Annotated in this window: 79 protein-coding genes, 1 tRNA gene and 2 riboswitches (2 of these 82 cut by a window edge); of the genes, 25 read left to right on the top strand and 55 right to left on the bottom strand. The window is 38.4% G+C overall.

Annotated elements, in window-relative coordinates:
• The 9 genes from ACN9MR_RS04625 to ACN9MR_RS04585 form a co-directional block, all read right to left on the bottom strand.
• Positions 1-1,368, bottom strand: partial view of an ABC transporter permease gene (locus tag ACN9MR_RS04625; protein ID WP_426328453.1) — the 5' portion only. Its footprint begins 1,002 nt before the window's first position; 1,368 of the gene's 2,370 nt are visible here — the first part of the coding sequence; the start codon lies at positions 1,366-1,368; its stop codon lies off the left edge, out of view.
• A gap of 77 nt (positions 1,369-1,445) precedes the next feature.
• Positions 1,446-3,842, bottom strand: a complete 2,397-nt coding sequence (locus tag ACN9MR_RS04620) for an ABC transporter permease (RefSeq protein WP_426328452.1) — start codon at positions 3,840-3,842, stop codon at positions 1,446-1,448.
• A 77-nt stretch (positions 3,843-3,919) separates the two neighbouring features.
• Positions 3,920-6,295: an FtsX-like permease family protein gene (locus tag ACN9MR_RS04615; RefSeq protein WP_426328451.1), complete on the bottom strand. Its 2,376-nt coding sequence runs from the start codon at positions 6,293-6,295 to the stop codon at positions 3,920-3,922.
• 79 nt (positions 6,296-6,374) lie between these two features.
• A complete protein-coding gene (locus ACN9MR_RS04610) occupies positions 6,375-8,756 on the bottom strand; it encodes an ABC transporter permease (RefSeq protein ID WP_426328450.1) in 2,382 nt (793 codons plus the stop codon).
• A 69-nt stretch (positions 8,757-8,825) separates the two neighbouring features.
• Positions 8,826-11,198: an ABC transporter permease gene (locus ACN9MR_RS04605; protein ID WP_426328449.1), complete on the bottom strand. Its 2,373-nt coding sequence runs from the start codon at positions 11,196-11,198 to the stop codon at positions 8,826-8,828.
• Between the two features lie 86 nt (positions 11,199-11,284).
• A complete protein-coding gene (locus ACN9MR_RS04600) occupies positions 11,285-13,645 on the bottom strand; it encodes an ABC transporter permease (RefSeq protein WP_426328448.1) in 2,361 nt (786 codons plus the stop codon).
• A gap of 69 nt (positions 13,646-13,714) precedes the next feature.
• A complete protein-coding gene (locus tag ACN9MR_RS04595) occupies positions 13,715-16,084 on the bottom strand; it encodes an ABC transporter permease (RefSeq protein WP_426328447.1) in 2,370 nt (789 codons plus the stop codon).
• A gap of 231 nt (positions 16,085-16,315) precedes the next feature.
• Positions 16,316-17,014, bottom strand: coding sequence for an ABC transporter ATP-binding protein (locus tag ACN9MR_RS04590; RefSeq protein ID WP_055903687.1), 699 nt, complete (start codon positions 17,012-17,014; stop codon positions 16,316-16,318).
• 221 nt (positions 17,015-17,235) lie between these two features.
• Positions 17,236-18,480 carry an efflux RND transporter periplasmic adaptor subunit gene (locus ACN9MR_RS04585; protein ID WP_426328446.1) on the bottom strand — a complete coding sequence of 415 codons (1,245 nt, stop codon included), beginning with the start codon at positions 18,478-18,480 and terminating at the stop codon, positions 17,236-17,238.
• A 182-nt stretch (positions 18,481-18,662) separates the two neighbouring features.
• On the opposite strand from ACN9MR_RS04585, the gene ACN9MR_RS04580 reads away from it, so the two are divergent.
• The 3 genes from ACN9MR_RS04580 to ACN9MR_RS04570 all read left to right on the top strand — a co-directional run bounded on the left by ACN9MR_RS04580 (position 18,663) and on the right by ACN9MR_RS04570 (position 23,792).
• A complete protein-coding gene (locus tag ACN9MR_RS04580; RefSeq protein ID WP_426328445.1) occupies positions 18,663-20,033 on the top strand; it encodes a sigma-54-dependent transcriptional regulator in 1,371 nt (456 codons plus the stop codon).
• Between the two features lie 78 nt (positions 20,034-20,111).
• Positions 20,112-21,518, top strand: coding sequence for a sensor histidine kinase (locus ACN9MR_RS04575; protein WP_426328444.1), 1,407 nt, complete (start codon positions 20,112-20,114; stop codon positions 21,516-21,518).
• An 84-nt stretch (positions 21,519-21,602) separates the two neighbouring features.
• Positions 21,603-23,792 (top strand): bifunctional alpha,alpha-trehalose-phosphate synthase (UDP-forming)/trehalose-phosphatase, encoded by a 2,190-nt coding sequence (locus tag ACN9MR_RS04570; protein WP_426328443.1) that lies wholly within the window; start codon positions 21,603-21,605, stop codon positions 23,790-23,792.
• Positions 23,793-24,036: 244 nt separating this feature from the next.
• Here the strand turns inward: ACN9MR_RS04570 and ACN9MR_RS04565 are convergent, their stop codons facing one another.
• The 13 genes from ACN9MR_RS04565 to ACN9MR_RS04505 form a co-directional block, all read right to left on the bottom strand.
• On the bottom strand, positions 24,037-25,821 hold the full coding sequence (locus ACN9MR_RS04565) for a glycoside hydrolase family 15 protein (RefSeq protein ID WP_426328442.1): 1,785 nt from the start codon (positions 25,819-25,821) through the stop codon (positions 24,037-24,039).
• Between the two features lie 179 nt (positions 25,822-26,000).
• Complete coding sequence (locus tag ACN9MR_RS04560; protein WP_426328441.1) at positions 26,001-27,269, bottom strand: glucose-1-phosphate adenylyltransferase; 1,269 nt, start codon at positions 27,267-27,269, stop codon at positions 26,001-26,003.
• 8 nt (positions 27,270-27,277) lie between these two features.
• The gene (locus ACN9MR_RS04555) at positions 27,278-28,690 is read right to left on the bottom strand and encodes a glycogen synthase (RefSeq protein WP_426328440.1); all 1,413 of its coding nucleotides are present in this window, start codon (positions 28,688-28,690) and stop codon (positions 27,278-27,280) included.
• 1,040 nt (positions 28,691-29,730) lie between these two features.
• Positions 29,731-30,525: a uroporphyrinogen-III C-methyltransferase gene (cobA, locus tag ACN9MR_RS04550; RefSeq protein WP_426328439.1), complete on the bottom strand. Its 795-nt coding sequence runs from the start codon at positions 30,523-30,525 to the stop codon at positions 29,731-29,733.
• Between the two features lie 595 nt (positions 30,526-31,120).
• Positions 31,121-31,591 (bottom strand): hypothetical protein, encoded by a 471-nt coding sequence (locus tag ACN9MR_RS04545; RefSeq protein ID WP_426328438.1) that lies wholly within the window; start codon positions 31,589-31,591, stop codon positions 31,121-31,123.
• A gap of 75 nt (positions 31,592-31,666) precedes the next feature.
• The gene (locus ACN9MR_RS04540; RefSeq protein ID WP_426328437.1) at positions 31,667-32,677 is read right to left on the bottom strand and encodes a bestrophin family protein; all 1,011 of its coding nucleotides are present in this window, start codon (positions 32,675-32,677) and stop codon (positions 31,667-31,669) included.
• Between the two features lie 385 nt (positions 32,678-33,062).
• Entirely contained in the window at positions 33,063-34,313 is a 1,251-nt protein-coding gene (locus tag ACN9MR_RS04535; RefSeq protein WP_426328436.1) for a sulfate adenylyltransferase subunit 1, read from the bottom strand.
• 98 nt (positions 34,314-34,411) lie between these two features.
• Entirely contained in the window at positions 34,412-35,317 is a 906-nt protein-coding gene (gene cysD / locus ACN9MR_RS04530) for a sulfate adenylyltransferase subunit CysD (protein WP_426328435.1), read from the bottom strand.
• Positions 35,318-35,502: 185 nt separating this feature from the next.
• Positions 35,503-36,201: a phosphoadenylyl-sulfate reductase gene (locus ACN9MR_RS04525; RefSeq protein WP_426328434.1), complete on the bottom strand. Its 699-nt coding sequence runs from the start codon at positions 36,199-36,201 to the stop codon at positions 35,503-35,505.
• A gap of 2 nt (positions 36,202-36,203) precedes the next feature.
• The gene (locus ACN9MR_RS04520) at positions 36,204-37,715 is read right to left on the bottom strand and encodes a TSUP family transporter (protein WP_057932865.1); all 1,512 of its coding nucleotides are present in this window, start codon (positions 37,713-37,715) and stop codon (positions 36,204-36,206) included.
• A complete protein-coding gene (cobA, locus tag ACN9MR_RS04515) occupies positions 37,699-38,469 on the bottom strand; it encodes a uroporphyrinogen-III C-methyltransferase (protein WP_426328433.1) in 771 nt (256 codons plus the stop codon). The genes ACN9MR_RS04520 and cobA (ACN9MR_RS04515) overlap by 17 nt, the downstream gene beginning before the upstream one ends.
• Before the next feature lie 104 nt (positions 38,470-38,573).
• A complete protein-coding gene (locus ACN9MR_RS04510) occupies positions 38,574-40,664 on the bottom strand; it encodes a HEPN domain-containing protein (protein ID WP_426328432.1) in 2,091 nt (696 codons plus the stop codon).
• 833 nt (positions 40,665-41,497) lie between these two features.
• Positions 41,498-41,944, bottom strand: coding sequence for an RrF2 family transcriptional regulator (locus tag ACN9MR_RS04505; RefSeq protein WP_029275042.1), 447 nt, complete (start codon positions 41,942-41,944; stop codon positions 41,498-41,500).
• A 215-nt stretch (positions 41,945-42,159) separates the two neighbouring features.
• On the opposite strand from ACN9MR_RS04505, the gene ACN9MR_RS04500 reads away from it, so the two are divergent.
• Positions 42,160-43,380, top strand: coding sequence for a metallophosphoesterase (locus ACN9MR_RS04500; RefSeq protein ID WP_426328431.1), 1,221 nt, complete (start codon positions 42,160-42,162; stop codon positions 43,378-43,380).
• 130 nt (positions 43,381-43,510) lie between these two features.
• Here ACN9MR_RS04500 and ACN9MR_RS04495 read toward each other — a convergent pair whose 3' ends face one another.
• Positions 43,511-45,946, bottom strand: a complete 2,436-nt coding sequence (locus ACN9MR_RS04495; RefSeq protein WP_426328430.1) for a TonB-dependent receptor — start codon at positions 45,944-45,946, stop codon at positions 43,511-43,513.
• Between the two features lie 367 nt (positions 45,947-46,313).
• On the opposite strand from ACN9MR_RS04495, the gene ACN9MR_RS04490 reads away from it, so the two are divergent.
• From ACN9MR_RS04490 to ACN9MR_RS04465, 6 genes are all read left to right on the top strand, one after another.
• Complete coding sequence (locus tag ACN9MR_RS04490) at positions 46,314-47,855, top strand: pyridoxal phosphate-dependent decarboxylase family protein (protein ID WP_426328429.1); 1,542 nt, start codon at positions 46,314-46,316, stop codon at positions 47,853-47,855.
• Complete coding sequence (locus tag ACN9MR_RS04485) at positions 47,800-50,259, top strand: GNAT family N-acetyltransferase (protein ID WP_426328428.1); 2,460 nt, start codon at positions 47,800-47,802, stop codon at positions 50,257-50,259. The genes ACN9MR_RS04490 and ACN9MR_RS04485 overlap by 56 nt, the downstream gene beginning before the upstream one ends.
• Complete coding sequence (locus ACN9MR_RS04480) at positions 50,260-51,597, top strand: lysine N(6)-hydroxylase/L-ornithine N(5)-oxygenase family protein (RefSeq protein ID WP_426328427.1); 1,338 nt, start codon at positions 50,260-50,262, stop codon at positions 51,595-51,597.
• A gap of 193 nt (positions 51,598-51,790) precedes the next feature.
• On the top strand, positions 51,791-53,602 hold the full coding sequence (locus ACN9MR_RS04475; RefSeq protein ID WP_426328426.1) for an IucA/IucC family protein: 1,812 nt from the start codon (positions 51,791-51,793) through the stop codon (positions 53,600-53,602).
• 244 nt (positions 53,603-53,846) lie between these two features.
• Positions 53,847-54,473: a M23 family metallopeptidase gene (locus ACN9MR_RS04470; protein WP_426328425.1), complete on the top strand. Its 627-nt coding sequence runs from the start codon at positions 53,847-53,849 to the stop codon at positions 54,471-54,473.
• A gap of 79 nt (positions 54,474-54,552) precedes the next feature.
• On the top strand, positions 54,553-55,419 hold the full coding sequence (locus ACN9MR_RS04465; protein WP_426328424.1) for an NmrA family NAD(P)-binding protein: 867 nt from the start codon (positions 54,553-54,555) through the stop codon (positions 55,417-55,419).
• Positions 55,420-55,479: 60 nt separating this feature from the next.
• Here the strand turns inward: ACN9MR_RS04465 and ACN9MR_RS04460 are convergent, their stop codons facing one another.
• From ACN9MR_RS04460 to ACN9MR_RS04385, 16 genes are all read right to left on the bottom strand, one after another.
• Positions 55,480-55,872 (bottom strand): hypothetical protein, encoded by a 393-nt coding sequence (locus tag ACN9MR_RS04460; protein ID WP_426328423.1) that lies wholly within the window; start codon positions 55,870-55,872, stop codon positions 55,480-55,482.
• A gap of 114 nt (positions 55,873-55,986) precedes the next feature.
• Complete coding sequence (locus ACN9MR_RS04455) at positions 55,987-57,495, bottom strand: M60 family metallopeptidase (protein WP_426328422.1); 1,509 nt, start codon at positions 57,493-57,495, stop codon at positions 55,987-55,989.
• A 24-nt stretch (positions 57,496-57,519) separates the two neighbouring features.
• Positions 57,520-58,722, bottom strand: coding sequence for a glycoside hydrolase family 27 protein (locus ACN9MR_RS04450; RefSeq protein WP_426328421.1), 1,203 nt, complete (start codon positions 58,720-58,722; stop codon positions 57,520-57,522).
• A 113-nt stretch (positions 58,723-58,835) separates the two neighbouring features.
• Positions 58,836-62,000, bottom strand: coding sequence for a glycoside hydrolase family 2 TIM barrel-domain containing protein (locus tag ACN9MR_RS04445; RefSeq protein ID WP_426328420.1), 3,165 nt, complete (start codon positions 61,998-62,000; stop codon positions 58,836-58,838).
• A 215-nt stretch (positions 62,001-62,215) separates the two neighbouring features.
• Positions 62,216-63,919 carry a LamG-like jellyroll fold domain-containing protein gene (locus tag ACN9MR_RS04440; protein WP_426328419.1) on the bottom strand — a complete coding sequence of 568 codons (1,704 nt, stop codon included), beginning with the start codon at positions 63,917-63,919 and terminating at the stop codon, positions 62,216-62,218.
• Between the two features lie 11 nt (positions 63,920-63,930).
• Positions 63,931-65,889 carry a M60 family metallopeptidase gene (locus tag ACN9MR_RS04435; protein ID WP_426328418.1) on the bottom strand — a complete coding sequence of 653 codons (1,959 nt, stop codon included), beginning with the start codon at positions 65,887-65,889 and terminating at the stop codon, positions 63,931-63,933.
• A gap of 17 nt (positions 65,890-65,906) precedes the next feature.
• Entirely contained in the window at positions 65,907-67,640 is a 1,734-nt protein-coding gene (locus tag ACN9MR_RS04430; RefSeq protein WP_426328417.1) for a LamG-like jellyroll fold domain-containing protein, read from the bottom strand.
• Positions 67,641-67,665: 25 nt separating this feature from the next.
• Positions 67,666-69,351, bottom strand: coding sequence for a DUF5008 domain-containing protein (locus tag ACN9MR_RS04425; RefSeq protein ID WP_426328416.1), 1,686 nt, complete (start codon positions 69,349-69,351; stop codon positions 67,666-67,668).
• Between the two features lie 30 nt (positions 69,352-69,381).
• Positions 69,382-70,119, bottom strand: coding sequence for a fasciclin domain-containing protein (locus ACN9MR_RS04420; RefSeq protein WP_426328415.1), 738 nt, complete (start codon positions 70,117-70,119; stop codon positions 69,382-69,384).
• An 11-nt stretch (positions 70,120-70,130) separates the two neighbouring features.
• On the bottom strand, positions 70,131-71,672 hold the full coding sequence (locus tag ACN9MR_RS04415) for a RagB/SusD family nutrient uptake outer membrane protein (RefSeq protein WP_426328414.1): 1,542 nt from the start codon (positions 71,670-71,672) through the stop codon (positions 70,131-70,133).
• 11 nt (positions 71,673-71,683) lie between these two features.
• On the bottom strand, positions 71,684-74,842 hold the full coding sequence (locus tag ACN9MR_RS04410) for a SusC/RagA family TonB-linked outer membrane protein (protein ID WP_426328413.1): 3,159 nt from the start codon (positions 74,840-74,842) through the stop codon (positions 71,684-71,686).
• A gap of 35 nt (positions 74,843-74,877) precedes the next feature.
• A complete protein-coding gene (locus tag ACN9MR_RS04405; protein ID WP_426328412.1) occupies positions 74,878-75,924 on the bottom strand; it encodes a DUF5007 domain-containing protein in 1,047 nt (348 codons plus the stop codon).
• A 4-nt stretch (positions 75,925-75,928) separates the two neighbouring features.
• The gene (locus ACN9MR_RS04400) at positions 75,929-76,603 is read right to left on the bottom strand and encodes a hypothetical protein (RefSeq protein ID WP_426328411.1); all 675 of its coding nucleotides are present in this window, start codon (positions 76,601-76,603) and stop codon (positions 75,929-75,931) included.
• A 14-nt stretch (positions 76,604-76,617) separates the two neighbouring features.
• Positions 76,618-78,216: a RagB/SusD family nutrient uptake outer membrane protein gene (locus ACN9MR_RS04395; protein WP_426328410.1), complete on the bottom strand. Its 1,599-nt coding sequence runs from the start codon at positions 78,214-78,216 to the stop codon at positions 76,618-76,620.
• Positions 78,217-78,233: 17 nt separating this feature from the next.
• On the bottom strand, positions 78,234-81,227 hold the full coding sequence (locus ACN9MR_RS04390; RefSeq protein ID WP_426328409.1) for a SusC/RagA family TonB-linked outer membrane protein: 2,994 nt from the start codon (positions 81,225-81,227) through the stop codon (positions 78,234-78,236).
• 952 nt (positions 81,228-82,179) lie between these two features.
• Positions 82,180-83,898: an FAD/NAD(P)-binding protein gene (locus tag ACN9MR_RS04385; protein WP_426328408.1), complete on the bottom strand. Its 1,719-nt coding sequence runs from the start codon at positions 83,896-83,898 to the stop codon at positions 82,180-82,182.
• A 403-nt stretch (positions 83,899-84,301) separates the two neighbouring features.
• On the opposite strand from ACN9MR_RS04385, the gene ACN9MR_RS04380 reads away from it, so the two are divergent.
• A complete protein-coding gene (locus ACN9MR_RS04380; RefSeq protein ID WP_426328407.1) occupies positions 84,302-84,871 on the top strand; it encodes a DUF1543 domain-containing protein in 570 nt (189 codons plus the stop codon).
• Between the two features lie 5 nt (positions 84,872-84,876).
• On the opposite strand, the gene ACN9MR_RS04375 is transcribed toward ACN9MR_RS04380, so the two are convergent.
• From ACN9MR_RS04375 to serC, 4 genes are all read right to left on the bottom strand, one after another.
• Positions 84,877-85,668, bottom strand: a complete 792-nt coding sequence (locus tag ACN9MR_RS04375) for a lacto-N-biose phosphorylase central domain-containing protein (protein ID WP_426328406.1) — start codon at positions 85,666-85,668, stop codon at positions 84,877-84,879.
• 157 nt (positions 85,669-85,825) lie between these two features.
• Positions 85,826-85,972 carry a hypothetical protein gene (locus tag ACN9MR_RS04370; protein WP_426328405.1) on the bottom strand — a complete coding sequence of 49 codons (147 nt, stop codon included), beginning with the start codon at positions 85,970-85,972 and terminating at the stop codon, positions 85,826-85,828.
• A gap of 25 nt (positions 85,973-85,997) precedes the next feature.
• Positions 85,998-87,119, bottom strand: a complete 1,122-nt coding sequence (locus ACN9MR_RS04365) for a DUF1015 family protein (protein ID WP_426328404.1) — start codon at positions 87,117-87,119, stop codon at positions 85,998-86,000.
• Positions 87,116-88,228, bottom strand: coding sequence for a 3-phosphoserine/phosphohydroxythreonine transaminase (gene serC / locus ACN9MR_RS04360; protein ID WP_426328403.1), 1,113 nt, complete (start codon positions 88,226-88,228; stop codon positions 87,116-87,118). The genes ACN9MR_RS04365 and serC overlap by 4 nt, the downstream gene beginning before the upstream one ends.
• 323 nt (positions 88,229-88,551) lie before the next feature.
• Here serC and ACN9MR_RS04355 point away from each other — a divergent pair, with 323 nt between their 5' ends.
• Positions 88,552-89,019 carry an Lrp/AsnC family transcriptional regulator gene (locus ACN9MR_RS04355; RefSeq protein ID WP_426328402.1) on the top strand — a complete coding sequence of 156 codons (468 nt, stop codon included), beginning with the start codon at positions 88,552-88,554 and terminating at the stop codon, positions 89,017-89,019.
• Between the two features lie 113 nt (positions 89,020-89,132).
• Here ACN9MR_RS04355 and ACN9MR_RS04350 read toward each other — a convergent pair whose 3' ends face one another.
• On the bottom strand, positions 89,133-89,762 hold the full coding sequence (locus tag ACN9MR_RS04350; protein WP_086545324.1) for a DUF4159 domain-containing protein: 630 nt from the start codon (positions 89,760-89,762) through the stop codon (positions 89,133-89,135).
• A gap of 152 nt (positions 89,763-89,914) precedes the next feature.
• Between ACN9MR_RS04350 and ACN9MR_RS04345 the strand changes: the two genes are divergently transcribed.
• The 10 genes from ACN9MR_RS04345 to ACN9MR_RS04300 all read left to right on the top strand — a co-directional run bounded on the left by ACN9MR_RS04345 (position 89,915) and on the right by ACN9MR_RS04300 (position 103,855).
• Entirely contained in the window at positions 89,915-90,913 is a 999-nt protein-coding gene (locus ACN9MR_RS04345) for an AAA family ATPase (RefSeq protein ID WP_426328401.1), read from the top strand.
• Complete coding sequence (locus ACN9MR_RS04340; RefSeq protein WP_426328400.1) at positions 90,913-91,800, top strand: DUF58 domain-containing protein; 888 nt, start codon at positions 90,913-90,915, stop codon at positions 91,798-91,800. The genes ACN9MR_RS04345 and ACN9MR_RS04340 overlap by 1 nt, the downstream gene beginning before the upstream one ends.
• A 3-nt stretch (positions 91,801-91,803) precedes the next feature.
• Entirely contained in the window at positions 91,804-93,171 is a 1,368-nt protein-coding gene (locus ACN9MR_RS04335; RefSeq protein ID WP_426328399.1) for a BatA domain-containing protein, read from the top strand.
• Positions 93,158-95,290 carry a DUF4175 family protein gene (locus ACN9MR_RS04330; protein WP_426328398.1) on the top strand — a complete coding sequence of 711 codons (2,133 nt, stop codon included), beginning with the start codon at positions 93,158-93,160 and terminating at the stop codon, positions 95,288-95,290. Before ACN9MR_RS04335 ends, ACN9MR_RS04330 begins: the two co-directional genes overlap by 14 nt.
• Before the next feature lie 2 nt (positions 95,291-95,292).
• On the top strand, positions 95,293-97,077 hold the full coding sequence (locus ACN9MR_RS04325; protein ID WP_426328397.1) for a hypothetical protein: 1,785 nt from the start codon (positions 95,293-95,295) through the stop codon (positions 97,075-97,077).
• A gap of 259 nt (positions 97,078-97,336) precedes the next feature.
• Positions 97,337-98,971 carry a TldD/PmbA family protein gene (locus ACN9MR_RS04320; protein ID WP_230148029.1) on the top strand — a complete coding sequence of 545 codons (1,635 nt, stop codon included), beginning with the start codon at positions 97,337-97,339 and terminating at the stop codon, positions 98,969-98,971.
• A 2-nt stretch (positions 98,972-98,973) separates the two neighbouring features.
• Complete coding sequence (locus ACN9MR_RS04315) at positions 98,974-100,290, top strand: TldD/PmbA family protein (protein ID WP_057935209.1); 1,317 nt, start codon at positions 98,974-98,976, stop codon at positions 100,288-100,290.
• 300 nt (positions 100,291-100,590) lie between these two features.
• Positions 100,591-102,231: a TldD/PmbA family protein gene (locus ACN9MR_RS04310; protein ID WP_426328396.1), complete on the top strand. Its 1,641-nt coding sequence runs from the start codon at positions 100,591-100,593 to the stop codon at positions 102,229-102,231.
• Positions 102,232-102,564: 333 nt separating this feature from the next.
• Positions 102,565-102,662, bottom strand: a riboswitch (SAM riboswitch).
• 759 nt (positions 102,663-103,421) lie between these two features.
• Positions 103,422-103,492: transfer RNA gene (locus ACN9MR_RS04305), tRNA-Cys, on the top strand.
• Between the two features lie 5 nt (positions 103,493-103,497).
• Positions 103,498-103,597, top strand: a riboswitch (SAM riboswitch).
• Positions 103,598-103,675: 78 nt separating this feature from the next.
• Positions 103,676-103,855 carry a hypothetical protein gene (locus ACN9MR_RS04300; protein ID WP_426328395.1) on the top strand — a complete coding sequence of 60 codons (180 nt, stop codon included), beginning with the start codon at positions 103,676-103,678 and terminating at the stop codon, positions 103,853-103,855.
• A gap of 7 nt (positions 103,856-103,862) precedes the next feature.
• Here the strand turns inward: ACN9MR_RS04300 and ACN9MR_RS04295 are convergent, their stop codons facing one another.
• Complete coding sequence (locus tag ACN9MR_RS04295; protein WP_426328394.1) at positions 103,863-104,054, bottom strand: hypothetical protein; 192 nt, start codon at positions 104,052-104,054, stop codon at positions 103,863-103,865.
• Between ACN9MR_RS04295 and ACN9MR_RS04290 the strand changes: the two genes are divergently transcribed.
• Positions 104,053-104,487, top strand: coding sequence for a DUF4833 domain-containing protein (locus ACN9MR_RS04290; protein WP_426328393.1), 435 nt, complete (start codon positions 104,053-104,055; stop codon positions 104,485-104,487). The two genes, ACN9MR_RS04295 and ACN9MR_RS04290, sit on opposite strands and share 2 nt — an antisense overlap.
• 133 nt (positions 104,488-104,620) lie before the next feature.
• Here the strand turns inward: ACN9MR_RS04290 and ACN9MR_RS04285 are convergent, their stop codons facing one another.
• The 6 genes from ACN9MR_RS04285 to ACN9MR_RS04260 form a co-directional block, all read right to left on the bottom strand.
• Entirely contained in the window at positions 104,621-104,896 is a 276-nt protein-coding gene (locus ACN9MR_RS04285) for a hypothetical protein (RefSeq protein WP_426328392.1), read from the bottom strand.
• A 90-nt stretch (positions 104,897-104,986) separates the two neighbouring features.
• A complete protein-coding gene (locus ACN9MR_RS04280) occupies positions 104,987-105,451 on the bottom strand; it encodes a hypothetical protein (protein WP_426328391.1) in 465 nt (154 codons plus the stop codon).
• A 45-nt stretch (positions 105,452-105,496) separates the two neighbouring features.
• Complete coding sequence (locus ACN9MR_RS04275) at positions 105,497-106,825, bottom strand: amidohydrolase (protein WP_426328390.1); 1,329 nt, start codon at positions 106,823-106,825, stop codon at positions 105,497-105,499.
• A gap of 129 nt (positions 106,826-106,954) precedes the next feature.
• A complete protein-coding gene (locus tag ACN9MR_RS04270; RefSeq protein ID WP_426328389.1) occupies positions 106,955-107,803 on the bottom strand; it encodes an AraC family transcriptional regulator in 849 nt (282 codons plus the stop codon).
• Between the two features lie 329 nt (positions 107,804-108,132).
• A complete protein-coding gene (locus ACN9MR_RS04265; protein WP_426328388.1) occupies positions 108,133-108,474 on the bottom strand; it encodes a DUF3667 domain-containing protein in 342 nt (113 codons plus the stop codon).
• 5 nt (positions 108,475-108,479) lie between these two features.
• Positions 108,480-108,737, bottom strand: a complete 258-nt coding sequence (locus tag ACN9MR_RS04260) for a hypothetical protein (RefSeq protein ID WP_426328387.1) — start codon at positions 108,735-108,737, stop codon at positions 108,480-108,482.
• A 160-nt stretch (positions 108,738-108,897) separates the two neighbouring features.
• Here ACN9MR_RS04260 and ACN9MR_RS04255 point away from each other — a divergent pair, with 160 nt between their 5' ends.
• Complete coding sequence (locus ACN9MR_RS04255; protein ID WP_426328386.1) at positions 108,898-109,521, top strand: TetR/AcrR family transcriptional regulator; 624 nt, start codon at positions 108,898-108,900, stop codon at positions 109,519-109,521.
• 107 nt (positions 109,522-109,628) lie between these two features.
• Here ACN9MR_RS04255 and ACN9MR_RS04250 read toward each other — a convergent pair whose 3' ends face one another.
• Together ACN9MR_RS04250 and ACN9MR_RS04245 are read right to left on the bottom strand one after the other, a co-directional pair.
• The gene (locus tag ACN9MR_RS04250) at positions 109,629-109,796 is read right to left on the bottom strand and encodes a two-component regulator propeller domain-containing protein (protein WP_426328385.1); all 168 of its coding nucleotides are present in this window, start codon (positions 109,794-109,796) and stop codon (positions 109,629-109,631) included.
• A complete protein-coding gene (locus ACN9MR_RS04245; RefSeq protein WP_426328384.1) occupies positions 109,771-110,295 on the bottom strand; it encodes a hypothetical protein in 525 nt (174 codons plus the stop codon). The genes ACN9MR_RS04250 and ACN9MR_RS04245 overlap by 26 nt, the downstream gene beginning before the upstream one ends.
• 178 nt (positions 110,296-110,473) lie before the next feature.
• On the opposite strand from ACN9MR_RS04245, the gene ACN9MR_RS04240 reads away from it, so the two are divergent.
• Positions 110,474-111,367 (top strand): winged helix-turn-helix domain-containing protein, encoded by an 894-nt coding sequence (locus ACN9MR_RS04240; protein ID WP_426328383.1) that lies wholly within the window; start codon positions 110,474-110,476, stop codon positions 111,365-111,367.
• Between the two features lie 186 nt (positions 111,368-111,553).
• On the opposite strand, the gene ACN9MR_RS04235 is transcribed toward ACN9MR_RS04240, so the two are convergent.
• Entirely contained in the window at positions 111,554-113,905 is a 2,352-nt protein-coding gene (locus ACN9MR_RS04235; protein WP_426328382.1) for a TIM-barrel domain-containing protein, read from the bottom strand.
• Positions 113,906-113,988: 83 nt separating this feature from the next.
• Positions 113,989-115,343: the 3' portion of a ligand-binding sensor domain-containing protein gene (locus ACN9MR_RS04230; protein WP_426328381.1), read on the bottom strand. 1,108 nt of this gene lie beyond the right edge of the window; the window shows 1,355 of its 2,463 coding nt (coding positions 1,109-2,463); its start codon lies beyond the right edge, outside the window; the stop codon is at positions 113,989-113,991.

The raw sequence follows: 115,343 nt of genomic DNA, 5'->3' as shown, positions 1-115,343 counted from the left end.
GTAGCCTAGAGGTGTATTTTTAATAAACTGAATCTGTTTGTAAATGGTTATAGTTGCTGCAATTAACACGATCGAAAAGCTAAATTGAACAACTACCAAAACCTGTCTGAAGGTTAAACTGTATCCGCTCTTAAAATTTAAAGTTTTTTTGAGCGATTGTATAACGTTAAATCCGGAAAGATAAAATGAAGGATAGCTTCCTGATATAAAACCCGTTATAATCAGAACACCAAAAATCAGTAACCAATTAATTGGGTTTAAATAATCAAAAACAATTTCAATCCCCAATAACCGATTAAATATAGGTAGGCTAAATTCGAGGATAATAATGCTAAGCAGGATACTGATTAATGTTAAAACAAACGACTCTAACATAAACTGAAAAATCAGATCTGTTCTGGATGCACCCATTGTTTTTTTAACACCAATTTCTTTTGCCCTACCCTGTGTGCTGGCTGTTGCCAAATTCATAAAATTAATACAGGCAATAAGGAGGATACCTATGGATAAGCCAACAAATAGTTGCACCTGGGAAATATTGCCGCCAATACTTTTGCCATTTAAAAAGGTTCCGTACAAGTGCAATTTTGTTAACGGATAAATAAATACATCTTCTTTAGCTGCCGAAAAATGATTACCTATAAAACCCTTTAATTTTGCATTAAAGGCGGCAACATCGGTATGTTCATTTAGTTTTAATAAAGTATAATAATCGTGGCTTCCCCAATTTGGTTTTTTCGGCCATTGATTTAAATTTTCATATAAAGACCATGTTGTTAACGATTCGAAACCATAGGTAACATTGGTTGGAAGGTCTTTTATTACTGCGGTAACTTTTAAATCAACCTGGTTTTCAAAACGCACTTTTTGATTCAGTATATCAGTTTTACCAAATATCCTTTTTGCTGCCGTTTCGGTTAGTACAATAGAATTCGGATCGTTTAATGCTTTCGCTGGGTTTCCACTTATGAAATCATAGTTAAATAACCGCAAAAAATCAGCATCAACATACCTGCTATCTAGCTTTAAACTTTCTTCGCCGTTAGCAACCAACCTTTTATAAACAGCTGTAGCCCTGGCACCATACATCACATCAGGAAACTCCTCTTTAAGGGCGCCTAACATCACATTCTGCGATTGATCAATGGTTCTAATTACTTGGCCTTTCTGATCATTTAAATTGATCATGGCCTGATAAATATGAGGTGAGTTTTTAAACTGCTTATCGTAGCCCCATTCATAAGTAGCATATAACATTAATAACAAACAAGAGGTTAAGCCAATAGCCAAACCACCAATGTTTATAGCTGCATAAACTTTGTTTCTAAATAGATTACGCAGTGCGATTTTTAGGTTGAGTTTAAACATAAAGTGTAAGGTTTAGGGTGTAGGGTTTAAGGTCTGGGCGCTTTAGTCTTACGCCCTCAACCTTAAACCTTGCACCTTTATTCATATTTAAGCGCATCAATAGTATTTGAATTCGCGGCTTTATAAGATCGAAAGCTTACTGTTATTAAAGTAATCAGCATTGATATCACCATAGCCATAGCAAAAGGCCAAACGCTCAGATCTATCCGATAGGCAAAACCAGAAAGCCATTTACTCACAAAAAGATAGGCTAATGGCCATGCTACTACATTTGCAACAAACACCATCAATAAAAAAGAGCCATTCAGCATTTTAACCAGCTGTAAGGTAGATGCGCCCAAAACTTTCCGGATGGCTACCTCCCTGGTGCGTTGCATAGCCACAAATGAAATCAGGCCAAACAAGCCTATAAACGAGATGAAAATGATTACACTGGCAAACACTTTAAATAATACCCCCATGATGTGTTCACTTTCATAATAGCCCTTTATCCGGTCATCAACAAAATCTGCATTATAAATATTATTCGGGAACGTACTGTTCCACAAGGTTTCTATCTGGTTCATAGAAGATACAAGCTGTTTGCCCTCTAACTTTATTGCAGCTTGCCAATATTGATTTTTATCGGCAGAAATAGCCAGACCGGATATTTTCTCTTTTAACGATTTATCATTGTAGTCCTTTACCACTCCTACAATCGGAATATTAATACCTGTGGCATTGATCATTTTACCAAGGGCATTTTCGGGCTTCGTTATGCCTACTTTTTTCAAAAATGTTTCGTTAACCACATAACCATTGGCCGTATCGCTCTTCATAAAGACTTTTCCGGCAATGATCTTTAAATCGAAAAGTTTAAAATAATTTTCATCGACCTTACAGGTTCTTACCTCAAAATCTTTATTTTTCGCTCCATTAAAAGTAAAATTGGTCGAATTTATATCCTGGGATAAGGGTGGCGACTGGCAATAGCTCAACAGTTGTACACCGGATATTTTTAAAATCCTTTCTTTAAAAACACTCCGCTTCTCTTTACTCACCTGGTCTCCTGGCATCCCCACCATTACCACTGTGGATGAATTAAAACCCAACGGTTTCTGCTGCAGGTAGTCCATTTGATTTACAATTACAATGGTACCGATAATGAGTATAACAGTAATTGCAAACTGCACCACCACCAAAATTTTACGCAGGCTTAGACCGTTGTTGTTAAGGGTAACTTTATTTTTTATAGCCAACGCCGGATTAAAACCTGATATGATCATTGCCGGATAAAAGCCGGCCAAAAAGCCAACAAATGCAACCAGCAGAATCATAAACACAAAAATAACCGGATGCCCGAATAAACTAAAGCTGATCTGATTTTTAAATAGGTTCTGCATAGCGGGTATAGCCAACTCACTGATGATACAGGCAATTAAAAGTGCGATTAAAACCAGTACAACGGTTTCGGTTAAAAACTGTACAATAAGCTGCTTGCGCTTGCCCCCCATTACTTTCCTCACACCAACCTCTTTAGATCGGTTGACAGCCTGTGCTGTATTTAAATTAATAAAATTGATACAAGCCGTACAAATTAAAAACAATCCAATAATGGCAAGTCCATAAATCTGGCTCCTGGCAATTGTTGCATTTACAAAATTATCATAACGATCATCAAAATGAATCTCTTTTAATGGCTGAAGCCTGTTGACCTGATTGCCCTCAATTTTCTTATCTGCATAATATTTTTTATTGAATTTTGCCATTGCTCCATCAAGATCTGATTTGCTCAGTCCTTCTTTAAGCAACACATAACTACTTAAACTCGAATTGATACAATCCCAACAGTCGCGGTTACCGTAATAATCATATAAATTTTGATAAGTGATCACTATTTTTAAAGGGAAGCTGCTATTCTGCGGCATATCCTGAAATATTCCAGTAACACTTAGCTGTGTTTTGGTCCCCATGGTAATACTTTTACCAATTGCATTTTGTATGCTGCCAAAATACTTAATGGCCATCGCCTCAGATAGGGCAACGCTATTAGGGGCTTTTAAAGCTTCTGCCGGTTTGCCGTACTTCCAGTTGATATGAATTACATCAAAAAAATCGGGTTCGGCGAAAAACAAGTTTTCCTGACTTTTTAAAATTTCCCTGCCTGAATTATCCTTAATGTGTATAATATCTTCTAATTTGGCAATTGCACCTATCTTTTCTATCCCAGCGATCTCATTTCTCGCTGCAGCTGTAAAAGGTATGGGTACTCCTGCAGAGAAATCATCGAAAGCATTGTACTTCCAATCCGTAACTACCCTATAAATCCGATCTGCATTTTTATAACCTTCATCAAAACTGAGTTGAAAACGGATAAAAATAAATATCAAAATACAACTTGCCATCCCAATTGATAAACCAAGAATATTGATAAGCGTGTAGCCCTTGTTTTTCCAAAGGTTTCGCCAGGCGATTTTTAAGTTAAGTTTAAACATGTTGAGTGAGGTTTAGCGTGAAGCGTTTGGAGGTTAGCGAAAATTTATCGCCTATCGCCAAACGCCACTCGCAGGTCTTATTCATATTTAAGTGCATCAACAGGGTTTGCTTTTACGGCACTGTTTGCCTGGATGCTTACGGTTATAATGGTTAACAAAATAGTTAGGGCTGCACTGATTAAAAAAGGAAAAAGTGGCAGATCGATTCGATATGCAAAGGTTTCGAGCCACTTTTTGGTTAATATGTATGCCAATGGCCAGGAAATAATATTGGCTATAAGCACCATAACAAAGAATGAGCTATTAATGAGCTTGAAAATCTGTAAATGACTTGCACCAAGAATTTTCCTTACTGCAATTTCCTTCATTCTACCAGTGGTAATGTATTTTGCAAAAGCAAATAAACCCAGTATTGCAATAAAAATGGTGAGCATTGCAGCAGCAAAAAAGACAGACTGTAACTGTTCTTGTTTTTTAAAGAGTTTACCATACATTTCATCCAGAAATTGGTAACGGAAATTATCTCCGTCCAACTTATTAATCTCCGGCCATTGCGATTTTAAGGTACTTAGCACTTCAGACATCTTGCTTTCTTCTATTTTTAGCATAATTTCTGTTTTAGGATTTCCACAGGGATCATTTATCGCGTAAATGGCAGGCTCTACTGCTTTCTCAAATCCAAGTGCTTTAAAATCTTTTATCACGCCTACAATCTTATATTCTTTATTCTGGCAGCCCTTTATGATTTTACCTATTGGACTGGTTAATCCATACTTTGCTACTGCAGCTTCATTAAGTATAGCAGAATTTGCCGTATCGGTATTAAATTCTCTGGAGAATGTTCTGCCTTCTTTTATCTTAATACCTAACGTTTCGAAATAATCAAAATCTACATCAGTAAAACTTAAAGTTTGTTCCTTTCCATCTACAGTATATTTATTTTTCCCGCCATCAGAACCGTCTGGCAAGGCATTGGTAACGGTAACCGATTTCACCCCCGGAATCTTGGCCATTTTATCCCTTATCGGATCGAATTTGCTTGGCGAGACAAAATATGCAAGGTTTTTAATGTACACCACTTGCTCGGGTTTAAAACCAACATCCTGGGTACGCATGTATTTCAGCTGGGAATTGATAATGAGTAGACCTATAATAAAAATTACAGCTATGCTAAACTGAAACACCAATAAGCTATTGCGCAACCAATAACTTTGTTTGCTGGTTTGAAAATTGCCTTTTAAAACAAGGGCAGGTTTAAAACCTGATAAAACCATTGCAGGATAAATACCGGCAATTAGGGTAATAAAAATTAAGATAAGCGGCAATTGCCAGAATAAGGCACTATTGGCTACCCAAATGGATAAATTGACCACGAACAGGTTATTAAATTTCGGCAAGATGATTTCGGCCATAATCAGTCCTAATATCGTCGCTGCTAAACACTGGATTAAAATTTCGGTTAAAAACTGAAAGGCAAGCTGGAAGCGATAAGCACCCATCACTTTTTTAACACCTACCTCTTTTGCCCGTTTGGTTGCCTGTGCTATACTCAGATTGGTAAAGTTGATACAGGCAATGACCAAGATCAAAATCCCTAAAACAGATAAAGCCATTAGTACTTTATAATTGGCATCGGTACCAGCCTTTGGTTTAAGGTGTTGGTTTTTTAAAGGATCGAGAAAGGCTTTTGTTGCTTTAAAAGTCTTATTATTGGGATCTTCTCCATCTTTAAGCATTTCCTTTTTATAAAGGGTATTAATTTTGGCTTCAATTGCCTGGATATCTGTGCCCGGTTTTACCTGAATATAAGTGTTGTAGTTATTATAGCCATAGTTTTCTCCCAAACCCATTTCTTTTACCAACGAAATGGCATCGAAAGTAATATTAGAATGGGGATCTGCAAAAATACTTCCGCTCAGTTTGCCGGTTATACCTGAAGATTTACCGCCAATCCCAATCATTTCAGGCTTATTATCTTTATTATGAGGGAAAAGCGTTTTATAATTTTCGTTGCTCAGGTAAAACAGATTTTCGGTTGTACTTTCCGGTTTAATTAAACCATTATTAGGTTTAATGTTAAACATTTTTGCAGCGTCATAATCGAGATACAGACATTTACTTAAAAAAACAACACCGTGGTCGCTGTTAACCGGAAATTCAAAAAAGCTCATTTTCATGGTACCAACTGCAACTACTTCTGGCATTTCTGCTTTAATGGCTTTACCCAACGGTGGCGGAGTATTATTGGTCTTGAAATCAGGCAACTGTCTTCCTACTATATAAATATCATTGTAATTAGGATTTTCCCTGTCAAAACCTGTTTCATAAGTAAAATACATGGTTACCAAAATAAATGCAGCTAATGCAATAGCTAAGCCACCAATATTTATGAAGGTAATTACTTTGTTTCTCCAAAGGTTGCGTAGTGCAATTTTTAAGTTTAATCTGAACATAAGGCGTAAGGTTTTAGGGTGTAGGGTTTAAGGTCTGGGCGCGTTAACCTTACGCCCTCAACCTTTTAGCCTTTTACCCTTATTCATATTTAAGTGCATCAACTGCGTTTGCTTTGGCCACTTTAAAGGTTTGCAGGCTTACCGTTAAAATGGCAATAATTACCGAGGTTAAAAGGGCGAGCAAAAAAGGCCATGGGTTAATGGTAATCTTATAATCATATTTCTCGAGCCATTTGGCAACCAGAATATAAGCTACCGGGATAGCGATCACATTGGATATGATTACCAGTTTCATGAAATCTTTGTTCAAAAGGACCAAGATATCAGAAAGATTGGCACCCAATACTTTACGGATACTAATTTCTTTACTGCGCTGTTCAGCAGTGTATAGCGCTAAACCCAATAAACCTAAGCAGGAAATAAAAATGGCGAATCCTCCAAAAATATTGGAAAGTACGCTGAGCAACTTTTCGCGCTTAAGTTTTTCGGCCATGCCCTGACTAACCAGTTTCACTTCAATTGGATAAGCAGGATTTAAACGTTGGCTAACTTGTTTTATCATTTCAATTGATGAGGTAAGCGATTGTTTTGTGCTCAATTTTAATAGCAAAGATTTGCTATCGCGAAGATTATAATAGTAAACTGTCGGCGAAACCTTTGCGCCAAGCGATTCGTTGAAAAAATCTTGCACAACACCTACAACTTTAAGCGGTGGATTATCTCCCCAGTGGATTACCGTTCCAATAGGATTCTTTAAGCCCATCAATTTAACAGCCTCTTGATTAAGAATTAAAGATGTTGATGTATCGGCAGAGAATTTTGAAGAAAAATCTCGTCCTGCAACAAGTTTCACGCCAGCTGTATTTGCAAAATCAAACCCTATACTTCTGTAACTGACTATCGAAACATCATTTTTAGGTTTGTTAGGCCAGGAAATGTCTCCTGTTATATTCCCGCCACTTGTAAAAGTACTTGCGTATTCAGTTGCCAATTCAATGGCTCCAGCTCTTTTGAGTTCGTTTTTAAAAATTTCGAGTTTACCAGGTTTCGTCAGTTCACCTTCTAAATCTATTTGAGCCAAAGCAGCAACATCAAAACCCAGCGGCTTATCCCGCATATACTGAATTTGCTTATAAATTACGATTGCAGAAATAATCATGCAAATGGATAGACTGAATTGAAAAATCACAAGCACCCTACGAATGGAAAGCGAGCCTGCAGAACCTTTAAACCCCTTTAATACCTTTACGGGTATAAATGATGAAAGGTAAAATGCAGGATAACTACCAGCAAGCAAACCGGTTACCAGAACCATAGCAAGTAATACGCTCCAAAACTGATAAGCATTGTAATCAATTTTGATCGAAACATTGAGCAGATTGTTAAAGTAAGGCAACGAGACTTCGAGCAGTGTAAAGGCAATTAACATTGCTAAAAAAGACAGCAGTATTGATTCTACCATAAACTGTCCCATTATTGTATTTCTGGTAGAACCTAAAGCCTTTCTAACACCTACCTCACGGGCACGTTTCTCCGACTTAGCAGTTGAAAGATTCATGTAATTGATGCAGGCGATAAATAATACACAGATGGCCAGAAAAACAAATAATCGCAACTGATCAATTTTACCCCCTACCGATTTCCCATTGTCAAAATCATCATATAAGTGAAATTTGCTTAAAGGAAAAAGAAAAGGTTCGTATGTCATTTCTTTTAAATCGGGTTCTTTGTTTACGATGAAATGTTTTAGTGCTGCATTGGTTGCATCTAAAGAAGCATTATCTTTAAGCTGAAATAAGGTTAAACAGGTAATTGCTCCCCATCCATTTTCTTTCTCTGAAGGATTTTCCTGTTCTAAAAAAGCCCATGGCTGTAAAACATCAAATTGCATGGTTTGATTTTTTGGCAAATCTTGTATTACAGCACTAACTTTTAAGTTTACCCTGTTATCGTATTTAATACTTTGCCCTATTGGGTTCTGATCGCCAAATAATTTCTTCGCTGTCGATTCGCTTATAAGTACATTATTAGGCTCGGACAAAGCAGTACCTGGATCGCCGTAGATAAATTTCTGTTCAAGGATTTTTAAAAAATCGGGATCTACATTAAATCCAATTAATTTAAAATTATTCCGGTTATGGCTATATAATTTCTGACCATTGTTCATCGAAATGCGGGCCGCACTTTTAATACCAGGCAATTCTGAAACCCCTGCTTTGGCCAGTTTATTCGGAACGGCCATTGTGGTAGCCAGCTTGCCGTTAAACTTTAAATTTAATGCGGCAAAATACACTTTATCGGCATTTTTATATTGCTTATCGAAACTCCATTCGTAGTTAACGTACAAGAGTAACATTAAACAACAGGCCATTCCGATAGCTAAACCGCCTACATTGATCAATGTAAAGCCTTTGTTTTTCCAAAGGTTACGCAGTGCTATTTTTAGGTTTAATCTGAACATTATAGATTAACTGTATAAATTGTTAAAATGGTTAATTGTTATATTGCTAACTGAAAACTGCCAACCGAATTACTCGTATTTCAGGGCATCAACAGGATTGGCATTAGCCGTTTTATAAGCCTGAAAACTTACAGTAATCAATGCCATTAGCAAAGTCCCAAATCCCGCTATCGGCATAATCCACCATGATATTTCGGTATGGAATTCGAACTTCATCAGCCATTTATTCATTAAATAATAACTCAAAGGAATAGCGATAACGATAGCAACTACAATCATTTTCACAAAAGAGAACGACAGCAATTGCATTAAATGAAGTAAAGAGGCACCTAATACCTTGCGTACACCAAATTCTTTTGTTCTCTGCTCGGCACTATAAGCCACCAGGCCAAAGAGTCCCAAACAGGAAACGAATATGGCCAGTCCGCCAAAAAGATTTGAAAGGATGCCTAAAGTTTTTTCGGAATTATATTTTTCAGCGTAAACATTATTTAAAAAGTTAATCTCCAATGGATAGGCTGGATTTAAGGTTTTAGTGATCCTGCCAATGGTTTCGATATTACTTTGAAGACTGTTATTTTCATTCAAACGCATAGTGATGTTTCCCGTTTGGTTCTTATCGAAGAATACCACCATTGGATTGTTCGATTTGTAAGGAGAATCCCAAACATAATCATCAAAAACACCAATAATATTAAATTTATCCCCAAAAATTGTGATTGTTTTACCTACCGGGTTTTTATAATCAAATACTTTAGCCGCTGAAGCACTCACCATCACCGCACTCGTATCTGAAGCGAAATTTTCTGAAAAATCCCTTCCATTGGTTAATTTAATGCCGTTGGTTTTAATAAAATCGTAGGTCGTAATTACCTGATTAAACAATTGGTTGTTTGTAGCTTTCAACATTCCTTCCCATTCGATTCCTGCAAAATTGCGACCATGATGTGATAAACTCACCGATGATTGGAACATTGAGGTAACCGCTCCAGATTTTAGCAGTTCAGTGCGCAGCAGTTCATATTTTGTTTTCAGTTCGCCATCCTGAGGCATTTCTACTAAAGCGTTCACATCAAAACCTACTGGCCTGTTTTTAATGTACTGGATTTGCTTATAGATAACCAAAGTGGAAATGATGAGGATAATAGCAAAACAGAATTGTCCAACAACTAATACTTGCCTTAAACCAACCGAAAAGAAACCGCCAGATTTAATTTTTCGTTTTAAGGTTTGTATCGGGTTAAAAGACGAGAGGTAAAATGCAGGATAACTGCCGGCTATTAACCCTGTAGCTAAAACAATCCCGATAATACCCATCCAACTGGTGTTGTTGAAATAAGATATATTCAATTTTATATTCAGCAGGTTGTTAAAAGTGGGCAAAAAGATCTCGAGGATAGCAATCGAAAAGATCACAGCAATAAAAGTTAGCATCATCGATTCTGTTAAGAACTGTATAATCAGCGAAGTCCGGTTGGCACCAATAGTCTTTTTTATGCCTACTTCTTTTGCACGTTTTTCTGATTTGGCTGTAGCCATGTTCATAAAATTAATGCAGGCAATTAAAAGAATTCCGAAAGCTAAGCCAACAAACAAATAAATCTGTTCTACTGCGCCACCGATACTTTTGCCATCTTCGAACTTTCCATATAAATGTAGCTTTGCCAATGGAAACAATACCTGCGATTGCTGATTATTTGTATTATTTTTTTTCTCTATCTGATTGATTTTTTGGTTAACCAAATCTAAATTTGCACCACTTTTTAACATTACCAGCGTTACAAAACTATAATTGCTCCAGTTTAAATCTTTGGCGCTCCGATCAATCGTTTCGTATAAGGACCAAGGCATTAAATAATCAAATTTATTGGAACTATTATCAGGTTGATCTTTAATTACGCCGGTTATATTCAAATCTAAACGATCTTTAAAACGTACACTTTTATTCAGCACATCAGCTGTTCCGAACAATATTTTAGCGGTAGATTCCGTTAAAATAACAGAATTTGGATTACTTAAAGCTGTACTGGCATTACCATAAATAAATTCATAATCGTACATTTTTAAGATATCAGGCTCGGCGAATTTTGATTGACGCTTGAATGCATTTTGTCCGTTGGCTATTAAATTCCTGCCTCCATAGTCCATCCTCGCCATGTACCTAAGTTCGGGTAAACTTTGTTTAATTACCGGCCCGAAAGCAGTGGTTGAGCCTTCAAATGTTCCGGAAATTTTACCGTTATCACCAGGAATATTGGTCATAGTGGTGAAAACGTTAGCCGATTCTTTGGCCTGTTTATCAAAGTTCCATTCGTAGGTAACATACAAGAGCAACATTAAACAGGCAGCCAAGCCAATGGCTAGCCCAATTACGTTAATAAACGAACTTACCTTGTTTCGCCAAAGGTTGCGTAGTGCAATTTTTAAGTTTAATCTAAACATAGTTTTAAGGTTGAAGGTTGGAAGGATAAAGGTTGAAAGGTTTGGGGCTTTAGCCTTCCGCCTAAAAACCTTCTGCCTCCCTGCCCTTATTCATATTTTAAAGCATCTACCGGGTTTGCCTTTGCCACTTTAACCGATTGAATACTCACGGTGAGTATGGCAATGATTACCGAAAGACTAATTGCGGCTATAAATGGTAGGGCAGAAACAGAAATGCGGTATTCGTATCCCGAAAGCCATTTGTTAATAATGATGTAGGCCAATGGAAATGCAATTACATTGGCTATTGCAACCAATTTGATGAAATCTTTGTTCAATAAAGTAAGGATGTTGGCTGTACTGGCACCCAAAACCTTGCGGATACTGATTTCTTTCTTGCGTTGCTCTGCCATAAATAAAGCTAAACCAAGTAAACCCAGACAGGAGATAAAAATGGCAAAACCACCGAACCAGTTTGAAAGTGTACCCAACAATTTTTCATCCCTGAATTTCCGTTCAAAATTATCATCAACAAATCTTATTTCGGTTGGATAAGATGGATTTAACCTCTTTACGGCTTCATTAATTTTGTTAATGGAGGTTGTAATGTTGTTTTTATCATTTAACCGCATAATAATAGTAGTTGCTCGGCCAGGATTTTGCGCGATAAGCAGTGGTGCGGCTTTTTGATAAGGCGATTCCATTACATAATCTTTAACCACCCCTATAATTCTCAAAGGTTGGTCCCAGGTGATCATTTTACCTACTGGATCTTTCATCCCCATTACTTTAACCAATGCCTCGTTAACAATTACATTGGCGGTATCTGCAAAATCCTTTGAGAAATCCCTACCCTGCAAAATTTCCATTCCTGTAGTTTTAGTGAGATCGAGATTGGTAAACCTAAAGTTGACCAGTATTTTATCTTTTTCATTTTTGCCGGGCCAACTTATGCCATAAGTATTGTTCCCTCCAGAGGTTAAAGACATGCTATATTCTGTGGAGGCAGTTATAGCGCCCGATTTCAGTAGTTCATCTTTTAGAATTTCGCGTTTTTCTTTTTTTGAAAATTCGCCTTCAGTAGAAATCTGCACCAGGTTTGTGCGGTTATAACCAATCGGCTTATTTTTAATATAGTTTAATTGCTGATAAATTACAGCAGTACAAACAATTAAACAAGCTGCAAACACAAACTGAAAAACCACTAAAAATTTACGGATAGATAAGGTGGATCCTCCTGAAATTTTAAAACCTTTTAAAACTTTAACCGGATCGAAAGAAGACAGGTAAAATGCAGGATAACTTCCGGCAATAAAAGCTGTTAATAGCGTTAAACCTAAAAATACAGTCCAGAATTTATAATCGCTGTAATTAATATCGAGGGTGATTCCTAAAAGATTATTAAAGTAAGGCAAACTTATTTCGATCAGCACAAAAGCCAACAGCATGCTTAAAGTGGTAAGTAAGACCGATTCGAACATAAACTGACCAACCAAATTATTTCTGGAAGAACCAATGGCTTTACGCACGCCAACTTCACGCGCTCGCTTTTCTGATTTGGCGGTAGAAAGGTTCATGAAATTAACGCAGGCAATTAGCAGGATACAAAAAGCCAAAAGAAAAAAGATCCTCAACTGATCAATCTTTCCACCTACGTTTTTACCATTTTCAAATTTATCGTATAAATGCCATTTGGATAAAGGATGCATAAAAGGTTCACCATTGGCTTCTTTATCATGCGCTTTGATCATGCCCTTCATCTGGCTATTGGCACGATCAAAAAAGGAATTATTCTGAAGTTGCACAAACAACATACAATAATTGTTTCCCCAGCCACTTTCTTTAGTCCATGGATTTAATTTTTCGTACAATTTCCACGACATGATATAATCCAAATGGATTGTCGAATTTTTAGGTGAATCTTCAATTACAGCTTCTACCCTTAAATTTTCTTTTTCGTCAAGTTTTACGGTTTTGTTGAGTGGATCTTCATTTCCAAATAGATTTTTCGCTAATGTTTCTGTCAAAACTACCCCGTCAATACTATTCAACATGGTATTTTTATTACCTTTTAAAACTTTATAATCAAACATTTTCATGAAATCAGGATCACTGAAAATGGCGTTCTTTTTAAAATTATTATGGTTGTAAGAAATGAGCATCTGCTCTGCATACGATAGACGGCTCACTTTGGCAATGCCTGGCACTTTATCTTTTATTTCATCCCTCAGTTGACCTGGAAAGGCCATAAAACTAAAGGTTTCTGAAGCGGTTTTTTGGTTATTGTAAAGCACATAGGTTTTATCGTAATCTGTAAATTGCTTATCGTATCCGTATTCGTAAGCTACGTACAATAATAAAATCATGCAGCTGGCCAAACCGATGGCTAATCCACCAAGGTTGATCAGGGTGAAGCCTTTGTTACGCCACAGGTTGCGTAATGCTATTTTAAGGTTGAGTTTAAACATTGTGGGATTAACTGTATAAATTGTTAAACGGGTTAATTGTTAAATTGCCAACTGAAAAATGCCAATTGGTTATTCGTATTTAAGTGCATCAATAGGATTTGCCTTTGCCACTTTAACGGATTGGGCACTAACCGTAAGTATGGCAATGAGTACCGATAAAACAATAGCCACTATAAACGGCAATGCAGATATAGAGGTGCGATACTCGAAAGTTGAAAGCCATTTATTTACAATGATATATGCTAATGGAAACGCTATAAGATTAGCAATGGCCACTAATTTTATAAAATCTTTATTCAACAACACGAGGATATTGCCAGTGCTGGCACCTAAAACCTTACGGATGCTAATTTCCTTTTTGCGTTGCTCTGCCATAAAAAGCGCCAGGCCTAATAATCCTAAACAGGAAATGAAAATGGCGAAACCACCAAACCAGTTTGAAAGTGACCCTAAAAGTTTTTCATTTTTAAATTTCACTTCAAAAGATTCGTTCACAAATTTGCGGTTAACAGGATAATTGGGTTCCATTTGCTTTACTATATCATCAATTTTTGCCAGTGATGAACTGATGTTTTGATTTGGATTTAACCGCGCAATGATAACCCTCGCATCGTCCCTCTGATTTACCCTAAAAATCATTGGGGCCACTCTTTGATAGGCACTTTCTACTACAAAATCTTTTACTATCCCAACTGTAGTTAGTTTTTTATCCCAGAAAGTAATAATTTTACCGATCGGATTCTTTAATCCCATCATTTTCACAGCCGCTTCATTTAACAATACACTACTTGTATCATTAGGAAATTTCGCAGAAAACTCCCTACCACTAACCATCTTAGTTCCAATAGTTTCAACAAAATCATATCCTATTGTTCTATGGTTAAAAGAAATAGCCTCATTGGGGTTTTTACCTTCCCAATTTACACCCGTAGTATTATCTCCGCCTTCGGTAAAATCTGTACTAAAAAAAGTAACATTGCTTGCAGCGCCTGATTCTATTAGTTGCGTTTTAAGCAATTCTAATTTAACAGCATCATTCATTTTACCGGCTACCGCTATCTGAATTAAATTGGATTGATCGTAACCAATAGGCTTATTTTTAACATAATTAAGTTGTTGGTAAATTACTGCTGTACAAATAATTAAACTTGCTGCAAAAACGAATTGGCCAACCACTAATACTTTCCTCACCGAAGCGGATGAATCTGCTTTAAGCGTGAAACCTTTTAAAACTTTGATAGGCTCAAAAGAAGATAAATACAGCGCTGGATAACTACCCGCAATAAATCCGGTTAAAATCATTAAACCAAATAATGCTAACCAAAATGAGCCATTATAGTAATCGATTGTTAATTTAATGTCTAACAAACTATTAAAATATGGCAAGCTAATCTCAATTAAGATAAAAGCTAAAACTGTGGCAATAAATGTGAGTAGCAGGGATTCTAAAAAAAACTGACTAATTAACGATTTACGTGTTGATCCAATTGCTTTACGAACGCCAACTTCTTTTGCTCTACGTTCTGAACGTGCTGTAGATAAATTCATAAAATTTACACAGGCAATTAGCAATATGCAAAAGGCCAGCAATAAAAATATTTTAAGTTGGTCTATTTTACCTCCTACCGATTTACCGTTGACAAATTCATCATATAAATGCCATTTGGTTAAAGGATGTAATAAAGCCACTGACAAATTATCTTTTTGATTCCGCTTGTAGATGCCATGCATTAAACCATTTGCCGCAGAGAAAAAGTTATTATCCTGTAATTGAACAAGCGTTAAGCACATATTATTCCCCCAATTGCCTTCCTTCACCCAGGCTTCCCGTTTTTCGAACAATGCCCAGGGCATTATGCACTCAAAAGTTAAACTACTATTTGCAGGTGTATCTTCTATTACGGCTTCCACTTTTAATACTTCCTGATTTTCCAGCTTTACCATTTTATTAATAGGATCTTCATTTCCAAATAATTTTGTTGCAAAAGATTTGGTAAGGATGATGGTATTTACATCTTTTAAAACTTTTGCTGAATTACCTTCAAGAAATTTATAATCCAATATTTTAATAAAATTCTGGTCGGCAAATATTGCACTGCTATTTATTTTATTATCACCAACGGTAATTAATTGTTTCCTCGGATAAGTAGTGTGAGAAGCATATTTAACCCCAGGGATTTTTTCTTGCACTTCTTTAGCCATAACATTAGGTGTCCATGCCCAACTAAAAGTTTTGCCGTTTGCCTCCATATTTTGGTAAACTACATAAGTTTTATTGCTGTTGCTAAATTGCTTATCGTAACTCCATTCATAAGCAACATAGAGCAACAGCACCATACAACTGGCCAAACCAATGGCTAAGCCCCCAATGTTGATCAAAGAGAATCCCTTGTTTTTCCAGAGGTTTCGCAAAGCGATTTTTAAGTTTAATTTGAACATTTTTTATGAGGTTGAGGGTTTGAGGTGTAAGGCTTAAGGTCAGGGCGCATAAACCATGCGCTTTACCGCTTACCTTTCTTGTGCCAATCCCAAATCTCCCTATCCAGGAAGATTATTGGGCGGCTATTATTAACTAAACTAAAATCTTTTTTGAGGTTGAAGGTGGGAAGGTGGAGGGTTAAAGGTTGATATAACTCAACCTTCTACCTTAAAGCCTTCAGCCTTCTCTCCTTATATCAGCTCTTCGTTTCTGCTTTTATTGATCTTTTCAGAAATCACATGACCATCTTTCAGGTTGATGATTCTGTTCGAAAAACTGGCATCATGACTAGAGTGTGTTACCATTACGATGGTAGTACCGGTTTCATTCAGTTCGCAAAGCAGCTCCATTACTTCGTTACCATGGGAACTATCTAAATTTCCGGTAGGCTCATCGGCCAAAACCAACTTCGGTTTGGTAACCAAAGCCCTTGCTACGGCCACACGCTGCTGCTGTCCGCCTGATAACTGTTGCGGAAAGTGACCACTTCGGTTTACAATATTCATTCTTTCGATAATTTCGTTTACCAGTTTCTTGCGTTCTCCAGCAGGAATTTTGTTATAAATCAGTGGCAGTTCGATGTTTTCGAAAACAGTTAATTCATCAATCAAATTGAAATTCTGGAAAACGAATCCCATATTTCTTTTACGGAAATTAGAACGTTCTCTATCGTTAAGTGTTAAAAGTTCAGTATCGATAAACTTATAACTGCCACTTTCGGGCTTATCCAATAAACCCATTACATTTAATAGGGTAGATTTCCCACAGCCCGAAGGCCCCATGATGGAAACAAATTCTCCTGCTGCAACATGGAGATTAATACCATTAAGTGCAGTGGTTTCTACCTCTTCAGTTTTGTAAACTTTTTCCAGATTTTCAATTTTAATCATCGTATCAAGTATTATTCTAGTATCAAGTATTTAGTATCAGGTATCCAAGACCTGGTTATATTATTTTTGGTTCATTTGTTCATTAGCCATTGGTTCATTGGTGATGCATAGTTCCAAATTCCAAGATTCAAATTCTCAAAGCTTATTAGTTGATTTTAGTTTATTGATCATTGATTTTTGGTTATTGGTTATTTAATGCGTACCGCCAAACGCCATCCGCTTTACTTATTTATCACCACCTGATCGTACTGGTTAAACTGATCGTAAGATGAAGTAATTACTTCGTCTCCCTTCTGCAAACCCTCCAATATTTCATAGTACAGATAATTTTTTCGCCCGATTTTAACATTTTTCTTGGTTGCTTTTCCATTGTTTACCACAAATACCCAAGAGCCACCTGTACTCTGGAAAAACTGTCCCTGGGCAAGAAGCAGCGATTTACTATTATCAGAGAGGGTTAATTTTGTTTGTAACGATAATCCGCGACGTAAACCTTCAGGTGCTGCTCCCTTAAAAACCATTTCTACCTGAAACTGACCTGCTGTAACCTCAGGGATTACTTTACTCACGGTTAAGTTATAAGTTTTACCATTAAACTCACAGTTAGCGGTTTGTCCTTCTTTTACCCGATTGATATAATATTCATCAACTCCTGCCTGAAGTTTATAACCCTGCAGCACGTCAATCTTTCCAATCATTTCATTAGAGTTATACGATTTTCCGATAACCGGATCATAAGAAGATAATTTACCAGATACAGGTGCTTTAATGGTCATATTTTCGATGTTTTTGCGGATCATTTCCAAACTTTCGTTCATTTGCCCCATCGATTGATCAATTTGCGAAAGCTGCATCTTTCTACTCTGGTTTTCCTGGGCAATAGCCTGCCTTACGATTTTGCGTTTACCTTGATAATATTCGTAATCCTGACTTGATTTATTAAACTCCTGTAAGGTAATTACCTTTTTACTAAACAATGCGCTATCCAAACGATATTGCCTTGCCGCTGTTCGCAAATTATTTTCAACATCCAATAGATCCTGATTTAAAACCCTTTGATTTTGCTCCAAATCCAACCGCGATTTCCGCAACTGGTTGATCTGCTCAGTTGCTGCTGTTTGGCTTGAGGTATAACTCAACATGGCATTTGAGTTGGAGATTCTTAATAGTGGGGTTCCTTTAACTACCGAAGCACCATTTTCAGTAAAAATTTCGGCAACTGTTCCACCTTCTGATGAACTTACAATTACCGAAGTTAACGGAACTACACTGGCATTTAATAACACTACGTCTTCAAAATCACCATATTCTACTTTACTGATGGTTAATTTATCGGCATCTGCACTGTAAACTTTTTTGAGGGATAAAGTATAGCCATAAATTACAACTGCAACAAAAGCAATTGCTCCACCTATAATCAACAGGGTTTTAGTGCTAAATCTTTTTTTCTCTATTTTCTTATCCATGTGTTCGGTTGTACTGTTTGGATTCACTAATAACCAAGCTTGTGCCAAAAGCATAAAATACAATTAAAACACTGATAACCAGTAAATTAACAGCTATCTTATTTTTTACATGTTCATTATCGGACAGTTGATGTGCGGGAGCGGACAGTTTTATTACTTTAGCACATTAAAATTTCAAAATTATGCTTGACGCCACAGTTTTAATTATAGATGATGACGACGATATCCTGCTTAGTGCCCGTTTGTTTTTAAAGCAGCAGGTAAAGCAGGTAATTACATGTAAATCGCCTAAAGAGATCAATGTTTTATTGAGCAAAAATGAAATTGATATCATCTTACTGGATATGAACTACCAAAAAGGCGCCAGTGATGGCCGCGAAGGTCTTTATTGGCTAGAACATATTTTATCGATTGATAAAGATTATGTAGTAATATTAATGACTGCTTTTGGCAATGTTGAACTGGCAGTAAAGGCGATTAAAAAAGGAGCTACCGATTTTATTCTGAAACCCTGGGAAAATGAGAAGTTGTTTGCCACCATTTCTTCGGCATCTAAACTCCGCGAATCGACCAAAAAGGTAAAGAAATTAGAAAAAATACATTCATCGCTCCAAAAAGACCTTACCCGAGGTTTCGAGAATATTGTTGGCCAGGCAGACGAAATAAAGCAATTACAGAATACGCTCTTAAAAGTAGCACCTACTGATGCCAATGTGCTTATTCTGGGCGAAAACGGAACGGGAAAACAGGTTTTTGCTTATGAAATCCATGGTAATTCGCAAAGGAAAAACCAGGTGTTTATGCATGTTGATTTAGGCTCGTTAAACGAAAATTTATTTGAAAGCGAATTATTCGGTTATGCTAAAGGTGCTTTTACCGATGCCAAAGAAGATAAACCCGGCCGCTTTGAACTGGCCGATGGGGGAACAATCTTTTTAGACGAGATTGGAAATTTAACATTACCGCTTCAGGCTAAACTTTTAAGCGTTTTGCAAAACCGTACAGTTACCCGTTTAGGTGAAAGCAAAGAACGCAAGGTGAATGTCCGTTTAATAACGGCCACCAATATGCCCTTGAATGAAATGGTATCTAAAAATACATTTAGGCAAGATTTACTGTTCCGAATTAATACTGTTGAGCTTTTATTACCAGCCTTACGTAAACGTGGAACAGATATTCTACTTTTGGCCAATCATTTTATGCAGGTTTTTAGCTCGAAATATCATAAAGACATACGAAAACTGAGTAATAAGGCCCAAGAAGCACTTTTACAGTATAAATGGCCAGGAAATGTGCGCGAGTTACAGCACGTTTTAGAAAGAGCCGTTATTATGAGCGATGGGACTGATATTGCAGAAGAAGATTTGCAGTTAAGTCCGCAACGCTACGCACAGAACAACGCCATACCAGATGAAATGGCTCTTGAGGATATGGAAAAAATGATGGTGCAGAAGGCAATTGATAAGCACAAAGGAAATATATCAAAAGCCGCAGCCGAACTCGGTTTAACCCGAGCTGCACTGTATAGAAGAATTGAGAAATTCGGGATTTGAGGCTTAAGGTATAGGGTTTAAGGCATAACGTCAAAGGACCTAAAAACTAATAGATTTGAAGTTTAACTTCGTATGTTCATGCGCTTAAGCCCTTACACCCTAAACCTTCCTCCTTATACCTTTAAAAATATGTTTTACCAACGTTTTACTTTCCGTTTAATATTTCGCCTGCTGATTATCAATCTGCTGGGCTATCTCCTATTTTACCTGATTAAAAATACCCAGCTCTGGTTTACCATCATTGGTGTAACTTTAATTTTATTGGGTACGATTATTTCCCTTTATTACTATATCAACCAGATCCGATCAGATATCAACCGTTTCATTTTAGCTGTTAAAACGAGAGATCATACCCTGAATTTTAAAAACAAAGTAACTAAAGGCAGTTTCCCTGAGTTATACGAATCCTTTAACGATATTTTACAAGTCCATAAAGAGATCAGATTGGAACAAGAAGCCATGTTTCAGCTGATTAAAACCATTTTGGAGCAGGTTCCCGTTGGTGTAATCGTGGTAAACAACACCAATCAGGAAGAGCATGAAGAAGTTGCATTTTTTAATCAGGCCGCATCAAATCTTTTAGGTGTTCCGGCGTATAAATATTGGCACAGGTTAAAGCAACACCTCCCTACCTTTGCAACAGAAATAGAGCAGATTTTAGCCGGGGGGAAAAGGTTTCTGGAATTGAAGATCCAGGATAAACTGATTCAATTATCTACCGAAGTTATTCCATTAAATCTTTATGGAAACAATTATACTATTATCAGCTTCCAAAACATCAAAGATGAGATTGAGCAAAAAGAAACAGAAGCATGGAATAGATTAATTGGTGTAATTTCACACGAGATATTAAACTCGATTACCCCCATAAGCTCATTATCGGATACGATCAACCGGATGGTAACCGATAAAAAGAACCTCACAGAAGATGAAATGGACGATCTGAAAACGGCACTCCAAACCATACAGAGAAGATCTTCGGGTCTATTAGATTTTGTAAAGGATTATCGCCTAATTGCCGAGCTGCCTACGCCAAACCTCGAATCGCATACCATTGGTGAAATACTGAAACACATTAAGGTATTGATGCAGCCATTTGCCAAGGTAAAAAACGTGGTGTTGGATGTAGAACAAACTTCCTCAAAAATCACCATTCAGCTCGACCTAAAGTTAGTTGAACAAGTGCTGATCAACCTCATTACCAATAGTATTTACGCTGTAGAGAACAGAGAACACCCACACATCAATGTAAATTACCGGTTAGAAAACACCAAACTATATATTGATGTTACCGATAACGGAAAAGGCATAGATGCCAATGATCTGGAGAAGATTTTTGTTCCATTTTACACCACCAGGAAAAATGGATCAGGAATAGGATTAACCATTAGCCGCAATATTATGAAAATGCATAGAGGCAGTATAGAAGTTGTTTCAATGCCTGATAATGGCACTACTTTTTCTCTGGTATTTAATTACGTTTAATCATTTGAATGTTTTTTTGACCTAAAAAATCAAACAAAACCCGTTTAATATGCTTTTAATGATGTGGATACATCAAATACAAGCATGAAGACAGTTATAATATCGAACAGACTACCCGTTAAAATAATCGAAGAAAACAATGAATATACCCTTATTCCCAGTGAGGGCGGCCTTGCCACAGGATTAGGAGACGTTTATAAATCAGGCAATTCCATTTGGATCGGCTGGCCCGGCATAGAAGTACCGGAAGAGCGTCAGGAAGAAGTTACTCAAAAACTTGCCGCACTAAATCTTTACCCGGTTTACCTTACGCAAAACGAAATCAATTTATACTACGAAGGCTTTTCAAACGAAGTATTATGGCCAGTATTTCATTACCTTGTTACTTATGCACATTACGAACAAAGTTATTGGGACTGCTACCAATCGGTTAATGAGAAATTTGCAAAAAGTGCCATGCAGGTACTTAACAGAAGAGATAAAATCTGGATTCAAGATTACCAATTACTACTTCTTCCGGGCATTTTAAGGGAAAAACTCCCAAATGCTACGATCGGGTTTTTCCAACATATTCCTTTTCCATCATACGAAATATTCCGTTTAATCCCTTGGCGTGAAGAACTATTGAACGGCTTAATTGGTGCCGATTTAATCGGTTTTCATACCTATGACGATGTTCGCCATTTTATTAGTACCGCAACACGTTTGCTCCCTGTAAACTCATCATCAAATATACTTAGCAGCAACGAAAGGCAAATTGTTGTAGAAGCTTTTCCAATGGGGATTGATTTCGATAAATTTTCAGGTTTACCGGCAACTGAGCAAGTGCAGCAAGAGATCGACTATTTCAGGACAGGCAAAGAAAATATGAAAGTAATCCTTTCTATCGATAGGTTAGATTATAGTAAAGGCATTTTAGAACGGTTAAAGGCTTTAGAACTATTGCTTCAGCTCCACCCAGAATACATTGGCAAAATAGAGCTTTTTATGATCGTAGTTCCCTCCCGCGATACGGTACCGCAATACAGTGATTTAAGAGACCAGATTGATCAGTTTGTCGGTAATTTGAATGCAAGGTACCGCTCCGTAAACTGGATTCCGGTAAATTATTTTTACCGTTCCTTCCCTATTGAAGTGCTATCGGCCCTTTACTCCACAGCAGATATCTGCTTGGTTACGCCTATGCGCGATGGAATGAATTTGGTAAGTAAAGAATATGTGGCCAGCAGGAATAATAATGATGGTGTATTGATTTTAAGCGAAATGGCTGGCGCATCTAAAGAATTGACAGACGCAGTAATCGTAAATCCTAATAACATTGGTGATATTATGGAAGCTATTGTAACAGCGCTTAAAATGTCGCCGTCAGAACAACAAATGCGTATGAAAGCCATGCGTGCAATTGTAGAAAAATTCAATGTTAAACATTGGGTTAACAATTTTATTTTAAGATTAAACGAAGTGAAAGATTCTCAAAAATCGTTATTAACAAAACATGCAGTAAATGCTATTAACGAAGTAATAGTAACCAAATATGCGCAAACGCAAGATCGTGTCCTATTTTTAGATTATGATGGTACCCTTGTAGATTTTACCGGAAATATCGACGATGCTTCACCAGATGCCGAATTATATGATTTAATTGAGAACCTAACACTTGATAAAGCAAATAAAGTGGTAATTATTAGTGGCAGACGGAATGAAACCCTCGAAAAGTGGTTCGGACACCTAAAGGTAGATCTGATTGCAGAACATGGCGCCTGGCAAAAATCGTACGGAGATAAATGGAACAGCCTGCCACTTTTAACCGACCAGTGGAAACAAGAAATAAAAACGTTATTGGAAACTTATACAGACCGTACCCCGGGATCGTTTATTGAAGAAAAAAGTTACTCATTGGTTTGGCACTATCGGAAAGCAGAAGAAGGACTTGGCGATTTAAGGGCCAATGAAATTATCAGCCACATGAAAATTTTAGCAGCAGATAAAGGCCTGCAACTCATGCCAGGCAATAAGGTAATTGAGTTTAAAAATATGGAGGTTAACAAAGGCAAGGCTGCCTTAAACTGGTTGTACGATAAAAAACCCGATTTTATTTTGGCCCTTGGCGATGACCATACTGATGAAGATATTTTCAGGGCATTACCAGATGATGCTTTTACGATTAAAGTTGGCAACAACATTTCGGAAGCAAAGTATTACCTAAATGATTTTAAAGAAGTGCGAAAACTGCTTTGGAGCTTAGTAAAAGAGGAATTTGTAGGGCGGAGTTAATACCCTTAGCGTCATTTATACATAGATCGTCATTTCGAGCGGAGTGCAGTGTAGTCGAGCACCACGAAGTGCTCAGCGAAGCTAAATCTAACTATATAGATCTCTTCGTTTCACTGTGTTCCAGTCGAGATGACGATTTTCCATTAATACTAAGATCTGTGTCCTCACAGACCTTTTTTACGTTTAGTTAGTCGGGATCTGCAATCCCGACTCTTGAATTATGGATTTGTAATCCACCCTATCCTTACAAAAATATCGGCCTATCCAGTTTAATTGCAATGCGATAAGCCGCATTCATTAAACCCACGTGACTATACGCCTGAGGGAAATTGCCCCATTGGCTACCCGTTTTAGCATCAACATCCTCACTGAACAAAAGAAGATGATTACAATATTTAATAATATTTTCGAATTCTTTAATTGCTTCATCGGTCCGGCCAACACAGGCCAAAGCTTCCACATACCAAAAGGCACAGATTAAAAATGTTGTTTTTGGTTTACCGAAATCATCAGCATGTAAGTAACGGTAAAATAGTCCATCTTCCGTTTTCAACTCCTTTTCTAAAGCGATTAAATGATCTTTCGCCCGATCAGAAGCCGGATCCAAATAATTCATCATGATCAACTGTAAAGTGCTGGCATCTAAATGCGAACTTCCAACAGCGTTGGTATACACTTTTCTTTCCGGATCGTAGCAGGCTTCTATGTGTGCTGCAGCCTTATCAATTAAAATTTGCGCACGCTTCTCGAAATCCTCGTTACCTATAGTTTTAGCCATTTTTAAAGCAGCCTGTGCTCCTGCCCATTGAAACAGGTTACTATAACAATGTACATTGGCGATATTCCTGAATTCCCAAATTCCAGCATCCTTTTCATCAATTGTCCGTTCAATTTTAGAAAGCACACTTTCAATCCACCTTACCGAATCGCTACGTTCGGAAAAAACAAAACGGTGGTCCGTATAAAGTGGTAACATTGAAATTAAAACCTGACCATAAATATCATTCTGAATATGTTCGTAGGCCTGGTTTCCAATCCTAATGGGTTGCTCTCCTTTATAGCCTTCCAAATGACTTAACGTACGCTCAGTAATTTCCCTTTCTCCTGCAATACCATACAAAGGTTGGTAACGTGTATCTTCAGCATGCGAAATATCAGAGAGGTAATTAAAATACTTCTCCATTTCTTCAAAATGGCCGATATGGTTAAGTGAGGTTAATACATAGTGCGAATCTCTTAACCAACAATACCTATAATCCCAGTTTCGGGTACTGCCGGGCGATTCCGGTAAACTAGTAGTGCTGGCTGCAATTATTGCACCCGTATCTTCATATTGATGGATTTTCAGCACCAAGGCAGATCGGATTACAAAAGGCTGGTAAAAACCAGCAATAGATGAATGTTTGATCCATAATCGCCAGTAGGCAATCGTTTCCCTTAAAAAATTTTCAGCTGTACTTACTACCGGAGCCTCAAGATTTTGACCATAAGTCATGACCAGATATTTAGCCTCATTTAGTACAAATGCTTTCTCGTCAAAAATATAGGTAAGCGATACATTGGTACTTAAGCGGATATTTTCATCGCAGCCCAGGTAATCAATGTGATTACTACCCCTGCTTGATTTCATTTTACCCTTCCCATAATCGCAAACCGGCTCGCATTTGATGGTAATACGTGGGTTCCCTTCCAAAGGTTCGATCTTTCTGATGAACATTAGCGGTTTAAAATAGCGATCGTACAAATGGAAACGTGGAGCAAAATCCGTAATCCGGTATTTCCCGTCTTCTGCAGTGATCTCTGTTCTTAAAACATTGGTATTTTCAATATAATATTGATTGGAGGTGAATTCACCTTTTGGTAAAATCGAAAACTCTCCTCCTTTCTTCTCGTCCAATAAACTCCCAAATACAAAAGGGCTATCGAAACGTGGCCAGCAGAGCCATGATATATCAGTATTTTTATTTACGTGTGCAATGAAAGCGCAATTTCCTATAATTCCTGTTTGATAAAGGTGCTGTTCGGCCATAGACTATAATTTTGTTTATTTACTAACAAGCCGATCGGAAAAATGTTAGGGAGAAATGTCAAAAAGACCATATTGGACTTAAGACCTTATAGGTTTTAAAAACCTATAAGGTCTGTTTGTAAATAAAAAAGCCAGCCCCGAAAAATCGCGACTGGTCTAGTTAATGAATAATAATTATCTTAAATGACTGTTCCACTAGGTACAACAGCCCCTTTTTTAATTACCACGATACCATCTTTAACGGCATAAAGTTCAAAGTCTCCATCTTCCAAATGATCGCCGCCATTAATTTTCACATCATTGCCAATGCGACAGTTTTTATCTATGATGGCATTATTAATAAAACAACGGTCGCCAATACCTATTAACGAATTTCCTTTACCCGTTTCCTCCTGTATCTCTTCCAATGTTTGGTACCTATCGCTTCCCATAATGTAAGCATTGGTAATAACCGTATCTTTTCCAATCCTTGATCTGATCCCTAAAACAGCATGCTCTACTTTGCTCGCTTGAATAATACAGCCTTCAGCAATAATCGTTTTATCTAAAGTGGTACCCGAAATTTTTGAAGGAGGCAACATCCGCGCCCTAGTGAAAATGGCATGGTTGCTATCGAACATATTAAATTTAGGAATTTCATCCGTTAAGCCCAGATTAGCTTCAAAAAAAGATGAAATATTTCCAATATCAGTCCAATAGCCCTCGTACTGAAAGCTTAAAACCCTGCTCTGAGAAATTGCTCTAGGCAAAATCTCTTTGCCAAAATCCTTTTCTTCCTCGTTCTCATTTAAGATATTGATCAGGTACTCGCGATTGAAAACGTAAATACCCATCGAAGCTAAGAAATTACGCCCTTCGCTCTGCATTTCTGCACCAGTATCCGAAACCCATTCTTCTAAACCCGTTTTAGGCTTTTCGATAAAAGAAGTGATCATGTTTTCCTCATCGGCCTTTAAAATACCAAAATCTGTAGCATCTTTTGCCGTTACCGGAATAGTAGCAATGGTAATTTCTGCATTGGCTTCGATATGTTTTTCGATCATATCTTTAAAGTCCATCTGGTACAATTGATCTCCAGATAAGATTAAAATATAATCGAACTCGTGCGAAACAATGTGATGCATACACTGACGAACGGCATCTGCCGTACCTTGAAACCAACCTGAGTTTTGTACAGTTTGTTCAGCCGCCAAAATATCAACAAAGGCCGTGCTAAAGTGGCTAAAGTGATACGTGTTTTTAATGTGTTTGTTTAGGGATGCTGAATTAAACTGGGTTAACACAAACATTCGATGTATACCAGAATTTAAGCAATTCGAAATCGGAATATCTACCAATCGGTATTTACCAGCAATTGGAACTGCCGGTTTAGAACGTGTTTGTGTTAGTGGCGATAATCTAGAGCCCTGGCCACCGCCAAGGATAACGCCTAAAACTTTGTCAGTCATGTTTAAGCTTATTTTAATATTTGGTATAATTCTATATAATTTAATGCTGCGTTATCCCACGAATGGTCTATCTTCATCATTGTTTTTCTCACTGCCTTAAAAGCCTTCTTGTCGTTATATAGCTCAACAGCACGGTTAATGGCATGAGTAACATCCCAGATACTCGTTTGATCATGGCAAATGCCAAAACCTCCGTCGCCTATATCTATTACAGTATCCTTCAATCCACCAATCCGGCGTACAATGGGAACAGTTCCATACCTTAACGCATAAAGCTGATTTAAACCACAGGGCTCCACTCTCGATGGCATGATCAGAAAATCTGCACCAGCATACATTTCGTGCGAAACCTGCTCATTATAACCAATATAGGCATTGTATTTACCGGTAAAAATGTCTTTCAGTTGATTTAACCGGCCTTCCACCCAGTTATCGCCTGATCCTAAAACGAGGATATTGATATTATCGCCATGCTGTTGTAAAGCCGTGTAAAAAATATCGGGCAATAAATCGGCACCTTTTTCATCAACCAATCTACCGATAAAAGTAAACAGGGGTTTAGATGGATCTAATTGAAAAACATCACAAAGTGCTGTTTTGTTTGCCAGTTTACCTGCTTCAACTGTTTTTAAATTGTAACCTTTGCTCAGCATTGGGTCCGTTTCAGGATTCCAAACCTCGCTATCGATTCCATTTAATATCCCTATTGATTTCCAGCGCTCTTGTCTTAACAAACTCTCTAATCCTCGCGCATTGTTCATCATCTCGTCCAGGTAACTTGGCGAAACCGTAGTTACTTTCCAGGCACATTTAATGGCCGATGCTAAAGGGTTAATGGCATCTTCCCAGCCTAGTAAACCACCTTTCCACAAATCGAACGCTGGTATATAGTATAATTTATCCCACCCAAACTGACCTTGGTATTGCGCATTATGAATGGTTAAAACAGTCGGGACACCGCTAATTGGTTTATATTTTATGCAATTTGAAACCATAAACGGAATTAAACCCGTATGGTGATCGTGGCAATGAAGTACATCCGGACGATGCTCCCATTGTACAATCCAATCAAGTGTAGCAATCTGGAAAGCCACAAATCTTTCTGTATCATCGCTATAACCATATACATTTGGACGATCGGTTAAGCCCTGAATATGGATCACATATAAATCAAAGCCTAATTTATTGGTTTTTTCTTTTAAAATGCGATACTGAAAGTGGTGATTACCATAGTTTGCCCATGCATCGTAAGTTACTTCAAATTCGCTTTCGCGGATAAACTTAGTATCGTACGCAGGAACAACCACCTTGGCAATGTGGCCTAATTTATTTTGATATTTTGGTAAGGCCCCTACTACATCGGCTAAACCACCAACCTTTGCAACTGGGTAACACTCGGCGCTTATATGTATAATTTCCATCAAATATTTGGTGTAGATAACCTAAGTAAGTTACTAATTGTTTTGAGTTTTGCAAATAATGAAAATTATATTTTTAGTTAATTGTTTAGCCCCTTAAATCACATTGGTTTAATTTTTATCAGCGATGATCAGCTTAAATCTGCGGGAGAATACTGCCAATGGTTTCCCGCTGATTCATAGATACACGCAGAAATTTTTATGAGAAAGTGAATGTTCAGTTCTTTGTGGCGAGCTACAGTCCTGCTTTCCGCTATAAGTCCTCACTGCGCTCCGGGCTTACCGCTGCATCCGATAGCTATCGGATCAGGCTTAAAAACAAAGTTGGTTCAAATCCATCAGCGGTAATCATCTTAATCTGCGGGAGCATGCTGCCTATGGTTCCCCGCTGATTTCGCAGATATGAGTAGCGTTTTTATGAGAAAGTGAATATCAGTGTTTTGTGGCGGGCGACTGTCCTTCTTTCCGCTATAAGTCCTCACTTCGTTCCGGGCTTACCGCTGCATCCGATAGCTATCGGATCAGGCTTAAAAACAAAGTTGGTTCAAATCCATCAGCGGTAATCATCTTAAATCTGCGGGAGCATGCCGCCTATGGTTCCCCGCTGATTTCGCAGATATGAGTAGCGTTTTTATGAGAAAGTGAATATTCAGTGTTTTGTGGCGGGCGACAGTCCTTCTTTCCGCTATAAGTCCTCACTTCGTTCCGGGCTTACCGCTGCATCCGATAGCTATCGGATCAGGCTTAAAAACAAAGTTGGTTCAAATCCATCAGCGGTAATCATCTTAAATCTGCGGGAGCATGCCGCCTATGGTTCCCCGCTGATTTCGCAGATATGAGCAGCGTTTTTATGAGAAAGTGAATATTCAGTGCTTTGTGGCAGGCTGCAGACCTGCTTTCCGCTAAGTCCTCACTACGCTCCGGGCTTACCACTGCAATCAGGTTTAAAAACAAGGGACTGCTTCTACCAAACGCAAAAAACCGCTTAAATCCATAAGCGGTTTTTAACAACAAAACAAATATATTTTTGGTTTAAAAATATCTTAGTACTCTTCAGCGATAATTTCGTAAAAATCGCGGATTGGCTGAAACTGTGGGTGTAATGATACCACATCTCCAAAAACCAATAGAGCCGGGGCAGTTATTCTTTTATCTTTAACAATTTCAGCAATGGTATCAACAATACCCACTGCAATTTTTTCTTCTGGTGTAGAACCATTTTGAATTACAGCTACTGGCAAAAGGTTTTTATTTTCCCCCTGAAATATGGCAGCAATTTCTTTTACTTTTTCAATTCCGTTTAATACAACTATAGTTGCTTTGGTTTTTGCTGCGATATATAAATCTTCAGAAATTTCGCCCTTTGAGTTTGTCCCGGTTACTGCCCAAAAACTTTCACTCAAATCTTTATAAATCATCGGGATCTTTTGTAAACTTGGCGCGCCCGTTGCACTAGATATACCTGGGATAATCTCGGTAGGAATACTGTACGATTCTGCAGCATCTATTTCTTCGTATCCTTTTGCAAAGAAAAACGGATCGCCACTTTTTAAACGTACCACGTGACCGTAGTTTAAAGCATAATCAACAATCAATTTGTTTACCGCATTCTGAGAAAACGATTCATCATCTGAACGTTTACCCACGTAAACTTTCGGAATACCATCTGGTGCATGACATAATAAAGCTTCGTTCACATTTGCATCATATAAAACAACATCAGCTGTTTTTAATGCTTTAACACCTTTTAAACTAAATAAATCCGGATCGCCAGGACCTGCACCTATTAAAGTAATTCTTGGTTCAATGTTTGCTTTTTCTACTTTATTCAAAATCATAACAGATAATTTAAGCTCGTTATACGTTTGTTAATAATACAAATATATAAAGTCTATGGGAATTGTAGTAATTTATTTTAAAATAATTTTACTTAGCTTTTTAGTGGGTGTTGATTTAGGGAATTTTGGGTGTTAATGAAAGACTTATCCTATAGGGAATGTACGCGTTTTTGAATCACCAACATGGAATCGATTGTCATTCTGAACGCAGTGAAGAATCTTTACGGTGAAAAGAGACCTATAAAAGATCCTTCGACTCCGCTCTCCACAGGAGTCCTTTGAACAGGATGACCAACTGATTGGGAATTCTGTACTTTCTATGCCTCCACTGCAAAAGCGAACATGGTCTTAGCTAGACGCTAAGACCAGTAATGGGGGTGCAAATAATTCTTACTTTTTAAACCATTTAAACAAGGCTATAAAAACCAATATGGCCAAAATCGTTATTATAATATTTCCTATAGTATGGTCAAAGTGTAGTCCCCGTTTATAATCAATATTGAAGGAATAGATTATTTTAATGAAAATCAAAATAACCACTATGCTGACGAAAATTTTTAAGCTTAAAGATTTCATTTTATCTCAAAATCAAGTTTTACTTACAATCCACCCCTTGAAAAACAAACTTCCCAGCCTCGAAATTAATAGGTTTACCTTTAACAAAATAAGATCTACCAAGTGTGGTTTCTATTTGTCCTACTCCCATAATCAGTTTTCCATCTTTCTTTAAAAATGCCAATGGGTTGGTATAAACTTTTACGGTGTCCTCGCCAGTTTTAAAGCGGTAATCTACCAATAAGGTATCGCCGTTAAATTTTCCGTTTATGGTACCATTATTATGGGGTTTCTCGGCATAAGTAACCAATAATGAACCCGTAACTTTACCCGAGGCCAATATTTTCACATTCATGGCTGCACTGTCTTTTTCAAAACCTGCTGCATAACAGTTCTCACTAACCAAAGAATCGGTTTTAGTTTTAGCGCCAGTAGTTGTTTTATTATTTTGGGTACAGGCATAAGCAAATAGGATTGCAGCCAAGGCAAGGTAAAGGATATTTCTTTTCATGGTAACTGTGATTTATTGTCTTCTAATCAATATACAAATACGATGACTATTTTCCATCATTTCCATAAGGGAAATTTACATCAGTATACTATTTTCTGGTGTTAGTACAGGAGGCAGATCAGTTTCATCAAGCATATCCCTCATGTCGATTTCTATTGTCCGCGAGATATTGGTAATTGGTACATCATTGGCACTTCCCTCAAAAGGATTTGTAGAACTCTCGCCAACAATATCCAAAGAGTTAAAAACCCAGGTGAGTAAAATTGCAAATGGAACATTTAACCAAATGGAATAACCCTCAATCAAAGTACCATTGCCTAATTTGTTAAATTCGTTTAATAAGCCATAGGGCACCAAAAACACAAACAGGTTTAACATAATAGTGGCTATTGATGAAAAATGACGTGGATATGGAAAGTTTTTAATTCTTTCGGCTTTACCCTGATTATCGTAAAAACTGGTAATAGAATTTTGCAACGATTGTAATTGTAAATCGGATAAGTTTCCGGCGGTTGCTAATTTATTAATGTGGCTCGATTGCAAAGCCATTAATTGGGTGGCCTTATTCTTTTTGCTTAAAATATATTTCAATTCATCTGCTGAGAGATATTTCGATAAGGTATCTTCTAACTTATCAGTTTTTTCGGAAACATGGTACAGCCTGGCGTATTCAATATTACGAGGGTCGTTCGCGTTTTCCCATGCCCTTGGCTCTCTTAACTGAAACCGAAGGGCGGTTAACCAGGCAAAATGGCGGTAAAAAATGATTTGAACATCTGCTTTTTTATCTTCTGATGCTAAGTGATCGCGTACCATCACACCGAAAGCACGGCTTGCATTTATAATTCCGCCGTAAATCTGTCTGGCTTCCCAAAGACGCGAATAACTGGCATTGTTTTTAAAACTAATAATAAAGGAAACAGCGGTACCTAAAAGTGCTACCGGAACCCAGGAAATGGAGAGAAAGGTGAACTTACAAAAATGATAAAGTACAGTAGGGATAATGGCGAGAATGGTTAAACGGTAAATATCCCGTCGGGTCCATACAATAAATTCGAAAAATGTATATTTCTTTCCAGCGTGCATAGTTTTTGGTTTATTCGGAAAATTATCTGAGGGATTTAAACTAAGATATAAAAAATTTAAAGCGCCTAACTTTAAAATGTTTAAAAAAATAGTCAAACGAAAAACGGGGCTCTCCTATCTGGCGCCCCGCTGAAATTGCTTTCACTTTAGATTAAAAACCTAAAGTCTTCATTATTATATTTGGTTGTGGTTCTCTACTGTAAGATTTTCAGGATTGTATGATTTCCGAATCAATAAGCTGAAATAAAGATCTCATCGTTTCACAATTTCATCATCCATTTTTCCACCATTAAGGAATTAAGAAGATTAAGATTTTATCTATATTCCTTGAAGCTTTCGCTATTGGTCATTGATCAATTCCATCCTCCATTATCCATTTTACATTTTATTCTACTGCTGCCCTGAACATTAAGGCGCCAACGGTTAAATTTGTACGTGTATCGACCAAAATTGCTGAACCGTTTGCCCGGTTATCATCATATAAATCGAATGCCAAAGCATCCGCGGTTTTAATAATCACACGACCGATATCGTTCAATTTAAATTCCTCAGCAGCATGTTTTTCAAGTGTATTAATATCAACTTTATGCAAAATCTCACTGATTTTACAACGGGTGATTTTACTGTTGTGCTGAATATTGTACATGATAGAAGTATCTAATGCACGGCCATCCATCCAGCAAAGGTCTGCTTCGATCAGCTTCGATTCTTGCGGTAATGCCGAAGCATTTACAATGGTATCGCCACGGCTAATATCTACATCATCTTTTAAGTGAATAATAACGGACTGGCCAGCGTGTGCTGCATCTGGTGTCTGATCAAAAAATTCAATCTTCTCCACTGTAGAACTCGCACCACTAGGCAATATGGTAACTTTATCATTTAAATTAAAGGTGCCGCTTAGTACCCTACCAGCATAACCGCGATAGTCGTGCAATTCTTCTGTTTGTGGACGTATCACCCACTGCACAGGCATACGGGCCAATTGCGATTTATCTAAATTGTCGGTATCAACCTTCTCTAAGAAATGTAACAAACTCTCTCCTTCGTACCAATCCATGTTACCTGAATTTTGCACAATGTTATCGCCCTTTAAGGCACTAACCGGAATATAGGTTACATCGGCAAGCTTTAATTGCTGAGCCAAAACTTTATATTTTTCTATAATTGCGCTATAAACGGTTTCGCTATAGTCAACCATATCCATTTTGTTGATACAAACCACTACATGTTTTATGCCCAATAAGGAAACGATATAAGAGTGGCGGATGGTCTGTTCTACCACGCCATTACGGGCATCGATCAAAATAATAGCCAGGTTAGCAGTAGAGGCACCTGTAACCATATTCCTTGTATATTGAATGTGGCCAGGTGTATCGGCAATAATAAATTTACGTTTTTCGGTTTGAAAGTATTTGTAAGCTACATCAATGGTAATGCCTTGCTCGCGCTCTGCCCTTAAACCATCGGTTAAAATGGCTAAATCTATTGTTCCGTCATCATTTTTGCGGTTAGAGCTTTGCAAAGCTTCTAATTGATCAGCTAAAATAGAATCTGTATCGTATAACAAACGGCCGATTAAGGTACTTTTACCATCATCTACACTGCCTGCTGTGAAAAATTTTAATATGTTCATTTTATTGTAGTATTAAGACATTAGTATTAAGTAATTGGTATCAAGTATCAAGACGGTTATTAATCTTGCTACTCGATACTTTTAATCTTGATACTCCTTTAAAAATATCCTCCTTTTTTTCTGTCTTCCATTGCGGCTTCAGAAACTTTATCATCCATACGGGCACCACGCTCTGAAATTTTAGAAGCGCTGATTTCAGCAATAATATCATCAATCAAAGTGGCATCCGATTCTACCGCAGCAGTACAGGACATATCGCCCACTGTACGGAAACGAACCTGTTTGCGTTCTACAATATCCTCACTATCCATGTTTAAAAATGGGGAAGCTGCCATTAGCTGTCCATTTCTGGTAATACAATCGCGTTCGTGCGAGAAATAAATACTTGGAAGATCTATTTTCTCTCTGCGGATATAATTCCAAACATCTAATTCTGTCCAGTTACTGATCGGGAATACGCGGATATTTTCTCCTTTATGGATTTTACCGTTGTAAATATTCCAAAGTTCAGGACGTTGGCGTTTTGGATCCCATTGGCCAAATTCATCACGAACAGAAAAAATACGTTCTTTTGCCCTTGCTTTTTCTTCATCCCTACGTGCACCACCGATGCAGGCATCGAACTGGTATTTTGCAATGGTATCGAGTAAGGTTACGGTTTGCAAAGCATTTCTACTGGCATTTTTACCGGTTTGCTCTACAACTTTACCCTGATCTATTGATTCTTGCACAGATCCAATGATTAATTTCTCGCCAATCCGCTCTACCATCTGGTCGCGGTAAGTGATGGTTTCCTCAAAATTATGGCCTGTATCAATATGTACTAAAGGAAAAGGAAATTTCCCCGGACGGAAAGCTTTTTCTGCCAAACGAACTAAAGTAATTGAATCTTTTCCACCCGAAAATAATAAGGCTGGTTTTTCAAACTGACCTGCTACTTCACGTAAAATGTGAATGGCCTCGGCCTCCAGTTCATCTAAATAATCAAAGTTATATGTACTCATTTCAATTGTTGGAATGTTTAAATGCTGAATGATTGAATGTTAAATCGCTCAATTATTCAACTTGTTATATTTGTTGTTGTGTTGTTGTTTGTCAAAAATGTTGGAAGGTTTGAACATTGAGATATTCCAACGTTTCGTCGAGTAAGGATATAAACCTTCCACCTTTAAGCCCTCCGCCTTATACCTTAAGTAGCGTGCAAACCACATTCCTTTTTACTCTGGTCTTCCCACCACCACCTACCGGCCCTAAAATCTTCACCTGGTTGTACTGCCCTGGTACACGGGGCGCATCCTATGCTCGGGAAACCTTTATCATGCAAAGTATTGTAAACGATGTTGTTTTCTTTAATGTAGGTTTTCACATCCGCTAAAGTCCAATCGAATATGGGATGGAATTTAACCAATTGGTTACCTTCGTCCCACTCTAAATCGTGCATATCTTCACGGTTGGCACTTTGATCGGCCCTGATTCCTGTTATCCAGATTTCATTACCTTTTAATGCTCTTTTTAAAGGTTCGATTTTACGGATGTAACAGCACTCTTTCCTATTCTCTACCGATTCGTAAAAGCTGCTCGGGCCTTTTGTATTCACCATATCCTGCAGCAGCTCATTTTGCGGGTAATAGGCATGAATGGGTTTGTTATAAATTTCCAGGGTGCGGTTCCAAACGTAATAGGTTTCGGGGAACAAACGTCCGGTTTCTAAAGTAAAAACCTTGATTGGAATATTATTTGAAAAAATTAAATGCGTAATCGCCTGATCTTCCCAACCAAAACTGGTCGAAAATATAATACGGTCGGCATATTTATCTGCTAAAAATTTCAGTTTATCAATTGTACTTAAACCTGCCAGTGCTACTTTTATCTCCTCTAGGTTCTCCATCACTATATTAATTTTAAAATAAACATAATTACACTGCGTAAGCTTACAATCATTACAATAATCCCCACGGCAACCATAATGGTTTTTGCAGAAATTTTGTTCGATACTTTTGCAGCTATTGGTGATGCGATTGCACTACCGATAATTAAACCTACAACAGCTTCCCAATGTTTGCCACCTAACATGGTGAAAAATGTAAGCGAACTTAGGGTGGCGATAAAAAAGCGGCTGATTTTTACGGTACCTAAAGAAAATAATGGGTGACGGCCACCTGCAATTAAGCTCGATAATACAATTGAACCCCAGCCACCACCAAAAGCAGCATCGATAAAACCACCAACAAAGCCCAATAAACCAATTTTTTTAATTTTTTGATCGGCTTTTTTTCTTTTCACATTGAAAGCTTTCATTAAAATGATTCCACCTAAAAACAAGGTGTAAACCGCTACAATAGGTTTCACATAAGCACTATAATGTTCTAATGAAGAAAGGATATAGGCACCTAAAACTGCACCGATTATAGCAGGAAGGATTAAAATTTTGAATAATTTCCAGTTTACGTTACCCATACGGTAATGCATCCAACCTGCAATTCCATTGCTCATTACCTCAGAAATGTGAATGGCCATACTTGCCGATGCTGGAGGTAAGCCCATCGCTAATGAGAATGATGCAGTAGTAACACCATACGACATGCCAATTGCACCATCAATCAATGCGAATAAAAACCCGGCACCTAAAAACCAATAGAATAAGGGATCAATATTGATCAGGAAAGTCTGAAATTCTGGCTCGGTATTCCACAAAGAAAACCCGATAGCACCAATTAGTAAAACAGAGGCGGCCCAGATTAACCATTTAATGTTCCGTTCGGCAAAACTTTTTTTAGGGTTAATTAAACTTTGGGTAACCTTATTGAGTTTTTTAACCTTTGCAGAAAAATCGCCATTTAAAGTTTGGCGCAAAGCGCTCATATTCTGCAAAGTTTCATCTAGTTCCGCAGGTAAACCTTCATTTAAAATCTGCTTTAAACGTTTGGCTATGGTTGGCGATTTACCGTTTGTAGAAATAGCAATCTTTAAATCGCCCTTTTGCACAATCGATCCCAAATAGAAATCGCAAAGTTCAGGCTTATCAGCCACATTGATCAACAGGCCACGCTCATGCGTTACCTTTCTGATCTCTTCATTTAAAATATTGTTATTTGTAGCTGCGAAAACGATATCAATGTCATTCAGATCATCTACATCGAAACTTTTCTGCTTAACTTTTATCAGCGGATAATTTGCGATAAGCGCATAAACTTCTGGTGATACCAGCTCTGCAACAATTGTAATGGTAGCACTATGGCTATTATTTACGATCGCCGTTAATTTCTCGAGCCCAATATTTCCTGCCCCAATTAATAATGTACGCAGCTTGTTCAGCTTTACAAAAACTGGAAAGAGCTGGTTACCTTTTTCTTCTTCCGAAAAAGATGCTGCATTATCAGGTTGGTTAGGCAATACTTGCATATTGTTTAATTAATTTCTTAAATGATGGATGTAATGATACAACTTCTCCAAAAATTAATAAAGCAGGCGCTTTAATATTTTCTTGTTGCACTAAACCTTCTATGGTTTCAACCACGCCAACAACCAATCTTTCATCTTCTGCCGATCCGTTCTGAACCACTGCGGTTGGTAAATGGTGTTTACCTGCAGCTTTAAAAATCTCCACAATTTTAGGTAATTTTTTAAGTCCCATAAGTACCACAACAGTCGCATTAGAATGTGCTGCCTGGTAAATATCTGCCGAAACTTCTCCAGAAGTGGTTGTTCCGGTAATTACCCAAAAGCTTTCGCTCATACCACGGTGTGTAACCGGAATCTGTTGCAATCCTGGTACACCAATAGAACTCGAAATGCCAGGGATAACACTTACCGGAATGCTGTATGATGCGGCATAATCCAATTCTTCGTAACCTCTGCCAAAAACAAATGGATCACCACCTTTTAAACGCACTACGTGACCGTAGTTTAAAGCATAATCGATCATTAATTTATTAATGCTATCCTGAGGATAAGAATGCTCACCTGAACGTTTTCCTACATAAACTTTAATGGCTTCTGCCGGAGCATGCTCCAATAAAGCTTCATTGGTTAAGGCATCGTACAAAACCACATCAGCGGTTTGTAATGCTTTAACCCCTTTTAATGTCAATAAATCAGGATCTCCAGGGCCAGCACCTAAAAGGGTTATTTTTGATTCTTTATTTTGATTAACCATGTTTCTTTTTAATTATTGAATTTTGAATGACTGGATGAAGAGTTGTTTGGCGCATGGCGTTTAGCGTCTGCAGGGCTCAAATCTCATACCTATTGTCTCAAATATCATTTCGCTAATACCGCCCTTTTTTCCTTAATCTGATTTAAAAATTGTTTTGCTTCTTCGAAATATTTCTGAGCAAACTCAGCAGTTGGTTCATTTTTATTGATCTGTAACACCAGGTCTGAAAAATTGGTCGATAAATTAAATTCTCCAGTTTCTACATAGTGGTTATCAAATTCGCGGATCACACCTACCTGTGTGCTGCTGTTTACACCTTTATCTAACAGTAAAGATTTCGCAGCGCTTACAAAAGTGCTGTAAGTATGATAAATGGCATCGGCATAAGCGCCTTTATCTAAGTTTTGTTTCGCCCAATCAAATTTTTCATCAGCTTCTAACAATAAAGTAGCAACTAAATCGATCACTACGCCGGCACACTCGCCTACACCAATTGCAGTTACAAACTCTTCTACATGTCCCCAATCTACAAATTCTTCTGTTTTAAGGTTTGTTAAATCGGCCAGCGGTTTTAACAACTGATAAAAATGATCTTTACCTTTTCTATCATAATATTGGTGAAAGTTCTCATCCACCAGGTTATTGGCTTTAAAATCATTCAAAATGAAATGTAAAACACTTGTTGCTCTTTTAGAAGGCACTTTAATTACACGTTCTGCAACACGGCCAACCCCATTACCAACAGTACCGCCGCCCAACATCACCTGAACTGCGGGAACAACTTTTCCTTCAGCTTTTACTGAACTTCCATGGAAACCAATCTCTGCCAAACCATGCTGACCACAAGAGTTCATACATCCACTGATTTTGATTTTGATGTTTTTCTCGTAGATAAATTCAGGAAAATCAGTATAAATGACCTCTTCTAAAACTTCGGCCAAGGTCATTGAGTTGGATATACCCAAATTACAGGTATCGGTACCGGGACAGGTGGTAATATCGGCTAAACTATCAAAACCTGCCGTAGTAAAACCAATTTTATTTAAAGCAGCATATAAAGAAGGTAATGCTTCTTTGCGTACAAACTTTAACAGCAAGCCCTGGTTTTGGGTAATTCTGATTTCATCGGCCACGTATAACCTGATGGCATCAACAAAAGCCCTTGCTTTATCTGTTTTGATATCGCCTACCTGAACTTTTACATAAACGCCATAAAATCCGGCTTGTTTCTGCTCAATTACGTTAGTGGCTAACCAATGTTTGTAATGGGCTTCGTTTAATATTTCTACCGCAGGGTATTCTTGCGCTAAAGGCAAAGTTGGCTGAGGTACAGTATTAATATCTATTTTAAAGGTTTTTACTTTGTTGGCAATACGCTCTTCAGCAACCAAACGTAAAACTTCTTCTAAACCTAATTTTTGAACCAGGTATTTTAAACGTGCTTTATTACGGTTGGTACGTTCGCCATAACGGTCGAACACACGAAGAACAGATTCAGTAAACGGAATCAATTGATCTTCGGGCAGAAATTCGTGTACCGCATTGGCCAAAAATGGCTGTGCACCTAAACCACCTGCAAACAAAACTTTAAATCCACGTTCGCCATTTTCGTTAATTTTAGGAATAAAACCTAAATCGTGAATGTAACTAAATGCAGTATCTCTATCACTCGAAGAAAATGAAATTTTAATCTTTCTACCCATTTCCTGACAGATCGGGTTACGCAAAAAGTAAGCAAATACCGCCTGCGCATAAGGCGAAACATCAAAAGGTTCTTCAGCATCGATTCCAGAATTTGGAGAAGCCGTTACGTTACGTACCGTATTTCCACAAGCCTCGCGAAGCGTAATATCATCCTGCTCTAATTTTGCCCATAGCTCTGGTGTACGGTCTAAACTCACATAGTGAATCTGAATATCCTGGCGGGTGGTTAAATGTAAATTTCCACTTCCATACTCATCAGCAATATCTGCAATACGTAACAACTGTTTAAAAGTTACCTTACCAAAAGGCAATTTAATACGCACCATTTGTACGCCAGGTTGTCTTTGACCGTAAACACCGCGTGCTAAACGGAGACTTCTAAACTTTTCGTCGTGGATGGTTCCATCTCTAAAAGCTTTAATCTTATTCTCCAAATCGATAATGTCCTGCTCGACAATCGGATTTTCGAGTTCTGTTCTGAAACTTTGCATATGTGTTGTTAGCTTTATTCAAAAAATGCTTCCCTATTACCGAGAAGCATTCCATATTTTATACTTAAAATTATCTGTAGGCTCCTATTACTGCGTTTTACAACAACACATTATTTGCATAGCGATTAATTTGTTAGGTATAAAATTGAAATTCATACGCCAAATATATAAAGTATATAGGAATAGTCGTAATTTATTATGAAAAAATTTACGATATCCTGTTAAAACCACGCAAGATCATCATTTCGAGCGGACCCGATAGCTATCGGGTGTAACAGCCGAGAACCCGAGGGCTCAGCGATGCTAAATCTACAAGGTTAAATTACTTAATCAGCGGGACTAAAAACCGCCACTTGACAACTGGCAACCGAAAACTAAAAATTGCCAAACGAAGAATGAAAACAGCTAACTGCGAACCGAAAATTGCCAACTGATTTGGGCGTTACCTAAGCTGCGCAAAGGTCGGGCTTTGCAGGGCTGCGCTTCGCTCCTGTACCGATTCTTAATCGGTACTGAACCCTTTCAATCCCTAACGCAGAAGCGAGACCTCATAGGTTTCGAAAACCTGCGAGGTCTGTCCCCCGATTGTGCCACTCTCTCTGTTAAATAAACCCGATTGAAGTGAACATTCCGATCCTTTATCGGAATAAAACGGAAAGCGGGACTGAAAACCACTATGAAAAACTGAACTTTCATTTCCCCCCAAAAAAAATCCCAAACTCAATAAAATGAACTTTGGGATTAATATTTTAAAATCTGCCACGTGTAAGACATATCTTCATAGATGCTGAAACAAGTTCAGCATGACGAATTGGGCCACGTGAAAATAAATATTATAAATTAACGATACCGATTTTCAGATTATCCTCTCTACCGATTACATCAGCAATGCTGGTTTCGGTTAATACCTTAAGGGTAGCATCTCTAACATCGATAAACGCACTTCTAATTCCGCATGTTTTCTCATCTACACATTCATCACATTTGTGATAAAAATTCAAACTTGCACAGGGAACCATGGCAATAGGGCCATCCGTTACACGCATTACATGTACCAATAAAATCTCTTCAGGTTTTTTATTGAGGCTGTAACCGCCGCCTGCACCTTTTTTACTGTATAAAAAGCCAGCATTACGCAGATCGAGCAGAATTTGCTCCAAGAATTTTTTCGGGATATGCTCCTCCTCTGCAATTTTCGAAATTTGCATTGGTGGTTTATCTAAATTTTTACCAAGCGCAACAAGCGCTTTTATGGCATACTTTGTTTTTTTGGACAGCATATTCGCACAAAGCTAATAAAAGAAAGTAAATTATAAAATATGCAACAGGAAGTTGATTTTAATTCAACATACTATGATATTTATAAATATAAAGCATTATAACGATAATGCTTTAATCAAACCAGCGTAAAAATAACCAGTAACCGTAACAGTAGCTAATTACCAGCGTTTAAATTCTATTTTTACCCCACATTCTGATTTACAGATTTTTAACAATGAAAAGAAAACTCAATCTATTACCGCTCATTATCGTTGCAATTATATTTTTTGCCCTAAATGCCTATGTTTTATCGGGCCTGGGTACCATTAATCAATCTACCTGGCTTAGTCCTATTTTCTGGGTGTTTATTGTTGGGCTAACTTTTGCTCTGCTATACGCCATACAGCAAATGCGGATTCAGGGCATGAACCGGTTTTTCCAGATCATCAGTCATGCTTTTTTGATCATCTTTGCCGCAGAGCTCGTGTTCGCTTTTTTTCTGCTACTCGGTGATGTTTACCGCTTGCTGTTAGGTTTAGCTACTAATTTTCAGCCCGAAGGTTTCCACATGTTAAGCCGGAGCAATTACTGGGTAGATTTTGCCTTTGTAATGTTCTGTTTAACCATCGCCTTATTTGCTTATGGCATTACGCAAGGGAAATATGCTTACCGTGTAATTAAACATACTTTGTATTTTGATGATCTGCCTGCCAGTTTTGACGGTTTTACCCTAACGCAGATCTCGGATGTACATGCCGGAAGTTTTACCAATCCTAAAGCGGTACAAAAAGGCATCGATATGATTAATGCCCAAAAGAGCGATCTGTTTGTTTTTACGGGCGACCTGGTAAATAATGCTTCATCGGAAATTGTGCCCTACATTGGACATTTTTCGCAGATTAAAGCCCCTTTCGGACAATTTTCTGTTCTGGGTAATCATGATTATGGTGATTATATTAAATGGCCTACCGAAGCAGATAAAATACAGAACCTGAATCAGTTAAAAGCTTACCACAAAGAACTTGGTTTCAAGCTTTTACTGGATGAACATGTTGAATTGCATAAAAATGGTGAGAAAATCATACTGGCAGGAATAGAAAACTGGGGAATTGGTTTTGGAGAACGTGGAGACTTAAACAAAGCCCTGCAAAATACTGATGTCGACGATTTTAAAATCCTGTTATCGCACGATCCTTCGCATTGGGATGCGCAGGTAAAAAATTATCCTTCAAAAATCCAACTTTCATTGGCTGGACATACACACGGCATGCAGTTTGGCATCGAAGCTTTTGGGATTAAGTGGAGTCCGGTAAAATACCGTTATAAACATTGGGCGGGGATTAAAACCGAAAATGGAAGATACCTTAATGTAAACAGAGGCTTCGGTTTCCTCGGTTTTTCGGGCCGGATTGGGATCTGGCCGGAGATTACTGTGATAGAATTGAAGAAGAAATAAGGAAATCGCCATTACTAATAATTTCCTTAAAAAGGTCGTCATTTCGAGCGAAGTGCAACGAAGCCGAGAAATCTATTAAGATAGATCTCTCCATTCCGCTACGCTCCAGTCGAGATGACGATCAATAATTTTAATAATTAAGCGTATAAGTTAAATTATACGTACGGCCGCGGCCTGCATAATAAAAGGTTTCTGGTCTGGCTAATGACGCATACAAAATTGATGAACGTTGGCTCCAAACTGTTTGGTAATTTTTGTTCAACAGGTTTTGTACACCAAATGATAAACTTCCGGTAAATAATTTAACCGAACCCAATAAATCAACAGTAGTAAAGCCTTTTAACTCATTTTGTACCACAACATTTCCAACTGTAGCATAACCTTTCGAATCAAATGAGTGGAAAGCCTGTGCCTTTATTCCAAAAACTTTTCCGTTATAACCCAGATAACCTGCAATTTTTGATGGACTTGCAACGGTTACATCCTGTAATGACCAGGTACCATCAGCATTTTGTTTCTGTGTTTTAATGTACAAACCATTTACACCAGCTTCAAAACCATTTTTCAGGTTCAATGATAATGAACCTTCAACACCTAAATTTCTTACATTCTCATCAAAAACTTCAATATTGAATGTACTATTGGTTTTTACATTTTTATCAGATAAGGCATAAAAACCCGCTACCTGTGCATTAAATACACCTGTGCGGTAACGATAACCGGCTTCGTACTGTTCTGTTTTGATACCTGTTAAAGGAGAACTTCCAACATTGATCGAGTTGCCTAAATTATAGTTGGTGCCTACCAGGGTATAAGTACCCTGTCCGTAATATTTTGCCGGATCGGCCAGGTTAAAGCCTTGCGAGAAATTAAGCCATGCTTGTTGAGCCGCATTGATTTTAAATACTAAACCACCATTTAATAAATTCACATCGTAATGATTTTCACCGCCAGCAATAGCTGTAGCTGTTCTGCCTACACCATAAGCTAAAGGTACAGAAGCAGCGGTGCCTACAAAATCGCCAACCTTAACAAACATACGCTGCTGACGCACACCGCCGGACAGGCTTAAAAAGTCGGTTACCTTAACCTGTGCCTGTAAAAAGCCTGATAACCCATTTACCCTGAAATTAGGATAACGGGCAATAGTGGCTATTGTACTGTTGTTTAAACCACCAGATGCAAAGGCCTTTGTCCGATCAAACAAGGCTTGCTGTGCGTTAAAATTTTCGTTATCTGCATCAATACCATAAGTAAGGTTCAATCTGTTCCAGTCTTTGTTCAATACCAGTTTTAAAGCACTATAATTTGTATTTTGGATGGATGAACCACTGTAAAGTCTTTGCGGTATTGCCGCTTGCCCTGGGAATGGGTGAAAGCTAAATTGTTCGTTTCTTGCCGCTGCCTGTACATAAAGTGTTTGCCCACCCAAAATGTCGCTTGCCTGGTAATTGGCATTGATATTCGCCCTGCTTGTTTTTGGATCAACATCTGATGAATAACCGTTTCTCATTTCTAAAAGCGCTGGATTTGATAATAATCCACCATAATTTGCACCCAGGAAAAGGTCTTTATCTCCACGGTAACCCGAATTGTAATATTGAGCATTCACCGATAGTTTTTGATACTCAGTCAATTTAAATTCGGTACTTCCGAAAAAATCGAATGATTGGTTATACTGTAAATCGGTTTGTGTAATATCGGTAAAGATCTGTTTTCCATCTGCACCATAAGCTGCATTGTTTTTTTGGAAAGCCATACCAATGCGTCCGTTCCAATCTCTGCTCCCGCCAGAAATAGCCTGTGCCACACGTACATCATGATCACTTTTTTCTTTTAAACCGCTGCGCATACCAACTTGTGTAGTGAAACTTGGCTGACTATCCTGTCCTTTTTTAGTAATAATATTGATAATACCACCTGTTGCACCACCGCCATAAACCGCACTTGCACCAGATAACACCTCAATACGTTCGATGTTGAAAGGATCTATTGATTCGAACTGACGGCTTACACCACGTGTACTGTTTAACGATACACCATCAATCATCACCAATGCATCTCTGCCCCGTTGGTTCTGTCCGTAGTTGGTACGTCCTTCCGGCCCGGCATCTAAACTCGGAATTAATTGTGCTAAGGTTTGTTTAAGTGGGATCCCTGCCCTTGCCTGTTCCTGGATTTTTGCACCGTCTACTACCCAAACCGTACCCGGTATCTCGCTGATTTTGGTCGGTTTACGCGATGAAACCACCACAACCTCTTGCATATTCGATGTTGGGCTTAAATAAAGGGTCAAATTAACGGTCTGATCTTTAGTTAAACTCACTTTTTGCAGTATGGTAGTATACCCTACATAACTCACCTGTAATTTGTAAGAACCTTCGGTTAACTTTAATTCAAAGCTACCATCGGCAGCTGTTGTAGCTGAAGCATTTTTACCTTCAACTTTAATATTTGCCCCCGCGAGTGGTGCGGTTTCTCCAATTACCTTTCCGGTAACGGTTTGAGCTTTGCCTGTTAAAATAAATCCACAGACAAGGATTGCAATTAAGTATAGATTTTTCATTCGTATAAATTTGGTTTTAATGGTAATGAAGCTATCATGATTTAGTTCATCAATGATTATTATTTTTTTGCGCAAATCAATCATTTATTTAGATTAAATCCAAATAAAATAATTTATTTTTTCTCTTCAGTTATACTAAAACGATTAATCATCAACCAGCAAACAACTTACTAACAATGTGTTAAAAATATTTTAAATATTATTTTTAATCAATCTAAATAAAAATATACCTTAGCAAACAGAATCATGGTCAAAATCGATCGATTTTTTTAAGCCGCTCAAACCAAGTATTATTTGAAAAATGTGGCATTGATATGCCCTAATTTATTGCCTTTTAACCTTAATCTTTTGAAAAATTGAAAAACTAATGTTTACATCAGACCTCGAAAAACATGAACTTATTGATTTCCTTACGGAAAGTCCAACCAAGGAAATCTTTCACCACGAAAATGAAGCAGAGTACCTGCATGCAATAGGAAAAGTTACCCAGGCGGTAAAAAAATTCCTCAACAACAATCAACAGCCTTTTAGTGGTGTATCGCCGTCGGACTTAAGACCGATGTTTGATTCGATTGAATTTGAAAAAACGCACGACAATTACGATGCTTTACTTAAAGAAGTTGAACAGCTTTATACCAGCCATGCGGTGGCCTTCCACCACCCTGCTTATATTGCCCATTTAAATTGTCCGATTGTTATTCCAGCGGTGGCTGCAGAGGTCATGATTTCGGCCATAAACTCATCAATCGATACCTGGGACCAAAGTGCCGGAGGTACATTAATTGAGCAAAAGCTGATCGAATGGACCTGCGACCAGATCGGTTACAGCAAAAAAGCAGACGGTATTTTTACTAGTGGTGGTACCCAAAGCAATTTAATGGGGCTTTTATTGGCCCGCGATCATTATTCCATTACTGTACTAAATCACAATATTAAGGTAGACGGTCTACCGCAGGAAGCTGCTCGTTTCAGGATTTTTGTTTCGGAAAAAGCGCACTTCAGTATTCAGAAAAATGCCTCCCTTTTAGGTTTAGGCGAAAAATCGGTAATCAAGATCAAAACCGATCGCAGCTTTAGGATGAATACCGTTTTATTGGAAGACGCTATTAACCGCGAAATTAATCAGGGCAACATCCCTATTGCCATTGTAGGCACAGCAGGAACTACCGATTTCGGAAATGTTGATCCGCTGAAAGAACTTGCTTCCATCAGTAAAAAATACAATACCTGGTTCCACATCGATGCAGCCTATGGCTGTGGTTTACTGCTAACGGATAAGTACCGCAGTTTGCTGAATGGAATTGAGCTGGCCCATTCGGTTACGGTTGATTATCATAAATCTTTCTTCCAGCCGGTAAGTAGCAGCGGTTTCCTGGTACGGGATAAAAACTTTTTCAACCTGATTACACACCATGCCGATTATTTAAATCCAAAAGATCATGATGAGGATGGCTTACCCAACCAGGTAAACAAATCGATACAAACCACCCGACGCTTTGATGCTTTAAAACTCTGGTTTACGCTAAGGATGATGGGCAGAAACAAATTAGGAGGTTATTTTGATACGATTATCGAAACCGCAGCCAAAATTGCCGATCTGTTACATTTTGATAGTGATTTTGAGCTAATGAACGAATCAGACATCAGTGCATTGGTGTTCCGCTACCGACCAAAAAATGTTCGCTTAGATGTTTGTGCCATGAACCAGTACATCAAAAAAGCCATGTTTAACCAAGGAAAGGTATTGGTTGCCGGCACTAAGATTAACCAGCAATTCTACCTCAAATTTACCCTACTTAATCCGCTTACTACCATCAGCGATATTGAAAACATTATTAAAATTATTAAAAAACATGGAAACGAATACGTTAGACTCAATCAAACTTCAGCAGATTTCAGAAGAAACTAATTTTAATGCACTTCTAAACAGTTATTGCAGGGAATTTAATAACTGGAGTCGCTACGTCGGCATCCCTAAATATGATGATTCTTTAGCCAATTACCTGGTTACGACAACCAATCGTTTGCACATCAGGTTCGATTTTACGGCTATTGGGTTCGAGGTATATGCGCCTTTAAAATTTTACGCTGATAGTGGCCGGCATGTGTTCAATTTCCCCATAATCGAACGAAATGTTACTACAGATGTTATCAGTCCGATCAGCATTTACAGGTTTATGGAACTGGCTATTAAATTCAGCGCCGAAGAATTTCCTGATGTTGATGCTAATCTGGTAAAACAACGTTTAGCCAATAGTGTAGAAAATCTTGAAGCATTTTTATCGTTCTTCAAACAGAATGGCAGGCCTGCAAATTTTGCTAAAATGAATTTTATTGAGGCTGAGCAATCCTTGTTTTTAGGTCACAATGCACATCCACTTCCTAAAGGGAGATCCGGTTTTAACAATAAAGAAGAGCTTTTTAAATATTCACCAGAAACCCAAGGTCGTTTCCAGCTGGCCTATTTCCTGATCTCAGCCAAAAATATTGTTGAGAAAAATGCGGAAGGTTTTGACATGACTGATCTTTTCAGAATTGAATTGTTAGATAGTAATCATACTGAAACCATTCATTTACTCGATCAACACCCAGACCATAAAGTTGTACCCATGCATCCATGGGAGGCTGAATACCTGCTTACCCTCCCTAGCGTAAAAGCGATGCAGGAAGAAAAGCTCCTGTTTTATCTCGGACATTTTGGAGAATTCTATACACCAACATCTTCGGTAAGGACAGTTTACAATGCATCGAGCGATTGGATGCTTAAATTTTCGTTACACGTAAAAATAACTAACTCGCAAAGGGTTAACCTGGTTAGAGAGCTTCACCGTGGCTATGACATAAGTAAACTTCTAAAGACCGAATACGGCAAAGCAGCCAAAGCCGAATTTCCGGAAATTGAATTTATTACCGATCCTGCATTTATCACCGTAAACTATAAAGGCGAAACCATTGATGGTTTTAATATCAGTATCAGACACAATCCTTTTAAGGGTGAAGGTGCCGAGAAAAATGTAACCCTTTTGGCCGCGCTTTGTCAGGATGCTTTATTAGGCCAAAAACCAAGGATTGCAAACATCATTGAAGAAGCAGCGATCAGTAAAAACAAAACGATTGCCCATACTGCTGTAAACTGGTTTAAACAATACCTGCACCTTTGCGTTGCGCCGATTGTTGGGCTTTACAACAATTTCGGGATGGCATTTGAGTTCCATCAGCAAAATGTGATGGTAGAACTGGGTAAAGATTATTATCCTGCCAAACTTTATTTCAGGGATAATCAGGGCTTTTTCTTTAGTGACGCCAAAGCAGAGGCATTAGAAAAAGTATCTCCTGGTATTGCTACAGAAAGTGGCTCTATTGTACCAAATGCATATATCCTGCCAAAACTTACCTATTACCTGCTCATCAACAACATTTTAGGCGTAGTAAATGCCATTGCAAGCAACAATCTCGCCGATGAGAAAACCTTGATTGATCTCGTTTATCTGGAGTTTAAACAATTCGAAAACAGCGACACTACAGGTTTGGTAGATTATATCATCAACCGCCGTAGCTGGGAGGTAAAAGGTAACCTGTTGACCAATCTCTGCAATATCGACGAGGCCAGTGCACCTATCGATAATCCGGCTATTTACCGTGAATTTCCGAATCCTCTATCTAAATATTTCTTCTCCGAAAACCTGATCAAGCCGAAAACCAAAGAGGTGCTGTACAGCAGGTTTTTCCCAAAAGAAAATATAACAATCAATATCCGTCCGTTTAATATCGACCGCGATCTGGAAATGGTTCATGATTGGTTTAACCAGGAACATGCCAAACCCATTTGGAAGATGGATGGACCGATTAGAGGTTTAGAACTATTCTACAGAACCTTATTGCCAAACGATTCATCGCACAGTTTTATAGGCGAAATAAACGGCGAACCCACGTTTACCATAGAGCCTTACTGGCCTATGCGCGATGGTGTAGGTGCCTGCTACGAGGCCTTAACAACCGACTATGGTGCGCATTTGCTGATTGCGCCAACAGATAAAGATAAAAAATTCAGTTTTGAAACCGGCCAGGCTTTAATGGATTTCATTTTCGAACAACCCGAAGTAGGTAAATGCATCGGCGAAGCAGCTGTTGAAAGCCGGGCAATGCACATTTTTGTAACCCGACTAGGCTTCAAATTAGAAAAAGTGATCCAGATGCCTTACAAAATGGCCAATCTTACCTTCTGCTACCGCGATTGGTACTGGGAAAAGTTTCCTGAAGCCAAAGCACATGCCATGATTAAGTTAGCACAGTTTGAAACGGAGGAAATTTAAATGCAGAACCAAAAAACATACGACATTGTAGGAATCGGTATTGGCCCATTTAATTTGGGTTTGGCGGCCCTGTGTGCCCCAATAAACAGCTTATCAACCTTATTTTTAGATCAGGCGAGCGAATTTAACTGGCACCCTGGTATGATGTTAAACGATGCCACCCTACAGGTTCCCTTTATGGCCGATCTGGTTACCATGGCCGATCCAACCAGTCCGTACAGCTTTTTAAACTATCTTAAGCAAACAGATCGCCTTTACAAATTCTACATTAGAGAAGATTTTTTTGTATTACGAAAGGAATACAATGCTTATTGTAAATGGGCGATTAATCATCTGCAAAACTGCCATTTCGGACAGAAAGTAATCAGTATAAATTATATTGATGGTGTTTATCAGGTTGAAAAAGTTGATCAAGTAACACAAGCAAGCGAAACTATTTTTACCAAGAAAATCGTACTCGGAACAGGAACAGCCCCAAAAGTCCCCAGCTTTATTACACCCGTTCATAAAAACGCGATACACTCTTCAGCGTATTTAAAGTTTAAATCTACTTTACTAGAGCAAAAAACGGTGTCGATAATTGGCTCAGGACAGAGTGCAGCCGAAATTTTCTACGATTTATTGCCTGAAACGGAGAATGGTTTAAAATTAAAATGGTTTACCCGACCTGATCGCTTTTTCCCGATGGAGTATTCTAAGTTGACACTTGAACTTACTTCGCCCGAATATGTAGACCACTTTTATAACCTTAGTGATACCAAACGCAAACAGCTTTTAGGAAAACAAAATTCGCTGTTTAAAGGTATAAACTTCGAACTGATTAACCAGATTTTCGATAAACTTTACGAATTGAGTGTTGATGGCGAAAAGGTAAATGCCGAATTGATGCCCAACTGCCAACTAAACAATTTAACAGTAAAAACAGACGGCAAATATCAGCTCGATTTTTTTCATATCGAAAGCGAAAAAGATTTTGCCGTTGATACTGATTTTGTGGTATTGGCAACTGGTTATAAATATAATGAGCCAAACTTCCTATCTAATATCAATGATCGCATAGCGCGCAATAGCGACGGACTTTTTCAGGTACACCGCAACTATGCTATTGATGTAAACGGAAACGAAATCTTTGTTCAAAATGCTGAACTGCATACCCACGGTTTCGTAACACCCGATCTGGGCATGGGTGCCTATCGCAATGCATTCATTATCAATGCCATTTTAGGCTTCGAAATCTATAATGTAGAAAAACGGATTGCTTTCCAGCAGTTTAGCGTAGCAGATGAAATACAGGAAAATGAATTATCTAACGCAGTGCTGCAATTATCTGAAGATTAAATTGAACATGTCGGTCGGGATTTTAAATCCAGACTAAACCAAAGATTTGTCATCCTGTCCATAGGACTCCTACGGAGAGCTTGTCGAAGGACTTAGTTAAATATTGTTGAATGTGTTTCGACAGGCTCAACATGACAGTATCTCACAGAGAACATAATCAACTCTGAACTAACACAAATAAAAAATTAATACCATGAATTACAACAACTTCAATCACATAAAACCTTTAAATAAAGAAATCTGGGATAAAGTAAACCGCAACTACATCGCAAAATCGATCGTAGAGTTGATGCACGAAAAATTAGCTGAACCAATGCTGATCAATACAGATGAACAAGGAAATTCTGATTTCCGCCTTGCTACCGATTCTGATGAGATCTATTATACTTTTTCAGGTCAACAGCGTGCTTTAGATTACCTGCATATAGATAAACGGAGTATCAAAAAATTTGTAAATGGCGAAAGTGTAGCCGTAAACAACGCTCCGGCTTTTTATACCGAACTACAACAGACTTTCGGCATTAAACCATTTACTTTAGCTCATTTTGTTGAAGAAACCCTAAATACTTTATATGCCGATGCTTACATTCATCAAAAAGGCAGGTTAACTGCTGATGAATTAGCCAATGCTGATTACCAAACCATCGAACATCAAATGGATGGACATCCCTGGGCCACCATCAACAAAGGACGGATCGGATTTAACCATAGCGACCAAGGAAAATATGCCCCAGAAGCTGCTCAAAGAACGCAATTGGCTTGGCTAGCGGTACATAAAACAAGAGCAGAATTTAAAAGTATCGAAAGCATTTCTCCATTTTCTTTTTATAATGAAGAACTCAGCTTAAAGCAGGTTCACGATTTTAATCAGGTATTAATCCAACAGCAGTTACAACCTGAAGATTATTTTTTTATCCCTGTTCACGAATGGCAATGGAACAATAAAATCGTATTGCAACTTGCACACGATATTGCCCATAATTTAATTATACCTGTTGGCTTAGGCAATGATGAATACATGTGCCAAAACAGTATACGGACCTTTTTTAATGTAAGCGAAACTAAAAAACATTACGTAAAAACGGCCATTTCTATTTTAAACACATCGATTTTCAGGGGACTTTCGCCTAAAAAACTCGCTATTGCACCAAAGGTAACCCAATGGGCAAAAGACATGCTTCAGGGGGATGAGTATTTAAAACAGACCCGTGTGGTACTTTTGGGCGAAGTAGCTACAGTAGCTTATACCCACCCACAATACAGTGAAATTCCGGATTCTCCATATCAATATCAGGAGTTTTTAGGTGCAATCTGGCGTGAGAGTGCCGAAAATTATCTGTTAGAAGGCGAAAACATCATGACAATGGCCAGTCTACTTTATGTAGATGACAATGGTAAAAGCATGGTACAGGCATTGATCGAAAAATCTGGATTGGATGCAGAAACCTGGTTAAATGCTTATTTATCGGCCTATTTAAAGCCGGTATTAAGAATCTTTTATAAGCATGCCTTTTTCTTTAGTCCGCATGGTGAAAACACCATTTTAGTAATGAAAAATGGTGTTCCGGAACGGATTATCATTAAAGATTTTGTGGAAGAAATTGTACTAACAGAAGAATCTAAAGCAAAATTACCGAATGATCTGGTAGATGTTTTAAGGGAAATTAATGATGAATTGGCGCCTTTGTTTATCCTCTCAGGAATATTTGATGCCGTTTTCAGGTACCTTAGCAATATTTTCCACAGCTATGCTGGGTTAGATGAAAAGCAATTCTGGCGCCAGGTGGCTGATGTAATTTTGGAATTTCAACAGGAAAATCCCGAACTAGCTGCAAAATTCGAAAAATTTGACCTGTTTGTACCCGAATTTATCAGGGTGTGCATAAATCGCGTAAGGTTGTTAACGCATGGTTATAGCGAAAGTACCGATGTTCCGGTTCCTGAGTTGATCGGAACACTGGTTAATCCGGCTGCAGAGGCTTTGAAGGAAGATGTGATGGTATAATTGATGTGCAGTCAGATGTTACCATCTGACTGTTAGGTTAATAAATGCCAGTAAATTACGATTCAAAAATTATTTCGATAATGTCAGATGGTAACATCTGACACCACAAAAAAAAAATAAATCGTCGTTTGCAATCAGAGTTGTCAACTTTCCAGCGAAAGCTTATAAAAGTTGACAACTCTTTTTAAACTATAAAAATAGTTTATACCGATAAAATCATTATCTTGCTTTATAAATCTTTAGCATGAAAACATTAGTATTTATCTTTTTATCGACACTTTTATTCGAAACCCCTACAATTGAAAAAGACCGCGATCGCTGGAAACCTTATTATAACGATACTGCTCCTACAAAAACTGCCGATAACTGGTTTCTTCCTTTTGATGTGGCTAACCGTAAAAAAATAAATAATATCAGAATCATCAGCATTTTTGGCGATCATAGAGATAGTTATGTTAAAGGGCACATACACACGGCTATTGATATTAATCCTGCACAGCCTAAAGCAAAACTGATTAATGTTTACGCCATGGCCAATGGAATAGTCTGCTCTGTCCATTTGGGCGAAAACCAGCGTACAGTTGTGGTTAAACATAAGCTTCCGAGCGGATTAACCATGTTTACCACCTACAAGCACCTTAAAGAAGTTTATGTAAGCAATGGCCAGAATGTTGATCAAAACACCAAATTGGCCAGGTTATTTACACCTCAGGAAAGTAAAAAGTATGGTGGCGATTATCATCATCTTCATTTAGAAATCAGAAAAAAATTCGATGATTATGGCTGTGCAAGCTGGCTAACTTTTAATAATAAACAACTTAACGAACGGTTTTATAACCCTCAGCTATTTATAAAAGAACATATCAAATAATAACAAATTCAAAAAAATATAAACCAAGCCCTTTTTTTCTTGTTGATTAAGAAAACGCTCGTAACTAAATTATTTTGTTATGTACGTAATCTTAGGTGCTTCCGGTCAGGTTGGTTCAGCTATTGTAGATCATTTATTGGCTAAAAAATTAAGCGTTAAAGCAGTTGTTCATCATCCCGATAAAGCTTCAGTAATTAAAGAAAAAGGTGCAGAAGTAGCCATTGCCGATGCTATGGATTTAAATTCATTAATCGAAGCTTTTAAAGGCGGTGATACCCTTTTTGCTTTAACACCTGAAACTGGAAAAACAGAAGATGTGTTAGGTGAAACAAAAACTATCCTGGAAAATTACAATAAAGCCATTAACAGGTCTTCAATTAAAAAAGTTGTCGGATTATCGTCAATTGGTGCACAATACAGTAAAGGGACGGGTAATTTACTAATGTCGTACATGCTAGAGCATGCTTTTACAGATCTGATCATTCCCCAGATTTTTATTCGTCCTGCATATTATTACAGCAATTGGTTAGCTCAGCTGCCCGAAGTTAAAAAGAACGGAAAACTACCCACTTTTTACCCTACCGACTTAACCTTACCTATGGCCTCACCAATGGATGTAGCTTCATTTGTAACTGATGTTTTAATGGAAGATAGTCAATCTAAGATCTATGAAATTGTTGGACCCGAAAAACTAAGTTCTGACGATGTAGCTGCAGCTTTTGAAAAAGTATTAAATAAAGAGGTTAAAGCGAAACAAATTCCGCCGAACGAATGGAACAGAACCCTGCAGAAAATGGGCTTTACACCAGATGCCAGCAAAAATTTTATTGATATGACCCAAACTGTAGTGGATGGCAAAACTTATCCTGAGAACAAGGGAACTACTGTTGTTACATTAAAAACGCGCATTTCCGAATACTTCGAAAATGCGCTACGAGACAATTAAAATAAGTGGTTATAAATATTGGTATTGTCAGAACAGAAATATCTGATATAGCATTAAATCTCAATATGTAAATTTAGGTTTCCCATTATCGCAGGTTACCCCTTTCGGTTGAATTACCAATGCACAATCTGAATATACACCATATTTTTGATTATAATCGGCTTGTAGTTTGGTAAATTGTTCAACCTTTTTCAGAAAAGTGCTTTCATCTATTTTTACAGAATAAGCAATGTAACCTGATGCGCCTCCGCAGGCTTTAGATCCGATAGCAGTGAATTTCCATTCGCCTGCATTTTCACAAGTAAACTGCTGAGCCGATTTTTCGATGTCTTTGTAAAGCTTTTCTAATTCTGACTGATCAACATTCCGCATGGGTTCATCGCGATCAGTACAAGCCCATATCAAACTCATTACCAGCACAATTGAACTTAAAATAAATAGTATCCGTTTCATCGTTGTTACTTTTAACCTAAAACGGGAATTAAAATAAAAACGCTACATCCCTTAAGACCTATGAGGTTTATTGGCAAGATGCTAAGAAACCTCACAGATCTGGAAGTTTTACAGTTAGTTTACAGGAGGAAAATTATAAGGTTTCCAGGCATGAAGTCCGCTCAGCTCTTTCTGCGTTTCTTCACTTATACCTACACCCCAGGTATTAAAAAATGGAGCTAAGTTTCTTTTTACCACATTAGAATAAGTCTTCACCCATAAATCGCGTTTTTGCTGATCGTTTAACCTGCCTATGCTTGGTCCGATTTTTTGGTATTCTTTAAAAAATGCTTTAAAGCTTTCCCATCCAAAACCTTCCTGCATTTGGCGGAACATGATCAGGCCCAAAAAGGCATCACTTTTCCATTTTTCATAACTCGCACCTTCGGCAAAATATTTTTTCATCATCTTTTGCGTATTTGCACTTGATACGCCCGTATGCGAATCGTCGCGTCCGCCCATTAACCTATCGAACATATAAATTGAAAAGAAGTTATTGCTCACTTCGGTAGTGCCACCAAAAACCCAGTTCAAATTCTGCATGTTATGACCAATTTCGTGAAAAAAGCCCCAGTTTGCCCCTCCCTTGCTTGGTTTCATCAGCAACTCAGGATTGGCCATAATTTCGTTCGAGAGCATTTTTCTCGTTGGAGAATGGTGGATCATGATCGGATAACCGCTATGCATATATCCCCCACCGATATGCTCATCTGGCACCATACGTTGAGCCCTGTAAAACGGTGCGGGCATATTGGCCAGATCCAGTTCTCCAAGTACAACTAAATCCCATAGTTTTAATACTTCTTCAGGATTTTTGATGGTTTGTAATACACTATCAGGCAATGTTAAAATCACATTTTCAGTAGCCATTTCGCCCCAAGGTGCTTTATTGTTTTTTAATTGACTCTCCCAATCGCTCTGCGTGCTTTTGCCCAATACAAAAAGTGGGGCTGCAACGGCATGGCTAATCTTGAAATCAATTTTTCTACTTTCCGCCTTAGGTTTAATATTAATGTAAATCAGCCCACCAAAAGGCGACGCTAATCTGTTTTTACCAATAACCAATTGCTGTTTCTTGGTTATAATCGGCATCCTGCGCCAATCTTCCTTGCCTGCTACCCAATAATTCAGCCGATCGCTATGTGCACCGATTTGAACTTCAAGTTCGTTTACATTGGCATCTTTGGGTACATCGATCTCAATATACTCACCAGCTTTTGCGTATAAACCTGTACTGTACATGGTCGCATTATCGTAACCAGAGTAGCCAAGGGTAGATACAATTGAGACTAAACTATCGGCCATTTTTTTATGCTCAATACTTACTGTTTTATTTACAAATTGGAAACCCGTCTTTACTGCACCTGGAAAAAACTCAGCCGATGGTTGTGCTTTTATGTTCTTATAATCTGTACTTTTTAGCGTTTCATCACTCCATTTGGCAATGGCTTTTCTAAATACGGTATCGCTTTTAGAAAGGGTGTGCTGCGCTGTAATGACAATTGTTGCGGGATCTTTTGCTACATCTTGCGCAAAGGTGCTTAAGCCTGTTGCTACTAATGCAAGGGATAATAGTGATTTCATTTGTGTGTTTGGTTTGTTGTTATGTTATACTTTTTTTAGGCGGAAAACCTTGGTTTCGTGAGCAGTTACCTCACCATTCCACTTATTATTTTTGCCAATTACTTTATGTTCCCATAAATCCCTGATCTCATATTTATCAGTCAGTCCTAACTCGGCAAAGTTTATTTTTGTATTTTGGGCAGCTGTCGATTTATTTAAAATCGCAATCGCGAAATCTCCATTGGCTAAAGGACGAACAAAAACATCCCAGCTATCGGTTTTGATTTTTCTTTCGGCCTGTTTGCCCAAAACATCTTGGTTTAATGCAATTACTTCTTCATTTATGAAAATGGTTTTTGCCTCATTATCCATTTTACGGATATCGCAACTTGCATATAACGGCGAATTAAGCATACTGTACAAACTCATTTGACTCTGATATTCAGCCTGGGTACAACCTTTGCCATTAAAAGCTGATGAAGGGCCTTTTGTGCCATGTAAACCTGCCACCAACATATCTCCATCGTTCCATTTACCCGGGCCTGAAAAGCTAGCTAATCCGGCTGTTTTATCTACCACATTGTAAATACCAACTCCACCCTTACCTTCTACATCATTCCATTTATCCCTGATATCGTAAGTAGTACGCCAGCTCTGTCCGCCAACCTGTGCACCCCAGTTCCAGGGTTCGCGTGGACCCCATTCGCAGATTCCCAATACAATATCTCTACCCGATTTGCGTAGCGCCTGTGCTATTTTACCATAACGGGTTTTAGCAGTTTCAACATCCTCTGGAGCATTGCAATAGTCATATTTTAAATAATCTATCCCCCATGAAGCAAAAGTTTTAGCATCCTGATCTTCAAAATTTAAACTTGCGGTATAACCGCCGCAGGTTAAAGGAGCGGCATCAGAATAGATCCCCAGTTTCATCCCTTTGTTATGCAGATAATCGGCCAGGGCTTTAATGCCTGAAGGAAATTTCTTTGGGTCAGCAATAATATTGTTTTTATTATCGCGGCCACCTTGCCAACAATCATCTAAAAAGATATACTGATAACCTGCCTTCACCATTCCGCTGCTGACCATAGCATCGGCCATTTCTTTAATATCCTTTTCGTTGGGATTTTCGGACATAATATTCCAGCTCATCCAGCCCATTGGTGGTGTGGCAGCTAATTTAGTTTCTTGTGCAAAGCTAAGTTGAGAAAACAGCAACAAGCTAAAGCAGATTTTGATAAGTTTCATTTTATTTTGGTTAGACTTCAGTATTAAAATTTTTTATCCAAATCATTACTTGGCATAAAGCAATCCGATTGAAAAAGATTGCTTTGTGCCTCGCAATGGCGAATAATAGTCATTTAGTTAATCGGTTTGATATAATAGCTGTACTGGTAATCTTTAAACGGGATCTGGTATTGGATTAATGGCATAGATCCCCAACTATCGATCCCTTGAACACCTAATTGCTGCATATCCATGTGTACATAAATCTGGTTACGTTTTACCAGTTCGCCAGAGTGATATTGTTTTTTCTCTGCCTCTGGATCTAGATCTTCTACCGAATATGGCAATGCATTAAAGCTCAACAACTGATCAGCAAATTCGAAACGTAAGCCCTTACCTGCTTTATTGGTAAAAGTTACCCAACGCACATCAGTTTTATTACCACTTTCCTGTGGACGTGCATAAGGGAAATACTGGTCAGAAACCGTTGATTTATAAATTCCAATTAATGATGCTGTTTTTCTATCCATGTAATTTTCACCCGGTCCACGGCCATACCATTGAATATTACTGTAATCATTTTTCAGCTGCAGATCGTTGCCAATGCGCATTAAACTTTTGTAGTTGCCCGTTACGGCTTTAAATTGATTATTTACTTTAACTGTTCCGTCGGCAGATACATTAAATTCTTGTGTAGTTTCTGCATCACCTTTAAGTAGTGACGATTTAATGGTTAGGCTAAAGCCATCAGCAGTTGAATTTACAGTTGATCTAATGTTACCTGCATTGTTATCCTGGTACACATTACGCCACATACGTAATTTGGTATTTAAGCCTGCACCGATATCGTTGTCGGTTGGTGCACGGTAAAAGCCTGGTTGTAAACCTGAAGCCAATAATTCTTGTCCTTTAGAAACATAGCTTGTTAACATTCCTTTGGTTAAATCGAAAGTGATGGTAAAATCGCTTCCTTTAATCACAGCTTTTTCTGTTGTTTGCTCAACCTTTAAAGATTTTTTGTTGCTGGTATAAACATTGGCCTTTGGCGCTCCAGCCAATGCGATCTGCTCGTAAGCAATTTCGTAACCTTTTTCTAAAAATGGTTCTGGTGTTTTTAAGCGGTAATGCACATTTAAGAAGTATTCTTTACCCGTGGCATAATTCGTTTTAAATGGCAAGCTCAACAGCTGTGTTTGACGTGCACCTACATTAAGCGCATTTACCACACCGCTTTGAATCACTTTTCCATCTTCTACCAATTCCCAGTTTAACTGCACATTGCTGATATCTTTAAAGAAATAGCTATTGTTTACATTGATCTGGTTGGTACCGTTAAAGGTGGTTTTGATGTATTGATGTACTTTTTTCAATTCTACTGCCATTGGCGTCATACCCCGGTAGGCGGTAACCACACCTTTTACACAGAAATCGTTATCGCTAAAGTTTTCATCAACCGAGCCACTTAGCGGAAAATCGCCGCCATAAGCCATAATGCGTTTGCCATTTTTAACCGTATCGATCGCCTGATCTATCCATTCCCAAACAAAACCGCCCTGTAGTTTAGGGTTGTTTTCTATGGCATCCCAGTATTCTTTAAAATTACCCAAACTGTTACCCATAATGTGGGCATACTCGCTCATAATAAACGGGCGTGTTTCTTTATCCTGTTTTGAATAACGTGGCAGATAATTTGGTGAAGGATATTGTGGAACAATCATATCGGTATTGAAATCGCTCTCAGCCCTTTCGTACTGTACCGGACGGAAATCTTTTTCTTTAAGCCATTGGTAAGCTTCATAAAAGTTAACACCATTACCCGCTTCGTTACCTAACGACCAGGTAATGACCGATGCATGATTTTTATCGCGCTCGTACATTCTGGTAATGCGCTCAAGATGAGGAATACGCCATTGTTTGTCGTTTGCAAAAGTAGTTTCCAAACTGTAATAACGGCCATGCGATTCGATATTGGCTTCGTCTATTACGTACAAACCGTATTCATCGCAAAGTTCCATCCAATAAGGATCTGGCGGATAATGAGAATGACGAACTGCATTTACATTCAGTTTTTTCATCATTTCCATATCTTTTTCCATATCGGCATGGGTTAAAGTATGGCCCTGTGTGGCATTGTGTTCGTGTCTGTTTACGCCTTTTAAAAATACACGTTTACCATTAACCAATAAATCGCTTCCTTTAATTTCTACCGAACGGAAACCCACGCGTTGTGGAATTACCTCGATTATTTTATTGTTTTTATCTTTTAAAGTAATATAAAGCGTATATAAGTGAGGAATTTCTGCCGACCAGTTTTTTACATTATTAATCTGTGTTTTAAAAGAAAGATCCGTTTTATAATTGCCCAGCACTTTTTGGATTGCGGTAGCATCTTTCCAAACGTTATTTCCTTTAGCATCAACTAAATCAAGCGCTACATAAAAACTATCAGGGCGGCTATGGTTGGTGCGCTGATCTATTTTATAATTTTCTACTGCTAAATCTACATTTAGCAATCCGTTTATATAAGTGGCATCCAAATTACCTACAACCTTGAAATCGCGGATATCCAGTTTTGGGGTAGAATAAAGATAAACTTCGCGTTCGATACCTGAAATGCGCCACATATCCTGGCATTCTAAATAGGTACCATCGCTCCATCTGTAAACCTGAAGTGCAATGGTATTTTCGCCGGGTTTAACATATTTGGTAATATCGAATTCTGCAGCCAGTTTACTATCTTCACTATAACCTACTTTTTTTCCGTTTACCCAGATGTAAAATGCAGATTTTACAGCACCTAAACTGATAAATACCTCTCTACCGCTCCAGTTAGCCGGAATATTGATTTTCTTCCGGTACGAACCTACCGGATTATTATCTGCCGGAATATCGAATGGCGGGTTCATTTTTGCGCCTGTTAGCTGTCGGCCGGCAAATTCGTATGGTTGATTTACATAAATTGGAAGCCCATAACCATTCACTTCCCAGTTGGCAGGTACTTTAAAATTATCCCAGCCTTTATCATCAAAATCTACTTTGTAAAAATCGGTAGGTTTTTTACGTGGATCTTTTACCCAGTTAAACTTCCAGGTACCATTTAATGATAAAAAATATGCTGATTTTTCTTTAGCTCTTTTAGTTGCTAAATCTTGATTTTCAAAAGCAAAAGCTGATGCCCGCATAGGCAAACGGTTTACCGAAACCACTTCGGGGGTTTGCAGTTCGGAGGGCAGATCTTGTGCGCTGATTTGCCCGGCAATAAATAATGATGTAAATAAAATGGTTAATTTTCGCTTCATTCTGTGTGTATGATTTTGGTTTGTTGCTCCAAATTACTGATGATTAACTGATAATGATGAAAATGTTTTAGCGCAAACGTTTGAGTTTTAAATATGTTACCGAGAAGTTAAATTTATGAGGATAAAGATGTCTTACATTGTATTGTAAATAGCTTAAAAAGAAAAAACCCTTTGCCACCACAAGGCGGCAAGGGTCTCACTAAGAAAACTAACTACTATTTTAAAAATTCTAATTCAAAGTTTTTGAGGTAAGGTTTACCGTCGAAACCGAAATCAGGCAGGATATTAATTTTCATCCAATATAATGCTAGAGCAGATACATCACTTACCGTTGATGGTATTGATAAAGATGATGTAACTGGCTCAGGTGTGGTTCCTGGAGGATATGAATTACCCAGGTTCGCCCAATTGTATACACCGGAAAGCGACATGTTATAACCAACAGGTGCTTTATTGAAAAACGTACCTTCAGTACCTTCATCCATAGGCCAAAAGCCTACCAAATTGTTATAATTAGGGTGTTTGGTAATGTCTTTAAGGCCAACATTTGCCTTTATAACGGCGTCGCTCAGGGCCACATTAAAAAATGCGAGATTAGCCCCGTAAAACGGTGTCGGCGTGTCGGAGTCACCCGTTCTATGCCCAATCCTTAATGCTTCGGTTGTTGCTAAACTTTTTCTACCTAAGATATCACTCGTTGCTTCTAAATTACCGTCTACATATAATTTAAGCGTTCTGGCTGTGGCTGCACCTTGCGCATTCACTGTAGTATTGATACTCATGGTTAAAGTATGCCAATCGGTTCCGGGTGCTGTTGTTGTATTTACCTGTAATTTTCCACTACCACCATTTGCTGATCCTCCAACCGTAACTGAAAATTGATCGCCATAATGCCCCCATTGCCAGCCAGTAATGGTGCTACCACTTAAATTTGTACTCTTACCAAAAAATGTTGGATAATATACATTTGTACTATTGAATTTGGTTTCCATTTGAACGGTAATGCTTTTGGTATCACCCACATCATAGAGGCCATTGTCGTTTGGTGTAACAGCTCTTGAGGTATTGGTGCTAAAAAGTACGGGATTGAAACCTGATTTTTTTAACTCAAATGGTTTAAAAGCAGGGTTATAAACCAAGGTAAAACCATTTGTTGGGTTTGCACTGCTACCGCCATGATTACTGGTTAATATTACCAGCCAATCTTCGTTTGCGTAATTTTTTCTTGCTTTTAAAGCGGTTAAAATATTACCAATATATTCATCGGCTTTTACTATGGCATTTTTATAGTTGGCATTGGCAGCTACATAACCTCCATTAGCGCCAGCAGCTTCAACTTCTCTAAAGTTTACAAATATGGTCCCCAAACCAGTTTGGCTATTTAGAATGCTTACTGTACTGTCCTTAACAGCTATATCAGTTGTTACGACAGGTGCAAAATCTGCATTTTTCATATAATTCCGCAAATTAGCCCATGGGGTAACGAAAGCCGTTTTTACCGATTTATACTGCGTAATATAATCAAATACGTTACGATAAGATACAATGGTGCCGTGTTCATCAACACTCGAACCTGCTGTACGTTCGAAATTATCAGTGCTGATCTGGTGTTTCACAAAGCTGGTACCGGTTAACATCGATACCCATCCTGCTGCATCAGAGGCTGTTTTTAAAGTATTATAAGAATATTTAGCATTCTTTTGCAGGGTTGTAATATTGGTTGGCGCAACAGTCTGTAATTCTGAACCTGTTAGTCCATCGATGCTGATGACCAAAATTTTACGCTGCCCGGCAGAGAGTGGCTTTAGGTCTTCGTAAATTGCTGGTGGATTAGCATATTTTTTACAGCCAGAATATGTTAATAGGCCTATTGTGCAAACACAAAGCAGTATATTGTATATTTTATGGTTTGTTTTCATAATAGTGAGAGTTAAGGTTTAATAAGGTTACACTCTGATAAGTTGGCATAAACGGCATTTGCACCGCTTTTAATTACCACTTTTACAAACTTGGCACTCACATTACCTCCAGGAAAGTTAAAATTATAAACTGAAGTATTTTGCGGTAAAGTGGTGGTACCTACACTCACATAATTCACATTATCGGTACTGGTAAATATTTCTACATCTTTTACATAACCACCGCTATTATTTTGCCTTTGGGCAAAAGTTACACCTTTAACTGCTATAGGAACAGGTGATCCGGTACCTAGAACAATATTGATAGGATAGCCTAATGTGTTTGTAGAGGTTGCCGTTCCATAGTTTGAATGCCAGTAAGATGCGGCAGAAACAACGCCATCAACCAGGGCAGCAGTTGTTCCGTCACCAGATTGAACTGAACTTACGGATACCACAGTGGTGTTGTAGGTAATTGTACCCGTACCCCCTGTTTTGTTTAGTGGATTGTAAGTCCATAAAGCCGTTTTTAGTAGCGGATATTTGGCATTTACTTTTGCGACCACTGCATCACTGATCAAAATTCCCCATGCACCGAAAAAAGGTGATAAATCGGTTTTGGTATAATCAGATAGTTTTTCGTACACAAAGTTATGTTTGGTAATGTCGTTTGTATTTAAACGCTGCGCATGACGGGCCTCAGTATATAAATAAGTCATCGCGCCATAGCCATACTTTTCAAAAATCTGTACAAAAGGCGTCATTTTCATAAATGGTGCTTCATCCACTGTATTCATTGCAGCATCTGTATCAAAGTTTTTGGTTCCTGTACCGCTAGCGTAAGTAATGGCTTTTGGGAAACCACTTGAAACAGCTGGGTGTAAGATATTGTAGTTGGCGCCAATCCTATTGGCTACTTTAAAACTGAACAGGTTGTTGGTGGTTTCGCCCAAGGTACTCCAGCTCCACACATTTGCCTGTTGACAGTTGTGTCCAAACTCGTGATAGGTACCCCATTGACCCGAACTGGTAGAGATTGAATTTAAGCTGGTAAAACTGGCAAACCAATAAGAATCGTTTAAGCCTACAAAAGGAAAACCAGAGTGGCCATAGCCTAAACTAAGTTGAATATCGAGTACCCCACGCCACTGACTTTGAGGACTACGATCTCTAATATCAGCAGCATTATCTGATAAACCCATCCAGGCATTGTAATCTAAAGCGAAAACATCGTTCCATTTAGTAAAAACAGCAGTTGGATTGGTAAAGGGCTCGCTAGAATTAAAAGTCGCCAATACCTTATCTCTAGGAATGGTAAAAATAACACTTTTAGCTCTTAGTTCTAACCAAGGTACTTGCGAGGCTTTTACTTTAGCTACCCAATCGGCGTCGCTGGTTTGGCCCAAAATAAAATCGGGCGATACCACAGCACCTGTGATGGTAAAAGTAACAGGATTAGTATAAGCAAAGGTAGCTAAGATGTAAATATGACCACCATAGAGGTTACGGATATAGTTTACCCCGGAAACCAATTTTTTCCTGTTATATATCACAGGATCACGCAGTAGTGGAGATTTGCCTGCCAGGTTATCGGTATGTGCCCCGATCTGAACGGTTAATCCATCAACACCTGCTGGTACCACAATTTTGATTAGCTCGCCCGGAGCTGCATAATAACCTGTGCTGTATTGTGGTGACGGTGCCTCAGAAATTCTTAAATTTTGCGCAGTTTGATCAGTAAAATTCAAATCCAATGTAAACTGAGCATCTTTTACCCTCGGCTCTGATTGATCTACCAAACCGGGAAATACCCTTGCCTTGGCATACATCGATTTATCGATCAGTTTCATGTTGGTATCTATGGTTCCTTCAGCTACGTTCTGCGAATTGTCAGGATATCCATCCGGAACTTCATAGCCATACTTTTTACAAGCAGTAAATGCTACTAAAAGAGACAGGCCAAATATTTTAGTTAATTGATTAAATTTCATTTTATCAATATTTAAAGTTAATTAGTCGGTAATGATACAGTTGGAATATACAATCTGCCTGCTAAGCCCCATTGAGGAGAAACAGCAATATTTAACCAATTGTAAATAAGTAGTGGAATATCGACCCCGTTAGGTACAGAAAGATAGGCTGCAGGAGAAATATCGGGCGAGATGTTTGGCGAAATTTCTTCGAAACCAGCAAATGTTACGTTACTGCTATAAGTAAAATTATTTCCTTTGCCCGATTGATCCAGCATCGCGGTACCGCTTGTTTCGTTTCCTGGCCAAAAGCCTAACAAATTGTTATAAAATGGAGTACTCGGCTTAATCTGTGTTCTCATAATGGCAGCCACATCTGTTGCAGACATCGCTACGTTAAACAAGGCTACATCTCTGATTAAAAGATTGGTTTGGGTATTGCCATCAGTTCCAACATCACCGCCTAACCTAAGCGGGGTGTTGTTATCTATATTTCTTCCGTTTATAGATCCCGAATACCTGGTTAGCCCATCAACATATAGAGTAAGTGTTCTTACACCGTTTAACAGGCCAATGGTAAAGGCTACAGTGTGCCAGCGTCCGTCACGGATATCAATCCCAAAGCCCGGACGTGGAGTACCGCCCCAATCTAACTGTGCAGAGTTGGCACCGAACAGAAAGCCCCATCCTGTTGACGAAACCGAATTAAAGGCATTTCTTTTTGCCAGGAACATCGGATAATAATTTGCCTGACCATAATCATCCCTAAATTTGAACATAAAGGTAAAATCGCCTGTGGTACCAAAATTACCAATCGACGTATTATTTTGAATAGCGGTAACATTAGAATTGGTTGTTGCGATAAAACGTGGACCCGTGCCTACGAATGGATAGCTATTAGGATCTGGCTGTGAAATCAATACCGACGAAAAGCGGGGATTATAAAAAGCGATATATGCATTTCGTGAAACATCGTTAAAAATATTAGAGCCAGGGGCACCTCCAGATGGACCACCACCTTTATTTGAGGCAATTACCACCAACCAGTTTTCTCCGGAATATCCCTTTCTTGCTTTTAGCGCAGTTAGTATTTCGCCTATATAACCATCTATGCTTTTTATAGCGGCCGCATAAGCAGGTGTAGCAGCGGTATAACCATTAGCTGCTCCAGCCGTTTCAGCGCTGTGAAACTGTGCCACTACCATTGATGGGTTGTTAGTGGTTAACTCCGTTACCACTCCAGTTTTTACAGCAGCATCGTCTGCCAAATTTTGTTTTATTGTTGCATCGCCTGCCAGTTTATCATTAAAAACTGTTGTTGAGGCGATTGAAACTGTTCTGGCATTATTGAGCGAACTTTTAATCCTCGTGAAAACCGTAGGGGTAGTTTGTAGGTTTAAACCCGAAAAATCTTCGCTGGTTACATTGTGCTTGGTATAATCGTAGCCGGTTAGCATGGTTGTCCAGGCCGAGGCATTGGTAATTACGTTATATTTATTATCAGCCAAACCTTCGTAAGTGTAGGTGGCTTTGGCATTAATCTGAGCCAGGTTGGTGGGTGCCAGTGCTTTTATTGCTGCACCAGTTACGCCATCCAAAACGATATAAAGTACCTTTTTACCGGCCCCTAAACCTAGTGTATCGTTTCTGAAATTTTGTGGCAATGTATTTTCAAAATCCTTATTACACCCAGTGGCCATAAGGAATAGCCCAAATACCAGGCAAAAGCCCAAATATTTAAAGGTTGCTGTTAATGTAAATCCTTTTTTCATCTCTTTTATATTTGAAACTATATGATCAATTGGCAAAATTCAGGCGTATGATATTGTGTGGTAAGGTGCCGTTAAAACGAAGAATATCGCCCACTAAAATCACCTGCGAACCCGTAGCAATTGTAGTTTCTACCATATCATAAATTGCTCCCTGAAAACCACCGGTATTGTTATACCCTACTGCTAGCTGTCCGTTGGCTTCTAACACCATAAAACCCTGACGGAGATAATCGCCATACTTGTTAAAAGAACCACTTACAATAATTTTCCCATTGTTAAGCTGCCCCACAAAATTGGTAATGCCTCCTGTAATCGGCTGGCCAGTGAAGGTTGTTACATTAGAGCCATCAGCATTTAACAGGTTAATACCTGATGCCGCTTTACCATTAAAACTGGTGAAAGTACCTCCTACCACAATTTTATTCGTGTTAGCGTTATACCTGATTGAAATAATGTCGCTATTGGCACCAGAACCAGCATTAAAACTGTTATCTACGCTACCATCAAGGTTTAACCTTACAATTCTATTGGCCTGTGTTCCATTAAACGTACTAAATGTACCCACCAGGATCAGCTTTCCATCGTTCTGCATCATGGCATCTAAAATGACACCGTTAGCACCGATTGCACTTTGACGGGTGGATTTGTTATAGTGGAAAGTAGAATCCATCGTACCATCCATATTTACCCTTACTACCTGGCGCATACGTGTATAATCGTACACTTTTTCATCATAGCTGGAATTTGGCAAATACATGCGTTTGTAGTTATTAAAGTTACCTACAAGGTAAACCTGCTCATTAAATACAAAGGTTTTTCTAACCAAGCCATCAACACCTGCATTAAAGGCTGCAACGGTATCGCCATTTTTATAGGTTTCCTGAGGTTTAGGATTAATTACATCCCTGAGGATCAAACTATCTAATGTACCATTAGTATTTAAACGGGCCACATTATTTAAGGTTTGGCGGTTGATGCGTGTAGAGTTAAAACTGGTAAAACTACCACCAATGATGTATTTACCAGCCTGTGACCCAGTTGGGATGCGGGTAATAGAATAGATTGATTTATCGGCACCACCCGCGCCTTTTCCAAAATTAACGCCGCTCGTAGAGTAAGCTCCATTGCCTAAAATCTGAGCAATGCCTCCAATGGGCAGTTTTTCGGTTCCATTTAGTTCAAAGTCGTTAAAGGCACCACCCAGAAAATAGTTGCCTCCAGGTAAAGCCTCAATATCGTATATGGTACTAAGGCTAAAGCCATTGTTGCTGTTGTTTGTTGCACCATTAATCACTTTCCAGCTGGCATCAACACTTACTTTACCGCCAACTTTAACAACTGGGCCGAAAAAACTTTGTCCCTGTGAAGTAATCCACATGCTGCCCGTACTGGCAGTTAAAGGAACTTTGAACGTTAAAGTGGTATCGTTTGTAGATCCAGTAACCACTTCGGCTTCTATTTCATTTACATATACTTTAAAATCGTTGATGTATTTACTAAGGCCTTTTACCCTTACTGTTAAAACATCTCCGGCATTTACCACATCTGGTTCGATTGTTTTGGAAACGAAAGTGAGATCCAATGGTTTCTTACCCCCAGCATAAGGATCTTCGCCGAGGCCCTTTTCCTTTTGGCAAGAAACTAAAGCTATTGTTAAGCATATTGCCCCGAACAAAAACAGCTTAAATTTATATTTTATGTTAGTTAACATTTTATTCAATTTATGGATGAGATAATAGGCCTATTTTGTTGGTGGATTAATACCCGCGGATATGGCCTGCTCGATAAAAATATTGGTGTTAAAACCAAAATTATGTATGATTTTAGTCAGCACATGTAATACACCGTTGGTAGGCTGAATATCAGACGTAGCAACCGGAATATTGACCAATGATACCTGAGGGTTGGACAGATCGGGAATGTAAGCAAGGTATAACTGGCGGTAACCCGCATAAGCTACCCTCGAAAGTTCTTCTCCTTTGTCGCTTAATATTACCGCATCGTTAAAAATCACCCCGATGTTCATAATCCTGCCGCTATAAGATGTATAACCCTGGCCCGGAAAAGCGAGGTAAGATAGAGTATCACGCTGAGGATAATCCTTTAAACGATTGCTGCCTTTGAATATATATTGTGATAATATATTTTTCCAAACTTCAGGTTTGATCTGCGATAATTGAGAAACAGTATCTTTACCTGTCGACCTCAATCTGATATTTAAAGCCTTAACCGATTTAAAAATCGAGCCGCTTGGCGGCGCAAAAAATGTAATGTTCTCTTTGCTAACCACGTCGGCCAAACCGGCCAATTTGATCACTGTTAGGGTCGAATCGAAAAATGGTTTCTTTTCTTCCATGTACTGCATAATGTTTCCATTATATTTTGCTTCGTGTAAACCCGTTTCCATATAGTATTTTTTACAGCCGGTTAAAACTGACAATACACAGATTACTGAAAATAGCAGTGTTTTATAATTCATCTTCATATCTATTAGTTCCAATAATTATTACCGATTAAATTTGGGTTTGCGCTACGCTCGGCAGCGGTAATAGTAAGCGGCCATGTCCAGGCACCAGCATTTAGGCTGGCTACTGACATCGGAGCATTGGTAAAATCAGAATTCAATACCCTCTTTGTTCTCACCAGATCGAAAAAGAACTGTCCTTCGCCAATTAGCTCCCTGCATCTCTCTTTATAAATTTCGTCTTTTAAATCCTGTCCGCTCTGCGTAATCAGTGGCGCATTGGCTGCTACAGTTACCCTATTTGCAAAATCTCTTGCTCCACCTTCGTCGCCAAGCTCTGCAAGTGCTTCAGCAGTTAATAAATAGCAATCAGGTAACCTGAAAATAATGGCACTATCATCACTTGTGATGGATATGGCACTGCCTGATCCGGTTGAATAAATATTTGCAAATTTTTTAAACTGGAAAGCTCCACCCTGAGCATCATAGTTTTCAAACCAGGTGGTTATCCTTGCATCTGCAGATCCCGGAGGATAAAGTTTACGGATATAATCTGTTGAATAAGCTATAGAACTTTGCGTTTTGGTTACATTGCCCTGATAGGGGTAATGTGATAAATAATAGGATAAACCTGCTGGTAAAGAAAATCCTTCGCCATAGTTAAAGTCCTGTAAAATGCCGAACAGGTTCTCAGAACTCCTTCCTTTAAAAATTTTCAGGGTATTGGCAGGGGTAATTGGCAATATCTTATAATTACTATAAGTATCCAGTTCGGTAGCCAGTGTTTTTACCGCATCATAATATTTGGTTTTAACCCCGGTATCCCATGCTGCAGCCCACATGTTTAAATGCATTAACAGCGCCACTGCCGATGCTCTTGTAGGCCTGAAACCGTTAGATGTCGCATCGTTGTAGAAATTAGGCAGATCATTTTTTGCCGTAGTCATATCTTCGATACACCTGTTCAACACCGTTACCTGCGGCGTTCTGCCCAGTGGAGTACTGTGGTAAGCATCTGTATAATAAATGGCATCACCAAATAATTTACAGATAAACATGTAACTCAGGTTGCGCAAAAACACAGCTTCAGCTTTATAGCGTTTCTTATCAGCATCTGGCAAACTTGACGAAGGCACTTTATCAACTTCGAAGTATAAGATGTTGGCCGCAGCAACTACATCATACCATTCTTTCCAGCTCATGATGTTTTTCATCATGCCATTAAACCTTCCAGAACTGGCAACAATAAATTTCATATTGTTACCCGAAAGGGCAATAAAAGTATTTGCACCATCGTTACTTAAGCTCCCTATAGCAACCTTATTCCCTCTCATTTCTAATGCTGGGAAGAACGCGCGGTCATCCTCATTAAAAAAGGTTGGTGTTCCTGCCACTTTTGATTTTAACCTCGAGTAAATCCCGTTTGTAAATCCCTCTACATCTTCACGTGTTTTCCAAAAGTTATTCCCACTCTGCGCTTCAATTGGTGTTACGTTTAGAAATTTTTTGCAGCCAAAGGCAGTAAAAACCAGTGCAGCAATCAGAATTATGTATTTTGTATTTTTCATCTGTCTAATTTTTAAAACTCAATGTTTAAACCTAATGTAAACTGCTTGGGTGAGGGATAACCTCCTGAGTCATCTCTACCTAAACTGGTCACATTTTCAGGATTTGGACCAGAGTAGCGTGTAATAAAGCCAAGGTTTGCTGCAGTAGCGTTGATACTTACCCTGTTCATTCCGAACCTGCTGGTAAATTTCTTATCAAAGATGTAATACACTTTAATCGAGTTTAACTTAAAGTAAGAGCCATCTTCCTGAAAAGCCGTTTGATTTAACCTAAAAGGATCGATAATACCAGCGCGCACAAAATCAAGTGGGTTAGCATAAGCAGCATTCTGACCTGGTGCACTCCAATAGTTCAGCTGATCCAGTGGTACCAAACTCCCTAACTGTTTAAAATTGGTATAGTTCTGTAATTGTTTACCCAAAGGGTTATTGATGATATCGCGGACCAGGGTAAAGGAAGTATTTACCTCTACACTCCAGTTTTTCCATTGCAGGTAGGAATAAAAACCTCCTGTTATCTGCGGCTGCGAATTACCCGCAATTACCCTGTCGTTACCATCAAGTACATAATTTCCATCCAGATCGGTAAAAATGGGATCGCCTGCTCTAAAATAATTCAAACGACCGGTGCCCCCTACGCGGTAAGGCAAACCTGTATTTGGATCAACCGGTACCTGGGCATTGGTAGAGTAAACACCTTTTGTATTATATAGGTAATTAGATAATGAGTTGGTACCTAAGCGGTAATAAGTGTCTTGTTGTAAGGCTTTATCATAATAAATAAAATCTCTCAAATTATCAGGCAATTGTGCCAAAATTTCCCTGTTGATGGCCAAGTTTGCTGATACTGTCCACTTAAACGGACTTGTAGGACTTAGTGGGCGGGCAGTTGTTTGGAATTCCCATCCATAGTTTACGTTACTGATTTCGTTAGAGGCAACTGTTTCAAATGAATTGGCACTTGAAATATCCTTGTATCTGAAAATATTATCATTTTGTTTATAATAGGTATCAAAAACGAACGAGAAACGGTTTTGGAACAAACTAAAATCGATACCAGCGTTGTAAGTGGTTGCTCTTGTAGGTTGCAAATCTAAATTTGGCAACCTTTTTAGATCCAATATGATAGAATTGGCATTATTATAACGGTTTCCTCCTACATATTTACCATAGGCATCAAAAACTCCACCCACTGGTTGTATGTTAGAACCATAACTTAAACGGATATCTGCATAATCGACCCATTTAATGTTCTGTAAAAACTTTTCTTTGTTAAAGTTCCATTTTAAGGCAAAAGATGGATTGGCAACATAGCGGGCATTTTCACCATTGGCCGAGTTGGCATCTAAACGGTAATTAATATCCAATACATATTTTTGTTTGTAGTTATAAGAAAATGCACCTGCAAAAGCCACACTCCTGGCATCATTATAATCGATAGTTCCGCCCAAAGAGGTCAGGTAATCGGTCATATTGGTTAAAGGGCCCCTTAACTGATCGTTAACTCCTTTTTCGTTCAAAATAGCATCGGCTTTAAAAAAGCTCGAGTTGATCTCCGTAAAAGCAAATAAGTTAAACGTATGCGAATCCTCACCTGAAGCATCTTTTAAACCATATACATAAGAGAACTGGTTACGGTTGTACAACTTGGTGGCACGATCGTCATAAGTATAATATTTAGATTGATTTCCGTTTAACGCTGCCGGCGAAAAATTATCTTTAGTACCGGTGCTATTGGTATAATTTAAGAAAGTAGCAATCCTAAAGTTCTTAAAAAGCTCGTATTCTGCATTAATGGTTGCAAATGTTTGTAATGATTTATTATCGTTATCCGTTTGCAATTGTGCCAATACGCCACTTTGAGATGAGAACAGCGATGGTGAAGGCAATAAGCTTGAGGCTTGACCTGTAGTTGACAAACCACTGTTTAACAACCCATTGCCACTTCCCGTTTGTTGTTTTTGGATGGAATTTTGCAACTGCCCCACCAATTTAAATTTAGGACTGGGGTTATACTGCATGTTCATATTGAGGTTATACCTTGAGTAGCCTGTATTCTCCTGAATCCCGGTTTCATCATAAGCTCCTAAGCCCACTTTATAGTTAAAAGCCACATCACCGCCCGAAATGCTTACATTATGGGTTTGGTTAAAGGTGTTTCTGTAAAAATAGGATTGCCAGTCTGTCGAGTTATTGAAATATGCATTTAAGCTATCCGCTAAAATGGGATTAAAATTGACCATATCTATGGCATGGTTATAACTGGTATCATTCTGCAGAATCTGATTGATCCGCAATAAACGCTCACCTTTACCTCCAATAACGTTACGCAGTTGAGGAACCATTGAAAAGAAAGATGCACCCGTATAACGAACTACCGGTACTTTAGAATTACCACGTTTGGTAGTTACCAAAATAACCCCATAAGCCCCCCTCGATCCATATAATGAGGTAGCAGCGGCATCTTTTAATGTGGTAATGTCTTCAATATCCTCTGGTGGGATCTGCGAGATAGGCGATACACCCGGCCCTGCTTGTTGAAAACCGTACGAATAATTGGTATTGTCATCAACAGGTACCCCATCAATTACAAACAATGGTGAAGTTGGGGTCAGGAAACTCGAACTTCCTGAACCTGATACGTTGATATTAGAAATACCACGTAAGGTAATAGAACCCCTGAAACCCGGTGCACCAGTGTTATTCTGAATGTTAAGACCGGCAACTTTACCTTGTAAAAGCGACATGACATCACTCGCAGGCTGTCCTTGGATATCCTTACCCGAAATGCTTACAGTAGAACCTGTAGATAAAGTTCTGGTTTTGGTTTGATAACCTGCAGTAACCGTAACTTCTTTAAGGGTAGCGTTATCGCCCTGTAAAGTAAGGTTGATGGTGGTTCTTCCGTTTACCTTGATGGTTTGTGTTACGTAACTTAAATATTTAAAGGTAATTTCTGCATTTGATGCTACGGTAACCCTATAACGGCCATCGCCATCGGTTTGACCCAAAACCCTGCCAGCACTTAAAATGCTTACACCTGGCATGGTTTCTTTCTTTTTTGATTCGCCATCGTAAACTGTACCTGTAACCGCAATTTGCTGTTGTGCCAGGGCGAGATTGTGCAAACCAAAAATCAATAAAATTACTATGCTGTAAAAATACTTCATTGGAAATATGTTTTGTTTGGATTTAGTTTGTTTCATCAGTCGTTATCAAATTTTGGTTTGTCGTTCTTGAACTGAAAGATAATTTCCCAATCTCCCTCCTCGTAGATCTTAAAATTTAAGGCGAGATAACAGTGGAGTAAAACTGCACCAAATGCCTGCCTGTCGAACCTAAATACCACCCTTGCCGCACCACCATCTGTAGTGGTATATTTTGTAGGATATGCAGTTAAAGGAATCGGATAAGCTATATCAAACTTCACTTTGGTTGCATCTTTTACCATATTGAAACCATGTACCAAATTGCCCCAATCAGTTAAAGCGAACTTATTTGGATCGATAACCTGAGCGAGCGTATCTATAAATTTGAAACTGATGCTATGTCCGGAATAGCCAGGCAATCCTTTTGGCAGTTTATTAAAAACCACGGCCACATCACTTGATGATAAAAACTGATTGGTTCTTGTACCGGTAATAAATAAACCGGCAGGACTAATAGAGGTTGATGTTCCCTGCCCTGTTATCGGATCTAATGGTGATGGCTCATAAGGGCGTTCGCGCAGTGGACTAAGGCGGAAATTCTGAAAATATTTCCTTCCACCGGTATTTGACATTTCTACATCAAAAACATAACCTGAATCTGGTTGTGCTTTAATCATGTTCGAATTGGCTTCTGCCCACATTAAAAACTCACCAGAATGCGGACGTACTTCAAACAAAGGGTGGTTTTCGATTACGCGTTTGGCCTCGATCTCGGCCAGCGATTTTTCCGTGCCATCATAAGCTGTTTTCCATACCTTAACGGGATAAAGTTTGGTTAGTTCAGGAGCAGGCTCCCCACCAAACGTGCGCATGTTCACAATTTTAAAATCCAGAGGTCTGCTTGAGTTACCATAGGTAAAATTGTTGGTAAATAAGGTATTTCTACCCAATGTAGGCTGATATAGATATTGTGTGTACTGGCTATCATTAGCGATAGACAATCTATTATCAGGTAAATTTTTCTTACACGATACCAATACGAGCATCATGCCTGTTAGCATTATCGCTACACTAAGAAAGTATTTTTTAGTTTTTATCTTCATAAGGCTATTGGTCTAATCTGTATGTAAATTCATCAAACCCAAAATTGTGCAGCGGGGTTAAAATATTTATGGTTGCATTATTGGTTTTGATGTTAATGGCGTTGGTATTGGTGGTTACCCAGTTAAGCCTAATGGTTGAGCCATACATATCGCTATATTCGAGTGTAGTGGCACCTCCACCTACAAAACCGGATGCATTTGCCTGTAGCGCTTTTACATGCATAGGATAATTGGAGGCTACTGTTGTAACCGAAATACCATCAACTGTACTGGCATAAGTAGCAGATGTTAAGTTTCCCCTTACAATATATTTTGAAAGCATAAAAGCCAATTCCAACGGATCTGCAGTACTTAAATAAATGGGTGTTTTTCCTTCCGCTTTTCTGGTTTGGTTCAAATATTTAACCGAGGCCGCAAAATTTTCGTTTACCGGTGCAAAAAGAGTTACTTTCTGGTTGGTTAAAGAGTCCTTCAAAAAAGGGAAACGGTTCAATACCAAAAGCAGCGAATCAAAAGTGTTGGGTTTCGATTTCAAATAATCCAATGCAGTACCATTATAGGTTTGTACCGTATTGGTATAATCGTAATAAGGAGAATCGCTTTTTTTGCAGGCACTTAAATAAATACCCATTACGGCTATTAGCAACAATAGGCTATGCTTATATAATTTCTTTTTCATGATCTAATGATTGATTATTGCCAGTATGGATTTTGGGTAACCGATGGATTTGCATTGATTACATCTTGAGACACTGGCCAGTAAATACCTCCTGCACGTTCAAACTGTGTGAATGTAAGTGACACACCGTTTTTCTTGATGAAGGTGCCGGTCGCATTTTTAAGCCTGTTGTAACGTACAATATCGTACCATCTCCAGCCTTCACCCATTAACTCTCTCCTGCGTTCTTCAAAAATGGCATCAACCAAATCTTTACCCGATGCAGGATTATAAGTAACCGTTCCTCTTAAATTTGCTGCTTTGTTTAATGCCGAAATGGCTTCATCTCGTTGTCCTAATACCGCACACGCCTCAGCCCTAAGCAAGGTAATTTCCTCGATGCGGCTAAATAGCATGGTAGAACTGAATAAGGTTAAGTTACCAGAGGTTTGAGCTGTGTAAATCACTTTTATCTTGTTAAAAATGGGCTGCTCAGAAGGGAAGTTGTAAAAATAATTGGTGCGGTATAAACCTGTTAAAGGGTTAATACTGAACCTTAAATCTCCGGGATCGGTAAATATTTTAAGGATACTATCCTTTGGCACAAACATTTCGGGCTGTGTTTTAGGGATAAACGGCGATGCCAGGGTTAACTGCTCAATATGGCCGTTAGCGGTTGATAAACCATTACCTGCCTCAAATGGAAAGCCTACCAGTACTGTAGCACGTTTAAACGCAAACGGACTATAGTAGTTTACGTTCTCCGTTAGGGCGTCCATATCCAAATAAACAATCCCGTTAGATCCACTTCCGTTCGATTTGGTATAATTGTCCAATACAAATTTTGAATAGGTGGCTGCATCCAGGTAATTGCCCTGCCAGGCCGCAATGTGGGCCAAAATAATATAGGCCGATAACCGGGTAAAAATATTGCCGTTCCAGCTTGCCCAGCCTGCACCATAATAAAGCCCAGGTAAAATAGGGTCATCGCCGCCATATTTAAAAGGTACTACCTGTGCTGCAGCCAATAGCTCGGTTGTTGCAAACTGTAAAACTTTCTCTTTAGCTGTTCTTGGCAACTGTACAAAATCACCATCGTGCGATGAGGTTAACAAAGGCACATCGCCCCAGATCCTTACCATATAGAAATAGGCAAATGCCCTTAATATTCTGGCCTGTGCAACATCTACATTATTGTTTATCTGCGTATAACGCGAATCTAATGGTATAATCTGTTTAGAGCGCTCAATAAATAAACTCGCAGCATTAACTACGGCATAAAACCTGCGCCAGTTTGTAATCCTGTTAATTACAGGGTACTGCGCATTTAACTGCCCCGTAACAATAGATTTAAGATCTGCTCTGTTGGTGATCTGAAAATCGCCCTGGCGTAAATCGCCCATTAACCAATGGGTATTGTCTGATACCGTAGCCGAACGCATCAGGCCATATACCGAAAGTAAGTTTGCACGGGCGTCTTCCAGCGTTTTCCAGTTACTTTCTTCGGTAGCTAATCTTGTTGATTGTACATCATCAATTTTCTTACAGGAGAAATTACCCATACCAACCATGGTTAGTATTAACACTAGGGTAGCCGACCTGTAGATACTAATTTTATAATTAGAATATTTCATATCAATAATGGTATATTTTATAAATCGAGTTTGAAGCCTAAAACAAATGTTCGTGGGATAGTGATATTTGCACCGTCGTATATTCCATTGTAATTGATCAGTTCTGGATCAACACCCGAAAAATCGGTCAGTGTAAATACGTTTAAGGCTGTAGCATATAAATAAGCTCTCCTGATTTTTCCCCCGGCTTTTTTGAATAAACCTGTTTTACTGAAATCGTAACCCAGGGTAACTGATCTTAATTTTACATAAGAAGCACTTTCCAAAAACAGGTCCTGATCGGTACGGTAAGCATCTACAGGGCTCCATGGATTGTATATCGGATAATTTTTCTCGTTATCGAACGATTGCCATGAAGAAACTTCTTTAACCGAGTTTATATCGTTTCCGGCCTCGCGGTTTACAAAACCGTAACGGGTTGCCTCGTATTGGTTAATGGCTTTTTGTCCTGCAGCAAAAATGAAATTGAAGTTTAAATCAAAGTTTTTGTAAGCAATGGTATTATTCCAGCCGCCCACAAATTTTGGCAATCTATCGCCGGTTAATACTTTGTCTTTACTGTCGATGCGGTTATCGTTATTGTAATCAACCCATTTCGGATCACCGGCTTTTAAAGGAATACCGTTAAAAGTTCTTCCGGCAGGTACTTCAGCATCGCTGTTATAAATACCTTGGTTAGTATATAACCAATAACTGCCTACCGATTTCCCTACCTGTAACTTATTGTCGTTCTGGTAAATTAATTCGTTTAAGCTCTCTGGCAATGCCGAGAGTTTATTTTTGTTATAGCTTAAATTTAGGCCAGTATTCCAGGTTAAGCCATTGCTTTGTTGTAACACCGCACCATTAACCAAAAATTCTACCCCTTTGTTGTTGATATTCATACCCGATTTATATTGGGTAGAATAACCTGTTTCAACGGCTACAGGCAATCCGATTACGCTGTTTTTATCTTCACGATTGTATACCGTTAAAGCAGCATTAACTCGACTGTTTAAAAATGATGCATCTAAAGTTACGCTGGTACGATCGGCAAAAGGAAGGCTAATGTTGTAACCGATAAAACCACTATTATATGGACGGTTAATGCCCAATAGACCACCATAACCCGGTATAGTTGGCTCTTCTTCCCATCCATTTTCTGAACGGTACTGTGGCCCTGCAGCAAAACGGTCATCCTGGAAAACCCTTAAAGTTCTGCCCCAGCCTGCGCTTAAATGTAATGCATCAATTATGCTACTGCCTTTTAGAAACTGTTCTTTTAAATTCCAGTTGGCATTAAATGCAGGGGTAGTTACCCAACGGCTATCTGGCTGACCATTAGAGGTACCATCTCTTCTCAATAAAGCACTTAAGGTAAACAGGCTTTTATAAGCGTATTTTGCCGATCCATAAAACGACATTAAGTTATTACGCTCCTTATCTATATACCTGAATACATAAAAATTGCCATTAGACAGTACGTTGAGATAATCTGGGTTATCAGCTCCATCTTTGGTTGGGTTACCATCTACAAAAGTCAGTTTCACATAATCATTCGGGCCATTGTAGGCTCTTGCATAATTATATTTGTAGGTATCGCCCTGTAAACTCTGTCCAAGTTCCAAATCAATAACATGGTTTTTATTGATATCATATTTATAGCTAATACTGTTGTTGAGTGAAACCCTTTGGCTATATCCAAAATAGTTAGAGATGTAACTGATACCCGCCAGCAAGGTTGATGGTATAAAATAATCCCTAATCCCTTCGTTGTAATTAAACAAACCTGTAGTAGAAATTGTAAATTTATTCACCTTTGCACTTAAACTTAAATTTCCGTTTAATACAGTAGAGCGGTTGTTATCAACACTTCTATCATTTTGAGTTAAGTATGTAGCATAAGATTCTGCATTTGGAGAAAGCGGACTGCTCAAATCGGGTATATAACGTGTTTCCGCAAAACGATCTCGCAAACTTTTGTTCCTGTTACGGTCTAAACGGGCCGTATTAACCGTACTTGATACAGTAAGCCATTTAAAAGGCGCCATATTTATCCCGAAAAACAAATTGTACCGGTTTAATCCTGTATCGTCGGCATTACCGGCATTCTTAGTCCCTGATCCAAAAAACCTGAAATTTGCCCTTTCCGTTCCACCTGTAATCCCTAAATCGGCAGAAAAAGTCGGTGTATTCTGATAATATAAATCTGTCCAGTTTGAAGGGCCAAAATAAGCCACATTTGTAGAATCTCTTAAATAAGAAGCAGGACTGCCTGTTGGATTATATTTTTGATAAAACCGGCTTCTAAAATTATTTTCATAAACACCATTAACAGTATTCACTTGTGGAGCTGTTACATAACCGAAATAAGAGTTTAAACTAATATCCCTAAGCCCGGCCTTAGCATTTTTAGTGGTAATGTATATGGCTCCATTCGCTGCATTCGGACCAAGTTTAGCTAACTCGAAAGGATCTTTAATTACAGTAATAGACTGAATATTATTAATATCCACCTGAGATAACAAATTAGTTGCAGGGCCAATCCTATTGTAGTCATATTTCTGTACATCAAATGCAAAAGGATTATCAGCTACCAGTGGCACACCATTTAAATAAACAGCAGGTTGTAAAGCATAAATATCTTTCTTATTAAAGAGTAAACCAGACGTACCTTGTATGATAATGCTTTGCTCAGTTCCAGGTTCGCCATTTGGTTCTTGTACATAAACCCCAGCCAGATTACCTTTAATAATTTGCTGTAACGATAAATTGGGAACAGGTGTTGAGGAACGGATGTTAATCGTATCGCGCACTGTTTTAAATTTCTGTAGTGCTCTTACCATTTGGCCAATTGTATCGGTTTTAATGGAATAAGCGGACGAATCTTTTTTAACTTTTGTAGTATCTTGTTGAAAAACAAAATAACTACCATTAGCCGTTTTAAGCCATGCCCCGTGGGCATATAAAGATTGTGATCCAAAAACAGATAAAAACAAGGCAATACAAACGCTTGTATAAATTTTAACCATTTTATTAGTTTAATTAAAAGTTTAAGTGTTTAAAGAAGAAACTTGATTGTTAAAATGTAATTAAGAAATTGTCTCTATTCGAAATTTTGGACAAAGCGATGCCTGAAGACAAAAAGTAAAATTTTTGATCATGGAATGTGGTTTAAGATTGATTAATATTAATTCTTAACGCAACTTATCTTGCATAAGAATGATTAGTTTTTGTTTGCTTGTTTGTTATATCCCTTGGTTAGAGGTTCTTTGGTTATTTTAATTACTATTTGTTTTCTTGTTGGTTGACAAGATTCTTTTTGCTCGTAATACTAAAATAAAATATCGGCTAGTTATGATTTGTTAATGCAAGGTATATATTAAGAAAGTTGTTTTTTATTTTTTCTTAACGCAAACGTTTGCTTAAAAAATGCGCAGTAAACAAAGCCATAAATAGCGATACACATTAAAGAGCGGTATTAATCAACTAATTTTTATAATTTTTATAAACGATATTTTGATAACGAATAACTGTTAAGGAAAAAGCTTTAAATAACAGTTTGATTGGTTACTAAAATCAGGCTTAACGATTCATATCCAGGTTCGCCTATCCCCAGAAATGCCATACAGTTTTCGTGAATTTTGTAACTCTAAAAAGACATTTAACAAATTAAGCGCAAACGTTTGTTTTTTTATAAAAAACGAGCCCCAACACCCCATTAGGCAATTTTTTCTTTAAAAGCTATTAAATAAAATATACTATTTTTAAGTAATTTCTGTTCTTAATCAGCAAAACACCAACATAATAAGCTACTTAAAAAAACTGCTGTTTATAATCTTGAAAAACAATAAATAAATCGTTTTATCAGCTGTATTTTTTTGTAGAAACAATACTAATCGATTTTATAAATCAAGCTTTTTCTTAGCTACAGCATTAGTGTCATCAAAAAATACATGAAATAATGTTTAAGCAGAAAATTTATTAAGTAATCCTATTCTCTCCCAAAACACGCTTTAACACCGCTTCTGATGCTGCTTCACAGAAATCGATCCCGGAATAATCGGGGTTGTATCCCCCAATGTACGGAACGGCCATGATGTAAATTCTTTCATTCACCTGCCCCGCTTCGTTAACCACCTGAAAATGATCGTTAATGGTAATACCAGGCACAGTTAAAAAGTAAGTATTGCCTTTCCTTGTCACTAAATCATTTTGCTTCATTTCTTCTTTTCCGTTCTCAGCAGACTGGAACTGCAACATGGCCGGACTAACCGTTCCATTCTTGATTAAACTTTTAAACGGAAAATCATCGAAAGAAAGATGCGGCTGTCCAACGCAATCGATAAAGGTATCGAAATGAACGGTTATCTTTTGATTATCTACCTTATAATGATAATCTGCTCCACCCGTTTTTAACGGTTCAACTTCAGCATCATCACCTACTGCAACAATGCTTAACACACCCGCTTCGTGCAGTGCCAATAATTCTCTGCACGAGCTTTGGGGTACAAATGCAATTACAATCGAAATTAAGGGCATCAATACTTTTTGAAGCCGCTCCATATCTTCTGCAGAAAGGTATTTGGCTGGATAGTTCATGGCAAAACTTAAAACAGCCAGGGCTTCTTTCCAATAAATAGATTTCCGCTTTTCTATAGATTTTTCTGCTTCATCATACTCTTTTTTAAAAAGATCAAAAGGTTCCATTTTTTCCCTGAAGCTCATCATGGTTTCAACAAATTCTTCCAGGTTCATGTCTTTGATCTGTTCATAAAATGCAGGGGCTTTTTTAATAAACATTTCCTTGAAATTCTTTTCAAATACAAAGTCCAGGGGTAAAAAACCTCCGTTATTGGCTATACTCTCCTGAATTTCAGCTTTGCTGAGCGTTTCTTCCTTTCCTAAATGCGAATCTTCCAGATGAAAGCGAATAGCAGGTAATAAGCCACTACGCGAATGCATTACAACTTTAAATCCCTCGCTATCTAAATGATAAGTGTATGTTCCATCTTCATTGTCTGTAAACTTTCCATTTTGCCTGGCCAGCGTTCTTAAGGCATCAATCGCCGTTAATGATGAACCCATAATGCCAACAGCGTGGTTAAGTTTTAACGATATTTTTTTAGGTGGGTATGGAGAATCGAAATAACCGGGAATCCTGCCCTCATATTTTTTAGGCCAATTATGCCCGGTACAGATAATAACCTGATCGAAATAAAGTTTATCATGGTTTTGAACACATACGGCTACTTTATTGTTATCAGGAACATCAATAATATCTTCCACAATGCAATTTAAGTGGACATTTGTTTTAATTCCTTTTTTAGCCGCAGCTTTTTTCAGGAGATTAAACTGGGCCGATAGGTATTCGCCGAAAAACAGTCGGGGCAACACTTTGTATTCGTTAAATTTCTCTTCACTGATGTTAAACTTTTTTAAAACAGCTTTAGGTGCTATTTTTACCCAATCTTCTATAGAATTAAAAATGATCGGAATTTCATTGTCTGATACATTTGTGATATGTTCTACATTAGCCCCTTCTGTACTGTATGGCATACCAGCACCCAAATAATCTTTACGTTCGAAGATATCTATTTCAAAGTTGGTGACTTTAGCTTCTGTTAATCTTTTATACATGAAAAGACCACTGGGTCCACCGCCTATAATAGCGATTTTCTTTTTTGCTTTTTTAATATCCATTTATCGCTGCATTTATTTGTGCACCTTAATTCATCAGATCATATAATCCTAAAAAGACGAAATTGTTTTGCTTTTTGCCACAGAAACACGGAATAATTGCCCTAGTTGTTATCCTGAGAAATAATTTATTTTATAAGGGCAATATAAATGATGTTTGTAATGCTTTTAGGTTTTGGAAATGAATGTCAGTATTCCAGGGGGTGTGGTAGTCCCGCTATTCGTTCCAGCCGATGAAGAATCGGCATTACTGCTATCGGGTTTATATTGAAAGGTTTGTACTGCATAATCACCAGCTTTGTGTTCTCCGCGCCTTTCTACTTGTGTTCTCTGTGGTTAAAACAAGATGTAAAATCACAAACCAATTCTGATTAACGCTGTTAAAAGAAAAGGCAAGCAATTAAATATGGATACACAACAACCAAAATTATATATGCTTTTATTGGGATCGAAAGCACCGAAAAGAAATGTAGAACAACACGATTATTTCTTCGGCATCGCCCACTCGCTTAAGGCGCTTGTTCCCGAAATTAAAGCATTTTGGCCCGAAGCAGGAGCCAGTATCCATATTGATGGCTGGCGGGAAGTGACTAAGGTGGGTAATTATGAAATTAACATTAAATTAAGAGATGGTTCTACAGCTCTTTCTACCGACAAACTATTTTTTATTAACCTTGGTGGCTACCAATCGAACCAACTATACGAACAACATTATATTGTTTTATCTGTGCATAGTGAACGGGCTAAGGCGATACAGGAGGCAAAGAAAACGGCATTCTTTAAAACCAATTCGATAAAAGGCGCCAATGCCCACATTGATGAAAAGTATGGCATTGATGTAGATGACATTTATAAAATTGAAGATATTTTAAGCGAAGAATCGAAACAAAAATACCATATCGAAATAAAAACATCTTCAGGCGATTTACCTGAAGATGAAATTCATTTGGGTTATCTTAAACTAGATAAACTTTAATAGCATTATTTTTTCGACAGTTTTTTTAACCATGCCACTATATCAGCAGCTGCTTTATCATTTTCGAAACCCATTTCTTTTGGTAAACGTCCGTTAACATATTCGTCATACAACCACGGGTCGGCGATGGCAATTACTGTTCCTTTACCATATTTAGCCGAAGCAATAACTGTTGCATTTGCTGCATTTTTCAAAACTGGTTTTGCACCGTTTTTGGTTTCAATAGCGCACACATCTTTCATAAATATTTTTTGCGCTGTTTTAAATACAGGATTGTTTTTCGTTGAAATAGCACCATCTTCAAAATGGTTATCATCAATAACATGATTTTGCATTTCATTGCTAAAGTGCATACCAAATACATTGGCTAATTTATTAAAGTGAGGCAGTTCTACATTTGCGCTATCGTTGGCAAACATCACCAATACGCCACCTTGTTTAACCCATGCAGAAATTTCATTGATATCTGCTGCCTGTATATAATTTGGTTTTGGATTTTCTTTTGGTCGATCGGGATCTACAATTAGATATACATCAGTTCCTTTTAGTTTGGCTGCAGTAGGAGCTGTTTCTAAAGAATCTAACTTAAAGCCTTGTTTCTTAAAGATGTTTCCTAAGATAAAGAAATTTCCATAATCGCTTTTGCCCCATAAATAATGAAAACGCTCTATCTCTCCGGCCTTATTTTTTCGGGTTTCGCGATTAAAAAAATAATCTAAAGTAACAGTTTGTGCACTCGCCAGAACAGATGTGCAAATTAAAATAGAAAGTATGCAAACTCTAAAAAGCATTTTCATAAATATATCGGGTTAAATTGTAAATATCAATAACCCAAAAGTATAAAATTTAACTATAATCAAATTGCTATAATCAATCGTTATGGCATAATTAACTACAAAACTTACTCCGGATCAAACTAAATTGATTTACCACAACAATATTCAATTTAATGTTTTAGAGCCAATGCAGATGATCGTGCTCTCCATCGTTTTTTTTCTTGTTTACTTTAAGACGTTTTTTGTACAAAGCCACTATAAAGAAAGCAATTATCAGAAAGGTAGCGCCTATCTGCGCTATGTTTTCTAAATCGAGATTCAACATATCGTTTGTTTGATAGGTTTAACTGTTAATTTACCCTTATCTGTTCTCCTTTCGCCGTTATGGCCACCGGGCTACTCGCCATAAATCCCTGAGGAATCTTAGGCTCTATCCAGGTAGATTTGGGCGGCAAAAACTCACCCTTTTCTGCAGCAGTAATAAATGCATCGGCTGTCATCGGAAAAAGAGAAAAACCAATAGACGTTTCATCATGATTCAGCGCTGCAAGAAATTGAGACCATTTGCAATCCGGAAAGCATGTTAGCCTTTCGTCTTCCTTTGGTTTATTGATACCCAGTACAGCCGATAGGATTTTATCTTGTAAAATCACCGTATCCGGCACTTCTGACAATGCAATTGAAGTTTTATTTAAATCCAGTTGATACCATTCGCCTTTAACACAAAGGCCTAACCTATTCTTCTGATCAGGTTTATAAGCTTTGTTATTGGGAATTTTTGAGATATAATAATACGTTTTCAGTTTTTCCATCAGCAGCGGATAAGAAATATCTACACCCGAAACCACTCTATGAAAGGCACCTATCGAAATTACATCGGCAGAAACAAATAGCGAACTGATCTGCTGAGGTATGCTTTTCTGCAGCGAACAGGCTGCTTCCAAACGATGATGACCATCGGCAAGGTAAACCGTATGAAGTTTCATAAACGCTTCAACAAATTTTTCAATAACATCTTCTTCCAATACCTGATAAAGAAAATGTCCCATCTGCGACCATTCGCTGGTTAAAGGTTTACGCGTACGCACCACAAAATCAATAAGCGCATCTAAAGTTTTATCTTTTTTATGAACCAATAAGATTGGCGATTTTTGTGTCGCTTTATTCTTACGGTCTATTTTAAGCGATTCTACTTTCGACGATACTGTTTCTTCGTGTCTTTTAATTGCATTTACAGGTGTTTGAGAAAGATCGGTAGCCGCCCAAATCCCCCTCATTACACCAAATTCGCTGCGGAACTCGTAAACATAAATAGCAGGCCGATCATCCAAAGGACATCCGAATAGATTAAGCAGGTCTTCAAAAGAAAGCTGCTCATTTTTATGCACCTTACCGTTTACCTGATCAGAAATCATCAGATCAAAGATGTCTTTACCTGGCTGTAATGCCTTTAATGGAGAAATTTTTATCATCGTTTAACGGATTGTTCGAGTTCGAGAACTGTTTTATCGCTGTATATTTTTTCGAAACTGGCCATCGCACTTACCAATACTTCAACACTCGATAATGGGAGCGCGTTGTAAAGTGAAGCCCTAAATCCGCCAACTGTTCTGTAACCTTTTATGCCTACAATTCCTTGATCTGCCGCAAATTTTAAAAACTCGGTTTCTACATCTTTATTAATGGCCAGGAAGGTAACATTCATTCTGGAACGATGCTCAACATCGGCCGTACCATAAAAAAGCGGATTCCGATCTATTTCGGTATATAATAATTTTGCCTTTTCTATATTTCTTTGTTCTATTCCATTAACACCACCCTGATCTTTCAGCCACAATAAATTAAGCATGGCCACATAAATAGAAAAAACCGGTGGTGTATTGTACATGCTCATATTATCGCGGAATACCCGATAATCCAACATTGATGGGATTTCTTTTTTTGCCTGGTTAAGAAATTCATTTTTTGCAATAACCAGGGTCATCCCAGCTGGCCCCATATTCTTTTGGGCACCAGCATAAATAAGGTCAAAATCAGTGATGTTAATTTTTCTGGAAAAAATATCCGATGACATATCACATATCAACGGCGCACCGGCAGTAGAGAAATCGAATATTTCTGTCCCCTCAATCGTATTATTTGAAGTACAATGCAGGTACGCAGCTTGCTTATTATTATTAAACTCAACTGGGATATAAGCATAATCTCTATCTTTCGAAGAAGCAACTAGCTCTACTTCGCCAAATAATTTGGCCTCTTTAATGGCTTTTTGAGCAAAATACCCGGTATCAAGATAAGCAGCTTTTTTCCCTTCACTCAAAAAATTCATTGGAACCATAGCAAATTGAGTACTGGCCCCACCCTGTAAAAAAAGTACTGAATAATGATCGGGAACAGACAATAACTCGCGGACCAAAAGCTGGGTTTTAAGTACCACATCTTCAAATTCTGGTGATCGATGAGAAACTTCCAAAATAGATAAACCCATCCCTCCCCAATTGATTACGGCTTGGGCAGCTTGTTCTATTACAGACGACGGCAGTATGCATGGGCCGGCACCAAAATTGTGTTTTTTATGCATGAGAAAAATAATATTCGGTTAAATTAATTACAGCGTAAAGATCAGTAGTTAAGCAAATTATACCGCAACAACTTATTTTTTTGATAAAAATTATTTTTTATCAAACCCTAAACATCCTAAAAATTTGGTTTAGCACATCAGGAAAATAAGCTAACAGAATATAATTTTTATTTGTACTGCTTGATTTTTACCATTATTGTAATATATACACTAAGTATGTTTTTAAATAACAACAATAAATTATATAAATATACCTTATTTTAACTATTTTTAGGCTATACAAAAGCGAACAAAAAAGAAACAATTATACACTAAGTATTTACATGCAACCTCAAAAAGTTGATCAGACTGATATCGAAATCCTAAATCTTTTACAACGTGATGGATTATTAACCTATAAAGAAGTTTCGGGAAAGCTTAGAAAAAGCATGACCCATATTGTAGATCGCATTAAAAAACTGCGGTCGAATGGCTACATCAAATCAACAGTTGCCATTGTAGACATCGATAAACTGAGGTCGCATTTTATAGCCTTTCCGCACATTCAGCTTACCACGCATTCAGAAGATATTGTAAGGGCATTTAAGGTCGAAATGGAAAAATACCCCGAAGTGATGGAGTGTTATCACCTTACCGGTCATTTCGATTTTATGCTTAAAGTAGCCATGCCCGATATGGTTTCTTACAACAATTTCCTGAGAGATAATATAGGCGCACTGGCTTATGTTGGAAATATCCAGAGCTTTCTGGTACTAAATCAATCGAAAGCCGAAACCGCGTATGCACTGTAGGTGCATTGGTTCAATTAAGCGTAGCGGCAGATGTTACCATCTGCTGCTTCCCAGGTATAATTAATGAACCGCATACACCTGTCAGATGCTAACATCTGACAGCACGAAAAAAGTTAACTGTTGATCCCCATGGCGTAAAGTATAATATTTACCCCGAATTTGGTATTGTCTTCAGCTAAAAAACGTTTGTTCCTGAAATCGTAATCCCACTCGCAGCCATAATCTTTATTGCTGTACAGTACCCCTATCCTATTGTTAATGGTAATCGCTTTCAGGTAATCGTGCACCAAATCATCACCCCAACCGTTTAACTCGAAAGAAGTAGTTGGCGGTCCTTTCTCAAACTTAAAAAAAGAACTATAAATGCCATGGTTATTAGGGATTTTTTTCAAAGCCTGCGGGCCAAATAAATTGCTCATCTGCGTTTCGAACGAGCGGGCAAATAAACCATCAATATCATGGTTGCAATCATCTACAAAAACGAAACCTCCGTTATGTACATAGGTTTTAAAATTTACGGCTTCTTGCTGACTAAATTGAACCAGTTTATGCCCACTTAAATAACAGAAAGGATATTTAAACAAATCGCGGCTGCTTAATTCTACAATTTTCTCTTCTTCATCTAAGGGGATAGTGGTATACTCCAGCAGAGAATTTAACAGATTGGATGGCATACGCTGATCGGTATCCCAATCGCCTGAATTATATTTTAACCTCGCAAATGTAAATTTAGCTCTTTGCATCACCCTAAAATTACCTTCATTTTTTATTAATCCACCTTTTTACCCTAATTATCGTGTAAATTTTTTGATATTCTTTCTATTAGGCTAAAAATTATGCACCAATATGCCCTATATTGAAGCACAATATCGTTATACTAAAAAAATCAACCGTTTTGGAGCGTTCAGAAAGCAACCTAAAAATATTGATCGATAAGATCTCCCTTTTAAAAAGCGAAATACAAAAAGTAATTGTGGGTCAGGATGTGATCATCGAAGAAATGCTGATCGCTTTAATGGCCGGCGGACATTGTTTACTGGAAGGTGTACCGGGCTTAGCGAAAACTTTAATGGTAAGAACGATGTCTCAGGCTTTAGATCTTTCTTTTAGAAGAATCCAGTTTACACCCGATTTAATGCCTACCGATATTGTGGGCACCGAAATACTGGAAGAAGACCATGTAACGGGAAAACGTTTTTTTAAATTTAACAAAGGCCCTTTGTTTGCCAACATTATCCTGGCCGATGAGGTAAACAGAACGCCTCCCAAAACCCAATCGGCTTTGTTAGAGGCCATGCAGGAATTTGAAGTAACTTATGGCGGACAAACTTACCCTTTAGATCGGCCATTTTTTATTCTGGCTACACAAAACCCAATTGAGCAGGCCGGAACCTACCCCCTGCCAGAAGCACAATTAGACCGTTTTCTTTTGTACATCAAAATCGGTTACCCAACGGCAACCGAAGAAACGCAGATTTTAAGCAGTACAACGGGTAGTAAAAAAGCGGTAATCAACCCGATTATTGGCGCTGAAGAAATTGCAGCACTGCAAGCCATTACCCGCGAAGTAAGTATCAGCAATGATTTAATTACTTATGTAAGCGAGATCATCCGCGCCACCCGCCCCGATACTACAACTGTAAATTTTGTAAAAGAATGGGTACGCTGGGGCGCTGGTCCGCGGGCAGGGCAAGCCTTAATATTAACAGCAAAAGCAAGAGCTTTATTTAAAGGCAGGTACGCTGTAATTATGGAAGATTTACAGGCCATGGCTTATCCTGTACTTCGCCACAGGGTATTGATGAATTTTAAGGCAGAAGCCGAAAATGTTTCGTCGGATAAAGTTACCGACGAACTGATCAAAGCCATTTCGAAACCAAAAGCCAATATTTAATGAGTAAACTGCTCGATCCGAAAGTATTGATGGCCATTAAAGACCTTTCATTATCGGCTAAAATGACGATAGATGGTTTTATGAACGGCATTAATAAAAGTACCGTAAAGGGTCCGGGATTGGAGTTTAGTCAATACAGAAGTTATCAACCCGGCGACGATCTGCGATCGCTCGATTGGAAAATGTTTGCCCGCTCCGACCGTTATTATATCCGCGAATCGGAGGTGGAAACGAATATTGCCGTGCGCATATTAATAGATGCAAGTGCTTCGATGAACCATAGTGATGGCGATTTTACCAAAATTGATTATGCAAAATATCTTGGTGCATCTTTAGCTTACCTCGCCAATTTACAAGGTGATGCGATTGGTTTGTATGTGTTGAAAAATTCAGGGATTTTTTCCATGAGCCCAAAGCAGGATTATCAGCATCTGGCCAGGCTATTTTATCAGTTGGAGCAGATTAATCCTGATGGAAGATTTACCAAACCCATTCATTATAAAGAACTATTTGCAGGTGCCCAAAAACGCGAACTATTAATTTTCGTTACCGATCTTTATCAAACAGATGATGAAATCATCAAGTTATTGGATACACTGAATACTTTAAGGCACGAGATCGTGGTTTTTCATGTGTTATCAAGAAATGAACTGGATCTTGATTTTAAGGGTTATAGCACTTTTGAAGATCTGGAAACCGGAGAAACCGTTCAGATTGATCAGGAAAAAGCCAGACAGGACTATAAAAATAAACTCAATACTTATTTAGAGGAGGCAAGAGTTAAAATGCTCGACAGAAGAATTTTCTACAGAACCATTTGTACCGATGAACCTTTAGACCAGACTTTGAGGGATTTTTTAAAACAGAGGAGTAAACTTAGAATTTAAACAGTGCATTTTTTATATCCCATAGGTTTACTGGCGCTTGCAGGCTTAATTATCCCGCTCATTATCCATTTATGGAACGTTAAGCAAGGCAAAACGGTTAAGATTGGCAGCATTGCATTGCTAGGCGAAAGTTCAAGGGCAAGTTCGAAAAGCTTTAAAATTAACGATTGGCTTTTATTGGTTTTGCGTTGTTTGCTTTTGGTACTGCTGGCATTTCTGTTGGCACAACCTTATCTTAAAAAAATAATCTCGGGCAAAAATAAAACCGGATGGATTTTGGTTGATAAAGCAATGCTTCTACAGGTTTTTAAAACGCATAATAAAACAATAGATTCATTAATAAAACAGGGCTACGAAATCCACGATTTTAATATTGGTTTCGCAAAATTAACAGTGAAAGATACCGCTGCCAATAAAATAAAGCCAGCAAACACCGTAAGTTACACTTCCTTACTCAGTGAGTCTAGCCATCATATTCCGGCAGGTGCTACCGTTTATCTTTTTGCAGATCATCGCTTAAACCGTTTTGGTAATGAACTGCCAACCCTTAACTATAAATTGAATTGGATACCCTTAAACCAAACTGATACCTTAAGCAGTTGGATTGCCGGATATGCCGGAAAGAAATATGAAGCAAAGTCTAACCCTTCAAACACCACTTATCAGGCTTTAAATTCGGCTGACGAATCGCCAATAGATATCACAATACATGAGGCTTCGGGAATTACAGATGGCAAATATCTCATTGCGGCCTTAAAAGCCATCGGCAGTTTTACGAACCGAAAAATCATTATCAATCCACCGACGGGGAAAGCTGATATTGGTTTTTGGTTATCAGATGATGCGGTTACGGCAAGCTTTAAATCTTCCATTGCGCCTAACGGAGCCTTATTTCAATATGAAAAAGGGAAAGTAATTACCGTACCATCATTTATTAACCTGGATGGTCGTCATATTAAATTGAGTAAAAGAATTGCCTCAACCAGTCAAGCCGAAAAAATATGGACCGATGGTTTTGGAAATGCAATATTGACAAATGATAAGGCTAATGCCTTACATATCTTTCACTTTTACAGCCGTTTTAACCCGCAATGGAACGAACTGGTTTGGGATGGCTTATTTGTAAAAGCATTGATGCCGATTGTGATCAGAGCGGAAGAATCAACAGAATTTGGTTTTGAAGACAACCCTGCCGATCAGCGGAGATTATCAGTTCAGCAAAAAGAAGTTACCGAGATTACTAAAACTGAAGCCACAAACACTACGCAAAACGAGTCGCTTGGAATTACATTCTGGATAGCAGCTTTATTGATTTTTACCACCGAACGTATTTTATCATTCAGAAAAAAACCTAATTATGTTAAAAGCTGAAGGACAAAATTGGATCAGTAACCTAAGGAAAAAGTGGATTAGCTTTTATCTGATCAGCACCGTTGCAATTGCTTTGGCCATTGCTTTGGTTTTATCGGTTATTGGCGTTTACCTGCTACATTTTTCTCCATGGCTTCTTGCAGTTATTTTCCCTGTTATTCTGGGCATCTTCTTATTCGTAAAACCTATTTGGAAAACCACCGATCAGGATATTTCGCGTTTTGTAAACAACCAATATCCTGAACTGGAAGAGAGTGCCGATCTCCTACTGCAAAATCAGGCTGAATTATCGATGTTGCAGCAATTGCAGCGTAGCAAAATCGAAAATATAATCCCCAATCTGTCGCAGCCAAAAGAACCTGTAAAGAAATTATATTTAGCCTTGGTATTATTGCTTGCCGCTTTATTGATCAGTTTTGGAATAACCAAAATCCCTCAGGCCAAAAAAGACGGTCTATCTATTCAGGAATCTAAAACATCTGTTCCTAAGATCAAAGAAAATATTCCGGCAGAAATTTCCGATTTCAGTGCCACCATCATTCCGCCAGCCTATACCGGAAAAGGAGAACGCAAACAAAAACAGTTTACAATTGCTGCCGAAACAGGTGCCAGAATAAACTGGAAAATCGAAACGAACATTGGTATTAAAAAACTGAAAATCATCTTTAACGACAATGAAATTGTTCCGTTAAAACCTGTAAACGCCACACATACGCAATGGATCTATAGCCAAACAATCAACAAATCAGGCTTTTATCAATTGGAGCTGGACGGTAAAAAATCAGATCTCTACCAGATCGAGATCATTCCTGATTTACCGGTTACAATTAAAATTACACAACCCAAACAGCACACCACTATTGATATCGGTCAGCCCCAAAAGATTAACCTGAATGTAGCACTTACAGATGACTATGGCATCAACGACGCCTATATATCGGCAACAATGGCCAGTGGTAAAGGTGAAGGTGTGAGTTTTACCGAGAAAAAACTATTGTTTAATACCAGGTTTGACAACAAAAAGAACCTCACGCTAAGTAAACTGATTGACTTAAAAGGCCTTGGCATGAAACCAGGAGATGAACTTTATTTTTTCATCAAAGCGATGGATAACCATGGTCAATCGAGTCGTTCGGATGTTTATTTTGTTTCGATTGTAGATACTACAGAATTAATGAGTTTAGCAGGAATGACCAATGGCGTTAACCTGGTTCCTGAATATTTTAGGAGCGAAAGACAGATCATTATCGACACCGAAAAACTGTTGAAAGCACAATCGACATTGCCTCTTGCAACTTTTAAAGCCCGAAGCAACGATCTGGGTATCGACCAGAAGCTGTTGCGGTTGCGTTACGGACAGTTTTTGGGAGAAGAAAATGAAACTGAAATCGGCGGTGATCATGATGACCACGATGAGCATGCGGAACATAAGGGTGGAGATGAGAAGTTTGGTGATGTGAGCACCATTATGGACAAATATGCGCACAAACATGATATCGCAGAAGATGCCACCTTCTTCGAACCAGAAATGAAAGCACAGCTAAAGGCCGTTTTAACTGAAATGTGGAATGCAGAACTCCGTTTAAGAACCTATAAACCCCAGGAAGCATTACCCTACGAATATAAAGCGCTCAGATTACTGAAAGATCTACAACAGAAATCGCGGGCGTATGTAGCCAAAACCACCGTAAAAACGGCAGCGTTAAAACCCGAGAAACGTTTAAGTGGTGAGCTGGATAAAATTACGCAGCCTGTGCAAAAAATGTCCTTCGAGCAAAAAGAAAAAAGAACAGCCTCGCTAAAAATAGCGCTTGCACTATTAGAAAGCAGAAAAACAGATAAAAAATTCAGTGATCAAGATCGCTTTTTACTAAGCGAAACAGAAAAATATATGATTGGTGCCGCGGCCGACAATCCTTCAACCTATTTAAGTGCGTTAACCAGTTTAAGAAAGCTAAGTACAGGAAATAAATTGATGCTTAAAGAGATCGATCTGGTTCAACAGGCTATCCAAAAAATGATCAATACCGAAGCAGCAAAACCGCAGACACAAAGTGCTAGCCCAGCCTCGGCCTTGTACCAAAACTATTTTAATAACCTCAACAAAACCGGCAAATAGATATGGAATTTAAATACATCGCTATTCTAGTAGGGTTATTATTGATGGCCTTTTTGCTCTACAAAGAGGTAAACCGAACAAATCGAGCTAGACTAATATGGCGAATTTTAGCGAATATCGTTGCCGTGGGCTGTTTTATTCTTTTAATTGTACCGATCAGCTATGAAACGCATGTACAACAAAATGCAGATGAAGTTATTTTACTCACCGACGGCACAAACCCCGATTCTGTTGCAAAACTAAAGGGGAAAAAATATGCGCTCTCCTTGACCGGTTTAAAAAATACGAAGGCTATAAACATTCCAGATCTCTCCTATTTTTTAAAATCGAATCCCAATATCCGGAAACTGAATATTTATGGTTATGGTTTAAATACAGCCGAATTGGAGCGGATCAAAGGGTACCAGATTACCTTTCATCCTTCGGCAAATCCTGGAGGGATCATTTCTGCCAACTGGCCAGCCAAATTAAAAACCAGCGAACCGCTTCAGGTTCAGGGAACTTATCAAAACTCAGGTAGCGAAACGGTTAAACTTCTGCTCAAAGGTTTAGGTAAAACAGTAGATTCAATCTCGATCGAGGCAAAATCGAATAAATCCTTTTCATTTAAAACAAATCCAAAACAAACAGGAAAAGCCATTTACGAATTAATTGCGCTCCAGAAAAAGGATACGCTGGCTAAAGAACCTGTTCCGGTACAAGTGGGCGACCAAACACCGATGAAAGTGCTGATTTTAGCTTCTTTTCCCGACTTTGAATATAAATTTTTAAAAAACTGGCTGTATGAAAATCAATATCCATTGGCTTTCAGAAGTCAGATCAGTAAAAATAAATTTGCTTTCGATTTCCTTAACATAGATAGCATAAACCTTAATCAGATCAATACATCATCCTTAAAAAAATTCGATATCCTGATTATTGATGAAGAAGAATTAGCCGCTATTGACCCCAACGAAAGGTCATCAATAGCGCTCGCAGTTAATAACGGAATGGGATTACTGATTAGAGTTGCGAATGTAAAAGCCTCGACCACACTCAGTGGTAAATTTAGCCGTTTTGAATCTCCTGTTTTAAAAGGCAACCCATTAAATTTAATCGTGATGGAAGATCATCACAAATTTAATCCCTTACCACTTGAACAAGCTGTATTTTTAAGGGTTAATCAAACTGATCAGTCCATTGTTGCCGATGCCAGCGGTAAAACAGTTGTCAATAGCAGCATCAGCGGTTATGGCAAAGTATTAGTCTCTACACTTTCCGCCACCTATAATTGGCTACTTTCAGGGCAAAAAACTGATTATGCAACCTATTGGTCTAAACTTTTGGCCAATGCCGCGAGAAAAAGAAATGATATTCAGTCTGTAAACATCATTCCTCAATTCCCCGTTATTCACCAAAAAACGAGGATTATTGCAGATCTGGCAGCATCAGACAGGGCCCCACAATTAAAAATCGATAGTATTTTACTTAGTCCACGGCAAAACATGGAGCTTCCTTTCCAGTGGGATGCTTTCTACTGGCCTGAAAAATCAGGCTGGACTAATTTAGAAGTAAATCAAGCCGTTGAGCCAGTATATATTTACAAAAAAACCGATTGGAATGCACTCAAAAACCAACAAAAGCTTGATGGAACCCATCAGTTTATCAAAAACCTGAATACTACGGAAGCCAAAAACAAGTTAACAGATACCATTCTAGAGGAAGAAGTATCACTTTGGTGGTTTTTTGCAGGGTTTCTGCTTGCTGCTGCCTTTTTATGGTACGAATCAAGGATATTGGCTTTTTAAAATCGATTCGTCATCTCGACTGAAGCAAAGCGAAATGGAGAGATCTAATAATAAAACCTCTCAAAACAGATTTCTCCATTTCGCTACTGATGAAAAATCAGCAGCTTCAGTCGAAATGACGAAATTAACTTTACTAAAAACACCTTTTCACAAAAAACAGCTCCTTTTTCAGCTTTGAAACTAAAATGTTATAATCGATTTCCAGTTTTAGCCTCATAATTGGCTATATTGAAAGCGTAAACTAACTAAATTCAAACAATTGAAAAGAAAAGACTTCCTCTACTTATCCGGAATGGGTATGGGTGCCCTGCTCCTTCCCGACCTTTCTGCATTCGGAACTCCCATAGACCCTTTACAGGCCTTAGACGGAGTTGATGTAAAAATTAAAAAGGAACTGGCTGATGTTGCACTAAATGCGGCAAAATCAAAAGGTGCCACTTACGCCGATATCCGCATCGGGCGTTATTTAAACCAGTTTGTAGCCACCCGCGAAAAACGTGTTCAAGGCGTAGCCAATACCGAATCGTACGGTGTAGGTATCCGTGTTTTAGCCAATGGCTGCTGGGGTTTTGCTGCCACAAACAATGTAACCAAAGATGCCATTGCCAAAGCAGCTGAGCAAGCGGTTGCCGTTGCAAAAGCCAATGCCAAAATACAGGGCGAACCGGTTCAACTGGCTCCGCAAAAAGGTTACGGCGAGGTAAGCTGGAAAACACCAATCGAAATTAATGCCTTCGAAGTTCCGGTAAAGGAGAAAGTAGACCTGCTTTTGAATGTAAACGACGTGGCCATGCAAAATGGAGCCAATTTTGTAAATTCCGTTATTTTCGCAGTTAATGAGCAGAAATACTTCGCATCAACTGACGGGTCTTACATCGATCAGGATGTTCACCGCATTTACCCAACTTTTAATGTAACCAAAGTTGATCGCGAATCGGGTAAATTTAAAACACGTAATGCATTAAGTGCACCTTCTGGAAAGGGCTATGAATACATGCATGCCCGTCCGGAAGATAAGGTTACCGGTGTTGTAACCCGCTATAAAGGCCGTTACGATATGCTGGAAGATGTAAAAGAAGCAGCCCGTGTAGCAACAGAAAAAGTAAAGGCAAAATCGGTTGAGCCAGGTAAATACGATCTGGTTTTAGATCCTTCACACCTTTGGCTAACTATACATGAATCTGTTGGTCACCCTACAGAATTAGACCGTGTTTTAGGCTACGAAGCCAATTACGCAGGCACCAGTTTCCTTACTTTAGATAAATGGGAATCAAAAAACTTCAAATTTGGCAGTGATAAAGTAAATATTGTGGCTGATAAAACCCAGGTAGGTTCGTTAGGTGCTGTTGGCTACGATGATGAAGGCGTGAAATGCAAAAAGTGGGATCTGATCAAGAATGGGATACTCACAAGCTACCAGGCCATCCGTGATCAGGCACACATTATCGGCTTAACAGAATCAAATGGTTGCTGTTATTCGCAAGGCTGGGATGATGTTCAGTTTCAGCGTATGCCAAATGTATCGCTACAGCCAGGAAAAGAGAAACTGAGTGTTGATGATATGATCAAAAATGTTGAAAAAGGCATTTACATTATCGGCGATGGAAGTTTTTCTATCGATCAGCAACGTTACAATTTCCAGTTCGGTGGACAGATATTCTACGAAATTAAGGATGGTAAAATTGCAGGTATGCTGAACGATGTAGCCTACCAGGCCAATACGCAGGAGTTCTGGAATTCGTGTAATGCCATTTGCGATGAAAGTGATTACCGTTTAGGCGGTTCATTTAATGATGGAAAAGGGCAGCCTTCTCAAAGTAGTGCGGTATCGCATGGCAGTGCCACTACCCGGTTTAATGGAGTTAATGTTATCAATACAGCAAGAAAAATATAATTATGGCCATATTAAGTAAAGAAGAAGCCCAGGCGATATTAAAAAAAGTAATCGGTTATTCGAAAGCCGATTTCTGCGAAGTAGGTTTAAACGGTTCTGATGGCGGGAACATCCGTTATGCCCGCAATGCGGTTTCTACCGCAGGGCAGATCAGTACCATGAGTTTAGGTGTAAGCTCCACTTTTGGTAAAAAAACTGGTTCGGCAACGATAAATGAATTTGATGATGCTTCCTTACAAAAGGTGGTAAAAAGAGCAGAAGAGCTGGCCATGCTGGCACCAGAAAACCCTGAATTTATGCCTCCATTAGGTCCACAGACTTTTGCAGAATCGAACACATACAATGCTAAAACTGCCGCCATGACTCCCGATACCAGGGCCGAAATGGTAGGAAAAAGTTTAAGTGTATCAAAGGCAGCTGGTTTAGATGCAGCCGGTTTCTTAGAAAACTCAACCCGTTTTAACGCGATCATGAACTCTAAAGGTCTGTTCGCCTACAATAAAGGTACCGATGTTTCTTTTTCAGTTACCGTTAGAAACAAGCAAGGAACAGGATCCGGCTACGTTGAGCAAGGCTTTAATGATCTCGACAAAATGGATACCCTGGCACTTAGCAAAATTGCGGCAAGCAAAGCCAATGGTTCTGCAGGTGCAAAAGCCATCGAACCAGGAAAATATACTGTTATTTTAGAACCACTTGCAGCAAGCGATATTATCGGGAATATGTTCAGGGGTTTTGATGCCAGAAGTGCTGATGAAGGCCGGAGCTTTATGAGCAAAAAGGGTGGTGGTACCCGTTTAGGAGAGCAATTGTTCTCAGAAAACGTAAATATCTACTCTGATCCAATGAATACTGAAATCCCGTCTTCGACATTCACAGGCGAAGGTTTACCGGTAAAAAGAACGCAATGGGTTGAAAAAGGAGTAGTTAAAAACCTGTCTTATTCAAGGTATTGGGCTGCACAAAAAAATGTTCAACCACTTCCTTTTAGCCGCAGCATGATCATCGAAGGTGGAACACAATCGTTGGAAGATTTGATCAAAAGTACTGAAAAAGGCATATTGGTTACCCGTTTCTGGTACATCCGTTCGGTAGATCCTCAAACATTATTACTGACTGGGTTAACGCGTGACGGTACTTTTTATATCGAAAATGGCGAAATTAAATTCCCGATCAAAAATTTCAGGTTCAACGAAAGTCCGGTAATTATGCTCAACAATGTTGAAGCTTTAGGTAAACCGGTAAGAACGGGAAGTGGATTGATTCCACCAATGAAAATCCGCGATTTTACGTTTACTTCACTATCGGATGCGATTTAATTGAATCGTCATCTCGAATGAAGTGCAACGAAATGGAGAGATCTAATAGTTGAATCAACTTGATAGATTTCTCCATTCCGCTGCCGATGGAAAATTGGCAGCTACAGTTGAAATGACGACCTTTTCAAGAATAAGCACTATTCCGTCCGAAGGTCACCCTGAGCGGAGTCGAAGGGCATCATTCAATCATCATCTCGAGCGGAGTGCGGCGAAGTCGAGAGATCTGCCTTGATAGATCTCTCCATTCCACTGCGTTCCAGTCGTATGACGACCCTTTTTTATTAATAAAAATCAAAAAAATTGAGAAGAAGAGATTTTTTATACATGACAGGTGTTGGCCTTGGTGCCAGCATGATGCCCAATATACCTGCCTTTGGCAAAATTATTTCTGTTGAAGAATCCTTAACGCCTGTTGATATTGCCTTAAAGAAGAAAATGGCCGATGTTGCCCTCAACGCTGCAAAAAGCAAAGGTGCAACTTATGCCGATGTACGCATTGGGCGGTATTTAAACCAGGTGGTGGCTACTAGAGAAACCAGGGTAGAAAACATCTCCAATTCAGAATCTTATGGTTTAGGCGTACGTGTGATTGCCAATGGAAGCTGGGGTTTTGCGGCAACCAATAACATGGACAATGCCAGCATTGCCAAAGCTGCAGAAGCTGCCGTAGCCATTGCCAAAGGAAATTCTAAACTCATGGAAGAACCTGTTCAATTGGCGGCACAAAAAGGATATGGGGAGGTAAGCTGGAAAACACCTATCGAAATCAATGCCTTTGAGGTACCCATCGCAGACAAAGTTGATCTGCTTTTAAAGGTAAATAGTGAGGCCATGAAAGGTGGTGCAAAATACATCAGTTCCAATCTGTTTATGATCAATGAACAGAAATATTTTGCGTCAACCGATGGTTCTTATATCGATCAGGATATCCACAGGATATGGCCAACCTTTACCTTAACCAAAACGGATGCAGCAATTGGCAAATTCGAAACCAGAAATGCCTTAAGCGCTCCAATGGGTATGGGTTTTGAATACCTTAAACCAAAAGACGAAGAAAAAATTAAAGGTGGCCCGGTTACGATGTACAAAAAGCGTTACGATATTTTGGAGGATGTACGCGAAGCAGCTGTACATGTTGATGAAAAACTAAAAGCCAAACCTGTTGCCCCTGGCAAATACGACCTGGTTTTAGATCCCTCTCACCTATTCTTAACCATCCACGAGTCTGTTGGCCACCCGACGGAGTTAGACCGCGTTTTAGGTTATGAAGCAAATTATGCAGGAACCAGTTTTTTAACGCTCGATAAATGGGAAAGCAAAAAATTCAACTTCGGGAGTAAAGAGGTAAACATTACTGGCGATAAACTAGAAGTGGGTTCATTAGGCGCAGTGGGTTATGATGATGAAGGTGTAAAATGTGGCCAATGGGATATTATTAAAGATGGGATTTTGGTGAATTACCAGACAATAAGAGATCAGGCACATATTTTAGGTTTAAAAGAATCGCAGGGTTGTTGCTATGCAGATAGCTGGGACAGTATTCAGTTCCAAAGGATGCCAAATGTTTCATTAGCACCTGGAAATGCAGCCCTAAGTGCTGCAGATATGGTAAAAAATGTAGAGAAAGGTATTTATATGTTTGGCCGTAACTCTTATTCTATCGATCAACAGCGTTATAATTTCCAGTTCAGCGCACAGTTGGCTTACGAAATTAAGGATGGCAAAATTGTAGGCATGTTTAAAGATGCTGCCTACCAAGCCAATACACAAGAATTCTGGAAATCCTGTGTACAACGCTGCGATAAAAACGACTACAGATTAGGCGGGACATTTTCGGATGGAAAAGGTCAGCCAGGACAAGCAAGTGCCGTTTCACATGGAAGTGCCACTACCCGTTTTAACGGAGTTAATGTGATTAATACGGGAAGGAAATTGGGGTAACTTCTAGAGAAACGTCATCTCGACTGAAGTGCAACGGAATGGAGAGATCTATAAGCTATATTCAATTCATAGATTTCTCGACTGCGCTCGAAATGACGACGATTCTAAGTTTTAAAAATAACAAAGGGGCATTCTATCCAGATATGCCCCTTTTTCTAACCAAATATAAACCTGTTAAAAACCAGGATTTTTTTTTATACATCTTCATGATGTTAATGATGCGGATTAACACTAGCCTGCGTAAAACCATATAGCACGGCTACAAACCGTTTACAGCTGCAAGGCTTTAACGAAATCCCTAACGAGAAACAGTGAGTTTACTTGTTATCGGTTAATTTATAATCTATTGCTAGATCAGTTTGAGCACTTTTTCCTATGGAAAGTTGCTAGAAGTTCAACGAGTACTGACTCTCCCTTCTTCTGTATAAATCAACTAATTAATGGTGGTGAATTAATTAGAGTAATAACCTAAACTAGTGGTGGTGATTAGTTAGGCCGTTCCTGATACCCCGGCAACTTATTGACTGAAATACATGACCACCATAATATTCTATCAAAAGGCCCCGGGGTACCAGGATTTTAAATAAGAATATCTGAATGAAAACCTTTAACAGGTGATCAGTATCTTAGCTTATACTAGCGGCAACAGCAGTTATACTGATCTGAATAATTGATCAGGGGATATGGCTGAGGTTGTCTGCGGAGTTTCATATTGAACGTAAATTTGCTAGTGAACTGTTTTATTTTTTGTAAAAGTATAAACTTCAATTAATTTAAACAAGTATTCCTATAGATTTTATAGACTTTAAGCATAAATAACTGATTTACAACTAAATAATTTACAATTATTGATTTAAGCAGGGCGTTTGTCATTCTGAACGTAGTGAAGAATCTTTAATTATTTAAGAATATAAAGTCAACTGTAAGATCCTTCGTTGCACTCAGGATGACAAATTTTGAGAATGCGATCGCCATCCTGATCCAATAGCTATCGGAATTTTTCATGATCTATCTACAATTTATTTTAAACACACAAACAGCTAAAAATCAATAAATTAAACAACAAAAAAATCTTAATAATCATAAATCTCACAAAAAACTACTATTTCTATAGAAATTATAGTAATTATTTTTACTTTTGTTGAGTCTTCTTCAAAAAGTGAATCTAAAGCTGCTTGAAAAGATCATATAGTCATGTGGCCGAGTGGTTAGGTAAAGGTCTGCAAAACCTAGTACGGCGGTTCGATTCCGTCCATGACGTCTAAATACTTATCAAGAAAGACGTAGGGAATGGCCCTTTGATGTCTTAGCAACCTGTTGATTAACAAGGTGCTAATTCCTTCTGCAATGGCAGAAAAGATGAGTTTGAAAACAGATTCCCTTACTGTTTTCGGCGAACGATCAATGGCTATCCCTTCCAAATTGGTAACCTAAATTTAATAATATGTCAGTTTATTTTGATTATCCATCCATCAGAGATTTTTTCGAGATCCACGGAAACACTTCCTGCGAAAAATTAGATGATTACGAACACTGTAAGGCCGAATCAGACCGGCTTTATAATGAACAACTTAACGAGATCAATGAAGAAATTTCACATGATCAATCCAAAACCGACACCTAAAAATTATTCAAACCTTTAGCTTAAACGCTCTTTTAAATAACAAGCCTAAAATGTATTCAACACCACCTAGACTACCCATTATACTCAAAGCCTTATTCACTATAATTTTAACCTTTTTCTTCTTTTCACCCCAAACATGGGCACAATCGAAAGATCCATCCCCTATCAGTTTTCCTACGCCTAAAAATGTAGACCACATGCTATTTTATCTTCAACGTGATCCGAATACCAACACCTTGATTTATGCACTAAACTTAAAAGAAAATGGCAGCATCAATGCTAATGATCCTATTCAGGTTTATTGGATCCGCTATGGTGAAAAAGGACAGAAAAAAGACCTGGGCTATATCCAACGGAAGTTTGCCTATGGTATCGATACGAAGGAATTGGGAACAGATAAATATGAATTTCGATTTGTATCACATAAAAAACTACCTTTTTATCTGCAAAGGTATAGTGATAAAAGCTATCATGTTTTGGTAACCATAAACAACCGGACCATCAGGGTTACTCGATTGTTTATCAGGATTCAGGGTGGCAGTTTCTGGCTTCCTAATGTAAAATACGCGGAAGTGGAAGGCGTTGATGAAGCAACGGGTAAGCCAATAGTTGAACGGATAAGTGTGAAGTAAACTAATTGTTGCTCAAGTTAAGATGTCATGTTGAGCCTGTCGAAACACATTGATTGTCCTTCGACAGGCTCAGGATGACAAATGAAAAAATAAATAAAAAATCGCAATTGACATTTAATTATGAAGTCCTCTACTATTTCGGCTCTTTTTTATTGTCAACCGCCGTACTAAATGTTTTATTGAACTCGCCTTTAATCCATTGTACTTTTCCGGAAGACTGCATGCCTGGGCCAATGATGTAATTTCCGGTTTCGGTATCGAGGATAACGACGAGATTGTTGGGATTTACTTCGGTACGGTACCTTCCGATATTTTGATCTTGTCCGTTTTTAAAACTGATGGCTGTAAACATTAAGCCTGCGCCCAGAAACCCCAACAAAAGGGATTTTGTGTCTAATGTGATTTTCATATCCTTAAGATTTATTTGTGTGTAAAATCAAGATAAGGTTTTTGAACACTACATTTTTATTCTATCAGAAATATTGCAATCTGCTTAAGGTTAAATTTTAAACATGAGATAAGTTAATGCAATGGCAATGAGTATAATTATTGTCAGTTTAACCAGAAAACTTTTAAGCGGCCCGTTATTTTCTGTTGCATTACCAGAGATGATGTTTTTAATGTCGGTATCCCTACCTTGTTGAGCAGTATTGGTTACAATCTGGTTTTGCATCAGCTTTTCGACATAATCTTTGCTTTCGGCCAAACCTGCACCTGTAGCATCTTTATAACATTTAATTGCATTTAACTTATTGCCCTGGCTCAAAATGGCCAATAATTGTTCGTCAAGATTAGCTGGTTTTGTTATCGGTTTCTGGGCACCAGCCTGCAATCCATCGGCATAATCTTTAGCGTCTTTTAAACCGCAGTGTGCATGATCCATAATTAACTTTACCGCAGCATTTTTTTGGTTATTGGCGATTAGCAACAATGCTTGCTGCTGTATATCGGAACTAACATTCATGCGTTTAAGTTAGCGAAATATGAACCAACTATCGATATGCTTCAGTTAGAAAACCAGATTCCCATCATGGATGAGTGATTTAACAGGCGATACCCTCGACACGGCTTCTGCAGAGCAACTGGCATCAACCAAAACCAGATTAGCTTTATCGCCTGTTTTAGGCCATTGTCTTTTTCCTTTATCATCTAACGGAAGGATATTACCTGTAGCCAGTTTCAATATCCTTGAAAGTTCAAATTCTGTACGGTAGCCATAAATTTGAGCAGCTATATTGGCCTTTTGCAAAATACTTCCTGTGCCAAAAGTATTCCAATGGTCAACAATACAATCATTACCCGCTACCACTTCTACACCATACTTGTACAGCGCAGGAACGGGCATCGGGTTACCCGAAAGTGGAATGGTTGAAGCTATTCCCATTTTTGCAGCACCAAGTTTTTCAGCAATTTCTTCGGTTTTGGTTTTATCGAGATACCTCAATGCAAAAGCATGGCTCACATAGGTTTTTCCTTTCAGCGCCGGGTTTTCCATTACTTTATCAATCAGGTATTCGATTGTTTTTACACCAGATTCACCCGACTCATGAAGGTGGATATCAATCCCCTTTCCATGATCCAGCGCCAGCTGTATTACAAAATCCATGTGTTTTTCAATGCCACCATCTATAGAAGTCGGATCTAACCCCCCGATAAAATCTATATCCATTTTAGCAGCTTCTTTCAGCAAATCTGCCGATTTGGTATAATAAATCCCATGTTGAGGAAAAGCCACAAGTTCTGCATGAAATGATTTCTTTTTATGCAATAACGCAGTTTCTAAATGTTTCAGGGAATCCAATCCCGAGGTTGGATCGATATTTACATGTGAACGGGCGTAACTGGTTCCGTATGATTGAAGTAACTCAATTAATTTTTCACTACGTAGTATAGAAGTTTTTAACAGCTCAGGAATTATCTGTTGCTCGAAAGCAATCATATCTTTTACAGATCCGTTCTTCTTCAAATGCGCCTGCCATGGCAATCCATAATAGGTTTTATCCAGATGGATATGCATATCCCTGAAAGCCGGGAGCATTAACAATCCCTTTGCGTCGATTGCTTTTGCATTAGGGTTATTAGGAAGAACATTCTTTACCTTACCGTCTTCCATCTCAATAATGAAAAGTTCGGTTTTTGTTTTGATTACTTCATCCTGATCATATTCGAATCCGGTTTCGAGCCTTACATTTTTTAGGATCAAAGTTTTTCCAGAAAAATTACTTGCTACATTTTCTTCTGCAATAGCTTGTTCTGTTGATAACAAACAGCTGCTCGCAAGCAAAATAGATGAGCTTTTAATAAAATCTTTTCTTGAGATCGAATTTGGGTTTATCATAACAGGATTTCTTTCCAACAAAAATAACTTTCTGTTATGTTTATGAATGGTAGGATTTATATTAAAAATTGTATCATTTATAACTATCCATATTTATTTATCGATTTTTAAAGCTATATCTTGCTCAATTCATAACTGTTCGCGAAATGAACGTGGTGTAATGCGGGTTTGGTTTTTAAAGAATTTAGAGAAATAGGCGACATCATAAAACCCGAGATCGAAGGCAATCGCTTTAATAGGCATTTCTGTAGTTAATAAAATCCGTTTTGCTTCGAGGATTAAACGTTCATGAATAAGCGCAGTAGCTGATACATGAAAATATTTTTTGCAGAGCATATTCAGATAATTTGCCGAAATACTTAACTGATCGGCATAAAATCCAACAAGTTTTTCCTTCTTATAATGCATATCGATCAGCGAGCGGTATTTAAACAATATAGGTTTGGTTTGGTAAACCGTTTGGTTATTGAATAGCGTTTCAGCCTCTTCACTAAGCATCAGCGCAATAAGCCTGATTCTGGCATTGATAATTTCCCAAAGTATGACAGGCTTTGCGAGTTCGGATCTGATGCTCTGAAATTCGTACAGGATTTTTCCGTAAGCTTCTGCACTTAAGTTTATTACCGGATAATTTTGGTATAAGATTAATGAAAAACGTAAAGAATTGGCCAACGTTTCGAATATGCTCCTACTAATCATAAGTTGATGAGCATGAGTTTCTTCACCGAGCTCCCATTTATGGATCTGCTCGGGGAACAATAAGTGCAACTGACCACTAGTAACCTGATGATCTAAAAAATCGATGGTATGCAGGCCGCTACCCTGTTCAAAAAGCATAAAAAGGAAAAAATCATGTTTATGTGGTTTTTCGATAAGCCTTTTTCCTAGTATTTCATGATAAAGCAAGTTATTCCCCGAATCTTGCCGGGGCCAAAATTCGCTGATATCGAGTGTAGGAAAATTTGCAATCACGTCCATCGATGAAAAATAACATTTTAGTATAGAAGTTACGAAAAAAGAATATGGAAAGTGAATGAAGGAATATTATTACGCAGGCTGCCAGCTATAAAATTAAAAAAGTATCCATGAAATAAAAACCATAGGCTATTCTTTTATTTCATGGATACTCACAAAAATGCAAGGCTAAAACTTACAGGCTATCTTTCATAGGTAGATGAAAATTATCAATGCTTCATTTTAACAATGGCGAATATCACCCCGATCAAAAATGACAAAACATAGTAAGAAGCCGGAACGAGAAATAGCAATAGTGAGTATCAGTTTTGGATGACCAGAGATAATCTTTTCTAGATCATTGCTCTGCTTTCCTCAGGCATCAGATCAGACATATTGCCGTGTGTATACGGCGCAATGAGACCTGATACCGTCAGAATGAGCAGGATGAGCGTCACAAAACTAAAATAAGGTTCCCTTTTGCCCTGAACAAATTCACGGACACTGTGCCCTGGCCGCGTAAAGAGACCTTTTAGGGTAAATAAAATGCCTTTATCTACATGCCAAACACCATGAACAAAATCATGTGTAAGGAAATGTTTAATGGAATAACGGTGTGTAGTAGATTTTTGTCCGCAATTTGCACAGTAATTCTGCGTAACCGGAGCAGCACAATTTAGACAATCTGTTAACATCGATACTATTTTTTGAAGTCTCTGTTTTTAATTTCAGTATTAATCTGCCCCAGGCTAATAAATGCTGGCAAAAATGTTAGCGAACAGCAAACAGGAACAATTACAAGCACTTTTGGCATTCTGGATGAAAAGGCAAGGTAAAGAATGATCACAAAGGCAGCAAGCAGCACCAAGCTCAGCCCAATCAGTACACCTTGTAAACCTTGCTTCTTTTTATATAATTCTTGTACAGATAATTCGGTAATAGGAATTCCCTTTTTCATATTATTTGAGGTGGAGTTAATGTAGTTCGGTTATTGCAAAGAAATGCACAATCATTCTGCATATCTCTTCTGCTGAACAAATATACAATATATCACCAATCGGTGATAAAAATATTTAAAATTGATTGTGTAATTTTCCGGCACGATTATTTTGCATCAAATGGGACAGAAAACAGTGGTTAAATCGGTAAGAAATAAAGAAAAAAGCAAGCAGAAGTTTTTAGATGCGATAGAGAAAATACTCCATACCAAAGGCTTTTCGGGCCTTAAGGTTAACGATATCGCACGTACTGCAGGCTTGGACAAAAAACTGATCTATAATTATTTTGGAGGAAAGGACGAACTCATTGATGAATATATCCGCTCTCAGGACTTTTGGAGCAATGTAAAAAAAGAGCCGGGAAGCCCGATGGTTAACGACGGTGGAAAAACATTTTCTAAAGAAATGCTGCGCGCTCAATTTGATTATGTCTTCAAAAATAAGGAACTCCAGAAAATCCTGCTTTGGGGATTAATAGAGAACAGAAAATCGTTAAAAAAACTCGCAAATGACCGTGAGGAAAATGGTGCCCTCTTATTTGAAAGTATTACCGATCCACACTTCAAAGAAAATTCAAACAGATACAGGGCCGTTATTGCACTGCTAATATCGGGAATATACTATCTAGACATTTACGCCACTACTAATGATTGCACTTTTTGTGGATTGGATCTAAAAAGTACTGAAGGAAGATCGGAAATTGAAAATGCTATTTCGTTTTTGATTGATAAAACTTACGAGTAAATCAAACAAACATCAATTGCATAAAAACCGGAAAGAATATCTCGAAAGTTTTCTTTCCGGCAATACTAATACTGAATTTGAATATTTTACCTCTACCCGTTTTACCATTAAAGCTTGTAAGGTATTTCTTTACCGTCTGGCAGGCGGGCATCATAACGGTATACTTCGTTTGAAGTGCCGAACCAAAGATCTCCTTTTCGATCTTCAAGGATATCTTGTTTACCGCAGGTGTAAACAACAGTCTTCAACTCAGCAACCGCCTTTGCGGGGGACACGTTTAAAAATTATTTTACCATCTCGTTCTACATAATCGCACGATACTATTGGATATGAATACTTAGGCGCGTACGATACGCTATGGCTTCTTATAAATATTTTGTCGTTAACTTTCAGGCTATGCAATTGCTCAAGTTGAGACTTTTCCGGCTCAAATTTCACGATATAATCGTCGTCGTTAATCCTCGCCATAATACCAAAACCTAATCTTGATCCCGGCGGAAGAGCAAGAGCGGTTACAACAGCCTCCATATTGGTAAAAGCACTTATATGTTTTCTTATTTTAGCAGCACCGGTAAGCACTTTTTTACCCCGGGGAGAGGCTTCCCATTCTTTGTACTTTATACCATCAGGGCTAGCCTCCCATTTTTTCCTTTCAGCAACAGAAAGCGGCTTTGGGGACGGCTTCCCAGTTTCAGTCTTGATTTCACGATTAGCAAATACCAGTCCGCTCACCACAACCAGTGGTAACATCAGCGCATAAATTACTTTTTTCATAATTTTTGTAGGTTTATTAAATTACATAAATTCTTTTGATAAGTCTGATCGGATAAGACATAATCTATTTTTCATATGCGATCAAACTTGATTCAGCAAAATTACTTTGATATTTTTCGACATGGAGCGCTTGGATTGTAAATAAAAATGTAAACTTTGTAAATAAAACGTTGACACTATGCATTTTAGTCAAAATCTCCTCTCCGGGAAATACAAATACCTGTTCGGATTGATATTACTCTCATTTATCTCTATAATCTGTGCGGCTTTCAGTATAACCGGTAGTAATGACTTTGATATGGCCAGAAGGGAAGTTTTGCTCCGCCGGATCGGACATGAATTACTCCTACAGTCGGGCGATAGTACGTCAAGAGTACTTCCTGTAGAAAAGATCTCCGGGAATGAATACCAAATCAGATTTGAGAAGCCTCTAACTTTCAAAACCGACTCGCTGGTTAATACAACCCAGCGCTTGTTGGCCAAAGACCCACTGGCGAATGATTATGTTGTTAATGTTCTGAACTGCGACGGTACAGATGTGGTGTATGGATACGCTATATCCAAAAACAAAAAAGATGATATTATAGCATGCAAAAGGAGAGCGCAACCCAGAGCATGTTACAGAATCAGCATTAAATTCAAACCGAAAGGTCTAAATGCAACAACGAAAGGTTATATTCTCGGTGGACTTCCTTTTTTAGCATTTATTGGTTTTATATTTTTGAGATCGGTTAAACCGCGAAGAGGTTTTCCCAATGATATCCGGAATACTAATGTGTTCACCTTAGGCTCAGTGATGTTCGATGCGAAAAATCGGAAACTTATCACAAATGGAAAGACCATAGACCTGACAGGAACTGAAACCCGTCTGCTGCTCATTTTTGCCATGTCTCCCAACGAGACTATAGAGCGAAGCCGGCTACAAAAAGAGATCTGGGAAGATGAAGGTGTTATTGTAGGGCGCAGTCTAGATATGTTTATATCAAAACTTAGAAAAAAACTCGAACTTGATCCGAATATCAACATTGTTGTTATACGCGGCAAAGGATATAAGCTTGAAATTAGCGTTTAAAAGATCTCTCCATTCCGTTGCACTCCAGTCGAGATGACGACCACTCTATCTGTTATGTGTGTAACTTATTGACAATAAATACCAGTTGATATACTCAGTAAATTAAAAAAGAGCGAATAGCGGAAAAGCCGTGTTAACAATAACAATGGCTTTCCCTGCTGCGTATATACTTCTGATAAGATCCGACTAAAATTTAATAGAAATCCTTTCTCCTTTATATTCGACTGATCTGACATTTTTTGTTTTGTCACTGGTTTTATTAGTATTCAAAGTGATAAGCTCAACATTGAAGTTTCTCTTTGCCAACATTCCGGTATAACTTCCTTTTCGATCGGAAATATTTAATGTCCTTGATTTTTGATCCCATTTCAACACAATGGTAGTGTAAGCCCCTTTTTCATAGTTATAGTTATCATTTTCATCCTCATAAAGTGTAAAATTTCCATTTGCACCTTCATAAACCCGGATATCAAGATTCTCCCATTTTTTCTCAGTAGAATACTGTACATCAGGACCGAATGGAATGATAGCACCAGCCTTCACATATAATGGAATGATATCAACAGGAGCGTCTGTCTCAACAGTCTGCCCTCCTACGCTATACTCATTCGTCCAGAAGTTATACCAGCCACTTCCTTTAGGTAAATAAACCGGAGATTTTCTTACCTGATATTTTGTTACCGGCGCAACCAGGATCGAGCGGCCAAACATATATTCATTACCAATCTCATGTGTACGCTGATCGGCAATAAAATCCATAATCAATGGGCGCATAAAGGTTCCGTTATTTTCGCTTACATCCCATGATGTACCATATATGTAAGGCAACAACTTATAACGGAGTTTTATGGATTTCTCCTGAGCATCAAAACACCATGAACCACGTTCACCGAAATTCCAGATCTCCCGTGGCAAGTCGGTTCCATGAGAACGCATCATTGGGCTGAAAGCCCCGAATTGCATCCAGCGAACATATAATTCCTGAAATTCGGGGTTTTTATTGCCACCATTATCTCGCCAACGTCCGGCAAAAAAACCACCGATATCGCTATTCCAGTTAGGTATCCCCATCAAGGTATAGTTTAACGCTGCCGGCACCTGTTTTTGAAGCATCTCCCAGCTCGATGTAACATCACCGCTCCAGGTGTTGGATCCAAAACGCTGCTGGCCAATGAAGCCTGATCTGGTAAGGATCACTACACGCTTGTCATGATTTAAAGCGCGCTGATTACTTGCAATCCCTTTATTGTGCATCAGACTGAACCCGTTTTTTACACTTCTGTAGCTACCTAAATGGGTAGGGAGGTCAAAATCAGATTCTTTGACGTTTATGTGGTCAGGTTCTGTTGAATCAAGCCACCACCCATCGTTACCAATATAGCTGAATATTCCCTTATTGAGGTATTGCCAGTAGATATCAAGTGCTTTTGGATTAAACACATCATAAGGTCTTGCGCCACTTTTCGGGGGCCAGGTATCAAAATTAATGATCATGTTCTTACTGTCGAACTCCTTGCGCTGAGGTGTTTTCGGACCAAAACCCGGCCATGTTACAATCAGGAGCTTTGCATTCAAACTATGAATCTCATCAACCCATTTTTTTGGATCTGGGAAACGCTCTTTATCAAAGCTTTGTGAATTCCAGGCACTATCTGTTTTATTATATTCCGGCCAATAACGCCAATCCTGAATAATTACATCCAGTGGAACTTTCAGGTTTCGGTACTTTTTAATAACATCCAGACTTTCATCCTGTGTATGATAACGTTCCTTGCTCTGAAAGAATCCATAAGCCCATAGCGGAAGCATTGGAGCTTTACCGGTTAGTCCACGCAGTTCTGAGATTACCCCATCCGTATTGTTACCAAACATGAAATAATAATCAGCGCAATGACCCAGGCTTTCAAAAGATAGTTCCTCTGGTTTATCCTCAAACTTAGAAATCGAATAATTGTCCCAGAATACCGCATAACCCTTTACGGAAAGAAAATATGGCGAATAAGTTGACATATTCTCATTTTTCATAAGGTGAGCGGAATTGCGCTGGTTAAATTTATTATCCATGATCTGGCCCACACCGTATATAGCTTCATCTTTATCCAGCAAAAAAGCATTCCGGACCTTGAATGACGGGGTTCCGGCATCATTTACAGGCGAAAACAGTGTGCCTCCGTCCTTGTCCTGCAGGAGTTGCTTGCCCGAAGCATTATAGAAATAAACCCCTCCAGTTTCTGCATTTACCTCTACCTGAATTTTGCTGCTTTTTATTACCAGATTCTGCCCTTTTTTCGCATACCTCACAACTACTTTATTTGGCACTGCCACAACTGAAAGGCTGGTTTTAAGATAAGGCTTGCCAATGGGTGTTTTGTAAACTCTCACCGTATTTTCTGAGTAGAATTCAACCGATATATCCATTTGCCGGGATGCAAACTTCAGCCCTTGTGCTGTCTTTTGTATGGGTTGTGCCCACCCATTCATGGTTAGCAAAAATGCAAAAAGCATAAATAAACTACCGGCTTTGTTGTAAAATTTCATAAGCATCATAAAGTTTTTATTTGATCATAACAAACATACTGCTGAACGGTGATGTTAAGACAATAACTATGTTGCAAAAAGTATCAATGTTGTTGATTTTTCACCTTGCGGGCATACTCTGAAGGCCTGCAGCCATATTGTTCAAAAAAACATTTACCCAGATAGCTTGAGCTGCTGAATCCCACCCTTTCAGTGATCTCTGAAATATTGAGTTTACCTTCCAGAATTAATTGTGCCGCTTTCTCCAGGCGAACATTGCGAATGAACAGTGATGGCGATTTATCAAGGAGTGTGATGAGTTTTCGGTAAAGTCCGGTACGGTCCATATTAAGATCACGGCTGAGCTGCTCTACTGAATAATCTGTAACTTCAATATTCATTTCTACCAGTTTCATCGCCCGTTCTAAAAATTCAGATTCTGCCTGGTTGAGGCCGGTTTTGGCCCCTGAAGCGTCGCTACGCTCCTCAACCGTTACAGGGAGGTTCTCTTTTTCTGCGAGAAGAACATTTTGCTGATCGATTAAGTTACGAATCCTGAGCAATAAAAGCTCTTCCCGATGAGTGCGTTCCAATGATTTTCTGGTGTGAGAAATATAAGCAAATATTGCTGCTGATATCAAAACTGAAGCCAATACTACCAAACAGATAATCGCTGGCAAAGTCTGCCACCAGGGTGCATTAATAGTTAGATCAAGTTCAGAAACCGGTCCATTCCATTCTTTATTGTTATTAGAAGCCATCACCCTTAGCTTATAATTACCGTGAGGCAGATTGGTATACGATATTTCGAGAACACCATGCCCGTTTACGCCATCATCCCTGCGACTGAAGGTCTCACGCCAGGACTTGTCTATCCCCATCAACTGGTATCGATAAAAGGTTTGAGATGGATTCTGATAGTTAAGCGCTGAAAACTGAAAAGTCAGAAAGTTTTGATCATAATCAAGGTGTATCTTTTTAACATAGGGTGCACTATTGATTAAAATTACACGATCACCATAACTTTTGCCCGGTTCAACTTTTTCTCCCTTTAAGAACAGATTAGTAAAAACAGGTTTAAACGGTAGCTTACGTTGCAAAAGGCGACTGGGTTTCAAAATGCTAAATCCATTTATTCCTCCAAAATAAAGGTCACCACTCAAACTTTCGTAAACAGCCTGATTTGTATATTCCCCCTCTAATGTACCAGCATTTGAATCGAAACTGGTAAAGTGAACATTTCCACTGATTGAATCAATTTCAAGCTTGTTAATGCCATAACTGGTGGTGATCCAGATGTTGTTATGGCTGTCTTGTAATATCGCCTGTATAAAATTGTTTGACAACCCATCCTTAGTATAAAACATATGCTGTTCCCCTGAAGGTTTAAATAATCTCAGCCCGTCTCCAGTTCCTGTCCATTTCCAGCCTCTCGAATCAGTAAGCTCTGCAGTATGGT

Origin of the sequence: Pedobacter sp. R-06, assembly GCF_049913135.1 — a bacterium.
In the GTDB taxonomy this organism is placed as follows: domain Bacteria; phylum Bacteroidota; class Bacteroidia; order Sphingobacteriales; family Sphingobacteriaceae; genus Pedobacter.
Note: the sequence above shows the minus strand (reverse complement) of the source record. Positions and strands in the feature narration are given on the sequence as shown.

What these genes read in the sequence shown, in the direction of transcription:
- ACN9MR_RS04620 (WP_426328452.1), bottom strand. Translation starts at nt 3,842, where the DNA reads ATGTTTAAACTTAACTTAAAAATCGCCTGGCGAAACCTTTGGAAAAAC.
- ACN9MR_RS04615 (WP_426328451.1), bottom strand. Translation starts at nt 6,295, where the DNA reads ATGTTCAGATTAAACTTAAAAATTGCACTACGCAACCTTTGGAGAAAC.
- ACN9MR_RS04610 (WP_426328450.1), bottom strand. Translation starts at nt 8,756, where the DNA reads ATGTTCAGATTAAACCTAAAAATAGCACTGCGTAACCTTTGGAAAAAC.
- ACN9MR_RS04605 (WP_426328449.1), bottom strand. Translation starts at nt 11,198, where the DNA reads ATGTTTAGATTAAACTTAAAAATTGCACTACGCAACCTTTGGCGAAAC.
- ACN9MR_RS04600 (WP_426328448.1), bottom strand. Translation starts at nt 13,645, where the DNA reads ATGTTTAAACTCAACCTTAAAATAGCATTACGCAACCTGTGGCGTAAC.
- ACN9MR_RS04595 (WP_426328447.1), bottom strand. Translation starts at nt 16,084, where the DNA reads ATGTTCAAATTAAACTTAAAAATCGCTTTGCGAAACCTCTGGAAAAAC.
- ACN9MR_RS04590 (WP_055903687.1), bottom strand. Translation starts at nt 17,014, where the DNA reads ATGATTAAAATTGAAAATCTGGAAAAAGTTTACAAAACTGAAGAGGTA.
- ACN9MR_RS04585 (WP_426328446.1), bottom strand. Translation starts at nt 18,480, where the DNA reads ATGGATAAGAAAATAGAGAAAAAAAGATTTAGCACTAAAACCCTGTTG.
- ACN9MR_RS04580 (WP_426328445.1), top strand. Translation starts at nt 18,663, where the DNA reads ATGCTTGACGCCACAGTTTTAATTATAGATGATGACGACGATATCCTG.
- ACN9MR_RS04575 (WP_426328444.1), top strand. Translation starts at nt 20,112, where the DNA reads ATGCGCTTAAGCCCTTACACCCTAAACCTTCCTCCTTATACCTTTAAA.
- ACN9MR_RS04570 (WP_426328443.1), top strand. Translation starts at nt 21,603, where the DNA reads ATGAAGACAGTTATAATATCGAACAGACTACCCGTTAAAATAATCGAA.
- ACN9MR_RS04565 (WP_426328442.1), bottom strand. Translation starts at nt 25,821, where the DNA reads ATGGCCGAACAGCACCTTTATCAAACAGGAATTATAGGAAATTGCGCT.
- ACN9MR_RS04560 (WP_426328441.1), bottom strand. Translation starts at nt 27,269, where the DNA reads ATGACTGACAAAGTTTTAGGCGTTATCCTTGGCGGTGGCCAGGGCTCT.
- ACN9MR_RS04555 (WP_426328440.1), bottom strand. Translation starts at nt 28,690, where the DNA reads ATGGAAATTATACATATAAGCGCCGAGTGTTACCCAGTTGCAAAGGTT.
- cobA (WP_426328439.1), bottom strand. Translation starts at nt 30,525, where the DNA reads ATGATTTTGAATAAAGTAGAAAAAGCAAACATTGAACCAAGAATTACT.
- ACN9MR_RS04545 (WP_426328438.1), bottom strand. Translation starts at nt 31,591, where the DNA reads ATGAAAAGAAATATCCTTTACCTTGCCTTGGCTGCAATCCTATTTGCT.
- ACN9MR_RS04540 (WP_426328437.1), bottom strand. Translation starts at nt 32,677, where the DNA reads ATGCACGCTGGAAAGAAATATACATTTTTCGAATTTATTGTATGGACC.
- ACN9MR_RS04535 (WP_426328436.1), bottom strand. Translation starts at nt 34,313, where the DNA reads ATGAACATATTAAAATTTTTCACAGCAGGCAGTGTAGATGATGGTAAA.
- cysD (WP_426328435.1), bottom strand. Translation starts at nt 35,317, where the DNA reads ATGAGTACATATAACTTTGATTATTTAGATGAACTGGAGGCCGAGGCC.
- ACN9MR_RS04525 (WP_426328434.1), bottom strand. Translation starts at nt 36,201, where the DNA reads ATGGAGAACCTAGAGGAGATAAAAGTAGCACTGGCAGGTTTAAGTACA.
- ACN9MR_RS04520 (WP_057932865.1), bottom strand. Translation starts at nt 37,715, where the DNA reads ATGCAAGTATTGCCTAACCAACCTGATAATGCAGCATCTTTTTCGGAA.
- cobA (WP_426328433.1), bottom strand. Translation starts at nt 38,469, where the DNA reads ATGGTTAATCAAAATAAAGAATCAAAAATAACCCTTTTAGGTGCTGGC.
- ACN9MR_RS04510 (WP_426328432.1), bottom strand. Translation starts at nt 40,664, where the DNA reads ATGCAAAGTTTCAGAACAGAACTCGAAAATCCGATTGTCGAGCAGGAC.
- ACN9MR_RS04505 (WP_029275042.1), bottom strand. Translation starts at nt 41,944, where the DNA reads ATGCTGTCCAAAAAAACAAAGTATGCCATAAAAGCGCTTGTTGCGCTT.
- ACN9MR_RS04500 (WP_426328431.1), top strand. Translation starts at nt 42,160, where the DNA reads ATGAAAAGAAAACTCAATCTATTACCGCTCATTATCGTTGCAATTATA.
- ACN9MR_RS04495 (WP_426328430.1), bottom strand. Translation starts at nt 45,946, where the DNA reads ATGAAAAATCTATACTTAATTGCAATCCTTGTCTGTGGATTTATTTTA.
- ACN9MR_RS04490 (WP_426328429.1), top strand. Translation starts at nt 46,314, where the DNA reads ATGTTTACATCAGACCTCGAAAAACATGAACTTATTGATTTCCTTACG.
- ACN9MR_RS04485 (WP_426328428.1), top strand. Translation starts at nt 47,800, where the DNA reads ATGGAAACGAATACGTTAGACTCAATCAAACTTCAGCAGATTTCAGAA.
- ACN9MR_RS04480 (WP_426328427.1), top strand. Translation starts at nt 50,260, where the DNA reads ATGCAGAACCAAAAAACATACGACATTGTAGGAATCGGTATTGGCCCA.
- ACN9MR_RS04475 (WP_426328426.1), top strand. Translation starts at nt 51,791, where the DNA reads ATGAATTACAACAACTTCAATCACATAAAACCTTTAAATAAAGAAATC.
- ACN9MR_RS04470 (WP_426328425.1), top strand. Translation starts at nt 53,847, where the DNA reads ATGAAAACATTAGTATTTATCTTTTTATCGACACTTTTATTCGAAACC.
- ACN9MR_RS04465 (WP_426328424.1), top strand. Translation starts at nt 54,553, where the DNA reads ATGTACGTAATCTTAGGTGCTTCCGGTCAGGTTGGTTCAGCTATTGTA.
- ACN9MR_RS04460 (WP_426328423.1), bottom strand. Translation starts at nt 55,872, where the DNA reads ATGAAACGGATACTATTTATTTTAAGTTCAATTGTGCTGGTAATGAGT.
- ACN9MR_RS04455 (WP_426328422.1), bottom strand. Translation starts at nt 57,495, where the DNA reads ATGAAATCACTATTATCCCTTGCATTAGTAGCAACAGGCTTAAGCACC.
- ACN9MR_RS04450 (WP_426328421.1), bottom strand. Translation starts at nt 58,722, where the DNA reads ATGAAACTTATCAAAATCTGCTTTAGCTTGTTGCTGTTTTCTCAACTT.
- ACN9MR_RS04445 (WP_426328420.1), bottom strand. Translation starts at nt 62,000, where the DNA reads ATGAAGCGAAAATTAACCATTTTATTTACATCATTATTTATTGCCGGG.
- ACN9MR_RS04440 (WP_426328419.1), bottom strand. Translation starts at nt 63,919, where the DNA reads ATGAAAACAAACCATAAAATATACAATATACTGCTTTGTGTTTGCACA.
- ACN9MR_RS04435 (WP_426328418.1), bottom strand. Translation starts at nt 65,889, where the DNA reads ATGAAATTTAATCAATTAACTAAAATATTTGGCCTGTCTCTTTTAGTA.
- ACN9MR_RS04430 (WP_426328417.1), bottom strand. Translation starts at nt 67,640, where the DNA reads ATGAAAAAAGGATTTACATTAACAGCAACCTTTAAATATTTGGGCTTT.
- ACN9MR_RS04425 (WP_426328416.1), bottom strand. Translation starts at nt 69,351, where the DNA reads ATGTTAACTAACATAAAATATAAATTTAAGCTGTTTTTGTTCGGGGCA.
- ACN9MR_RS04420 (WP_426328415.1), bottom strand. Translation starts at nt 70,119, where the DNA reads ATGAATTATAAAACACTGCTATTTTCAGTAATCTGTGTATTGTCAGTT.
- ACN9MR_RS04415 (WP_426328414.1), bottom strand. Translation starts at nt 71,672, where the DNA reads ATGAAAAATACAAAATACATAATTCTGATTGCTGCACTGGTTTTTACT.
- ACN9MR_RS04410 (WP_426328413.1), bottom strand. Translation starts at nt 74,842, where the DNA reads ATGAAGTATTTTTACAGCATAGTAATTTTATTGATTTTTGGTTTGCAC.
- ACN9MR_RS04405 (WP_426328412.1), bottom strand. Translation starts at nt 75,924, where the DNA reads ATGAAGATAAAAACTAAAAAATACTTTCTTAGTGTAGCGATAATGCTA.
- ACN9MR_RS04400 (WP_426328411.1), bottom strand. Translation starts at nt 76,603, where the DNA reads ATGAAAAAGAAATTATATAAGCATAGCCTATTGTTGCTAATAGCCGTA.
- ACN9MR_RS04395 (WP_426328410.1), bottom strand. Translation starts at nt 78,216, where the DNA reads ATGAAATATTCTAATTATAAAATTAGTATCTACAGGTCGGCTACCCTA.
- ACN9MR_RS04390 (WP_426328409.1), bottom strand. Translation starts at nt 81,227, where the DNA reads ATGGTTAAAATTTATACAAGCGTTTGTATTGCCTTGTTTTTATCTGTT.
- ACN9MR_RS04385 (WP_426328408.1), bottom strand. Translation starts at nt 83,898, where the DNA reads ATGGATATTAAAAAAGCAAAAAAGAAAATCGCTATTATAGGCGGTGGA.
- ACN9MR_RS04380 (WP_426328407.1), top strand. Translation starts at nt 84,302, where the DNA reads ATGGATACACAACAACCAAAATTATATATGCTTTTATTGGGATCGAAA.
- ACN9MR_RS04375 (WP_426328406.1), bottom strand. Translation starts at nt 85,668, where the DNA reads ATGAAAATGCTTTTTAGAGTTTGCATACTTTCTATTTTAATTTGCACA.
- ACN9MR_RS04370 (WP_426328405.1), bottom strand. Translation starts at nt 85,972, where the DNA reads ATGTTGAATCTCGATTTAGAAAACATAGCGCAGATAGGCGCTACCTTT.
- ACN9MR_RS04365 (WP_426328404.1), bottom strand. Translation starts at nt 87,119, where the DNA reads ATGATAAAAATTTCTCCATTAAAGGCATTACAGCCAGGTAAAGACATC.
- serC (WP_426328403.1), bottom strand. Translation starts at nt 88,228, where the DNA reads ATGCATAAAAAACACAATTTTGGTGCCGGCCCATGCATACTGCCGTCG.
- ACN9MR_RS04355 (WP_426328402.1), top strand. Translation starts at nt 88,552, where the DNA reads ATGCAACCTCAAAAAGTTGATCAGACTGATATCGAAATCCTAAATCTT.
- ACN9MR_RS04350 (WP_086545324.1), bottom strand. Translation starts at nt 89,762, where the DNA reads ATGCAAAGAGCTAAATTTACATTTGCGAGGTTAAAATATAATTCAGGC.
- ACN9MR_RS04340 (WP_426328400.1), top strand. Translation starts at nt 90,913, where the DNA reads ATGAGTAAACTGCTCGATCCGAAAGTATTGATGGCCATTAAAGACCTT.
- ACN9MR_RS04330 (WP_426328398.1), top strand. Translation starts at nt 93,158, where the DNA reads ATGTTAAAAGCTGAAGGACAAAATTGGATCAGTAACCTAAGGAAAAAG.
- ACN9MR_RS04325 (WP_426328397.1), top strand. Translation starts at nt 95,293, where the DNA reads ATGGAATTTAAATACATCGCTATTCTAGTAGGGTTATTATTGATGGCC.
- ACN9MR_RS04315 (WP_057935209.1), top strand. Translation starts at nt 98,974, where the DNA reads ATGGCCATATTAAGTAAAGAAGAAGCCCAGGCGATATTAAAAAAAGTA.
- ACN9MR_RS04300 (WP_426328395.1), top strand. Translation starts at nt 103,676, where the DNA reads ATGTCAGTTTATTTTGATTATCCATCCATCAGAGATTTTTTCGAGATC.
- ACN9MR_RS04290 (WP_426328393.1), top strand. Translation starts at nt 104,053, where the DNA reads ATGCTATTTTATCTTCAACGTGATCCGAATACCAACACCTTGATTTAT.
- ACN9MR_RS04295 (WP_426328394.1), bottom strand. Translation starts at nt 104,054, where the DNA reads ATGTGGTCTACATTTTTAGGCGTAGGAAAACTGATAGGGGATGGATCT.
- ACN9MR_RS04285 (WP_426328392.1), bottom strand. Translation starts at nt 104,896, where the DNA reads ATGAAAATCACATTAGACACAAAATCCCTTTTGTTGGGGTTTCTGGGC.
- ACN9MR_RS04280 (WP_426328391.1), bottom strand. Translation starts at nt 105,451, where the DNA reads ATGAATGTTAGTTCCGATATACAGCAGCAAGCATTGTTGCTAATCGCC.
- ACN9MR_RS04275 (WP_426328390.1), bottom strand. Translation starts at nt 106,825, where the DNA reads ATGATAAACCCAAATTCGATCTCAAGAAAAGATTTTATTAAAAGCTCA.
- ACN9MR_RS04270 (WP_426328389.1), bottom strand. Translation starts at nt 107,803, where the DNA reads ATGGACGTGATTGCAAATTTTCCTACACTCGATATCAGCGAATTTTGG.
- ACN9MR_RS04265 (WP_426328388.1), bottom strand. Translation starts at nt 108,474, where the DNA reads ATGTTAACAGATTGTCTAAATTGTGCTGCTCCGGTTACGCAGAATTAC.
- ACN9MR_RS04260 (WP_426328387.1), bottom strand. Translation starts at nt 108,737, where the DNA reads ATGAAAAAGGGAATTCCTATTACCGAATTATCTGTACAAGAATTATAT.
- ACN9MR_RS04255 (WP_426328386.1), top strand. Translation starts at nt 108,898, where the DNA reads ATGGGACAGAAAACAGTGGTTAAATCGGTAAGAAATAAAGAAAAAAGC.
- ACN9MR_RS04245 (WP_426328384.1), bottom strand. Translation starts at nt 110,295, where the DNA reads ATGAAAAAAGTAATTTATGCGCTGATGTTACCACTGGTTGTGGTGAGC.
- ACN9MR_RS04240 (WP_426328383.1), top strand. Translation starts at nt 110,474, where the DNA reads ATGCATTTTAGTCAAAATCTCCTCTCCGGGAAATACAAATACCTGTTC.
- ACN9MR_RS04235 (WP_426328382.1), bottom strand. Translation starts at nt 113,905, where the DNA reads ATGAAATTTTACAACAAAGCCGGTAGTTTATTTATGCTTTTTGCATTT.